Origin of the sequence: Vibrio sp. 10N.222.52.B7, assembly GCF_041474275.1 — a bacterium.
GTDB lineage: Bacteria > Pseudomonadota > Gammaproteobacteria > Enterobacterales > Vibrionaceae > Vibrio > Vibrio crassostreae_C.
Window position 1 is genome coordinate 1 of sequence record NZ_JBFRTU010000023.1, and the last position, 108372, is coordinate 108372.

The 108372-nt window shown below is 44.7% G+C and carries 84 protein-coding genes and 3 pseudogenes; 45 read left to right on the forward strand and 42 right to left on the reverse strand.

Annotated features, from left to right (window positions below):
* Window positions 1-136 precede the first annotated feature (136 nt).
* Window positions 137-994 (reverse strand): hypothetical protein, encoded by an 858-nt coding sequence (locus AB4512_RS08940; RefSeq protein WP_372126055.1) that lies wholly within the window; start codon window positions 992-994, stop codon window positions 137-139.
* A gap of 329 nt (window positions 995-1323) precedes the next feature.
* Window positions 1324-3906, reverse strand: coding sequence for a molybdopterin oxidoreductase family protein (locus AB4512_RS08945; RefSeq protein WP_372174777.1), 2583 nt, complete (start codon window positions 3904-3906; stop codon window positions 1324-1326).
* A gap of 472 nt (window positions 3907-4378) precedes the next feature.
* Here AB4512_RS08945 and nirB point away from each other — a divergent pair, with 472 nt between their 5' ends.
* The 4 genes from nirB (at window position 4379) to AB4512_RS08965 (ending at window position 10935) form a co-directional block, all read left to right on the forward strand.
* The gene (gene nirB, locus AB4512_RS08950) at window positions 4379-6961 is read left to right on the forward strand and encodes a nitrite reductase large subunit NirB (RefSeq protein ID WP_372083771.1); all 2583 of its coding nucleotides are present in this window, start codon (window positions 4379-4381) and stop codon (window positions 6959-6961) included.
* A 58-nt stretch (window positions 6962-7019) separates the two neighbouring features.
* A complete protein-coding gene (nirD, locus tag AB4512_RS08955) occupies window positions 7020-7364 on the forward strand; it encodes a nitrite reductase small subunit NirD (RefSeq protein ID WP_012600889.1) in 345 nt (114 codons plus the stop codon).
* Between the two features lie 143 nt (window positions 7365-7507).
* Window positions 7508-8977, forward strand: a complete 1470-nt coding sequence (locus AB4512_RS08960) for a NarK family nitrate/nitrite MFS transporter (protein WP_017060867.1) — start codon at window positions 7508-7510, stop codon at window positions 8975-8977.
* A gap of 167 nt (window positions 8978-9144) precedes the next feature.
* On the forward strand, window positions 9145-10935 hold the full coding sequence (locus AB4512_RS08965; protein WP_017067038.1) for a bifunctional protein-serine/threonine kinase/phosphatase: 1791 nt from the start codon (window positions 9145-9147) through the stop codon (window positions 10933-10935).
* A gap of 33 nt (window positions 10936-10968) precedes the next feature.
* On the opposite strand, the gene cra is transcribed toward AB4512_RS08965, so the two are convergent.
* Window positions 10969-11973, reverse strand: a complete 1005-nt coding sequence (gene cra, locus AB4512_RS08970; protein WP_372174778.1) for a catabolite repressor/activator — start codon at window positions 11971-11973, stop codon at window positions 10969-10971.
* A gap of 363 nt (window positions 11974-12336) precedes the next feature.
* Between cra and fruB the strand changes: the two genes are divergently transcribed.
* The 3 genes from fruB to fruA are packed head-to-tail and all read left to right on the forward strand — an operon-like array spanning window position 12337 to window position 16215.
* Window positions 12337-13470 carry a fused PTS fructose transporter subunit IIA/HPr protein gene (gene fruB, locus AB4512_RS08975; protein ID WP_050712439.1) on the forward strand — a complete coding sequence of 378 codons (1134 nt, stop codon included), beginning with the start codon at window positions 12337-12339 and terminating at the stop codon, window positions 13468-13470.
* 9 nt (window positions 13471-13479) lie between these two features.
* Window positions 13480-14457: a 1-phosphofructokinase gene (pfkB, locus tag AB4512_RS08980; RefSeq protein WP_017060871.1), complete on the forward strand. Its 978-nt coding sequence runs from the start codon at window positions 13480-13482 to the stop codon at window positions 14455-14457.
* A gap of 15 nt (window positions 14458-14472) precedes the next feature.
* On the forward strand, window positions 14473-16215 hold the full coding sequence (fruA, locus tag AB4512_RS08985) for a PTS fructose transporter subunit IIBC (protein WP_372174779.1): 1743 nt from the start codon (window positions 14473-14475) through the stop codon (window positions 16213-16215).
* A 165-nt stretch (window positions 16216-16380) separates the two neighbouring features.
* Here the strand turns inward: fruA and AB4512_RS08990 are convergent, their stop codons facing one another.
* The 3 genes from AB4512_RS08990 to yghU form a co-directional block, all read right to left on the reverse strand.
* Window positions 16381-16704: a DOPA 4,5-dioxygenase family protein gene (locus AB4512_RS08990; RefSeq protein ID WP_372174780.1), complete on the reverse strand. Its 324-nt coding sequence runs from the start codon at window positions 16702-16704 to the stop codon at window positions 16381-16383.
* 204 nt (window positions 16705-16908) lie between these two features.
* Entirely contained in the window at window positions 16909-21396 is a 4488-nt protein-coding gene (locus AB4512_RS08995; protein ID WP_372174781.1) for an SslE/AcfD family lipoprotein zinc metalloprotease, read from the reverse strand.
* Between the two features lie 273 nt (window positions 21397-21669).
* The gene (yghU, locus tag AB4512_RS09000) at window positions 21670-22527 is read right to left on the reverse strand and encodes a glutathione-dependent disulfide-bond oxidoreductase (protein WP_102332906.1); all 858 of its coding nucleotides are present in this window, start codon (window positions 22525-22527) and stop codon (window positions 21670-21672) included.
* 284 nt (window positions 22528-22811) lie between these two features.
* Here yghU and AB4512_RS09005 point away from each other — a divergent pair, with 284 nt between their 5' ends.
* Window positions 22812-23156 carry a YajD family HNH nuclease gene (locus AB4512_RS09005; RefSeq protein ID WP_017060876.1) on the forward strand — a complete coding sequence of 115 codons (345 nt, stop codon included), beginning with the start codon at window positions 22812-22814 and terminating at the stop codon, window positions 23154-23156.
* Between the two features lie 180 nt (window positions 23157-23336).
* Here the strand turns inward: AB4512_RS09005 and AB4512_RS09010 are convergent, their stop codons facing one another.
* Window positions 23337-23717, reverse strand: coding sequence for a hypothetical protein (locus AB4512_RS09010; RefSeq protein WP_017064770.1), 381 nt, complete (start codon window positions 23715-23717; stop codon window positions 23337-23339).
* A 594-nt stretch (window positions 23718-24311) separates the two neighbouring features.
* Here AB4512_RS09010 and AB4512_RS09015 point away from each other — a divergent pair.
* From AB4512_RS09015 to AB4512_RS09025, 3 genes are all read left to right on the forward strand, one after another.
* Entirely contained in the window at window positions 24312-25550 is a 1239-nt protein-coding gene (locus AB4512_RS09015) for an OFA family MFS transporter (protein WP_017067032.1), read from the forward strand.
* Between the two features lie 57 nt (window positions 25551-25607).
* Complete coding sequence (locus AB4512_RS09020; RefSeq protein ID WP_372174782.1) at window positions 25608-27272, forward strand: VRR-NUC domain-containing protein; 1665 nt, start codon at window positions 25608-25610, stop codon at window positions 27270-27272.
* A gap of 236 nt (window positions 27273-27508) precedes the next feature.
* Window positions 27509-29863, forward strand: a complete 2355-nt coding sequence (locus AB4512_RS09025) for a fatty acid cis/trans isomerase (protein WP_372174783.1) — start codon at window positions 27509-27511, stop codon at window positions 29861-29863.
* A gap of 122 nt (window positions 29864-29985) precedes the next feature.
* Here AB4512_RS09025 and AB4512_RS09030 read toward each other — a convergent pair whose 3' ends face one another.
* The gene (locus tag AB4512_RS09030) at window positions 29986-30924 is read right to left on the reverse strand and encodes a LysR family transcriptional regulator (protein ID WP_372174784.1); all 939 of its coding nucleotides are present in this window, start codon (window positions 30922-30924) and stop codon (window positions 29986-29988) included.
* 93 nt (window positions 30925-31017) lie between these two features.
* On the opposite strand from AB4512_RS09030, the gene AB4512_RS09035 reads away from it, so the two are divergent.
* From AB4512_RS09035 to AB4512_RS09045, 3 genes are read left to right on the forward strand one after another with little or no spacing between them, the layout of a single operon-like run.
* Window positions 31018-32343 (forward strand): cytosine permease, encoded by a 1326-nt coding sequence (locus AB4512_RS09035; protein ID WP_017064775.1) that lies wholly within the window; start codon window positions 31018-31020, stop codon window positions 32341-32343.
* A 5-nt stretch (window positions 32344-32348) separates the two neighbouring features.
* Entirely contained in the window at window positions 32349-33473 is a 1125-nt protein-coding gene (locus tag AB4512_RS09040; RefSeq protein ID WP_136977915.1) for a DUF917 domain-containing protein, read from the forward strand.
* A 4-nt stretch (window positions 33474-33477) separates the two neighbouring features.
* A complete protein-coding gene (locus AB4512_RS09045) occupies window positions 33478-35058 on the forward strand; it encodes a hydantoinase/oxoprolinase N-terminal domain-containing protein (protein ID WP_372174785.1) in 1581 nt (526 codons plus the stop codon).
* 150 nt (window positions 35059-35208) lie between these two features.
* Here the strand turns inward: AB4512_RS09045 and torS are convergent, their stop codons facing one another.
* Together torS and AB4512_RS09055 are read right to left on the reverse strand one after the other, a co-directional pair.
* On the reverse strand, window positions 35209-38220 hold the full coding sequence (gene torS / locus AB4512_RS09050; RefSeq protein WP_372111632.1) for a TMAO reductase system sensor histidine kinase/response regulator TorS: 3012 nt from the start codon (window positions 38218-38220) through the stop codon (window positions 35209-35211).
* A 64-nt stretch (window positions 38221-38284) separates the two neighbouring features.
* Window positions 38285-38449 carry a hypothetical protein gene (locus AB4512_RS09055; protein ID WP_017060886.1) on the reverse strand — a complete coding sequence of 55 codons (165 nt, stop codon included), beginning with the start codon at window positions 38447-38449 and terminating at the stop codon, window positions 38285-38287.
* Between AB4512_RS09055 and torT the strand changes: the two genes are divergently transcribed.
* Both torT and AB4512_RS09065 read left to right on the forward strand, forming a co-directional pair.
* Window positions 38394-39341 carry a TMAO reductase system periplasmic protein TorT gene (gene torT / locus AB4512_RS09060; RefSeq protein ID WP_240798932.1) on the forward strand — a complete coding sequence of 316 codons (948 nt, stop codon included), beginning with the start codon at window positions 38394-38396 and terminating at the stop codon, window positions 39339-39341. The genes AB4512_RS09055 and torT overlap by 56 nt on opposite strands.
* 60 nt (window positions 39342-39401) lie before the next feature.
* Window positions 39402-39857: a methylglyoxal synthase gene (locus AB4512_RS09065; RefSeq protein ID WP_372174786.1), complete on the forward strand. Its 456-nt coding sequence runs from the start codon at window positions 39402-39404 to the stop codon at window positions 39855-39857.
* 120 nt (window positions 39858-39977) lie between these two features.
* On the opposite strand, the gene AB4512_RS09070 is transcribed toward AB4512_RS09065, so the two are convergent.
* Both AB4512_RS09070 and helD read right to left on the reverse strand, forming a co-directional pair.
* Window positions 39978-40328 carry a VOC family protein gene (locus tag AB4512_RS09070; RefSeq protein WP_372174787.1) on the reverse strand — a complete coding sequence of 117 codons (351 nt, stop codon included), beginning with the start codon at window positions 40326-40328 and terminating at the stop codon, window positions 39978-39980.
* A 101-nt stretch (window positions 40329-40429) separates the two neighbouring features.
* Window positions 40430-42505, reverse strand: a complete 2076-nt coding sequence (gene helD / locus AB4512_RS09075; RefSeq protein WP_372174788.1) for a DNA helicase IV — start codon at window positions 42503-42505, stop codon at window positions 40430-40432.
* 177 nt (window positions 42506-42682) lie between these two features.
* On the opposite strand from helD, the gene yccS reads away from it, so the two are divergent.
* From yccS to AB4512_RS09100, 5 genes are all read left to right on the forward strand, one after another.
* A complete protein-coding gene (gene yccS / locus AB4512_RS09080; RefSeq protein ID WP_017060891.1) occupies window positions 42683-44866 on the forward strand; it encodes a YccS family putative transporter in 2184 nt (727 codons plus the stop codon).
* A 332-nt stretch (window positions 44867-45198) separates the two neighbouring features.
* Window positions 45199-45384 carry a hypothetical protein gene (locus tag AB4512_RS09085; RefSeq protein ID WP_017064780.1) on the forward strand — a complete coding sequence of 62 codons (186 nt, stop codon included), beginning with the start codon at window positions 45199-45201 and terminating at the stop codon, window positions 45382-45384.
* Window positions 45385-45505: 121 nt separating this feature from the next.
* Window positions 45506-45826, forward strand: coding sequence for a hypothetical protein (locus tag AB4512_RS09090; RefSeq protein ID WP_017069439.1), 321 nt, complete (start codon window positions 45506-45508; stop codon window positions 45824-45826).
* Between the two features lie 161 nt (window positions 45827-45987).
* Complete coding sequence (locus AB4512_RS09095; protein WP_372058274.1) at window positions 45988-47250, forward strand: hydroxymethylglutaryl-CoA reductase; 1263 nt, start codon at window positions 45988-45990, stop codon at window positions 47248-47250.
* A 75-nt stretch (window positions 47251-47325) separates the two neighbouring features.
* The gene (locus AB4512_RS09100) at window positions 47326-48237 is read left to right on the forward strand and encodes a LysR family transcriptional regulator (RefSeq protein WP_065584590.1); all 912 of its coding nucleotides are present in this window, start codon (window positions 47326-47328) and stop codon (window positions 48235-48237) included.
* A gap of 75 nt (window positions 48238-48312) precedes the next feature.
* Here the strand turns inward: AB4512_RS09100 and AB4512_RS09105 are convergent, their stop codons facing one another.
* From AB4512_RS09105 to AB4512_RS09115, 3 genes are all read right to left on the reverse strand, one after another.
* Entirely contained in the window at window positions 48313-49227 is a 915-nt protein-coding gene (locus AB4512_RS09105; protein ID WP_372174789.1) for a YjjW family glycine radical enzyme activase, read from the reverse strand.
* A gap of 56 nt (window positions 49228-49283) precedes the next feature.
* Window positions 49284-50849 carry a YjjI family glycine radical enzyme gene (locus tag AB4512_RS09110; protein WP_372174790.1) on the reverse strand — a complete coding sequence of 522 codons (1566 nt, stop codon included), beginning with the start codon at window positions 50847-50849 and terminating at the stop codon, window positions 49284-49286.
* A 322-nt stretch (window positions 50850-51171) separates the two neighbouring features.
* Window positions 51172-51771: a class I SAM-dependent methyltransferase gene (locus AB4512_RS09115; protein WP_017064785.1), complete on the reverse strand. Its 600-nt coding sequence runs from the start codon at window positions 51769-51771 to the stop codon at window positions 51172-51174.
* 161 nt (window positions 51772-51932) lie between these two features.
* On the opposite strand from AB4512_RS09115, the gene AB4512_RS09120 reads away from it, so the two are divergent.
* Complete coding sequence (locus tag AB4512_RS09120) at window positions 51933-52811, forward strand: LysR family transcriptional regulator (RefSeq protein ID WP_017071134.1); 879 nt, start codon at window positions 51933-51935, stop codon at window positions 52809-52811.
* A 57-nt stretch (window positions 52812-52868) separates the two neighbouring features.
* On the opposite strand, the gene AB4512_RS09125 is transcribed toward AB4512_RS09120, so the two are convergent.
* Window positions 52869-53219 carry a hypothetical protein gene (locus AB4512_RS09125; RefSeq protein WP_017060899.1) on the reverse strand — a complete coding sequence of 117 codons (351 nt, stop codon included), beginning with the start codon at window positions 53217-53219 and terminating at the stop codon, window positions 52869-52871.
* A 288-nt stretch (window positions 53220-53507) separates the two neighbouring features.
* Between AB4512_RS09125 and AB4512_RS09130 the strand changes: the two genes are divergently transcribed.
* Window positions 53508-54404 (forward strand): cation diffusion facilitator family transporter, encoded by an 897-nt coding sequence (locus AB4512_RS09130; protein WP_017064786.1) that lies wholly within the window; start codon window positions 53508-53510, stop codon window positions 54402-54404.
* Window positions 54405-54451: 47 nt separating this feature from the next.
* Here the strand turns inward: AB4512_RS09130 and yddG are convergent, their stop codons facing one another.
* Window positions 54452-55384: an aromatic amino acid DMT transporter YddG gene (gene yddG, locus AB4512_RS09135; protein ID WP_371721354.1), complete on the reverse strand. Its 933-nt coding sequence runs from the start codon at window positions 55382-55384 to the stop codon at window positions 54452-54454.
* Window positions 55385-55543: 159 nt separating this feature from the next.
* Window positions 55544-56218: a pyrimidine 5'-nucleotidase gene (gene yjjG / locus AB4512_RS09140; protein ID WP_065584585.1), complete on the reverse strand. Its 675-nt coding sequence runs from the start codon at window positions 56216-56218 to the stop codon at window positions 55544-55546.
* Between the two features lie 234 nt (window positions 56219-56452).
* Between yjjG and AB4512_RS09145 the strand changes: the two genes are divergently transcribed.
* The 3 genes and pseudogenes from AB4512_RS09145 to AB4512_RS09155 all read left to right on the forward strand — a co-directional run bounded on the left by AB4512_RS09145 (window position 56453) and on the right by AB4512_RS09155 (window position 59133).
* Window positions 56453-56605 carry a hypothetical protein gene (locus tag AB4512_RS09145; protein WP_372117351.1) on the forward strand — a complete coding sequence of 51 codons (153 nt, stop codon included), beginning with the start codon at window positions 56453-56455 and terminating at the stop codon, window positions 56603-56605.
* A 260-nt stretch (window positions 56606-56865) separates the two neighbouring features.
* Window positions 56866-58014 (forward strand): L-threonine dehydrogenase, encoded by a 1149-nt coding sequence (gene yiaY, locus AB4512_RS09150; protein ID WP_372174791.1) that lies wholly within the window; start codon window positions 56866-56868, stop codon window positions 58012-58014.
* A gap of 195 nt (window positions 58015-58209) precedes the next feature.
* A pseudogene (locus tag AB4512_RS09155) lies at window positions 58210-59133 on the forward strand (hypothetical protein).
* A 104-nt stretch (window positions 59134-59237) separates the two neighbouring features.
* On the opposite strand, the gene AB4512_RS09160 reads toward AB4512_RS09155, so the two are convergent.
* Window positions 59238-59672, reverse strand: coding sequence for a YccF domain-containing protein (locus tag AB4512_RS09160; protein ID WP_004730224.1), 435 nt, complete (start codon window positions 59670-59672; stop codon window positions 59238-59240).
* Window positions 59673-59919: 247 nt separating this feature from the next.
* Here AB4512_RS09160 and AB4512_RS09165 point away from each other — a divergent pair, with 247 nt between their 5' ends.
* Window positions 59920-60045 carry a hypothetical protein gene (locus tag AB4512_RS09165; protein ID WP_017060906.1) on the forward strand — a complete coding sequence of 42 codons (126 nt, stop codon included), beginning with the start codon at window positions 59920-59922 and terminating at the stop codon, window positions 60043-60045.
* Window positions 60046-60147: 102 nt separating this feature from the next.
* Here the strand turns inward: AB4512_RS09165 and AB4512_RS09170 are convergent, their stop codons facing one another.
* Window positions 60148-61224 (reverse strand): low specificity L-threonine aldolase, encoded by a 1077-nt coding sequence (locus tag AB4512_RS09170; RefSeq protein ID WP_017071139.1) that lies wholly within the window; start codon window positions 61222-61224, stop codon window positions 60148-60150.
* Window positions 61225-61527: 303 nt separating this feature from the next.
* Between AB4512_RS09170 and AB4512_RS09175 the strand changes: the two genes are divergently transcribed.
* The 3 genes from AB4512_RS09175 (at window position 61528) to AB4512_RS09185 (ending at window position 65835) form a co-directional block, all read left to right on the forward strand.
* A complete protein-coding gene (locus AB4512_RS09175; protein ID WP_371721355.1) occupies window positions 61528-62142 on the forward strand; it encodes an NAD(P)H-dependent oxidoreductase in 615 nt (204 codons plus the stop codon).
* 3 nt (window positions 62143-62145) lie between these two features.
* The gene (locus AB4512_RS09180; protein ID WP_372174792.1) at window positions 62146-64071 is read left to right on the forward strand and encodes a monovalent cation:proton antiporter-2 (CPA2) family protein; all 1926 of its coding nucleotides are present in this window, start codon (window positions 62146-62148) and stop codon (window positions 64069-64071) included.
* 540 nt (window positions 64072-64611) lie between these two features.
* A complete protein-coding gene (locus tag AB4512_RS09185) occupies window positions 64612-65835 on the forward strand; it encodes a DUF819 domain-containing protein (RefSeq protein WP_372174794.1) in 1224 nt (407 codons plus the stop codon).
* 86 nt (window positions 65836-65921) lie between these two features.
* On the opposite strand, the pseudogene AB4512_RS09190 reads toward AB4512_RS09185, so the two are convergent.
* The 3 genes and pseudogenes from AB4512_RS09190 to AB4512_RS09200 form a co-directional block, all read right to left on the reverse strand.
* Window positions 65922-66781 (reverse strand): annotated as a pseudogene (locus tag AB4512_RS09190) (hypothetical protein).
* 196 nt (window positions 66782-66977) lie between these two features.
* On the reverse strand, window positions 66978-68009 hold the full coding sequence (gene tdh / locus AB4512_RS09195; RefSeq protein WP_372111614.1) for an L-threonine 3-dehydrogenase: 1032 nt from the start codon (window positions 68007-68009) through the stop codon (window positions 66978-66980).
* Window positions 68010-68118: 109 nt separating this feature from the next.
* Window positions 68119-69312, reverse strand: coding sequence for a glycine C-acetyltransferase (locus AB4512_RS09200; RefSeq protein WP_017059545.1), 1194 nt, complete (start codon window positions 69310-69312; stop codon window positions 68119-68121).
* A 455-nt stretch (window positions 69313-69767) separates the two neighbouring features.
* On the opposite strand from AB4512_RS09200, the gene AB4512_RS09205 reads away from it, so the two are divergent.
* Window positions 69768-70700, forward strand: coding sequence for a LysR family transcriptional regulator (locus AB4512_RS09205; protein WP_372174796.1), 933 nt, complete (start codon window positions 69768-69770; stop codon window positions 70698-70700).
* Window positions 70700-71083, forward strand: coding sequence for a VOC family protein (locus AB4512_RS09210; protein WP_017069423.1), 384 nt, complete (start codon window positions 70700-70702; stop codon window positions 71081-71083). The genes AB4512_RS09205 and AB4512_RS09210 overlap by 1 nt, the downstream gene beginning before the upstream one ends.
* A gap of 111 nt (window positions 71084-71194) precedes the next feature.
* Here AB4512_RS09210 and AB4512_RS09215 read toward each other — a convergent pair whose 3' ends face one another.
* The 4 genes from AB4512_RS09215 to AB4512_RS09230 form a co-directional block, all read right to left on the reverse strand.
* Window positions 71195-72730, reverse strand: coding sequence for a PepSY-associated TM helix domain-containing protein (locus tag AB4512_RS09215; protein WP_372174798.1), 1536 nt, complete (start codon window positions 72728-72730; stop codon window positions 71195-71197).
* 111 nt (window positions 72731-72841) lie between these two features.
* Window positions 72842-73192, reverse strand: coding sequence for a hypothetical protein (locus AB4512_RS09220; protein WP_017064798.1), 351 nt, complete (start codon window positions 73190-73192; stop codon window positions 72842-72844).
* A gap of 301 nt (window positions 73193-73493) precedes the next feature.
* Complete coding sequence (locus AB4512_RS09225) at window positions 73494-73889, reverse strand: cytochrome b562 (RefSeq protein WP_017059534.1); 396 nt, start codon at window positions 73887-73889, stop codon at window positions 73494-73496.
* A gap of 144 nt (window positions 73890-74033) precedes the next feature.
* Window positions 74034-74780 carry a phosphatase gene (locus AB4512_RS09230; protein ID WP_017059533.1) on the reverse strand — a complete coding sequence of 249 codons (747 nt, stop codon included), beginning with the start codon at window positions 74778-74780 and terminating at the stop codon, window positions 74034-74036.
* Window positions 74781-75101: 321 nt separating this feature from the next.
* Between AB4512_RS09230 and AB4512_RS09235 the strand changes: the two genes are divergently transcribed.
* Window positions 75102-78125, forward strand: a complete 3024-nt coding sequence (locus tag AB4512_RS09235; RefSeq protein ID WP_372174800.1) for an HD domain-containing phosphohydrolase — start codon at window positions 75102-75104, stop codon at window positions 78123-78125.
* A gap of 42 nt (window positions 78126-78167) precedes the next feature.
* Here the strand turns inward: AB4512_RS09235 and AB4512_RS09240 are convergent, their stop codons facing one another.
* Window positions 78168-79193 (reverse strand): DMT family transporter, encoded by a 1026-nt coding sequence (locus tag AB4512_RS09240; RefSeq protein WP_136974876.1) that lies wholly within the window; start codon window positions 79191-79193, stop codon window positions 78168-78170.
* A gap of 91 nt (window positions 79194-79284) precedes the next feature.
* Here AB4512_RS09240 and AB4512_RS09245 point away from each other — a divergent pair, with 91 nt between their 5' ends.
* Window positions 79285-80232: a LysR substrate-binding domain-containing protein gene (locus tag AB4512_RS09245; RefSeq protein WP_102393577.1), complete on the forward strand. Its 948-nt coding sequence runs from the start codon at window positions 79285-79287 to the stop codon at window positions 80230-80232.
* A 36-nt stretch (window positions 80233-80268) separates the two neighbouring features.
* On the forward strand, window positions 80269-80589 hold the full coding sequence (locus AB4512_RS09250; protein WP_004730185.1) for a heavy metal-binding domain-containing protein: 321 nt from the start codon (window positions 80269-80271) through the stop codon (window positions 80587-80589).
* Between the two features lie 106 nt (window positions 80590-80695).
* On the opposite strand, the gene AB4512_RS09255 is transcribed toward AB4512_RS09250, so the two are convergent.
* Together AB4512_RS09255 and AB4512_RS09260 are read right to left on the reverse strand one after the other, a co-directional pair.
* A complete protein-coding gene (locus tag AB4512_RS09255; protein WP_017064801.1) occupies window positions 80696-81952 on the reverse strand; it encodes a peptidoglycan DD-metalloendopeptidase family protein in 1257 nt (418 codons plus the stop codon).
* Between the two features lie 161 nt (window positions 81953-82113).
* Entirely contained in the window at window positions 82114-82953 is an 840-nt protein-coding gene (locus tag AB4512_RS09260) for a tetratricopeptide repeat protein (protein ID WP_017069419.1), read from the reverse strand.
* Window positions 82954-83229: 276 nt separating this feature from the next.
* Here AB4512_RS09260 and AB4512_RS09265 point away from each other — a divergent pair, with 276 nt between their 5' ends.
* Window positions 83230-83745, forward strand: coding sequence for a cytochrome b (locus AB4512_RS09265; RefSeq protein ID WP_371724804.1), 516 nt, complete (start codon window positions 83230-83232; stop codon window positions 83743-83745).
* A gap of 77 nt (window positions 83746-83822) precedes the next feature.
* Here the strand turns inward: AB4512_RS09265 and AB4512_RS09270 are convergent, their stop codons facing one another.
* The 5 genes from AB4512_RS09270 to AB4512_RS09290 form a co-directional block, all read right to left on the reverse strand.
* Complete coding sequence (locus AB4512_RS09270; protein ID WP_372174802.1) at window positions 83823-84257, reverse strand: hypothetical protein; 435 nt, start codon at window positions 84255-84257, stop codon at window positions 83823-83825.
* Window positions 84258-84373: 116 nt separating this feature from the next.
* Window positions 84374-84640 (reverse strand): hypothetical protein, encoded by a 267-nt coding sequence (locus tag AB4512_RS09275; protein ID WP_017059525.1) that lies wholly within the window; start codon window positions 84638-84640, stop codon window positions 84374-84376.
* 235 nt (window positions 84641-84875) lie between these two features.
* The gene (locus tag AB4512_RS09280; RefSeq protein ID WP_372174804.1) at window positions 84876-86660 is read right to left on the reverse strand and encodes an ABC transporter ATP-binding protein; all 1785 of its coding nucleotides are present in this window, start codon (window positions 86658-86660) and stop codon (window positions 84876-84878) included.
* Window positions 86654-88417, reverse strand: a complete 1764-nt coding sequence (locus AB4512_RS09285) for an ABC transporter ATP-binding protein (RefSeq protein WP_017070637.1) — start codon at window positions 88415-88417, stop codon at window positions 86654-86656. Before AB4512_RS09285 ends, AB4512_RS09280 begins: the two co-directional genes overlap by 7 nt.
* 228 nt (window positions 88418-88645) lie before the next feature.
* Entirely contained in the window at window positions 88646-89164 is a 519-nt protein-coding gene (locus AB4512_RS09290; protein ID WP_017059522.1) for an NUDIX hydrolase, read from the reverse strand.
* Between the two features lie 302 nt (window positions 89165-89466).
* Here AB4512_RS09290 and AB4512_RS09295 point away from each other — a divergent pair, with 302 nt between their 5' ends.
* On the forward strand, window positions 89467-89727 hold the full coding sequence (locus tag AB4512_RS09295; RefSeq protein WP_017059521.1) for a DUF333 domain-containing protein: 261 nt from the start codon (window positions 89467-89469) through the stop codon (window positions 89725-89727).
* 22 nt (window positions 89728-89749) lie between these two features.
* A pseudogene (locus tag AB4512_RS09300) lies at window positions 89750-89962 on the forward strand (hypothetical protein); the annotation flags it as partial.
* Here the strand turns inward: AB4512_RS09300 and AB4512_RS09305 are convergent.
* Entirely contained in the window at window positions 89895-90773 is an 879-nt protein-coding gene (locus tag AB4512_RS09305) for a YdcF family protein (RefSeq protein ID WP_372174806.1), read from the reverse strand. The pseudogene AB4512_RS09300 and the gene AB4512_RS09305 sit on opposite strands and share 68 nt — an antisense overlap.
* A gap of 356 nt (window positions 90774-91129) precedes the next feature.
* Here AB4512_RS09305 and AB4512_RS09310 point away from each other — a divergent pair, with 356 nt between their 5' ends.
* The 3 genes from AB4512_RS09310 (at window position 91130) to AB4512_RS09320 (ending at window position 95377) form a co-directional block, all read left to right on the forward strand.
* Window positions 91130-92500: an L-serine ammonia-lyase gene (locus tag AB4512_RS09310; RefSeq protein ID WP_372111593.1), complete on the forward strand. Its 1371-nt coding sequence runs from the start codon at window positions 91130-91132 to the stop codon at window positions 92498-92500.
* A 415-nt stretch (window positions 92501-92915) separates the two neighbouring features.
* A complete protein-coding gene (locus tag AB4512_RS09315; RefSeq protein ID WP_080582209.1) occupies window positions 92916-94394 on the forward strand; it encodes a peptide MFS transporter in 1479 nt (492 codons plus the stop codon).
* Between the two features lie 200 nt (window positions 94395-94594).
* Complete coding sequence (locus AB4512_RS09320; RefSeq protein ID WP_017070633.1) at window positions 94595-95377, forward strand: siderophore-interacting protein; 783 nt, start codon at window positions 94595-94597, stop codon at window positions 95375-95377.
* A gap of 134 nt (window positions 95378-95511) precedes the next feature.
* Here the strand turns inward: AB4512_RS09320 and AB4512_RS09325 are convergent, their stop codons facing one another.
* The 6 genes from AB4512_RS09325 to AB4512_RS09350 all read right to left on the reverse strand — a co-directional run bounded on the left by AB4512_RS09325 (window position 95512) and on the right by AB4512_RS09350 (window position 103023).
* A complete protein-coding gene (locus tag AB4512_RS09325; RefSeq protein WP_372174808.1) occupies window positions 95512-96414 on the reverse strand; it encodes a multidrug transporter in 903 nt (300 codons plus the stop codon).
* Between the two features lie 136 nt (window positions 96415-96550).
* Window positions 96551-97255 carry a phosphonate utilization transcriptional regulator PhnR gene (gene phnR / locus AB4512_RS09330; protein WP_029235340.1) on the reverse strand — a complete coding sequence of 235 codons (705 nt, stop codon included), beginning with the start codon at window positions 97253-97255 and terminating at the stop codon, window positions 96551-96553.
* A gap of 67 nt (window positions 97256-97322) precedes the next feature.
* Entirely contained in the window at window positions 97323-99032 is a 1710-nt protein-coding gene (locus AB4512_RS09335) for a putative 2-aminoethylphosphonate ABC transporter permease subunit (RefSeq protein WP_372127501.1), read from the reverse strand.
* A 21-nt stretch (window positions 99033-99053) separates the two neighbouring features.
* Window positions 99054-100163 carry a putative 2-aminoethylphosphonate ABC transporter ATP-binding protein gene (locus tag AB4512_RS09340; protein WP_372174810.1) on the reverse strand — a complete coding sequence of 370 codons (1110 nt, stop codon included), beginning with the start codon at window positions 100161-100163 and terminating at the stop codon, window positions 99054-99056.
* 227 nt (window positions 100164-100390) lie between these two features.
* Window positions 100391-101812 (reverse strand): FAD-dependent oxidoreductase, encoded by a 1422-nt coding sequence (locus AB4512_RS09345; protein ID WP_372174812.1) that lies wholly within the window; start codon window positions 101810-101812, stop codon window positions 100391-100393.
* Between the two features lie 200 nt (window positions 101813-102012).
* Window positions 102013-103023 carry a putative 2-aminoethylphosphonate ABC transporter substrate-binding protein gene (locus AB4512_RS09350; protein WP_032545661.1) on the reverse strand — a complete coding sequence of 337 codons (1011 nt, stop codon included), beginning with the start codon at window positions 103021-103023 and terminating at the stop codon, window positions 102013-102015.
* A 350-nt stretch (window positions 103024-103373) separates the two neighbouring features.
* Here AB4512_RS09350 and phnW point away from each other — a divergent pair, with 350 nt between their 5' ends.
* The 4 genes from phnW (at window position 103374) to AB4512_RS09370 (ending at window position 108338) form a co-directional block, all read left to right on the forward strand.
* Window positions 103374-104477 (forward strand): 2-aminoethylphosphonate--pyruvate transaminase, encoded by a 1104-nt coding sequence (gene phnW, locus AB4512_RS09355; RefSeq protein ID WP_372174813.1) that lies wholly within the window; start codon window positions 103374-103376, stop codon window positions 104475-104477.
* Window positions 104477-105916, forward strand: a complete 1440-nt coding sequence (locus AB4512_RS09360) for an aspartate aminotransferase family protein (protein WP_372174815.1) — start codon at window positions 104477-104479, stop codon at window positions 105914-105916. Before phnW ends, AB4512_RS09360 begins: the two co-directional genes overlap by 1 nt.
* Before the next feature lie 92 nt (window positions 105917-106008).
* Window positions 106009-106827: a phosphonoacetaldehyde hydrolase gene (phnX, locus tag AB4512_RS09365; protein WP_372174817.1), complete on the forward strand. Its 819-nt coding sequence runs from the start codon at window positions 106009-106011 to the stop codon at window positions 106825-106827.
* A gap of 440 nt (window positions 106828-107267) precedes the next feature.
* On the forward strand, window positions 107268-108338 hold the full coding sequence (locus AB4512_RS09370; protein ID WP_372174819.1) for an OmpA family protein: 1071 nt from the start codon (window positions 107268-107270) through the stop codon (window positions 108336-108338).
* Window positions 108339-108372: the final 34 nt, after the last annotated feature.

The following is a 108372-nucleotide window of genomic DNA, read 5'->3' on the forward strand; positions in this document are numbered from 1 at the left end:
GGGGAATCCATGTAGCCCTGTTAAGGTGTGAGCAACGCAATACCGAAGCTACCGTATACCACCTTAAACACTAAACTCAACGCACGGTAAAAATGCCATGCGTTGCGAATCACTCTTAAACAGATTGTTAGGTATTTCATTTACTTACATTATAACCTAGCTCATCCAAAGACATAAAACGAACATTCATATTTGCCTCTTTAGCCCTAAGCAATGTTGAGCTCCATTTCTCTTCTTGAATATCGTCTTTATCATTTACAACTAGAACTAATGTATATTCGGGTGTACTTCCTGTTATTGTTTTGAACCTTTCTTGAATATCTTCAAGTCGTCGAATTTGGTTAACAACAAGCATACGAACATGTCGTGAAGTTTTTGCCCATTTAATTTCAAATACTTCTCTAGGTCCATTGCTATCAAAAATCAAACCGTCAACTTCAATACTGGTATTGTTGCCGCTTAATCGAACACCTCGCTCTAACCCCTGATATTGTCGGCTTAATATTTCTAAAACCTTGTCCTCAATGTCATAAGCCATGCGCATGATGGTACTTCTAGGAAGATCATTGATTTCGCTTACTTTAACCGACAAGTTGTGTCCATCTTTGATAGCTCGATTCTTTTTCAAGCTTGATTTAAATTCTTCTTCTACAACTTCTTCCGCTTTACGTTTAATATTTTGGTCTTTAGACAACACTTCTTTGCGATAATCGAAATAGTTCTTATCTTTGCTTATGATTGCCGCCAGATTTTGTAAAAAATCTAACTCTGTAACAGCTGTTGCAACGATAAATATTGCCGCAAAATATGTCGCCCAATGAGAAGAGAAAAAAGCCAAAGATACAACAACCATTATTGCAAATAACTTGGTTGCATGAGACCTCTTCTTTTCATTAAAAGTCAGGAACATACAAATCAAAGCAACAATGAGGGATATAGTTCCAATAAAGCTTGGAAATCTATCTGGAACCAGATTTACCCAAAAATTTTCCATAAATTCTCCGAAATACCTAACAGCTATATTAGACAGAATAATTCTGCATTTTGTCCCTGAAACAATTCTGTCTAGTTTCCAAGACTCGCTGCACTTAGTCTAATAACCCATTTAATAACATGATCTTACCTACTTACCTTCGTATCAAACATGACGAAAAGCAGAAATTTTCCATATAGTTTCGGCAAAATGCAGAAAACTCCCCAATATGTGAGTAAGCCGCAGTTCAGGCAATGAAGGTTTTATCTTGGAAGTTGTATTCTCAAACAAAAACGCCGACATGATTGTCGGCGTTTACGCTGTAGGCATGGATAAGTAAGAGGAAGTAACTACTTCGCCATAGTACTCAAAAACTCGGCTTCGAACTCTTCATCGGCTTCTCTTGTTAGGCACTCCACCAGCCAGTCGATGCTTTGATGGTCTAGCTTACTGTTCACCACGAAGGCTTGCTTTACACCAGATTGACCCAGCTTGGCAGAGCCGTAGTTCTTGAATGATTTATTGCCGTGGTAATGGAGTGATTTAATCGCTTCTGCGTCAGGTTCTGGCAAGGCATCGAGGGTATTAGCAAGCTGAATAACCAGCTCCATAGGGTTCTTAGATGATGAGATGCGATACAGAAAACCGCCCTCCACTCTTTGGCGAACCCAGTAATCAAAGCCACTGCAGTCCATCACTTTGTCGCTGACTAGTGCGGCTTCACTGCGATAACCACATGGCTCTACGACAACAGGTGTGTGTTTGAATTCTGGCTGACCTGATGCGGCATCGGTATGAGGCAAGATTAGTTCGCATGGTTTGCTGTCTTTGGCGGTGGGTGCGTTCCAGTGGATAGGCATGAAGACTTGTTCGCGGCGCATCTCTTTGGTCACCACTAAGCGCGCTTGGCACTCCCCTTGTGCGCTGCGCACTTTCACCACAGGGTTAATAGTCGCGTGGTTGAAAGCATCTAGCCCAAATTCATCCAAGTTCAGTTCTGAAACGGTATCTGGGTGGATGGCGACAAACGGTTCTGGGGTGTGTTCACCTAAGCCTGCCGCCAAACCTGTGCGGCTCATGGTGTGCCATTGGTCTCTGATTCGACCTGTGTTCATGATAAGCGGGAATTCAAGGCTGGTATCGGCAATCGGTTTGTCGTGCTCAACTGCAATAAACTGCGCTTTGCCTGATTCAGTAAAGAACTCGCCATTGGTGAACATGCGTTGCTCAATGATCTCTGGTTGATACTCTAACACTGGCCATTGCTGTGGAGTGAGTTCGCCATAGCCTTTTTCATCCAGTTTGGTTAATCCAATTAAGCACAAATCACGCGCTTTGCCCGTTTCATTGCCGAGCGCTGTCATCTCGCAATACTCTTTGAAGATCTCACCTTCGTGGCGGAACTCAAATTGCTCGTTGAATCCCATTTTTTGTGCGACTTCTTTTAATATCCACCAATCGGGTTTGGCTTCCCCTGGGCTTGGTAACACGCGGCGTTGACGTGAGATTCGGCGTTCAGAGTTGGTCACGGTGCCCGACTTTTCGCTCCACCCTTGCGCGGGTAGCACTACATCAGCCAAGCGAGTGGTTTCCGTATCGGCAATGCAGTCAGATACCACCACAAATGGGCACTTCTCTAATGCGGCTTTGATTTTTTCGCTGTCAGGCAGGCTCACAACTGGGTTGGTTGCCATGATCCACACGGCTTTGATTTTGCCTTCATTCATGGCATCAAACAGGTCAATCGCTTTTAAACCCGCATGTGTGGCTAAGCTGTCGGTTTGCCAGAACTCGCTGACGGTCTGGTGTGATTGCGGGTCACCAAATTCAAAGTGCGCCGCTAAGGTATTGGCTAAACCGCCCACTTCTCGCCCACCCATCGCGTTCGGCTGGCCCGTTACAGAAAATGGCCCCATGCCCGGTTTACCGATTTTCCCGGTGGCTAAATGGCAGTTAATAATGGCGTTTACCTTGTCGCACCCTTGTGTCGATTGGTTCACGCCTTGGGAGTAAATGGTCAGCACCTTCTCGTTCGATGCAAACAAACTGTAGAACTGTTTTAGCTGCTGCTCTGTTAACCCTGTGAGCTCAGGAACGCTTTTGTCGCCCCAGCCCGACTCTGTATAACGATATTGAGTCGCAGATCGAATCGATTCAGTAAAGCCTTGAGTGTGGTTTTCTATGTAGTCTGTATCTAGCTTGTCGTTATCATCGAGGTAACCCAATAAACCATTGAACAACGCGACGTCTGAGCCTGATTCCAATGCCAAGTGTATATCAGCAATTTCACAGGTGTCGGTATAACGCGGGTCGATGACGATGACTTTCAATGCGGGGTTGGCTTGTTTCGCGGCTCTTAATCTTTGGAAAAGTACCGGGTGACACCATGCTAGGTTAGAGCCTGTAATCACGACTAGATCGGCTTGCTCGAGATCTTCATAGCACACCGGCACTGTGTCTGCGCCAAATGCTCGCTTATGCCCGACCACGGTTGAAGCCATACATAGCCTAGAATTACTGTCAATGTTGCCACTGCCGATGAAGCCTTTCATCAGTTTATTGGCAACGTAATAGTCTTCGGTAAGCAGCTGACCAGACACATAGAACGCAACCGAATCGGCCCCAAATTCTTCGATGGTTTGATTAAATTTGTCTGCGACCAACTGAGTGGCACTGTTCCAATCTAGCTCTTGTTTTTGCTCATTCTGAATATGAGCAGGCTGTGTAAGACGACCTAAAGGCGTGACGGTGTCGCCGAGCGCTATCCCTTTAGTGCATAGCTTTCCATAGTTTGATGGATGATCTTTATCACCACGCACTTCTAGTTTTCCTAACGATGTCGGTCTCGCTTCTATTCCACACCCTACACCACAATAAGCACAGGTCGATTTTATCCAGCCGCTGTTTGAATCGGTCATCCGTTTCTCACTCAATTATCCATAATTGTAATAACTAAAAATAAGCAAATAACACGCCACTTAATAGCAGCTGATGAATAGCAAATAATTTCATCTAAAAACAACAACTTAATAAAAACACAAATATCAGTAATGAACCAATTAGAACTTAACCAAGATAGAAACTTAATTTTTGCACCATCTTGCTGAAAGTTGCACCACAAACGCTCATTTATATAAATCTAACAAAAATTTTACATACCACTTTAGGGGTAATTGCGTGCTACCTCTATCTTTTAAACCACTGAAAATTATAAGTTAATTCTTATTTAAATGAACGAACCGTAATCTGGCATCCTCCTTGCTCCACTAAAAACCAAGACTTAGAAAAAACATTTTTGTTTTTCTTGATGATTATGAATTGAGTGGAATCTCAACCCGGTATTCATCTGCTAACGACTAGAAATTAGATGCTAGTGATGATAATGCCGAGAATAAGGAATGGATTATGAGCAAGAAGAAAATCGTCGTTGTTGGTAACGGCATGGTTGGACACAAATTTATCGACAACATCCTGCAATCAGACAGTGATGAATTTGATGTGATTACTTTTAGTGAAGAGCCAAGGTTAGCGTACGACCGTGTTCAGCTGACGGCTTACTTTAATGGTAAAAGTGCTGATGACCTGTCATTGACCAGTGAAGAGTATTACCAAAGCAACGGCGTGAACTACTTGTTGAACCAGAAGGTTGCCAAGCTAGACACTGCCAATCAACAAGTCATCACTGAAAGTGGTCACGTCGAAAGTTACGACAAGCTAATCTTGGCGACGGGCTCTTTCCCTTTTGTTCCCCCTATTCCCGGTAACGATCAAGAACACTGTCACGTTTATCGGACTATTGAAGACTTAGACGCAATTGAACTATCAAGCAAAGGTAGCAAATCTGGCGTGGTGATTGGTGGTGGTCTGCTTGGCTTAGAGGCCGCAAACGCAGTCAAAAACCTTGGCTTAGAAACCCATGTGGTTGAATTTGCGCCTCGCCTAATGGCGGTTCAATTAGATGATGGTGGCGGTGCCCTACTGCGCAGAAAAATTGAAGACCTTGGTGTGCAAGTTCATACCGAGAAAGCGACCTCTGAAATAGTCGATGGCGAAAATGCTCGCTACCGCATGAACTTCGCCGATGGCACCCATTTAGAAACCGATATGATCGTATTCTCTGCGGGTATTCGCCCTCAAGATGAGTTAGCAAGAAGCTCTGATGTCGAAATTGGCGAGCGCGGCGGTATTGTCATCAACAACCACTGCCAAACCAATATCGAAAACGTCTACGCGATTGGTGAATGTGCCCTTTGGGATAACAAGATCTTCGGCTTAGTGGCGCCCGGTTATTCCATGGCGAAAGTCGCGGCTTCGCATATTGTCTCTGACGGTACTGACGACGCTGCGTTCACTGGCGCCGACATGAGCACCAAGCTCAAACTGCTTGGCGTCGATGTTGCCAGTATTGGTGAAGTGCACGGCAAGACAGAAGGTGCTCAATCGTATACCTACAACGATGAAATAGAACAAGTTTATAAGCGCCTGATCATTTCGGCTGACGGCACAAAGATTGTCGGCGCAGTATTGGTCGGTGATGCAGAAGCCTACGGTTCGCTACTGCAAATCAAGCAAAATGATATGCCCCTTCCTGAAAACCCATCAGTGCTAATTTTACCTAACGTGGCCGATGATTCAGGTTCGGCAATGGGTGTTGAAGCTCTGCCTGATAGCGCTGTGATCTGTTCATGTTTTGATGTGACCAAAGGCGATATTAAAGAGGCCGTTTCAGCAGGCTGCACCACGATGGCTGCATTGAAAGAAACCACGAATGCTTCAACAGGTTGTGGCGGTTGTTCTGCCCTTGCTAAACAGGTTCTCGATAGCGAGCTAAGTAACCTAGGTGTGGAAGTCTCTAACGATATCTGTGAGCACTTTGCTTATTCTCGCCAAGAGCTTACCGACATCATTCGCGTCAACAAAATCAAGACCTTCGACGAGCTGTTAGATTCTCACGGCAACGGATTGGGCTGTACTGTGTGTAAACCGGCTGTCGGTTCGATTCTGGCTTCGTACTGGAACGATTACATCCTGGAAGATCAACATATCGAGCTGCAAGACACCAATGACATCTACCTTGGCAACATGCAAAAAGACGGCACTTACTCGGTAGTTCCGCGTATTGCTGGCGGTGAAATCACTCCAGATAAATTGATTGTTTTAGGCGAAGTCGCTAAAGAGTTCGACCTGTACACCAAAATCACGGGCGGTCAGCGTGTCGACTTGTTTGGCGCACAGCTTAACGAACTGCCTATCATCTGGAAAAAGCTGATTGATGCAGGTTTTGAAACGGGCCACGCCTACGGTAAATCGGTTCGTACCGTGAAATCTTGTGTCGGTAGCACTTGGTGTCGATACGGCGTCGACGACAGTGTTGGCTTAGCGATTCGTCTTGAGAACCGCTACAAAGGCCTGCGTTCACCACACAAGATCAAGTTTGCGGTTTCTGGCTGTACTCGTGAATGTGCAGAAGCCCAATCGAAAGACATTGGTGTTATCGCCACCGACAAAGGTTGGAACCTCTACATCTGTGGTAACGGCGGTATGCGTCCTCGTCATGCAGACCTATTCGCCACTGATTTAGACGAAACCACACTCCTTAAATACATCGACCGCGTTTTGATGTTCTACACACGTACCGCAGACCGCTTACAGCGTACATCGGTATGGATGGAGAACCTCGAAGGCGGCATTGAATACCTCAAGCAAGTCGTGATTGAAGACAAGCTCAACGTAGCTGAAGAACTCGAAGCGGACATCGCACTCAACATCGAGAAGTACCAGTGTGAATGGAAAACCACCATTGAAAACCCTGAGAAGATGAAGCGCTTCCAGCACTACATCAACAGTGAAGAAATGGACACTAGCCTCTCTTTCATCAAAGAGCGAGGGCAGCGTTTTCCTAAGCCGAGCTTGAGTGATGCTTCAAATTCAAAACGCGATGAAAAGCTCGCTAAAGCAGACCAAATCGAAGTGACTGAGGTTTCATAAATTTCATCAGGTTCATCAATAAAAAAATAAAAACTCAATTTTAGACTAGGAGAAAGTCATGGAAAATTGGACAACCGTATGCAGCACCAGCGATCTAACCCCAAACGGGGGAATTTGCGCCAAAGTAGACGATAACCAAGTGGCTATTTTTTACTGCAAGCGCAGCGACACGCTTTATGGGCTCTCTAATTACGACCCTATCGGCAAGGCGAATGTGATGTCACGTGGTATAATTGGTTCATTAAGCGGAGAACCTTACGTGGCCTCACCCTTATACAAGCAGCATTACCACTTAGAAACTGGCGAATGTCTTGAACAGCCTGAGCTCAAGCTCGTGAAATTTGAAGTTCGCAAGCAAGGAGAACAAGTTCAAGTTCTCGCACCACTTGCTATCGCCAGTTAACTAAACCGCCGACACCATCATGCAAACGCTTATTGGCGTGCACAATGTCGGCACAGGGTTTATGCACATTAAAAGCGTTCGAAGTTCGGAAGTAACGCAGATGCACAAACCAGGTAATTTTCCAGATTTAAAGGATTTAAACCATGGATAACACTAAATTTTCGCTGCTTTCATTTACGGGTAAGATGAAGGTCTTACACCTAAGCTGGATGGCCTTTTTCATTACCTTTGTTGTGTGGTTCAACTTTGCCCCACTACTGCAAATGGTAAAAACCACACTTGGTCTTTCTACTGAAGAGATCAAAACCCTCCTGATCCTCAACGTTGCATTAACCATTCCGGCGCGTGTCGCAATAGGCATGCTAACCGATAGATACGGCCCAAGGTTGGTCTACTCTTCGCTACTCGCGGTCTGTTCTATCCCTTGTTTTATGTTTGCACTGGCAGACTCTTTCATTCAAGCGGCAATCGCTCGTTTCCTACTGGGCTTCATTGGTGCAGGTTTCGTTGTCGGTATTCGTCTTGTGTCTGAATGGTTCCCACACAACGAACTGGGTACAGCAGAAGGTATTTACGGCGGTTGGGGTAACTTCGGTTCAGCAGCAGCAGCGTTCACGCTTCCAACTCTCGCTCTAGCGTTTGGTGGTGAAGACGGCTGGCGTTATGCGGTCGGTATTACTGGCGTAATGAGCTTAGCGTTCTCGTTTATCTTCTACAAAAACGTGTCAGATACACCAAAAGGTTCAACTTACTTCAAGCCTGCTCAAGTAACAGCAATGGAAGTGACATCAAAGGGTGACTTTTTCTTCCTACTTATTATGAAGATCCCTATGTATGCCGCTTTAGCGCTACTGACTTGGAAGCTTTCACCAAGCAACATCAACATGTTGTCTGACATGGCGGTTTACTCTGTGTATGCAGGTTTAGCAGCACTTTACGTATACGAAGTGTCGCAAGTTTGGAAAGTAAATAAGAACGTATTCAAAGAAGAAGTACCAGAGATTCACCAGTACAAATTCAAGCAAGTTGCGGTACTTAACGTATTGTACTTCGCAACATTTGGTTCTGAACTGGCTGTGGTTTCTATGCTGCCACTGTTCTTCTCTGAAACCTTTGAATTAACACCGGTTCTTGCAGGTATGGTTGCATCGGCTTATGCCTTTATGAACCTAATGTCTCGCCCAGGTGGTGGTTGGATTTCAGATAAATTCGGTCGTAAACCAACACTGCTTATTCTAACGATTGGTCTTGCTGTGGGTTACTTTGCAATGGGTCAAGTCGACAGCACATGGCCGGTATGGCTAGCGGTTGTTGCGGCGATGGCGTGTTCTTTCTTCGTGCAAGCGGGTGAAGGTGCGGTATTCGCAACGGTTCCTCTAATCAAGCGTCGTATGACAGGTCAAATTGCAGGTATGACGGGCGCTTACGGTAACGTGGGTGCAGTAGTTTACCTAACTGTGTTGTCATTCGTGAGCTACCAAACCTTCTTCTTAGTGATTGCTGCAACAGCGGTACTTGGCTTTGTGACTCTACTGTTCATGGAAGAGCCTAACGGTCAAATCGCCGAAGTAAACGACGATGGCAGTGTCACGCTGATTAATGTTTCAAGCTAGGTCTGTACTATGAAGCATTGATATTATTGAATCGGGAGAAGCACCTTAGCGGATACATCAATGCTAGGTGCTTCGTTCAAAGGCTCTAAGTTCACTAGGGCTTTTGTTCTTCCTAGGATGTTCTGTCAAGGAAGCGGGAAGAAGAGCAGTTAAGAAGAAGACCAGTTATGACAATTTCATTCAGCCAAGGGCAAGTCATCACGCCAGAATCCAACAACCAGTTAACGCTTAAGTTTGGTGGTTATTCGAATCAAGGCGTACGAGATGAAAACCAAGATGCCATCATTGTAAAACACCCAAAAACTCGCGCAGAGCAAGAGTTGAAAGGCAGTGTTGCCTGCATAGCAGACGGCGCAAGTTGCAGTGAACACGGCCAGAAAGCCAGTCACACCAGCGTGATGCAGTTTATCGACGACTATTACGCAACTCCCCAAAGCTGGAGCATCCAACGTTCGGCGCAAAAGGTCTTAACGTCCCTCAATTCTTGGCTCTTCAACACGTCTGTTTCTAATATTCATCCCGCACAACAAGTGAACCACAATGCCCTCGTTTCGACGTTCAGCAGCGTGATACTCAAATCAAACACCGCGCATATCTTCCACGTGGGCGACAGCCGTATCTACTTACTAAGAGATGGAGAATTACGCCAACTGACCCGCGACCACACGCGTAAAAATATGGGACAGAAGCATTATCTAACACGCGCCTTAGGCATGGACAACCAACTCAACGTTGACTATCAAACCCTACCTATAAAGAAAAACGACTGCTTTATCCTGACATCTGATGGCGTGCACGAGTTTGTCTCTCCCAACACCTTCAAGGAACACATCGACAAACCCGGAGCGGATTTCGAATACGCGGCACAAACCATCTGTAACACGGCTTTAAGCCACAATAGCTCAGACAACGTGAGCTGCTTGATTGTGCAAGTCAGCCATCTGCCTAAACCTTCGCTGATTGAATTCCATGAGAAGCTGGCTAAACGGGCAATCCCACCCGCTTTAAAGCTCGGGCAAAGTATCGACAACTTCATGGTACTTGAGGTGTTGTATGCAGGGTCAAGAAGCCATGTGTATCGTGTGATGCAGAAAGAGACACAAACCGAGTTCGTGCTGAAAGTCCCTTCCGTTCAATATCACGATAGCCCTTCGCAACTCAGAGCTTTCTTTAATGAACAATGGGCGGGGATCTTGTTAAAAAACAAGAGAGTAATGAAGGTTTACCCGACGCCAGAGAACTCGCAATTTTTATATCAAATCTGCGAATGGGTAGAAGGTATCACGCTAAGACAATGGATGTACGACAATCCAAAACCGTCACTCAATGAAGTGCGCGACATATTAGAAAAGATCACTCAAGGCATTCGAGTATTACAACGTGCAGACATGGTGCACCGAGACTTAAAGCCCGAGAACATCATGATTCAACGTGATGGTGAGGTTAAAATCATCGACCTTGGTGCGGTATTAGTGAGAGGCCTTGAAGAGGGAGAGCTCACTGACAAGGACGACACACCATTAGGCGCGGTCAATTACATAGCGCCAGAGACCATCAAGCACAACAGCGCGACCACCAGCTCTGATCTGTTCTCTATCGCTGTAATCGGCTATGAGATGCTAACCGGTGAATTACCCTACTCTGAAATGACCGCACAATCGCTTAAGCAATCTCGCCACCATCAATGGGAATACCAACCCATCACACAGAAACGAGCTGACTTACCAAGCTGGGTGGATTTGGTATTACAAAAAGCCTGCGCGGAATCACCAAGCGAACGTCATCAAGTGTTGGGGGATTTTGTCGCTGACCTTTACACACCAAACCAAAGCTTGGTGAAAAGCAAAGCCAAGCAACCTTTGATAAACCGAAACCCGATCCAGTTTTGGAAAGTGTTGGCTTTGTTGCTCGGCATTGTTGCGGTCGTAGAACTGGGGTTATTGTTAAACCCAAGCTAGATACGTTTACGAATTAGCCTAATATAACCGCGTTTAGCCTCGTTTCACTAAGCTTCTTGGCACGAGTTCAATGCCAGCTTGGTAACGCTTAGCCGATGCATTCAGCGCCAAAGCAAAAGCGCTGTCGGCAATTACTTCAAACTGCTGAGGCAGTGAATGGACTTTAAAAGGCAAGAAGTCGAGCAGTCGATTATCACCAAAGGTTGCCAGCTTTACTTGGCTGATCAGTTCTGGCTTTTCAACCATCACATCCAACACACCTTCTAGTAAGGTATAAGACATAGTGACAATGGCATCGGGCACTGTGCCTTTGGCAATCCAACTCTCAAAAATCTCACGCCCTGATTCTCTATCAAAGTGCTCGCCATAACCGACAACCATCGGCTTGTTTTCGGTTAACCCTGTTTGTTGAGTATGTGCTTTATTCGCCGCTTCAAAACCCAACTGACGTTCACGTGAAATGTTCAGATCAGGCAGTGCACCAATCAAACCAACACTATGAATACTGTCATCAAGAATCGAATGCGTCAGTTCAAATGCAGCTTCGAAATCTTCACTGATCACACAGGCAAAGTGCTCATCATCTAAAGGACGGTCAATCGCAATAACGGGTGTGCCTGAGTTTTGCAACTTCAAGTAGAACTCATTGGCGTCTGGCATTGAGCTCGCCACCAGCAAGGCATCAATACGACGGCTTACCAAGGCTTCAGCGACCTTTCGCTCGGTTTCAGCGTCATCATCTGAGCAACCAATCAAAATCTGATAGCCCACTTTACGTGAGTTCTGCTCTATCAATTTTGCTAAACGCGCGTAACTGCTGTTTTCCAGATCAGGAATAATCAAACCAAATGAACGGCTATTACCAGCGCGCAGCGAGGAAGCAGCATGGTCTGGTCGGTAGTTATACTCTTCCACCACTGCCATCACTTTCTGCTGTGTCTTTTCACTGATTCTGTATTTCTGCGCCTTGCCATTGATCACATAACTGGCTGTCGTTTTCGATACACCGGCTAGTTTGGCAATCTCATCTAGTGTCATATGGGTGACCTGTATTTTGTGCGTAGGATCATATAACCAATCTTCTGATCCTTGGATTAGTTGAATTATATGCTGAATCGATTCAGTATAAAAGCTGAAAGGATTCAGCAAAATCTGAAAAGTGACTTCAATCATCCTTTTGAATGGATTGAGCGTCATTTGTCGTGATTCAGCTTCTTGTTGTTAACGAAACTGGAATTACGACACGCAGCAAAACTATTTTGAAAACCAAAATCGGCTTTGCTGAATTTTTTTACACTGAATGCTGAACCGATTCAGCAAGCATAAAGCAGCGGGCAAATATTGCTCTAGACTGAATCGTAGCGATACACAAATTCTCAAGCGATACGCTAAAGAGGCACCATGCTTAAATTATCAAAATCTGACATCACTCTAGGCCAAACTGCCGAAGACAAATTCAAAGCAATCCAAAACATTGCTGGCGACCTGACAGCTAAAGGTTTAGTTGACTCTGGTTACGTTGAAGGAATGCTGAACCGTGAAAACCAGAACTCTACGTTCCTAGGTAACGGCATCGCGATTCCTCACGGAACGACGGATACTCGTGGCCTAGTGAAAGAGACAGGCGTTGCGGTACACCACTTCCCTGAAGGTATTGATTGGGCAGACGGCAACCGTGTTTACGTAGCAATTGGTATTGCAGCTAAATCTGACGAGCACTTAGGCATCCTTAAGCAACTGACCAAAGTTCTGGCAGCTGACGGTGTTGAAGAGAAATTAAAGCAAGCGAAATCAGAAGACGAAATCATCGCTCTACTTAACGGCGAAGTTCAGCTTGAAGCCGACCTAGACGCTTCTTTAGTTCAGCTACTGTTCCCTGCAAGCGACATGATTCAAATGTCTGCAGTTGCGGGCGGTCTACTTAAGAACACAGGTTGCACAGACAACGCATTCGTTGCTGACCTAGTAACGAAAACACCAACTCACCTAGGCCAAGGCCTGTGGTTGTTGGGCAGCGACAAAGGTGTAACTCGCACTGGCGTATCTTTCGTTTCAACAGCGAACCATTGTGAATACGAAGGCACACCAGTTAAAGCATTGGTAGCATTCGCCGCTTGTAACAGCGCGCACCAATCTATTCTGGCAAACCTAAGCAAGATGGTTTTTGAAGGTAAACAGCAACAACTGTTAGCCGCTGACGCGGCGCAAGTGATTGGCCTTCTAAAAGGTGAAGCGGTTTCTACAGCGTCTCAAGACGATGACAACTGCGCAGTCTTCAAAATCAAAAACGCACACGGCCTACACGCTCGTCCAGGTGCAATGTTGGTTGCTGAAGCGAAGAAATTCGAATCAACAATCCGCGTTTCAAACCTAGATGGCGACGGAAAAGAAGTGAACGCGAAGAGCTTGATGAAAGTCATCGCACTTGGCGTTAAACACGGCCACCAGCTTCAGTTTGTTGCTGAAGGTGACGATGCAGCACAAGCACTTGAATCGATTGGTAAAGCTATCGCTTCAGGCCTTGGCGAAGGTTAAGGAGTCGATATGTCTGATAAACAAATCAAAGCCGTTACCGTAACGCTTAACCCTGCTCTAGACCTGACAGGCGCTATCGACGCACTAAATGTAGGTTCAGTTAGCCTAGTAAACAAAGGCTCTCTGCATGCAGCGGGCAAAGGCGTAAACGTCGCAAAAGTTCTTTCAGAGCTTGGCGCGAAAGTGACCGTAACAGGTTTCCTTGGTCGCAATAACGAAGAAGCGTTCTGCCAACTGTTTGAAGAGATGGGTGCAACTGACCGCTTCATCCGTGTTGATGGCGCAACTCGCATTAACGTGAAATTGGTAGAGAATTCAGGCCAAGTAAGCGACATCAACTTCCCAGGTGTTCCTGTTGATGCTGACGCGATTAAAGCGTTCGAAGAAACCCTATTAGAACTTGCTGAAACGCACGATTATTTCGTCATTGCAGGCAGCTTGCCACAAGGTATCTCTCCTGAGCTTTGCGCTTCTTGGGTTCAACGCTTACACGATTTAGGTAAGAAGGTGCTATTTGATAGCAGCCGTGACGCACTTAAAGCCGGTATCAATGCACAACCATGGTTAATCAAACCAAACGATGAAGAGCTGTCTCAGCTGTTCAATGCAGAGCTGACAACTCGTGACCAATGCCAACACGCGGGCCAAGCCCTAAGTGAAAAAGGCATCGAGAATATCGTGGTATCACTTGGCGCTGAAGGCGTGATGTGGCTTAACCAAGGTGAATGGTTACATGCTCAACCACCGCGCATGCAAGTAGTAAGCACGGTAGGCGCAGGTGACACATTGGTTGCTGGTCTATGTTGGGGTCAAATGCAACAGATGCCAAAACCAGAACTTATTAAATTCGCAACCGCCCTATCTGCTCTAGCAGTTTCACAGGTAGGCGTGGGCATCACCAGCCAACAAGAGCTGGATTCAGTACTACAAAATATCCAATTACAGGCGCTTAGTGCTCCAACTAGCCAGTTAGACACAAGTAAATAGGACAAAAGGTTTATTATGAATATTACCATTATCACAGCTTGCCCAAGTGGCGTAGCAAACAGCATCATCGCCGCGGGCTTGTTAGAGCAAGCGACAAAAGCACTAGGTTGGAACGCTGCTATTGAATGTCAATCAAGCGTGTTACCTGATTCAACTGTATCGCAAGACGCTATCGACAGCAGCGACGTTGTAGTTATCGCAACTAACAAAAATGTTGATAAAGCACGTTTTGTTGGTAAGAAAGTGTACCAAGCGGCTATCTCTGAATGCACTGCAGATGCAAAAGCGTTTCTAGAGAAAGCGGTAGCAGAAGCAACGGTATTAGACGCTTCTCAAGCTGAAAGCACTGTTGAAGTGACCGGTACGTCACCTGCTACAGGTAGCAAAAAAATCGTAGCGATTACCGCTTGCCCAACTGGTGTTGCACACACCTTTATGGCAGCTGAAGCGCTTGAAGCAGAAGGCAAACGCCTAGGTCACCAAATCAAAGTGGAAACTCGCGGCTCTGTAGGTGCGAAAAACCAACTGACAGACCAAGAAATCGCAGACGCTGATCTAGTTATCATCGCAGCAGACATCGACGTTCCTCTGGATCGTTTTAACGGCAAAGCGCTGTACAAAACTACAACAAGCCCTGCTTTGAAGAAAACAAAGCAAGAGATGGAAAAAGCATTCGCAGAAGCTAAACCATACCAACACACAGCGTTTTCAAATTCAGCGCCTGCTGACGAGAAGAAAGGCGTATACAAGCACCTGATGACAGGTGTATCTCACATGCTTCCTGTGGTTGTTGCGGGTGGTTTGATCATCGCACTCTCTTTCGTATTCGGTATCGAAGCGTTTAAAGAAGAAGGCACACTGGCAGCAGCACTGATGACTATCGGTGGTGGTTCTGCATTCGCACTGATGATTCCTGTTCTTGCTGGTTTCATTGCATTCTCGATTGCCGACCGTCCGGGTCTGGCTCCAGGTCTAATTGGCGGTATGCTGGCTAGCTCAACGGGCGCAGGTTTCCTAGGTGGTATCGCGGCAGGTTTCATTGCAGGTTACTCTGCAAAACTCATTGCCGACAAGGTTCAACTTCCACAGTCAATGGAAGCCCTCAAGCCTATCCTGATCATTCCGTTTATCGCGAGTTTGTTCACTGGTCTTGTGATGGTTTACATCGTAGGTGGTCCTGTTTCTGGCGTGATGAGCGCGATGACAACTTTCCTAAACAACATGGGTACGTCTAATGCGATTCTTCTAGGTGTGATTCTAGGCGCAATGATGTGTTTCGACCTTGGTGGTCCGGTAAACAAAGCCGCTTACACATTCGGTGTTGGTCTACTGGCTTCGCAAACTTACGCACCAATGGCGGCTATCATGGCAGCAGGTATGGTTCCAGCTCTAGGTATGGGCCTTGCGACTTTCCTAGTGAAAGACAAGTTTGAAGCAGGCGAGCGTGAAGCAGGTAAAGCATCATTCGTTCTTGGCCTATGTTTCATCTCTGAAGGTGCAATCCCATTCGCAGCGAAAGATCCAATGCGTGTTATCCCAGCTTGTATGGCAGGTGGTGCACTAACAGGTGCTCTATCAATGATGTTTGGTGCACAGCTAATGGCTCCACACGGCGGTCTATTCGTACTACTGATTCCTGGCGCTATCTCTCCAGTACTTATGTACCTAGTAGCGATTGCAGCAGGTACGCTAGTAACAGGCTTTGGCTACGCAGCACTTAAAAAGATGAGCGGCTCTAAAGTAACGGCAGAGGCTTAATCCCCCTACTCTGGTTAACGGTTCAGCCCGATAACCAGAGGCTCTTGATAACCGGTTTCTTGGTAAAACGGCTCCTTAAAACAAAGGCTCCTCATTTGAGGAGCCTTTTTATTGTTCATGTATTTTCCGGTCGGAATGAGTTAAGTGCAATATTGGTATATTTGATTAGCTAGTAAGCGTTTCTTCAAAGACACCCAATTCACGACCAAGCCAGCTCGCTCGTACTGTGTGATCCAAAGTTTCTTCACCGCCAGTTACAGGGTGAATAAGCACCGACATATCACCGCGTTCTTGCTCAAGCCATTCAACAATGCCCGACTCTTTGTTCGCAAAGTGAATCTCAAACATTGGCATCTTATGTGGACCAACCAAACGCTGTATTAATGGGAAAACCTCTAATACATCTTTACGTTCCGCTAAAATTTTCTGACGCAGTGTTTCTGCTTGCTCTGCAAATCGCAGAGGGAAATAGATATGACCGTGGTACATGGCACCATCCTTTAGAATTATGGTGCGAACAGTTTAACCTGCTTTCTCTAGCAAGGACAGTCAACCAATGGCAGCCGAAGTATTAAACATCATGTAGAAGACTGATCTAGCTGAAATTTCTAGAGCATTCCAACAAAAACGCCACACGTAGTTTCAGTGTGGCGTTTGTTTTTAAGCTATAAAATGCTTTAGCAATAATTAGCGTTAGTAAATTGAATCAACATTCAAAGGACTGTTGTTTGGTTTCTCTAGTTTTAATTGTTCAACCGCACTAAGACCTTTAGAGCTAATTCCGCCACTATAAGACTTCGTGCCATCAGCATTAGTCATGGACGTTTCGCCCACGTTCCAAACTTCAAAGAAGTCACTTAAGTCATAGTTTGAAACATAAGAAGCGCACACCATCATTAGGTCTCCACCAGAAAGCCCAGTCTCGCTAGCACTACAATAGTTCGTATTCGAGTCGCCTTCTCTATCACCTCGAGCTTTACGGTGCATAAGTTTGAACATGTTCCAGCCTTCATCTTCACCATACACATCAGATTGGCTTGCGCCGCGTGTATACCAATCATCAATTGCAAAGTTCGATTTTGCCCAGATTTTTAGCTGACCAAACATAACTAATCGTAAACCTGCATCACCATGTGACCACGCATGTTCATTATTAAGCTCTAGCCATTTAGGTGCTTTCTTAATATCCGATTTAATACGATCCATTTCAGGGTTTGCATTGCGCCCCTCTAACTCCTGCATATACAACGCAAGAAGGTTATTGGTCACTTCTGTACTACCAGCCGCAAGGAAAGGAGCTGATGCTAAGTTGTGACCAACTTCATGCCACAACAACCAATCGTTCACAGGGTTGGTTGGAATGTATGTCCGATTTGCGTTAAAGCTTGAATTCATCACTGGGTAGCCAGAGTGAGCAGCGCCAATCGAAATCTGCACGTCATTCACAAAACGATGGCGGAACGCATTCAGTTCTGGATAAGTGAACCTACGGTGTAAACCAGTGCTTTGTTTCTCATCACGCCCGTAGAAGTCACTTGCCGCTTCAGCGAATCGATTCATATCTGTTGCGAATTGGTTCAAATCAGCGGATTCTAGATTCCTGATTGGTGTAGTGTAAATAAATGAACCCGTATCGATTTCTGCAATTGGTGCGTCTGCCGATTGAATAGTGTTAATCCACTGTCCCTCTTTCCACCAAGCCGCTTTTAACGCGCCATCAATGCTAAACGAGACTTCACCAAGCTCTTTTACTTTCGGTTGAATGTAAATAAGGCCACCATATGGAACCTTGAAAGTTAAGCTCGAACCATTGTAGTCAAAGCTGGTTTGCATACGTGGAGGGCGTTTCAAACTCGTTTCGTGATTCGGCTTACCTGTAAGATCATCCGCGATCATCACAGTAATCGTAGCTGCCACGCCATCTTGAATAGTTACTTCTTGTAATTGAGGTGCCCACAGACCTGTCGATTGATTGTTTCCTGCCGAATACGTCACCGCTTTACCGTTGGTCTGAACCATTACCGTACTTGACGAAGATGCCCCCGAAGTTCGACCCGGATACATTGTGGTATCAACAACGATTTCATGATCCCAGAATGAGCGCCCCAACATAATACGAGTCAGAGGTTTCTCCATGTAATTTAATGGATAGCTAGGATTCAACTGCCCAGATAACTCACCTTCGCCATGAATCATTCCATTAGCGACTAACGACGCTTTTAGGTCAACAGGACACTGTGCATCCATTGTGTCTGTTTGATGTAAGTCTTCTGTATAACAGTTAAGGAACTGAACAGCCTGCTTGAACCCCAACTCATCTTGTATTTCTGTTTCAAAATGGTATGCGTTGTCATTCCACATCCAAACAGACAGGTTATCAAACGCTTGATTCAATTCGCTGTTAGACAGACGCTTACCTTTAGTGCCCTTCGTGCGATAGTAAATCTCGTGCTCGTAAAGCGCTGTAAAGTTAGAACCCAAGTTTGCTGCTTTCACCATACTGTCGACAACGGTTTTACTCACTTCATAGCGGTCGAAATCGGCTCTATGATAAGCACCACGAACAGTGATGCCGTCTCCAGAACGAGTCTCTATACAGTTAAATTCGTATTCATACTCGTTCTTACAAAGCTCAGTGCTAACGAATGCCGACTGCAGTTCTTTGATTGCCGCTTCACGCTCTTCTGCCGATTCAACAAAGATACGTGCGGATTTTTTCTCCATTACTGTTACACCAGACGCATCAAGCACTGGTTTCCCTTCAGCGTCTAACTTAGTAACCTCATAAGTCGGGATTTCAAACTTGATTTTGGATTCATCTTTGATCCACTCAACCGTACCATCTTGATTTACCGTGAATGGAGGTTCTCCTTGGTTATCTTGAAAACGCTCAAGAACCACCATTTCCTTTTGACTCTTCACGTGAAGATTAGGATAAGGTGCTTGGCAGTAATAAGAGCTACCGCAGAAAGCTTGGTTTGTCGGGGTAACGTTTTCACCACCAAGAGATACACCTACGGCATCTGCCAAGCGTCCAACAGGTTCAGGATTAGTCGTTTGAATCGCATCCATAAACAAGATATTGCCACCGTCATTAACATAGTTAATAAGAGCCGTAATATCGTCTTGGTTTAAGTTCGGGTTATCCAAGTCAGCAACAAACTGGTTAGTCATGCCATCTTGAACCAACTTAGGTGGGTATGCCTGAAGGATCAAAATCGGCGTATTACTCGCATCCAAATCATCAAAGTCACCTGAACCACGCTTTTCTACTGACGCAAAACCATACTGAGGACTAACAAAAAACGTGTACTGCTTACCCATTGTGGAGTGGTGATAAGCCGAATAGGCTTGGTCAATATTGGTCACTGCATTCATCCCAGCAATAGGCAAACCATTATTGAACCACTCAAACAAGTTCGAGAAAAACAACCTCATGCTGCCTTGGTCATCATGTAGTAGGTTTTCAAACTTCGAAACAGTGCACTGTTGTTTGTTGCTGTCGATATGTAATGTGCGATTAGCCCAATAATTCTCTGGGCATGACAGAATACTTGGATATAAGCCATTGCCCATGAACACGACCTTACCTTTGCCTATCTCGCCTGCAGTAACGAATGGGAAACCATAAGTCGCGTTGTCTTCAGAGACTAAAGGAATCGGAGGCATCGAGATACTTGGGTGTTGTGCGATGTAAGGTTTGCCTTCACGAGTCCAAGCCTGCTTCTCACCAAAATAAAGCTGACGGTTTTTATCAGTTCTTGGCATCATCACAGGGAATGCTTTGTTCGATATGTTCAGAGCTCGCATACCACGGGTATACCCCGTCGCACCGTAAAAACTACCATTGTCATTGAAAACATGGAATGTGGTGACGTTGTGGAAGATTTGCTGCAGAGACTCCGTAACATACTGACCAGAATCCATAGATAAAACGGCAGGTTGACGAACATAATCCATAAACTGAGGCGTTTGGCGCAGCTGCTCATCGATTACTGCCGTTAACCCTTGGCTAAACTGACCAACAAACTCATTAGGAAGTTCAAAGTCTGTACCCTCTATTAATCCCCCATTTGGCAGAGTTAGGTTGATCAGTTCATTTATAACGTTAGGGTACTTTGAAAAGGTACCTTGGACTTCTTCAGATATCTCATAATGACTTACATGATCAAGCGCGTAGCGCTCTAGTAATGACTGGATATTCGCTTTCTCAACCACATTATTGGTCACATCAGACAATTTATAAGCAATCTGATTACCCGTAATGGAGCCAAACTCAAACGTATCAATACCAAAAACGATTCTGTCGCCCCACAGGTACTCAAAGATTCCCTCTTCATCCGTCACGCCCGTCGCGTTAGCCGAAAAGAAACTGATCCCAGAAATCGCTTTACCATTAGCGTCTGTAAGCTTACTGCGAGTTAACACCTTGCCTTCAACACTTGGCTTATAAGCATAGGTAGACTCTGCGTCTGCAGAAACAAAACCAGCGTTAAGGTTATTGTCCGCATTAGGGTCAACCGCAGGAACAACTGTTGTGTCTACGTGTGAACTAGGAGCCTTACCTACTTCATCTGTAGACTCTTCTTCTTTCGATGAAAAGTACGCATCGACAGCATCTTGATCATCAAGCTGCGAGAACACATCCTCAATATCAAAAGCATCCAGCTCTTTTAGACAGATAGCACTTTCAGTCTCACAAACATCAATTGATTCGAGTACCTTGGTAACGTTGTCTCCATGTAATTCTGTCAACTCAAATGCCGCATGAAGCGCATCATTTGAAATCGTGCTTTCTGTGACTTCGGGGAAAGGAGCCGTGAAATCACCTAAAGTAAGGTGACCCAAGGTACAACTAAAACTCACGCCTTGTTTTACACTGAACGTTCCGTTTTCAAGATGAATGCCGTCACAGTACACATCTCCAGAAACAAACGCCCCGCTCGACAACAGTGAACCGATGTAAGTTGTTGGGGGAATAATATCTGTTGGTGGAATAATGTCAGTCGGCGGAAGAATATCCGTTGGTGGAACAATATCTGTCGGAGGAAGAATGTCCGTTGGTGGTACAATATCTGTTGGAGGAGCCGTATCAGGGCCACCACTATAGCTTAGTGAGTCGTGATTACACCCTAAAAGAGCCGTGGATATGATAGCCAACGCAATTAAGTTTTTTTTCATTGAGCGAAGTTAGTCGTAATTTAAAGTGGACCGTTATCTTATAGATTTACTCCACCTCGATGACTATTGTTTTTTGTCTTAACCACAAAGACCATTACTCATAAGCGATTGAATAAGAAAAAAATGATAATTGAGACTCTCATTCCAATTACAAAACCTCTCCCTACCTTAAAACGGAAAAACGCCATATCTCGATTGAGATATGGCGTTTCAATTAGCCATTAACATTAAGACCGATAGGGTATATCTGCCAAAAACACGTTCAAAAAAGAACTAAGGCTTAAGCTTTAAAACTCGGTCAATGTCTTCTGCAGAATGGCGCTCTGGTACTTGCTCCCACTCTTCGCCAAATGAACGATTAACCACTCGGCCGCGTTGGAAACCTTCACGCGCTTCTAGCTGCTTCGCCCAGCGCACAACGTTGGTGTAAGACTCAACTTGTAGAAATTCGGCTGCGTCGTAAATTTTGCCAAGTACTAAGTTACCGTACCAAGGCCAAATCGCGATATCTGCAATAGACAGCTCTTCACCCGCAACGAAAGTGCTGTTAGCAAGTTGCTTGTCTAACACATCTAGTTGACGCTTAGCTTCCATTGCGAAGCGGTTAATTGGGTACTCTTGCTTTTCATCCGCGTAAGCGTAGAAGTGACCAAAACCACCACCTAGGAATGGCGCAGAACCTTGTGCCCAGAACAACCAGTTAATGGTTTGTGTTCTTGCTGCCCCTTTTTTTGGTAAGAAGTGACCAAATTTTTCTGCTAGATGCATCAAGATAGATGCCGATTCGAATACATTCACGTCTTCGTCACCAGACTTGTCGACAAGTGCTGGTATTTTGGAGTTTGGATTCACTCCAACAAAGCCAGAAGAGAACTGATCAGCCTCACCGATGTTGATCAAGTACGCATCATATTCAGCTTCTTTAACACCCGCCGCTAACAACTCTTCCAGCAAGATAGTGACTTTTTGACCGTTAGGTGTGCCAAGAGAATACAATTGAAAAGCATGGTCACCAACAGGAAGCTCTTTATCAAAGCGAGCTCCAGATTCAGGACTATTGATGTTTGCCCACTTGTTACCACCAGCAGTATCGTTAACCCAAACTTTTGGCGGAGTGTATTGTTCTGACATGATATTTCCTTATTAATATAGGGTCTCACAAACTGATATTAGGTCACATGCCTGCGGTTAAAACCCCTGAATACGATTTATTTTCAAACTGTTAAGCATGGCTTATTCCAGAAAGACATAACCCGCTTAAGCGTTGGTGTGTAGAAGGTAAGTCTGTATTCAAACTTCAATCTAATATCGATAAGTCTACTGCATCATTTAGCTATGATTTTACGAACGACATACCGACAGCTTCCAGAAAGCTGTGATAAAATCGGGATATTACAATTGATAAGGATTTGGCAATGTCTTCTGATTTCACAGGTTCGAGTGCAGCGTATGCTCGCCAAGAAAAAGGCTACCGCGAAAAAGCACTAAAACTGTACCCTTGGGTTTGTGGTAAATGTGCGCGTGAATTTGTTTACTCAAACCTCCGAGAGCTTACCGTTCACCACGTGGATCACGACCATACAAACAACCCTGAAGATGGCAGCAACTGGGAGCTACTGTGCCTGTACTGTCACGATCATGAGCATTCAAAATACACTGACCATGAGCGTTATGGTGTGGATGCAAAAGCGAGTTTAGATGATCATCAGTCAGCGACACACAACCCGTTCGCCGATCTCGCTAAGATGATGAAGAAATAACACACCTTCAGAGTAGTCTTTGGTAGATGGTAACTGCTAGATAATAGATACATAACAAGTAACCCCAGTATGTCACCATACTGGGGTTTCTTTTGTCTGCCGTCATAACCAAATAATAGAGTTCAGGTAGGCAGGATCAAAAAAGCCTTCCGAAGAAGGCTTTTTAAGAATCAAATCGAATTATGCTGCCGCTTGCTTGCGAGACTCTTCTACCTTCTTAGCGCGTTGTTTTAGCGTCAATTTATCGCGGTATGCAAACCAAACGTAAGACACAACCACTAAGAAGAACAGGTATGACAATGAGAAAATGAACGGCGATTGAATGATATCGTTCGAGATACCCCAAGAAACACCGATAACAGTCACTGCAATTTTCGCAAAAAAGCCACACATCAATAGCACTAATGCCAACTGTGGGAAACGCGTACTGCGGAATGCAAGCCAGTAGCAACTACCAACTGCTAGAGCCGCAACATAGAAGCCGAATAGGAAAGAGTGAATATGGTCAGCTGCCGCTACACCACCAGAAATTGACATCAATAAAATTAAAAACAGTTTCATAATACTCGCCTCACCATAAGTTGGAAACGCATCCTTTCAAATTTGGAATCTCAGTTTGCATACTATTTTCCCACTTTTTACGGACAACACAACCCCTCCAATCGAACAAAATGTAAGCAAAAGTACTAACAAAAATCACCCTTAACAATTGCTTAACATTCTGTTTTTAATAAAACTCCGTTACTCCTTGTCTCATATGAACAAAGCGCTGTTACGATTTATTTTGTTACACAAATTTAACCTTGGAAATTAATTAAAATTATTTGTAACTCTGTGATATCCGCACGCAATACGCGTCTATTCAAAAACCATCACCTCAAAATCCCTGAAATAATAAGAAGACAGAGCGAAAAAGAACAAAATAGAGAGGTGTTAAAAACATTTCAAAAACCAATGAAAAACAACTTATTAACAAATTGAATTTAATTTACCAAAAATGGAAAAAGAGATTCCAATCACATTTTAATTGGTTATAATCCGCGCTCTTTTGCGCTATCTGTTGATAAACGCAAACTAATTTTGAAGAAACAATCACAATAACCCGTCTTTAGTTAAGTGGCTCTCCACTAACCGATGACAAAACTGAGAATAAAAATGAGCAAGATTGATAAAGCAACACGTATCCTGCTAGCAGGCTTCTGTATCAACCTTTGTCTTGGCATCCTGTATGCTTGGAGTGTATTTAACAAAGCGCTAGTAACTGAAGCTGGTTGGAGTGCTGCTGAAGCATCTTCACCTTACGCTATTGCAACTATCACATTCTCTGTTTGTCTTCTTGTTGCGGGCATCCTACAAGACCGTATGGGTCCACGTAAGATCCTTATCCTAGGTACAGCGCTTACAGGCCTAGGTATGATTGCTTCTGGTTTCGCTACAACGCCTATGATGCTGAACATCACGTTCGGTATTATAACAGGTGCAGGTATCGGCTTCGGTTACGCATGTCTGTCTCCATCAGCAATGAAGTGGTTCCACTCTTCTAAGAAAGGTATGGTTAACGGTCTTATCGCAGCAGGCTTCGGTCTTGCGGCTATTTACCTAGCACCAGTAACTTCTGCGCTAATCGACAGCATGGGTATCCAAACTAGCTTTATGATTCTTGGTGTTGGTGTACTTGCAATCGCAGTACCTCTAGCAGCAACAATCAACAACCCACCAGCGGATTACACGCCAGCTGAGCCTAAAGTAAAAGCAGGCCAAGCTCCTAAAGCGGTTAAGAAGACTGAAGACCTAACTTGGAAAGTAATGCTGAAGACTCCTCAGTTCTACTCTCTATGGATCATGTACGCATTCGCTGCATCTGTTGGTCTAATGATCATCGGTAACATCACTACAATTGCTAGCGTTCAAGCTAACCTGCCAAACGCAGTTTACCTAGCGTCTATCCTTGCAGTATTCAACTCAGGCGGCCGTGTTGCTGCGGGTATGCTTGCAGATAAAATCGGTGGTGTACGTACTCTACTTCTAGCGTTCATCCTTCAAGGCGCGAACATGGCTCTATTCGCTACGTTCAACTCTGAATTTACGCTAATCATTGGTACGGCTATCGCAGCTGTTGGTTACGGTACGCTTCTAGCAGTATTCCCAACACTAACTGCTGAGTTCTACGGCCTGAAAAACTACGGTACTAACTACGGCGTGCTTTACACGGCATGGGGTATCGGCGGCGCTATCGGTGCAGCAGTTGTTGGCTTCTCAATGTCAAACGGCGAAGGTTACGGCCTAGCTTACACAATCTCTGCAGTTATGATGGCAGTGTGTATTGTTCTAGCAATCATCACTAAGCCAATCTCTGAAGCTAAAGTTGCTGAACTAAAAGCATCACAAGCTTAATCAACAGAAAAGATTGAATTTGTTACTGAAGAGCTTAACCTTAGGGTTAGGCTCTTTTTGTATCAAGCGACTTCTCCATTGACGACCGAAACCACTCTTCAGCTCTCCCCCACTTATTATCTCGACAACTTCAATCGACTGGTTGAACACGCTCAAACGCTCTACCCCGATCTTCTGAGTGATGATGAATGTCGTTGGTTGTCCGCATACAAACGTCTTTCTGTTTCAAGCCAATGCCTAATGGTTCGTTTGCTTTCTCGTAAAGGCCGTTGGTTTCGCAGCGATAAACTCAACTATGTTGAGATCCCAGATCTAAAGACCGTACTGCAAGAGCTAAACAGCTCAGGCTACATCGGGTTGAGTCATCCCGAAGAACAGCATGACCTCGCCATTAGTGAGGTCGAGCTCGGGTTTCACTTGCTCACCAAACCAGAGCTGTTGAGTGTATTCCCCGCCCTTAAGAGCCATAGAAATGCCAAGAAAGACGAGCTGTTGTTACGGCTTGATCAGCAACCTTTTGATCAATTTCAAAACCTCTCTTTCGACTGTATTTACGTCATCGAATCTCAAGTGATTGATGTATTACTGTTGCTGTTCTTTGCCAACACCTATCAAAACTTAAGTCAGTTCGTGTTAAGCGACCTTGGGCTAAACACCTTTGAGAACTACCCATTAAGCAAGCAACACCGCTTCTTCACCTCTAGGGATCAGCTCAATCAATTAATCCAGATGCGCGATATTCAACGCTTGTATTCAGAAGGTGACCGCAAAGATGGCGAGTTTCTGGAACTGCTTTTAAATGCGATTCCTGAAGAATCAGAACACAGAAGCATTGCCAGAAAACGATCGCGTTTGATCAATGATATTGCTCGCGATCTAGAAAGGCTTAACCTAAACGACCAAGCTATCTTTTGGTTCAAGCAATCTACACTTCCTCCGAGCAGAGAGCGACTTGCGCGCATCTGTGATAAGCAAGGTACGCTAGACTTAATGTGTGACATTGTCACGCAAATGAAAGCTACTCCAACGGATGTGTCAGAGTTGGAAGTCGCGATTAAGCTTGAAGACAGGCTACTCCGGAAACAGGGGCACAAGGTTTCACGAACCATAAAGCCGAGCTGCAAAGAGATAAGACTGGAATTGGACCTCAGCCAAACGCGAGTAGAGCTTGCGGTAAAGCAGCATTTTGAGAACCAAGGTTGGGACGTCTATTTTTCAGAAAACAGTTTTCTGTGTGGCTTGTTTGGTTTGGCTTTCTGGGATGTCATTTTCGCAGACGTTGAAGGCGCCTTTATCAATCGTTACCAACATCGACCATTGGATCTGTACCATTCAGATTTCGTAGACAAGCGAGCCGAACAGATTGAAGCCGTGTTTCAGACGATATCCAAACATGGGCTGAACCATTTTCTTGATACTTACGATGAAAAGCAAGGTATCGCGAACCCCTTTGTTCATTGGAATTATTTTCCTAAGGCACTCATCGAACATGGCATGGCTTCAATTCCAAATGCCTTGGTTGTATACCTCTTCAAAGTGATATTGAGTGACTTAAAGCTATTTAGAACTGGGATGCCGGATTTGATTGCGTTCAAGGGCGATGAGTTTCATTGGATTGAAGTCAAAGGCCCTGGCGATAAACTGCAAGACAACCAGTGGCGCTGGATCAAAGAGTTTGAGCGATTGTCTGTCCCCTTCTCTGTTTGTTACGTCAATCAATGAGTCTTAGCTCTTAACTCTTAACTCTTAACTCTTAACTCTTAACTCTTAACTGCTAGCTTTTAGCTCTTGGGACTTAAATCTAGCTAAGTCTAAACACCAATTTCTGAGCACTAGCGAGTGACGCGCATCGACAAGTCACTCGTCCCATCAAGATCTTGTCTACAAAATTGTTAGAACATGAGCATTTTCAATCATTTTCGATATAATTATAGAAAATGCCTAATATTTAAATACGTATGAATTTGAAAAAACTCTTCATTTTAGCTTTTGTTAGCGTCTTCTCAGGTTGTGCCGTCTACGCGGGTTTAAACTTCGACGAACTGTTTGGTGAACAACAAGTACGCGATCGCCAAGCACCTATTCTTTCAGCTCAAGCGCAGCACTTCATTGACGAAGTAAAGCCCATCATTGATAACCGATGCGTGGTTTGTCACGCTTGTTATGACGCCCCTTGCCAACTCAAAATGTCTTCAGTGGAAGGTATAGACCGAGGCGCGAGCAAGGCACTCGTTTATCAAGGCACCCGCTTAACGGCATCAGCCCCTACTCGCTTGTTTGAAGATGCTTTAACCACGCAAGAGTGGCGCGATGCGGATTTTCATCCTGTCCTCAATGAGCGCATGCAAAACTCAACGGCTAACCTCGATGCTGGTCTTGTTTCTCGTATGTTGATCCAGAAAGAGAATCACCCTCTGCCCGATCAAACCCAGCTTGAAGGTTTCGACTTTTCAATCGATCGCGACCAACAGTGCCCAACCATTGAAGAATACGCTCAATACGAGAGAGATTACCCAACTTGGGGAATGCCTTATGGGATGCCAAACTTAGACAAAACCGAATACGCGACTTTAATGAGTTGGTTGGAAAATGGCGCGTTAATGAACGACCACATTCCATTGACTGATGCAGAACAAGAGCTCGTTAATGTCTACGAAAGCTTTTTAAACAAGAGTGACAATAAGAGTCAACTTTCAGCACGTTACATCTACGAGCACCTGTTTTTATCTCATGTCTATTTTTCTGATTTAGCTCAGCCAACACGCTTCTTCACTGTTGTTCGCTCTGCAACACCACCAGGTGAAGCGGTACAGCGCATCACGACTCGTCGCCCTTATGACGATCCAAAAGTAGACCGTGTTTACTACCGTCTGATTCCAGAACAAGGCACTATCGTCGACAAAACGCACATGCCTTTCGCACTTAATAAAGAGCGTCTACAAAAGTGGAATACCTGGTTTGTCGACGTAAATTACGAAGTAAAACAACTACCTAGTTACGACATCGATGTTTCAGCTAACCCAATGACTTCGTTTGAAGCACTGCCAGTAAACTCGCGCTTCAACTTCATGTTAGATAACGCGCAAAACACCATCATGGCCTATATCAAAGGACCTGTGTGTCGTGGTCAACTTGCCTTGAACGTAATTAACGACCGTTTTTGGGTTTTCTTCATCGACCCAGAGAAAGCCGATGTTCCGGAAATCAACGCCTTCTACGCAAGTCAAAAGAAAAATTTAAAGCTACCTAGCGAACTAAAAAGTAACACCGTACCTGTGACCAACTGGGTAAGATACGCAAAGCAACAAGCGCAATACCTAAACGCGAAATCAGACTTCACTAACCAATGGTTCGAGAGTGGCGTCCACCTAGACACTGGCATCATTTGGGATGGCGATGGCATCAACCCGAATGCTGCTCTCACCGTCTTTAGGCACTTCGATAGCGCCTCTGTTGTACAAGGGTTAGTTGGCACGCAACCTAAGACTGCGTGGATTCTTGATTATGCTCTTCTAGAGCGTATTCATTATCTTCTCGTTGCAGGCTTCGATGTTTACGGCAACTTTGGCCACCAGCTGATTACACGCATGTTCATGGACTTCTTGCGTCTTGAAGGTGAGAGTAACTTCTTAAGCCTTCTTCCTAAAGACGTTCGTCACATTGAACACTCTAGTTGGTACCAGAACCAAAGCGCACAACTGAGTGACTATTTGCAGCGAAACATTGCACCTTTTGATCAGCCGACCAGCGTGGTTTACAAAACGGCGGATCCGAAACACGAACTGCTTGATATGATCAAAGATAAGCTCGCAACTGTTCTCGATAATCGCTTTGAGATTGTTGAAACAGGTTTTGGTAGGAAGAATGAAGCACTGCTTAACCAAGTGAATTTGATAAAGGGCGAAGGCCTGCGTCATGTGCCTCAATTAGTGATGATCATGATTGAAGGCGAAAACGGCGAAGAGCAACTGTTCACCATGATTCACAATAACGCGCACAGCAACATTTCTAGCTTGTTTAATGAAGAAGGTAACCGTGATTACGCCAATGATGACCTTACCCTCGTACGAGGCGTTGTCGGTAGCTACCCTGCGGCTTACCTATCATTAACCGAGAGCGAGATTCCTACTCTGGTTAAAACGCTGCAAAACTTAAGCACAGAAGAAGACTACGTGGCGTTACTTGATAAGTTTGCTGTACGACGCAGCTCTCCGGAGTTTTGGCCGTTCAGTGACCGTGTCCATCGCTGGTATCAACAAGCGCAACCTATCGAGTTCGGCCTGTTGGATTACAACCGCTTTGAGAACCGCTAGTTTTCACGCATAACTTTTAAAAACAAAAATCCTCTGTCTTGGCAGAGGTTTTTTGTTTATGGGGAAAAGTATCGTAAATGCTATTGAGAAGCGAGAAGTGCTCTTAAGAAGCGAAAAGTGCTCTAGATTGAACCCGATGCTTCCGGTTGGTGTAGCTCATCAAAAAACGCACGCGCGGCGGGGGAAAGGGAATCTACAGGTTGCTTCAACACCACATAAAACTGACTCTTAAGGCTCCACTTCTCGGGCTGAAGCGGAATCAAGGCTTGGTCATAATGGCCACGGTCGATTAAATGAGACGGTAAAAAACTCAGGTGTGTGCCCGCCAAGGTTAAAATTACACCCGACTCGACATGCCAGCCATCAAAAGGCTTTACGGAATCGTACTGCTCAATATTCAGTAATCGGAACATCTCATCTTTGGCATAGCCGCCCATGTTGATACGACAGCCATTCAATGAGAAATCCCTGTCCATGATCTTCTCGGCCAGATCTTTGCGCGCATACAGATAACTGTGCTCTTCAAACAGTGGGTATTTATGTTGAAACGCTGACTTTTGATGTGACCCTAGAACCACTATCATCATATCAATCTGGTTCTTTGCTAGCTTCTCATTCAACTGGGTGAAATCGCCGACATCAACACTCACCTCTACACTGTTACTGCGTTGATAAAACGTCTCGATCGCTTTGGGAAGTGGGTTATAAGGCAAAGTGACGGTGTTATCCAAACATCCAATTCGCACATGCCCAGAGAGTTCCGTCTGTACACCTCGTAACTTATAAGCGAAGTCGGTTAAGGTCGATTTTAGTTGGTTCGCATATTTATACACTTGCTCACCTTCATGAGTCAGCTTAAAACCACGTCGACCACGTTGGCATAATGTTAATTCTAAGCTTTTTTCCAAGGCAATAAGCTGATTACTCAGCACTGGTTGACTAATCCCAGTGCTTGCGACCGCCTGATTGATGCCTCCTTGTTCAACAATTTCACAAAAAAGCTCTAATCTACGTAGGTCTCTTTTATCTAACTTATTGTTTGGATTCACTTTGCCACTCACATTTGTTTTTTGTTATGTTTACATCTGATTATATTCATTTATTAACAATAAATACATCAGTATGCTTTATTCACACTTATGGAATAACAATGCATGGATGGCACTATGGCGGCAGAAGCTTACGTGAATAAACCCGAAGCAACACACAGCCACAAAAAGATAGATGACTTCGAGTTGGAACCCGTTCCCGAGAAGGCCAAACGATCTTGGTGGGTCATCAGCCTTATTTGGTTGGCAATCGGCATCGACATTTCGGGACTGTTTCTCGGCTCGATTCTAAGCAGCGGTATTGGTTTTGAAGACGCACTGCTTGCCACGTTTATTGGTTCAGGCTTATTGGCGATCATCGCGATGCTGTGTGCCAACATTGGCTTTCAAGCTGGCGTGTCTACCCCGCTGGTGAGCAGCGCGGTATTTGGCCGTAACGGCGGTAAAATTCTTGGCTTCATCAACGGCATCTCATTAGTCGGCTGGTTCGCATTCCAGGCTGATTTCTTCGCTTTCATCATGGTCGATGCACTGGCGAAATACGACATCATAATTTCACACCTCACCGCTCTTATTGGCGGCAGTGTGTTAATGATGATGACGGCTATCTATGGCGTTCGTGCTTTAGGCAAACTCAGTACCTATTCTGTTCCATTGATGGTGACGTTGATTACCATCGGTTTGTTTATGGCTGCTGATTATCAAGGTGGCGCAGCGCCATCGATTGAAGATCCTTTGACGCTTGGCCAAGCCATCTCTTTTGTTATGTCTATCTGGATTCTAGCTGCGGTTGCTGCACCTGATATTGCTCGCTACGCCAAAACACGCCGTGATGCGATTTTAGGAGCGGGTATCGGTTTCCTCGTCGGCAACAGTGCCATCATTCTTATCGCATTGATCTTGACCAAAATGACCGGCACCGACGACCTAGTCGAAGTCTTCTTCACCCTAGGTTTAGGCATGGCGGCCATTATAGTACTGGTATTCGCACAATGGACCACCAACAGTAGCAACCTAACCTCTGGCGGCTTATGCATGTCGATGGTTCTACCTAAGATTCCGCGCCCTGTTCTGGTTGTGATCATGACCATCGTCGGCATTGGTATCGCTCAACTCGGCATGGTGAACAAGTTTACCGACTTCTTAATGCTACTCAGCGTAACCATTGCGCCTGCTGCGGGTGTCTACATCGTTCAATATTATGTTTTAGATTCGACAAAAATGAGCTTTGAGAACATCCAACAAGTTCCAGCTTGGATGTTTAAAGGCTTGGCTTCTTGGGCATTTGGTACTGCATTCAGCGCTTGTACTGCACCAGAGTTTTTCAACCTGTTTTCGTTCACCAGCATCTCGGCGTTAGACGGCATTCTTGCCGCTGGTGTGATTTACCTCGCCCTAATGAAGCTTTCTCCTTCAAGTGATAAGGAATAGTAGTTGTGATTATTACTGAACAAATGATTGATGATATCGCGCTGGGTGCGACGGTATTAGGTACTGGCGGCGGCGGTGACCCATACAGCGGTGCCTTGATGGCGAAAGTAGCCATTGCAACGGCAAAGCACCCTGTACGCATGATTCCTTTAGAAGACGTGCAAGACGATTGGATGACAGTGCCCTCTTCAATGATTGGCGCACCAACCGTCGCAGTAGAGAAACTCAATTCGAAAGATCAAATGTTGATTGCTTTCGAAGCGATGGAAAAAGCGCTCGGCACTGAAGTGGCGGCAACGTTTCCTATCGAAGTAGGCGGCTTCAATTCATTGATTCCAATTCTCGTTGCAGCACAAAAGAGCATTCCTGTGATCGATTGTGATGCGATGGGACGTGCGTTCCCAGAAGCTCAGATGGTGACCTTCTTTCTTGATGGTCTCCCTTCTGCACCAAACACATTGGCCGATGAGCGTGGCAATGTCGTCACGCTTTATCCGATTGACGGTATTTGGTCTGAAAAGTTTGCGAGACCAATTACCGAACAGATGGGTGGCTCTGCAGCAATGTGCGATTACCCAATGAACGGTAAGAACCTAAAACGCAGCGCACTGCCTGCAACACTGACCCAAGCAATGAAGATTGGTGAAGCGATTAGACTGGCGAACGACAACAATAAAAGTGGCACACAGGCCGTATTAGACATTGTCGGCGGCCATACCATCATCAGTGGCAAGATTGTTGATATTCAACGTGAAACCGATGGTGGTTTTGCAACAGGTGGTGTCGTGATTGAAAAGCTGGCTCAGTTTGAAGATACCGGCGTCGATAACGTGTTTGTGCAGTTCCAAAACGAATTACTTCTCGCGCACAAAGGTACAAGCCGCGCAGACATGAGTCAAGATAACCTGCTGGCATCAACACCGGATCTTATTTCGATCTTGGATCATGAAACGGGTAAGCCAATCACAACCGAACAACTTCGTTACGGGCAGCGCATCGACCTTATCGCTTACCCTTGCGACCCCAAATGGCGCACTGACAAAGGTATTGAAGTCGCGGGCCCGGGTTACTTTGGCTACACCGTCGAGTATCAAACCATTGAACAACTAAAGTCTGCATTGAAGAGGTAGTCGCATGACAAACATTACGCTTGATTACTGCCGTTTGGGCATTGACGTAGGTGGCACCAATACCGACGGTGTGCTGCTCGACGCAGACTTAAATGTGATTGCCAAAGTAAAAACCGCAACCACACATGATGTTTCAACAGGGATCGACAACGCGATTTCTGCGCTATTAAACCAAGCAAACATTGATGGTCAGCAAGTGAAACACGCGATGCTTGGCACGACTCAATGCACCAACGCAATCGTTGAACGAAAAGGCTTAGACAGAGTCGGCATGATTCGCTTAGCGCTTCCCAGTGGTGATAGCGTCCCACCCCTTTGTGGTTGGAGTGAAGCGTGGCAAAACCTGCTTGGTCAGCACTTCTACCAAGCACACGGCGGCTATGAATATGACGGCCAGTTGATTGCCGACATTCAAGAGTCTGAGATCCGCGAGCTTTGCCAGAAAATGAAAGGCCAAGTGGATTCCATTGCTATCTGCGGAGTGTTCTCTCCCGTCAACGGCGACCAGGAGCTTCAAGCAGCAGAATGGATTCAACAAGAACTTCCGGGCGTGAACCTATCGTTATCCCATAAAGTGGGCAGTTTAGGGCTTTTAGAGCGTGAGAACGCCACTATCCTCAATGCGGCTCTGCAAGGGACAGCAAAACGATTCGTTGACGGCTTTTGCAGTGCACTCATCAATCATGAAATCCACACCACGCCTTATTTCGGTCAGAACGACGGAACACTGATGTCACAGCAGTTCGCATTGATGTACCCGATTCTTACCGTGGCTTGTGGGCCAACAAACTCGATTCGTGGAGCGAGTCACTTAACTAAGTTAAAAGACGCGATTGTGGTCGATGTGGGCGGCACTACGTCTGATATCGGCGTACTGACTCACGGCTACCCAAGAGAATCGAGCTTAGCAGTAGAAATCGGTGAAGTGAGAACCAACTTCCGTATGCCTGATATTTTGGCGTTAGCCATTGGTGGTGGTACCAAGGTTCGCTTTGAACAGCAGCGTATAGAGCTAGGCCCAGAAAGTGTTGGCCATACCTTGACGCAAACGGCGCGTAGCTTTGGTGGTGATGAACTTACGCTCACCGATATTGCACTCAAAACAGGACAAATGCAGTGGCAGGCAGAACATCAACTGAGTGATGAGATTGGTGTTTCAGCCGAACAAGCAAGCAAGATTTATCAACAAATGGTCACGGATGTTGAAGAAGGCATCGATAAGATGAAGACCTCTGCGGCGAGTGTACCCGTAATCATGGTTGGTGGTGGTAGTGCCCTATTCCCAGATCATTTTGAAGGTGTGAGCCAAGTGGTTCGTCCTGAGCACTTTGAAGTGGCTAATGCGATTGGTGTTGCGTTGGGTGAAATATCAGGTCAATTCGATAAGATCGTACCGATTGACCCAGCATCACGTGAAGAGACCTTAAAGGGCTTGGAAGCGCAATCAAAGCAACTGGCGATTGAAGCTGGCGCATGCAGCGATAATGTCGCGATCATTGAACGCAGCGAGATTCCATTAAGCTACCTACAAGGCAATATGGTTCACGTTAAGATCAAAGCTGCTGGACATATCAAGATGATTTAAAGCGAATCAACGAAAATTGTATTTAACCAAGTCCTATAACGAAAAAGCAGCCAATTCTTTCATACAAAATGAAGAAATTGGCTGCTTTTTATGTTGTTACTTTTGGTTTCCAACTCACGATACGTTTCTGTCACAACCTAAGGTTTGTTTTTATAACTGCTCTTGCAACGCCTCAAGCGACTCTTGAACCAACTTCGACAACTCGCTATCTTTGCCTCGGTATTCACCTAATGGATCGCTGCTCGCCTCTATCACTTGGCAAGCATTGAAAAGTTGCAACAAACCTAAACTGCCCGCGGAACCTTTCAGTTTATGAGCGAGAGATTTTACCTCACGTCCATTGTTCGAATCACTCGCTTCGACCATTTCGCTTAAAGTGACGCGGCTACTCTCTTCAAATAGTCCCACAATCTGCTTCATCTTTTCTAAGCCAAGAATGGACAAGTCACCTTTGATGACATTGGAATCAATCAATTTCACAGGAATCTCTCCTTCGTCTTCAGTTTGCGAAGCCTTGATGGCTAGATGAGAGACGACACTCGCCATCTGAGATGAGTACAACTCGTTGCCTTTATTACGTTGAGGCTTGCTGTTTTGACTGCATATAGAATCGTTAGGATCTGGTTGTGGCAGTAACAAAGCCTTGCCATCAAGCTGTGTCACAATGAGCTGAGAAAGTGCTTCCTTCTCTAGCGGCTTAGGCAAGAAACCATCAAAGCCAGACGACAAGTAGCTTTCCACTTCCTCGTTAAACACGTGAGCCGATACTGCGATCATTGGTGGTACTTTGCGTGTTACGTTTTCTTCATGCTCATGCTGAAGCGCATCGTCTTTGAGCTGTTGAATTAACTCGACGCCATCGCAATCTGGTAAGTTAATATCCACCAGCGCAATATCAAACTCTTGCTCACTGAATATGGCTCTCGCTTCTTGTCCCGTTGTCGCTATCACAACATCGTGACCTAAGTTATTCAAAAAGCCTTCGGCAACAATACAGTTCACAGGGTTGTCTTCAATCAGAAGGACCTTCGCTCGGATACAAGCTTCAATGACCGTTGCTTTCGTTTCAATTTTCTCACCTACTTCGAGTGGCAATGAGAACCAAAACTGACTGCCCTCGCCTTCTTCCGAATGAACGCCAATATCCCCATTCATTGCCAACATGATACTTTTACTGATCGCTAATCCAAGCCCTGTGCCACCGGTTTTGTTGCGGCCGCTATCGGTTTGGGTAAACGCATCAAACAGACAAGCTTGTTCGCTTGCGTCAATTCCGACACCGGTATCTGACACTTCAAACATGACTCGATTTTCATCTTCGATATCTAAGCTGATAAAGATATCGACCGAACCACTTTCCGTAAACTTAATCGCGTTACCGACCAAATTATTCAAGATTTGGCTGATTCGCGTTACGTCACCACGCCAATAGCGTTGCACATCACTTTCAATATGGAAATCAAAGTTCAGCTTCTTCTCAGCGGCACGCCCTTCCATCAATTGGTAGGTATCTTGAACCATCTGATGAAGATCAAACGAAGCAGTGCGGATTTCTAAATGCCCTGCTTCAATCTTTGAGTAATCTAACACGTCATTCAAAATCGCGAGTAGGTTCTTACCGCTGCGGTTAATGATGTCTGCATAGCCGGATTGCAGCGGGTCTAACCCGGTATCTTTGAGCAATCTTGCAGTACCTAATACACCGTTCATCGGCGTTCGTATTTCATGACTCATCGTCGCAAGGAAAGCGGATTTTGCGCGGCTTGCTTGTTCTGCGGCGTTACGAGCCTTAGCGTGGTTCCCTACCTCGATGTTCAGCTTCTCATTGGTCTTTTGCAGCTGGTAGGTTCGGTCTGTGACCAACTCTTCTAAGTGTTCTTTGTGCTCTTCAAGTTCGCGTTTCGCCTTTGCTTCACCCACCGCAACCACTTGTAGCGCCTGCGCGGTGTTTCTGGCAGTGATGATCGCCTCGCCCATATGAGCCAGCTCATCATTACCCTTTACCGAGATATCAATATTCAGGCGACCTTGTGCGATAGACATCAAGGCCGATGAGTATTCAGTAAGACGTTTAACAACCGAGATATACACCACTCGCCACACGATAAATGCAACGATAACCAAACCAATAACCGAAATCACAGACAGTGACCATTGAGCCAAATTCAACGTGCTGGTCAGCTCATCAACCGCTTTTTTGGTACTGCGGTTTGAATCATCAACCAGTTGGTTAACCGTTGTATTCAGCTGAGAGAACAGCTCCAACGTATTTTGCATCAGAAACTCTGACTTTTTGGTGTTCTCATATTGTTCTAATGAAATATCGAACACGACTTGGCGTTTTCTGAGCTCTTCTAGAAGCTGAGACATCTGCGCTGAACGAGTAGGATCTTCGACCGCTTTAACGCGGCGCGCCATGATTCTTAGGTTGGATTCAAATTCTGATTGGATTTGATGAATACGCTCTACGTTGGTAACGGTTTGCGTTTCTTCAATTTGGTTAAGCATTTTGAACGCCAGCAAATGCAATTCGTGTAGGCGCTCAGACAAATCAAGGTCAACCTCTACAAGCGCATCTAAGGCTTGGTAGGCTTTATCCGTTTCTTTGGTTTCTAGCAGGTCATAGATATGCGTGACGTTAGCAACCGCAATGGTAGCCGTGTTCAAAACTTGGGTTCGCGTCAACTGCTCTAGCTCTTCGGCCAATAGGCGCATCTCTTCGACACGAGACGACAACTCTTTGCTTAACCAAAGCTTACGCTCAACCGACACACCCAACTCAGCCAGTGTGTTAATAACGCTTTGAACATTGTTTTCGAGTTTATTGAGGAGCTGAGAATCGAAACTGTCGACACCAAGCTCTTTGATATGTTGAAGAAGCGACTCAAGTTGGTCAAACAGTACGGTGCCAGCCTCTTTTCTTTCGGCCTCGTTTCTCGCATTAGAAAGTGTTTGTACTGACGAAATAATACGGTTACTCAACTCAGAAACCTGACGAGCTTCGATCATGGCAGGAAGCGCCGAATCAACGACGTTTCTTTCCGTTTTGGCTACAAAGCTAAAACCAGAAACACCGATCAATGCAGACAATAGAACCAACAGTGCCATCACTAAGAATGAGGCCAGCAGCTTGCGTCCAATACTCGCTGAAGCTAACAACATAAACTCTAAACCTTAAAACGTTCTTCTTTACCCATGCAGAATACGCTATATTTTGCAGTGTTTCTTATCTAAAACCAACAAAACGGCAATTCATGCTATCTAGACCTTTCGCTTCAATAATTCTTCTCTCACTACTGGCCTCAGTAACTACTGTCGCAGGTGCTAGTGAGCCTTTGAGCCCAATAAAGCCCGCCAATGCCACATCACAAAAAGAGAAAATCTGTGCCATTTATCCGCACCTCAAAGACTCTTATTGGTTGTCGGTAAACTATGGAATGATCTCTGAAGCAGAAAAGCAGCAAGTTGAGCTAAGAGTATTGGAAGCTGGCGGTTACCCCAACGTGGCCAAACAAGCCTCGCAACTGGTGCTTTGCACGCAATGGGGAGCCGATGCCATTATTTTAGGTACGGTTTCACCCGATGCGTATCATGACAATCTCAGCGATTGGGTTGGCTCGACGCCTGTGTTTGCTACGGTAAATGAGTTAACCGTCAATGAAGAACAACAGAAGGTATTAAAAGGTACGGTCGGTGTCGATTGGTACCAAATGGGATACCAAGTCGGAGATTTTTTGTCGAAACGACACCCGAAAGGATCAGGCGAAACACCTATCGCCCTGTTACTTGGTCCACAAGCAAGTGGCGGCACTAAGCCTGTGGCACTGGGGTTTTATGATGCGATCAAGTCGAGTGATATCAAAATCGCGATCAGCTATTGGGCAGATAACGATAAAGAACTGCAAAGAAACCTAGTACAACAGGTGATCGAGGAGCCGGATATCCAATATATAGTCGGAAGTGCCGTCGCGATTGAGGCAGCGATCAGTGAGCTACGAGCGGCCGATAAAACCGAAGAGATTGGGTTAATTTCGAGTTACTTAAGTCACGGAACCTACCGTGGTTTACTTCGTAACAAGGTACTTTTTGCGCCAACCGATAAAATGGTTGAGCAAGGTCGCTTGTCGGTAAAACAAGCCACGAGTTACTTACGCGGTCAACCTTACGAGCAACACAGCGCACCGATTATCGAAGCGCTGACACCTGCAACTCTCAAAGATCAAATTATCGCCGACTCATTGTCACCTTCTGAGTTTCGTCCGGTATTCAGTGTGAATCCTTAGTGCTATATTGGCTGAAGAACTCAAAACAATAAAAACGAAACAACAATTTAGGGAACATTCATGCAAAAAACGACGCGCACTATGCCAACACATAAGCATATCGCTTTGGTCGCTCATGACCACTTCAAACCTGAGCTACTAAGATGGGTCAAAGAGAACAAAGAAAAACTACAAAAGCACTTCCTTTACGCAACGGGCACGACTGGTTCTTTACTAAGTAAAGAGACAGACTTAGCAATCAAGAGCATGATCAGCGGCCCTATGGGCGGTGACCAACAACTTGGCGCGCTTATCTCTGAAGGCAAGATCGATATGCTGATTTTCTTCTGGGATCCACTTAATGCTGTACCACATGACCCAGACGTAAAAGCACTGCTTCGTATCGCAAGTGTTTGGAACATTCCTGTGGCCACTAACCGCGCTACCGCTAATTTCTTGTTTAACTCTTCACTGCTTGAAGAAGAAGTAATCATCGAGATCCCAGACTACGAAGCGTACCTAGCTGAGCGCATGTAATCGCACGTTAAATGTGCTCTCTACTGAACAGACTAAAAAGCCTGCATTTTATCGCAGGTTTTTTTATGTCTCGTTTTCAGACATTAAACAGTTCAATCATAAAACAGTGCGAGAGTCTCTCTATTTATCGCTCCACACTGCCATCTCGTTGCCACTTGGCTCTCTGAAATGGAAACGTCTGCCGTCGGGAAAGCTAAAGATCTCACGGTTTATCTGACCACCAGCATCAATTACATCGCGCTCGGTTTGCTCAAGATCTTGGCTATAAAAAACCATCAGCGCCGCGCCATTATCCGTATTCGACGCCAGATCCGCCAAATAGAAGCCGCCCATTAAGCCTTTGCCTTCAAACGCAGAATACTCAGGGCCATAGTCTTCAAAGCTCCAACCAAACACTTGACTGAAAAATGCCTTAGTTGCGGCGATGTCTTTCGCAGCAAATTCAATGTAGTTAATAGAGCCGTGTTCCATAGCAAATTCCTTATGCTTTATGCTTTATGCTTTATGCGTCTACCTTGTGATATTAAGGCAGGGATTGAAGATCTAATCTTAGACAATCAAGTCAAGTAACATCACTTTTTACGAACAACTGGGTAATCAGAACCATGCAGCTCCTGCACAAAGCCAGAGCCGTCGCCACTGTGCGTGATCCATACTTTCTCTTTTGCCCGCGTCATTGCTACATAGAATAAACGACGCTCTTCAGCATAAGGGAACGCGTCTGATGATTCAGTCAATGCGCCATCAATATGCAGCTGTTTCTTCTTGGTCGGGAACTGTCCTTCGTCAACACAAAGAATAATGACAAAGTCCGCCTCTTTACCTTTACTGCCGTGGCAAGTCATGAACTTGATATCAATGGAAGTGAAGATCTTCTTCCAGTCTTCCAACAACTCTGGCTTGTGGTAATGATTACGTCCAAGTAGCAGCACCAATTTATTGGTTTTGCCTTTGGATTGACGGTTCAGTTGATCAAGAATCTTCTCAACTTCTTTACTTGGCGCACTGTACACCGCCTTCTGCTTCTGTTGCTTGAAGCTGTTCAGTTCTTTCGGAATCTGAATTGGGTTTTCTTGTACAAAGCGATTAGCCACCGCACCTAACTGATTGTTAAAGCGGTAAGTCGTATCTAGGTGATGAATGGTCGAACTTTCAAAACGATCCTTAAAGCCCGTGGTCAAATCCACATCCGCACCTGCAAACTGGTAAATCGACTGCCAGTCATCGCCTACTGCAAAAATAGAGGCTTGATGCTCGGCTTTAGACTGATTACACAGTGCTTCAACCAAGGCAAGACGATCAGGTGAGATATCTTGGTATTCATCGATCATGATGAACTTCCAAGGTGAGATAAACTTGCCCTTCTCGACATACTGAGTCGCTCGGCTGATCATGATTGAGAAGTCGATATGATTCTGTTCTTTCAGCTCCTTTTGCCACGCGGTTACACATGGCCAACACAGTGACAGTTCGCTGTTGAGGCGCGTATAGTCTCGGTGATCAATCAGCTGTTGCTGTACTTCTTTTTTGGTTAAACCCGACGCATTCAACTGTTCTAGCTGCTTTTCAAGCCAACCGATCAATTTGAGGTTTGAAACGTGGCTACCAAGCTCATCGTCACCGGTTAAATAAGCGATTGGCCATTTAGACAAATGCTTTTGCCAACGTTTAAAGTTGGTCGGTGTCATCCAGTGCTTCTTCAACCAATCAATGCACCATGCTTGGCGTTGGTTGTCATCGAGCGCTAAAGGAGAAATAACCACACGTTCGGGTTCAACTTGATTCAGTATCTTTAAACCCAACTGGTGGAAAGTGCTGACTTGCACCTTCTCTGCTGATAAACCAATTTTGCTGTCGAGACGTTGCTTCATCTCTTCTGCCGCTTCACGACCAAAAGCGAGCAATAGCAACTCTTCAGCTTGAGCTTGATGGCTTTGCAGTAAATACGCGACGCGAGCCGTTAGAACACTGGTTTTACCCGAGCCTGCACCCGCTAAAATAAGGTTGTGATCATCATTCATCAACACCGCATATTGCTGCGATAAGTTCAGTGGTGACGACTCACATTGCGCAAACAACACTTCCCAGTTTTTTCGCTCGGTCTCTAGCCATTGCTGGTTTCTTTCAGCTTGCTTGATTTCCGTTTCAGATAACCATGGCTGCATTCTTGCGATGCGGTTTGGCATGCGTTGTGCGGCCTCTTCTAGCGTCATTGTCATACTCTCTAAGCCTGAGTTGACCATATCAACCCAAGTGTTGACCTTAGAATGCGGTAGAAAGGCTGGTAATTGCTCAAGACGTGTTAATTCAGCTTCCCACTGAGGTACGTGTTCAGCCAATTGTTCACATTGAGTGTCGTGCCACTTCTGATAAGCACTAACTGACGCGCGTGCAAATTGACGGCATTGATCCCAAGGTAAGCCTTGTACTAACCAACTGCGCTGTGTTCCATCTTGTTGATTAGCAAAAAATTGTAACGTTCCCCAGAACAATCCGCGCTTTATCGCGATCTTGCCACTCCAAATAGTAAATGGGATACGCTCTTCACTGCCTACTGAAGATAACAGCAAGCGTGGACCATCAAGTTCAACCTGATGATATTCATTTTGAATAAAAAACTGTGCAGTCTTGTTAGCGCTTAGCTGCATTGGAGTGTGCTCTTAATTGGGAATATTGAATTTATATCATGATGCAATGAGAATTAATAATATCTCATATCTTATCGACGCTTTCATGACCACCTACGGGCAATTATGGATAAGTATCAAATTCTTGTGCTTGATTTCTGTTAGGATTATGGTTTTTAGTGTGTCAAGTGAGCGACTGTGGACTTTTCAGCCAAATTACGCCTCTATTGGGCGAATAAAACCATAAATTACAGCGTATTAATTCTCATCACTCTGCTCGGCGTGGTGGTGCCTGCTTGGTATTATGGACAAAACACACTGATCACGCCTTTGATCTTAGGCGTTATTGCTGCGGCTCTTGCGGAAAGTGATGACAGCTTTACCGGGCGCTTGAAAGCACTCACGCTGACCTTTATCTGTTTCGCCGTTGCGGCTTTCTCTATTGAGCTTCTCTTCGATACGCCTTGGCTGTTCGCGATAGGGCTTTTTGTTTCAACCTTCTCTTTTATCATTCTCGGGGCAATTGGCCCTAAATACGCGAGTATCGCGTTTGGTTCTCTCTTGGTTGCCATCTATACCATGCTTGGTGCACACGAGAGCACCAACCTTTGGTTTCAACCGCTTCTACTGTTAACTGGCGCCGCTTGGTACTACTTCATGTCGATGATTTGGCAGATAGTGTGGCCAATGCAACCCGTGCAGCAAAACTTAGCCACGGTATTCGATCAAATCGGTAACTACATCGATTCAAAAGCGGAACTCTTCTACCCCGTTTCTGACTTGATTCCCCAGCCACACCGAATCATTGAAGCCAAACTCAACGCGAGTACCGTTAACGCACTCAACATGTGTAAAGCGACGCTGCTTAATCGCTCTAAGCGCGGACACATTGACGGCCCTAGTGACCGATTTCTTAACACCTACTTCATCGCACAAGATATTCATGAACGCGTCAGCTCTAGCCACTATCGCTATCAAGAGCTAGCAAAACACTTTGAGCGCTCTGACGTGTTGTTTAGATTTAAGTATCTACTGGAAGCGCAGGCCACTGCGTGTAAAGAAGTGGCGAGCTCGTTGAAAGTTGGCGCTGAATACCAGCATGGTGACAAGTCTGTATTGGCACTCGATGAGCTGATGTCTTCGCTCAATCATCTGCACCAACAGAATAATCCTAAATGGAAATCACTGCTGAACCAGTTGGATTACTTATTCAATAACCTAGCAACCGTTGAAAAACAGCTCTCGAATATCAGCAACCCAGATGCAGAGAAGATTGAAGAAGGTGTATTGGACGATACCAACCCTCATACTTTGACGGCAATGTGGCACAAGATCAAAGCTAACTTGCACACCGATTCTATGCTATTCCGCCACGCGATTCGCATGGCGATCACTTTGACGCTGGGCTACGGGATTATCCAGGGTTTTGATATCGAACGAGGTTATTGGATTCTACTGACAACGCTGTTTGTGTGTCAGCCAAACTACAGTGCAACCCGTCAAAAACTGACGGCGCGTGTCATTGGCACGGTCGCAGGCTTATTGATCGGAGTACCGTTACTGACTTTCTTCCCGTCGCAAGAGAGCCAATTAGTGTTCATTGTGATCAGTGGCGTGATGTTCTTTGCGTTTCGAATCAATAACTACGGGTTTGCGACCGGCTTTATCACACTGCTTGTGCTCTTCTGCTTTAACCAATTAGGTGAAGGCTACGCGGTAGTATTGCCAAGGTTAGCGGATACCTTTATTGGTTGTGCTCTCGCCGTGCTTGCTGTCATTTATGTGTTGCCTGATTGGCAATCGAAGCGACTGCACAAAGTGATGGCGGATGCGCTCGATTCCAACAAGAACTATCTCGCTCAGATCATCGGCCAATACCGTGTCGGTAAGAAAGATAGCCTAAACTATCGTATCGCTCGTCGTAGCGCTCATAATAATGACGCAAACCTGACTGCCGCCATCAGTAGCATGTTGGTTGAACCGGGTAAGTACCGTACCTCTGAAGATGAGAGCTTCCGATTCTTAACACTCAATCATGCTCTGCTTAGCTATATCTCGGCTCTGGGTGCTCACAGAACGCGTATTGATGATGAAGCGACACACAAACTGGTGCTAGATGCGCACAGAGTAATCCACCAGCATCTCGACGCTCTAAATGATCAGCTCTATTCTCATAAAGAGCATTGTGAAGTGAAAAACGCTTATGACCCGGAGCTGGATAAACGTTTGAGTGAATGGCGAGAAGAAGATGAGAATTCTGTCAAAATGGTTCTACAACAGCTCCATTTGATCTATCGCATGCTTCCAGAACTGCATACCTTAGCGACCAAGTTTGCAGTTAAGGTTAAGATCGACAAGTCGTTTGAAACAGAAGCTTCTTGAGCAACAAACAAAATACCGTAAAAACAAAAAGATAACGCCAGTTGCTTATCTTTTGATCATCACAAATATTTATACATTGCTTTACCCATACCCCTAATTGGGTAGAGAAATTACTTACCTACCCTTGTGCCACAAGGGTTGAAGGCGTTTTTACATTGTAGGAATTTTCTGACTTTGATTGACCAAGCCTTAACTTTTCCTAACATTTCTCGGACAAAAAACGACCACAGGAATTTATAGTTGTCTTAGTTTCAAGAAACTTCAAACATCATTTAAAATTCACTTAATCTTGTTTGATTTCCTGAATCAGTAGGCTATGCTCTAAAGAGCATATGAATTTGAACAAAGGTCACACTATGAATACACAGCAATTTGAAGCATTTAAGCAGCAAATACAGCTTCTTAGCCCACAACAATTAAAAGCACTTCAGGGTGAGATCGACGGCAACCTCGAAACAGAGAAGCCTTCTTTGCTTACTGATGAAGAGTTAAACGCGCTAAATGACCTGTTCAGTTAATAGACAGACATCACTATTTTAGCTTAAGTTCACATTTTTACCGTAAATTTCATCTGTTCATCATTGCGCTCAAAATATCGTCCGCCTAGACTCATTCCATACGTCAATAAGAGGTTCTGATATGTCGATATCTGGTATTCAATCTGGTTACGCCATTATTCAGCAATCCACCAACATGGGTGAAGAAGCCGCAATCGAGCTCAACCAAGCCTCCAAACACGCTCTAGAATCCGACGACACTTTCGAAGCTAGCGATCTCAGCTTTAATCAAATAGAGCCTGAACAAGCCATTTCCTTTAAAGACAAAGAACCTGAACCTGCTTCATCTTCAACCGATTCCTTGATTAAACTGACACAAAGCGCAAGTTATAACCGCGTTGGTGCAAGTGTGGTTGATCGTCAAAACGAAGTCATCGGTAGCCTTCTCGACATTCATATCTAAATTTCGCTCAAATACAGCCTATATTTCGCGAAACTTCGCTGCTTTTTGCTTCAACAACCACACAAACTGTAACTCATTATATCAGGCGCTTGTTTCTGGTTTATTACTCGGTAGAATCAGCGCAAACCAATTTGCTGCACAAACTTTACTTCATACTATTTATGCCAAAACTAAATCTGCATCGCCGTGACTATGTTTCTATTTTAGGAGGCGACATCTCCGCAGACGAATTAGAAAAAAAGCTTCAGCCTCATTTTGAAAAGCCAGTAAATAAGCTGACACCTAGCCCCTACCTGACAGAAAAGAATCTCACACGTCGCTGGACAGCGCTCGATAATGCAGATTCACAGCAAGAACTGCTCGACCCTCATACACAAAGTCAGTTCCAAGCTTATGAGAAAAACATTGAGCACTTTATTGGCACCGTTAAAGTCCCTGTGGGAATATCTGGCCCTTTAAGAGTCAATGGCCTATTTGCTACGGGCGATTACCTCGTACCACTCGCGACCACAGAAGCTGCGCTTGTCGCGTCTTATAACCGTGGTTCTAAGCTGATTACGGCTTGTGGTGGCGCAAGTGCTATGTTGCTCAATGAAGGCGTAACACGTACTCCTGGCTTTGCATTTCAAGGATTAGTTGAAGCCGGACAGTTTGTGGCTTGGGCTGTGACTCAGTATGACCAGTTCAAGATCTTGGCAGAATCAACAACATCACACGGCAAGCTGACCGACATTAATATCAACATCGAAGGTAACCATGTTTACTTGGTGTTCGAATTTCTAACCGGAGACGCTTCTGGTCAGAATATGGTGACCATCGCAACCAATGCCGTGTTTGAGTACATCATCGAAAATACGCCAGTTAAGCCTGACCATGCTTTCCTTGATGGCAACTTGTCAGGCGATAAGAAAGCCAATACCCAAACCTTGCGCAGCGTTCGTGGCAAAAAGGTAACTGCTGAGGTTAATATCCCTGCAGAGCTTGTCGCGAAGTACCTACACACGACACCAGAGAAGATGGTCCAGTTTGGCCAAATGACCACAGTCGGTGGCGCTTTGAGTGGTACTATCGGTATCAATGCCCATTATGCGAATGCGTTGGCGGCACTCTATATCGCTTGTGGCCAAGACGCGGCCTGTGTCGCTGAGTCAGCGATTGGTATGACGCGTATGGAACTCAACAAAGAAGGCGGTTTATACGCTAGCGTGACACTGCCTAACTTAATGGTTGGGACTGTCGGCGGTGGTACCGGCTTGCCAAGTCAAAAAGCCTGTTTAGATTTACTTGGGCTGCATGGTAACGGTAAATCACAAGCACTCGCTGAAGTTTGTGCTGTACTGTGTTTAGCGGGTGAACTATCGATTGTGGGCGCATTTTGCGCAGGCCACTTTTCAAGAGCGCACCATAAGCTAGCTCGTAAATAACCTTTATCCAATTTGGCTTGTTCGGTTTTGTCGTTCATGCAAAATCACAAGCCAACCTGAATGCGTGAGTCATAAATGGATTACTTACACTTATCTAGGGTGAGCCTTAAGCACCTCACTGCGCTGCATATTATGCTGAACACTCACAGCGTCACTCAGACCTCAGAGCAACTCTGTGTCAGCCCTTCGAGTGTAAGCAAAACCCTGTCTCAGTTGCGTGACATCCTGAATGATGAGCTTTTCTATCGAGATGGTACCAAGCTTATCCCGACTCCCTTTGCTCTGAAGATAGCGCCCACTGTTCACGCAATTCTTTCAAGCATGAATGGACTGCTTCATCAAAAGAGTTTTACCCCTCAAGAGTACCAAGGCAGTTTTTCACTTTCGATGCGTGAAAGTACTTTCGAAGTATTTGCCTCAAAGATCAGTAAAATTACCACTGAGCTCGCGCCAAGCGCGAAGCTCAACATCTATTCGAAACAACAGCTCGGCTTCGATGCTTTACTCAGTGGCAAGGTCAATTTGATCTTGTTGCCTCATGATATATCTCAGCCGCCGACCGATAACAAAGAGCTGGTTTGGGAAACAATTCTTCCAGATGAAATGGTTTGTTTGATGGGCGCACACCACCCTCTCGCTCAGCAAGAACTGACGGTAGAAGGCTACTTAGATTACAAGCACATTGGGATTTTAGATAACGAACTGTCTCAGCCTTACTTTGAACAAAACTTGGTTCAATGCCACCAACCAAGAGAGATGGCAATATCGGTCGCGGACTTCGGCGCTGCGGCTGTGTTGTGTCACCACACACCTTTCCTGTTCACTTGCTCTAAACAGTGGGCTGAGCATGCTAAACAAGCTCAGGGCTTAGTGAGCAAGCCCTTGCCTTTTGATTACGGTAAGGTGGCGTACAGCTTGGTGTGGAATAAACCCAACATGAATGATCAAGCGATCAAATGGTTGTGTGACCTGTTTTTAGAAGCTTAATATTTTTAGAGACTTAATATCTTTAGAAAGTTAACGTTCTTAGAAGCCTGATTGACCGCCTAAGAAATCTAAAGACTAGGTATAAACCTCAGGAGTTTGCATCGGTCTTTCAACTATGGTGTAGAGCTTATCGTGAAAGCTCTGCATCTGTTTTTCGGTGCATTTCGGCCAATCTAACGCGTCGTCAATGACACCATGATGCTGAAACGCATTGAGTCGAATTCGAACATCACTTGGTAGAGTCTTCAAGTAACGCCCCACTTGTTCAATTTCGTCCTCAAGATCGCTTTTATTTGGGATATGTAGCAACCTAACTTCGTGCAGTTTTCCTTTATCTGCTAAGTAGTTAATGGTTTCAAACACCCTATGGTTACCTCTACCCACTAACCATTGATGTGTTTCCGATTGCCATGATTTTAGGTCAATCATCGCGCCATCAAGATAAGGCAACACCTTGTCCCACCCTTGAAGTGACAGCGAACCATTACTATCAATAAAACACGTGAGATGCGCTAACTGTGGATCACGTTTAATCGCTTGAAACAGCTCTATGATAAACGGCAACTGCATGGTCGCTTCACCGCCAGAAACGGTAATGCCACTCAAGAAAAACTGATTATGCCTGACAAGCTCCAGAACCTCTGAGACCGTCATTGTGGTAATTTTCGGGCTCGACTTATGGTCGCAGATATCAATGCACTTATCGCAGTTGGTGCAAGCTGCTGGGTCCCACTTCACTTTGCCATCAACCATGCTTAAAGCACGGCTTGGACAGCCACTCACACAATCTCCGCAATGGTTACAGTGATTAATAGTGTGTGGGTTATGGCAGGTTATACAATCGAAATTGCACCCTTGCAGAAACAGCACTAGGCGATTTCCCGGTCCATCAACACAAGAAAAGGTCAGCACACGGCTGACCTTCGCTTGTTTTTCTGTCTTATTATTTTTAACCCTAGCCATTTGAGTTGTTAGATCAGAAATTTTCATAATTCACATTGTTCGTATTCGAAACGCACCATACACATAACGCACGCACGTTAAAGCTATTCGTATGTCGGCGACATCTCTAAACTCGCCACGCGTGGTTTACGCTCTAATATGCCCGTGTTCTTCGCAGCTTCGGCACCTAAAAAGGTGGTATTGGTGCGTGAGCCTTGCTCGTCATATTTGGCAATGTCAGATAGCTTAATCATGTAACCCGTGACACGAACCAAATCATTTGATGCAACGTTAGCCGTGAACTCTCGGTAACCCGCTTGAATCGCGCCTTTACACAGATTAAACATCGCTTCAGGGTTAGATTTCACTGTTTCGTCGATGGTCAGAATGTCACTGATGCCCGAGGTGTAGAACTTATGGTGACCCGCGGTTGCACGAACGTAAGAGACAGGATCCGGTTCGGTACCATAAGGAATACGGACACCCGGCGTCACATCTTCATCTAAGCTAATACCGCCTTGAGCATGCAGCAGAGCTTTACCTTCTAATCCATATTTCACTTCAGAGCGTTCAACGATCTCAGCCAGCTTTTCAGAGATACGATGACCAAGCTGATTCGCCAGTTCATCGTGACCATAACGCCCTGCTTGACCTTCTTTCTCCAACAAGATGTTGACTGCTTCCGCCATGCCGTAAATACCAAACATTGGCGCAAAGCGATCCTCTTCGATCAAACCTTCTTTGGTTAAGAAGCCTTCGAAGAAGTTAGACTCTTCATGCAAGAAGCGGCTTCGAGCGTTCATCAACTCAACCATGATGCCACTGTAGTTCGGCAATACTTGTTGTAAGAAATCAGCACTGTCCTCAGACTTCAACGCCACTTGCTTAAGGTTCATACGCACCAAGGTGTTTGAACCACCCGCTAACGGCAGAGAGTTGTAGCAGCTCACAATACCAAAACGCTTATCGCCGTAAGCCTCGGCATGCGCTGGATAGTTTGCAATATGTGGTTTACTGCATTCACAGATGTTGCTCGCCGCATGACGAAGTAGATCATCAGGTGTCAAGGCTGGGTCGTACATAAAGGTTAAGTTTGGCGCGATCTGCTTCAATTCAGCGTCTACACGTAAAATCGTACGGCAGATAATGTTGTCTGTCGGGCCGATATTCACATGCATAAAGGCGTCTGGCAGTGTGCGATCCAACATGATCCAGAACAGCTTAATCTTTTGGTATACCTGCTCTTCTGTTAAGTCGCCCACGAAAGGCATCAACACATCATCCAACTGACCTAGGTAAACCGGAATTGAAGTGACAGACGGAACATGGTGGTAAAGGATGGTAAGCATGTTCAATGCTTCATCGAAGTTGGTTGCCGCGCTAAGCTCTAAATACTCTGAGCCTTGATGTAAGTATTTAGAATAATCTGGAAGTACATAGCGCGGCTTAAATGGGGCGTGCCCTTCAAACATGTCACACAGCACACCTTGTTGTAAGGCTTGCTCTACTTCTTTGCTTACCGGCATATACGGTAAGCTGGCTTCAGCTTCTAAGGCAAGATAGCTCGACTTCTGTTTTGGTGACAGGTTGGCATCTGAAATGATATTGCTAAAGCGTTGTTGTTGCTCTGAAAGTGGTGAAGAAGTAGATGACGCAGATTGGTGGCTCATGATTAAACCCTTAGTGTTGTTATGGGCTTATTTTATATCTCACCGTTATATTTCCACTAATGAAATGTATGCAAGACTACATTTCCAAAATGGAAATAAATAATTTGTAAATTAGCGGTGTTGAGTTTTCTATGAGCGAGATGAGAAATAGAGAAATAGAGAAACCAGAGTTAGTAGTGAAGAAATGAGAAAGCGCTAATTCGTTCTGTTTAAAACGATAGCGCCAAAAAGAGAAAACCCACATAACTGACGTTAGAGTCGTTAATGTGGGTTTAGTAGTTTAAATGAGCATTCTGAATGCTAGCTCAAGGCATACACACGATTACAGATCTGGAAGCGCTTGTTTACGTCCAACACCCATTAATACCTTTAACTCTCCTTGTGGAGTGTCAATCGAGAACGGTGTAGAGACTTCAACTACTGCAAAGCCCGCTGCACTCAATACATTTTCTGAGCGCTGTTGGCTTACACCGTAGTCTTCACTGTCGCTTTCCAAGTACCAATCCCAGTGTACAAACGTACCGTCGTTTTCAAGCAGCGTGTAAATCAGACTGACTGTGTCTTGTAGGTTCGGGATAAAACCACACACCGAAGAGGCTACCACTAGGTCAAACTGGTTTCTGAATGCTGGATGCTGCGCTGCAAGTCCGCGCGATAAAATATCAACTACCGGTTCAACGTTAGGTAACTCTTTCTTATCTAACTCTTCAATCATCCCTTCAGAGATATCAAGTGCGATGATCTCTTTTGCTAAAGGAGATATTTTCTGGCTGAGTAGTCCTGTACCACAACCAAAATCAAGGACACGGGTTCCGTTTAAATCAACGAGCTGTGTTAACTGGTCAAATACGGATTGTGCGAATACTGCAGTTGCGGGATCTTTATCCCAATCAACGGCGTATTCGTCCCATTGTTTCGCCATCATGGCCTCCATCTTTACTTCTTGTAGGTTCGGAACTTCCCCAGAGTAAACCAAATTAGTCAATTCGTCATAGAGTTATCATGCAAAGATGGACTATTTCTAAGATAGTCAGCACAATATTCAGATAATATGCACCAACCCCCGCTCAATATGGAAATGAAATGAACCTTTCTCAAGTCCAAGCCTTTTGTTCCGTTGCTGATTTAGGATCAGTTTCTGAAGCTGCACGCCAGTTAGAATGCAACCGAACCAAACTCAGCATGTCGATTAAAGCCTTGGAAAAAGAGTTAGATGTCGAGCTGTTCGTCCGCAGCGGAAACCACGTTGAGCTTTCAGAAGCGGGTAAAGCGATTTACAAAGATTGCGAAGGCATGTTGGTGACAGCCGCGCGTATTAAACAAACCTGCTTGCATGTTTCGGGCGAATTCAACGCAGAAATTTGGATAGCACGAGATGACTCCCTACCCGATGAAATGTGGCAGGACTTATCTCACGCCTTAAATAACAAGTACCCTTCTACCTCATTCAACTTCGTTCTCGCATCGAGCGGTGACTTAGCTAACCTAGTTGAAACTCAGCAAGTCGACTTCGCATTTGGTGTCGATTACGAACGCGTCGATGACCCAAGAATTATCTACAACCCGCTTGGTAAGATTCGAATGATGTCTGTATGTAAGAAAGGACATGATTTGAGTGCGATGCGACGAGTGTCTGATGAAGTACTGAGAAATTCGATGCAAGCAACCATGGTTTATCTTAATGAAAAGGATAATCCTGAGCTTGAGCCCTTCTCGCGTCGTTACATTGGCTTCTCTAGCTTCGACTTTATGTTGGATACGATTCTACGTGAAGAAGCATGGGGCGTAATGCCTGAGCCATTGATTCGCCATTTACTGCGTAAACAAGAGCTTGCCGTGATCAAACACACCTACGGTTTAACACAAGAAGACTACTGTATGTTTACCGCGGCTGGCATGGCAGAGCACCCAGGAATGAATTGGTTGGCCGACCAGCTTAGTGATTATTTGTTTGATTTCTAGCTCGCGCTTATTGCTTATCGTCGATAACAAAGGGAAAAACCACAAACAGCACTACTCCTAAAAGACCATCACGTGATCCACTAAATAGCGTCCGTCTTCTTCAACCAATACCATTTCAGCGACAAACTCACCTTTGGCGATGGTGTAAGCTTGTTTCCACACAAAGGCGATGGAGTCTGAACGTCTAAATAAAGCAACTTGCTCACGCTCAGCAAAAAAGCCATTACTGTGCTGATAATGGTGACACACCTTTTCTAAATATTCTGGCGTAACAATGTCTTTCATCCTTTGAGTAAAATCTCGACAGTGCTGTTCATGATCAACCTTAGTTGAACCATCCATCAGATTATCCATGATCGGGTTAGCAATCGCCCACAACTCATTATCACTGATATCGTCAAACTTCATATTGATTCACTCCTTGTCCATCGCAGTCGCAGTCAAATCTAGAAGACCAATAAGACCTTAGCGACTAATGTGTTGTATTAATCATAAACGATCCTATTTCAGTTGCACACCATCACCAAAAAACACTCAACGTCAACTTTATTGACACCACACCCTAATCTTAAGTCACTGAATTTTATTGATTTATATGTTCGAATTAAATAAGACATATAAACATCATCAGATAAAGTTTGTAAAGTTAGCTCATTATTAGAACAATGAAGTTATCAAAAACATCTGGAAAATATTATGTGTGACAGGAAAAGCCAAAACGAAAATCGAGTACTATTGTTCTCAGCCCTTTTAGCATCGGGCTTCGCAATTGGCGGATTGGTGTTGGGTCTTCTCGTTGGCTCTCTGGTCATAGTATTTGACGGTGTCTATTCTCTTATCAGCTTACTGTTAACTTTATTGTCACTAGCTGCCTCGAAATACATCAATCGCCCTTCGGACACTGAGTTCCCGTTTGGTCGAGCTATCATCGAGCCGATTGTGATTGCCATCAAAGCCGTTGTGATTCTTCTTGTGGTTGGTTATTCACTTTACTCTGCGATTGGTGCCCTAATGACGGGTGGCCGTGAAGTTGATGCTTCTATTGCAACTCTGTTTGGTATTTTCAACGTGTTGGGTTGTGGTTACGCTTGGTGGTACATCGCGAATAAGAGCAAACGTATTTCTTCAGGTCTGATTCAGGCTGAATCTAAGCAGTGGCAGATGGATACACTACTGAGTGTAGCGGTAACAGCGGGTTTCGTAGCGGCTTGGTTAATTACTTTTTCTCCGCTTGCAGAATACGCAGTGTATGCCGACCCAATGATGATGTTGCTAATGTCTTTCTACTTCATCAAAGTGCCTTTCGACATGTTACGTGAAGCCATGCGCGAACTGCTTATGATGTCGGCAAACAAAGATATTTGTGATGCGGTAGATAAGAACGTTGTCGCGGTAGACAAAGAAGCGGAGCAAGATTTGGAGCTGATGGGTGTGACTAAGGTTGGTCCAGAATTACGAATCAATGTTGATATTCATACCAACGACCAACAAGCGATTGCGGTCGATGATATTGAACGTACGCGCCGCCAACTTAAGCGACGCTTATCGAAGATGCCTTATGAGCTTCAATTGAATCTCAATATCGCGAGTTAAGAGTCGAGAGTTAAGAACCAAGAGCTAACCAATCAACCTCTCGCTGACTAAGACTCTGATTGAACCTTTTTAGAAGCCGACGCCGTAACCGTCGGCTTTTTGTCTCTGGTTACCCACCAGCAAGCTAAAGAGCCAATCGTTACCATACAAACGCCCTGCCAAAACGTCATGCTCAATGACAAACCCAAAATAATAGAAGACAGTAAGGTCGCAAAAATAGGCGTGAAATACGACATGGTCGCCAAGAAGACCATATTGCCGCCAAGTATCGCTGTATTCCAAAGCGCGTAACCTGCGCCCATACACACGCCTGCCAACACTAAGTCAATCGCAGCACTGGTTGTCATCACCATGCCGGTTTCGTTACTCAATGCGTATTTGATCCACAAGGTGATTGCCGTTGCGATAAAGAACAACACAATCGCATTCTGCCCTTTCGCCACTTTCTGAGTGTAATTACAGTAGACCGCCCAAATAATCGCGCCGAAAAACGCCATTGAATAAGTTTTTGGGTTAGTAGCAACATTGGCAGCGATTTGTTCAACAGAAAGCCCCTGATCGCCGCTGATGCTCCAAGCGACGCCAAAGAAGGCCAAGAAGATACTTGGGTAAACCAACCAGTTAATTTTCTTGTCGCTCAGCAGCACCGCAAATAACACCGTCAGTGCTGGCCATAAGTAGTTGATGACAGCCATTTCCAAGGCTTGATGTCTATTGTTTGCCATTCCTAAAGCCAGAGCCAAGAAGATCTCATAACAAACGAACAAGGTGCCGCCAATCAGCAAATAAGACTTAGAAAAGCGTGACAGCTTTGGTAGACCCATAACACAGATCAACAACAGCGCACTCACCGTGTAAAGGCTGGCCGCACCACCGATTGGGCCCAGTTGTTCAGATACGCTTCGAGACAGCGCGATTAAGCAGCTCCAAAGTAGAATGGCAGCAATGCCGTAGCAGCTATGGCGATGAGATTTAAACACACCTCTTCCTTTTCTTTATTGTCATTGGGTAATCAAAGCGAGCTTAAAGCAAAGATAGACTTAAGCACCACTATCGATAACTTACAGTAGGTAAAAATAAGTAGCCGAGCACATAACTGCACTCGGCTATCAATCATTCACTCAAAAATCTAAAAGCAATTATGCCAATAACAGAGCTTGCAGGTCAGCTAAAGACTTAACTTGATAATGAGGGTTAATACCTGCTGGTGCTGCTTTCTCTTGGCTGTTCAACCAACACGTCTCAATACCAAAATCCAAGCCGCCTAAAATATCTGAATGCGGGTTATCTCCGACCATCAATACGCGTTGTTTTGCTGGTAAGCCAACAAGCTTGTGTGCATGTTCAAAGATTTCAGCGTCTGGTTTCGCGACACCGACTTCTTCAGAGATGATCACATGGTCAAAGTAATCTGTCATGCCTGTGCGTTCTAAACGTATAGATTGCAGCTCGGTAAACCCATTCGTGATGATACCCATGTTCACTTTGCCTTTTAAAGACTCCATCAACTCTTTTGCACCTGGGAGCAGAGAACAGATATCCGCCATTGCGGTCAAAAATGCACTGTTTAGTTCTGCTGTTGTTGTCTCTAACTTTGTTGCCCAGCTTTCAAAACGCGCGTGCTTCAGTTGAGCTGCCGTAATGCGGCCATCTTGATAATCTACCCAAAGTGGTAAATTAACCTCTTGGTAAACCGAATAATCCTGTTCACTAAAGTCCACACCAAAACGGGAGAACATCAGCTTCATTCCTTGAAAAGCATCAAAGTGGAACAAGGTTTCATCCGCATCAAAGAATATCCAATCGTACTTCATTTTCTGTCCTGTTATTCGCGTTGTTGAGCAGTGCTGTGTTTGTTTTTATCGTAGTTTTGCTTAATTTTTCTCTTCGCCTTGTAGGCTGGCAATCACTTTACTCGTAAATCTGTGAGCCTGTATATAAATCTAATAATTTATAGAAAACAAGCAGCAAGTCATGATGTATCGCAAATTTTGCCACATATTAAACCAATACCATACAAGAAATACATTTAAGTACCGGGAGGTATTATGAAGCACTTTTTACCATCGTCTGTCATGCTTACCCCTTTTCTTGTCAAATACTATGACGAGGAGTCAGAAGACACGCTTGATTCTGAAGAGTCACAAGAAGCTGAAATTGAATGCAGCGATGACTCAGATAAAACGTCGACACCAGCCTAACTAGAAGAGTTTTCAATGAAAAACCTTATTTTTCATTGTTATAGAGCTCCATACTGTCTCTAATTTAGTCGATTTATCGCGATCTATTACTGACAATCAACACAGCCAAAAACCATGAAAACGATTGCTATATGAGCCCTATCACAACGACTAGCCACAAAGTGGTAGTTCGAATTCAAAGTTGTTCCAGATCAATGGTCGACCACTTGAATGCCGACAACATGTAGGAAATTAAAAATCATAATTAACGGAGTTTTCCAATGTCTACTGCATTTTACATCCCTACAATCAACTTCATGGGTACTGGCTGTCTGAAGGATGCTGCTGATAGTATTCAGTCTCAAGGCTTTAAAAAAGGTCTGATCGTAACTGATAAGATCTTGAATCAAATTGGTGTAGTTAAGCAGGTACAAGACCTTCTTAGCCAGCGAGGCGTAGACGCAGTTGTATTCGATGGCACTCAACCAAACCCAACCATCACGAACGTTAACGATGGTCTTGAATTGCTGACTGACAACGATTGTGATTTCGTTGTTTCTCTAGGTGGCGGTTCTCCACACGACTGTGCAAAAGGCATTGCTCTGGTTGCTTCTAACGGCGGCAAGATTGCAGACTACGAAGGCGTAGACCAATCTGAAAAGCCAATGATGCCTCTTATCGCTATCAACACTACGGCTGGTACAGCATCAGAAATGACACGCTTCTGCATCATCACTGATGAGGAACGTCACATTAAAATGGCGATCGTTGACAAGCACACAACACCGCTTATTTCAGTAAACGATCCTGAACTAATGCTTGCTAAGCCTGCATCACTGACTGCTGCAACAGGTATGGATGCGCTAACACACGCAATCGAAGCTTACGTTTCTATCGCAGCGACACCAATTACAGACGCTGTAGCGATTAAAGCCATTGAACTTGTACAAGCTCACCTAAGAACGGCAGTAGCGCACGGCGAAGACATTGAAGCACGTGAACAAATGGCTTACGCACAGTTCATGGCGGGTATGGCGTTCAACAACGCGTCACTAGGTTATGTTCATGCGATGGCGCATCAGCTAGGCGGCTTCTACGATCTTCCACACGGTGTGTGTAATGCTATCTTGCTACCACACGTTCAACGCTACAACGCGCAAGTTTGTCCTGAGCGTCTACGTGATGTTGCAAAAGCAATGGGCGTTAACGTTGAAGGTATGTCACCAGAGCAAGGTGCAGAAGCTGCGATCGAAGCAATTGTTCAACTAGCAAATGACGTGAACATCCCAACAGGTATCGCGCAACTTGGTGCGAGGCTAGAAGATATCCCTACTCTGTCTGACAACGCACTGAAAGACGCATGTGGTTTTACTAATCCTAAACAAGCGACCCACGAAGAAATCTCTGCGATTTTCGAAGCGGCAATGTAATCTGCCATTAAGTCACTTATAAACTTATCGACAAACGGGCTCACCTACTGAGCCCGTTTTCTTTACCTGCCATATGTTATTCAAGTCTCTGTTTTGAATAGCCACTGATTAAGATAAATCTCTTTAAAAGTCGCATTGTCATAACTGCTTAGTTATAGTCAAACTATTGATACATAGAATGACAAACAGGTTCCATTGAGTCGTTGGATAGTTAACTCCTCATTATTAGCATCGCTCGTTTCCCACTCTGCCTTCGCGGAGGAACAGGATGAGTGTCACAGCCAACCGTTAGAAGACACGCGCGTCGAAAAAGCTTACCACTACCTAAACAGCAAGTTTTGTCAGCCCGCAATATGGTTCGATAACTTCTTTGTGGATGACCGTATTACCGAGGACGCCAGAGCCGGAACCTCTGTACGTTGGTATAATGATTTCATCTATTCTGAGGGCGGTGACGTGGATTATTCCACCAAGCTCAACGCACGCCTGCATTTACCCTTTGTCAGCAAAAGGCTTAAGCTAATCTACGAGTCTGTTGGCGATGAAGAATTCTTAGACTTCTTCCCACAAGATTCTGAAGAGTTAGAGAATGCACTTGGCCTTCGTTATGACGCCTATGCCAAGGGTTACAGTAGTTTCAATATCAAAGCGACATTACGCCCAAGAATAGAGGCTCGCTATCGTTTTACCTACCCGCTCACCACAGATGCAGTATTCCGGCTAACCCAACGTGTGTATCAAGAGAAGAAAGAGACGGGAGAGATCACTGATATCGATTTTGACCTCTCTTTGAGTGACGATTTCTTAGCGCGTTGGTCTAACTTTGCTGGCTATAACGATGACCTCAAAGGCTGGGAGTATGGTACGGGCATTACCTTGTACCATTACCTTTCTCAAGACCAAGCTCTGCAATACAGCGCCACGATAACCGCGACCAGCGAACCGTATAACCACAACGAATATTCGCAAGTGTCGGTAACGTATAGAGAAAATGTATGGAAGGAATGGCTGTTTTACGAGGTCACCCCGCGCTACTAGTGGGAACGAGAGCCTTACGAGAAACACACGGAAGAAGCCAACATCACCCTTAGGCTTGAAGTCTTGTTCAACAATGTCTAGTGAGTGTTTGTGAGATTGGGGCATCGTTAGATAGAAAACGAGGCACAAAAAAGCACATCATGTGATGTGCTTTTTCAGTTCTATATAAGGCTTAAACTGTAGTCTTAACCCTTGTAGTTTCTTACTCGTGCCGCTTCTGCTTCACGCTTGTCGACAACGGTTTTACCGATTGGCGCCAATGAGATAACCGCGAGCTTAAGGTGCTGAATCGCAAACGGAATACCTATAATAGTAATGAAACACGCTACTGCTGACATGATGTGACCAATCGCCAACCAGATCCCCGCAAATAAGAACCAAATAACGTTACCAATCACACCTAGCGGGCTCGTGCCGATGTCCATTTCATTGGTTAGCTCATCACGCGAAATCGCTTCCTGACCAAATGGGAAGAATGAGAAGTTACCCATAACAAAACATGCTCTACCCCATGGAATACCAACGATGGTTAGGAATGCGAGCAGTCCGAAGAACCACCAAGCTAGTCCCATAAATACGCCACCGAACAGAAACCAAATGATGTTTCCTATTGTTTTCATTCTGTATTCTCCAAATCTTTGAATGCTATTTATTTAATATGCCGAGTAAGGCAATGATTGTTGTAATAGGTTCATTATTGTTGAACCTTTATGAACCGTTTATGAATCACTTACATTTTATGTGATTGATATACACCACGGTTCTCTAAATCTACATAGGGCTAAACCCATTTATTTGATACCATACACTTAGATTTTTAGTACCAAAAAGCTAAACAGACTCAACAACAAATTTAAGGCCGAATTTATGAATAACACTGAGCAACCTAAAAAGAAAATGAAAAACTGGGTGCCAATCGTCTTCTTCGGACTTCTCAGCACTGTTCCAGTGTTCATGTTCTTAGTTGATGTGTACATCAACCAGTATATGTAACAGAGCCGGACATCCTAGCTATATAAATGGATATAAGAACCCTTTCCTGTATCCATTTCAGTTCCAATTAGATCAGTTCTTCTTAAGCCAGCTCTTCGTTAATCAAATCAGCTCTTCGCTAATAAAATCTAGAATGTCTATCAGCTCATGATCAGGCAAATTTAGTAGGTTATCCCCTACATACCATTCAATCTTACATTGGTTTGGCAACTCACTGATCGCTGGGTTTCCTATCCAAATCTTGTGTTTCTTCGCTATGTTATCTCTCACAATAATGCCGTCTTCATAGCTCACAGGTAAATATAGGTGAAGCATGTTGACCTGCGGTTGCTGCGGATTAACAGTGAACTGAGGATAGTCTAATAAGATTTGGTAGATCTGTTTTGTTCGCTCAAACAGTGATGGCATCAACTCTAATCGCTCATCAAACTGCATTGCTGCTGAAACCACATAAGGCGTTCGGTGATAAACATTGCCACCTTGGCGCTTCATCCACGCAGATGCTTTCGCTACAAAGGCTTTATCGCCCAACAATAACGAACCACCAAGGCCATTGAGACCTTTGTACAGCGAAACATAAGCACTATCGAAGCCCTGAGCAATCTCGCTGTATGACTTTTGGTAATAGGCGCCGCATTCCCACAAACGCGCACCATCCATATGAAGGTGAATTGATTGTTCTTTGCAGTACTGCTTGATCGCTTCAAGCTCATCCCATTCTGGTAATTGGCCGCCGATTTCACGCATGGGTAATTCATATAGAGCGGCTGCAATCTCATCAGGCCACGCCTTTAAGTCATCAACATTCCAAGTGCGAAATACGTTGCCAACGGGAAGTACGTTGAATCGGTTTTGGAGCTGATACCCTTGGCGTTCATGACGCATAATATGACTCGATTCATGCATCGCCACTACTGGGTTTCTTTTCTCTTGGCACGCAATTTCTAATGCTGTTGGTTGATTCATGGTGCCAGTAATCACAAATACAGCCGCTTCATAACCTAGCAGTTCCGCGACTTTGTTTTCGAAGCTCTCGATAAACTCACCATCGCCGTAGCTATCATGGCTCACATTGTGTGTCTCACACCATTCAGCCATCTGAGCGAATGTTTGTGCTGGAGTCGGTTCTAGGTGACCGGAAAGCAACAAATCACATTGTTGACGCAAGTCCATGCTCATAGTTTTTCCTTTATTCATTATCGTTCTATGTAGGGTTATTGGATTATTTACGTTACCCACCAACGGTGACATAAAATGCCCATATTCGCTTTTACTATTCGTGAATAATTAGTTTTACTCAGTCATCGGCGGCTTGTGCCAGAAATACTCAAATTGACGGATGTTTTATATAATTAAGTACCTAAAAACACACGCATCTAGATAGATAAGTATGGGCTAATTCGTTGTTGTTCAACCATTCTTCTATTATTGTATATCTATAATTCCAATAAATATTATTCGTTAATGGACAAAGAGGGCTATATGTCGAAAAATCGAGTCTTGGTGCTATTCGCTCACCCTTCTCAACATCGTTCTGAAGCAAACAAACCCTTATTTGAACAAGCCAAACGCGTTGACGGTGTTACCTGTGTCGATCTCTATGCCGAGTATCCGACATTTAAAATCAACATCGACCGTGAACAGAAACGCCTGTTAGACCATGACATCATCATTTTTCAGTTCCCTTTGTATTGGTACTCAACACCGGCAATTCTTAAAGAGTGGCAAGACCTTGTTCTTGAATACGGCTTCGCCTACGGCGCCGAAGGCAATGAACTACAGGGTAAGAAATTGTTATGTAGCATTACTGCAGGAGGTAAAAAAGATGCCTACCAAAGTGATGGTTACAACCATTTCACGATTCGAGAACTGCTTCACCCAATCGAACAAACCGCTTCTCTGTGCGGGATGAACTATCTCGCGCCCTTTGCGTTATTTGGCTCGCGTACCGCTTTGGAAGAAAACCGCATTCAAGAGCATGTCGATAGCTATAAAGTGCTGTTAGAGGCGTTAGTTGCTGGCAAGATCAATATCAAGAAAGCCAGCAAAGCAGAAAAACTCAACCACTACGTTGATGAACTGATGAGCAGAGGTTAAATCATGACAGGATATTTTCTACAAGCATTTATCTATTTGCTTGCCGCAGTCATCGCGGTCCCTATCGCCAAAAGGCTTGGTCTTGGTTCTGTATTGGGTTACCTCATTGCTGGTGTTGTGATTGGCCCAATCATTGGTCTGGTAGGTGAAGAGACCAAAACGATCCAACACTTTGCCGAGTTCGGTGTGGTTATGATGCTGTTCTTAGTCGGCCTTGAGCTTGAACCTAAGATGCTTTGGGCAATGAGGAACCGACTTATGGGGCTGGGTGGCCTGCAAGTTGGTGGTACTACCGCGATTGTAATGGGTATTGCTCTGTTCTTTGGGCAGCCTTGGACGATCGCACTGACTATCGGTTTGATCTTCGCACTGTCATCTACCGCGATTGTACTCCAAACCTTTAGCGAAAAAGGGCTATCCAAAACAGAAGGCGGAAAGAACGCTTTCTCAGTCCTACTGTTCCAAGATATTGCCGTCATTCCTATGTTGGCATTTATCCCTCTATTAGCCTTGCCAGAATTAATTGAAGCTGCACAAAGCGCAGTTGCTTCGGCTTCTGATCACCATGAAGAGTTAAGCCTCGTCGCTGGCCTACCCGGTTGGGCTTATGGCCTTGTGATCACAGCATCTATTGCGATTGTTGTGGTCGGCGGACACTTCTTGAGTCGTCCATTGTTCCGCTTCGTGGCAAGCTCAGGCCTGCGTGAAATCTTTACTGCAACCGCACTGATGTTGGTGATTGGCATTGCTGCACTGATGAGCCTAGTCGGCCTATCTCCGGCTTTGGGTACCTTCCTTGCGGGTGTGGTTTTAGCGAACAGTGAATTCCGCCACGAACTTGAGTCCAATATCGACCCGTTTAAAGGGCTGCTACTTGGCTTGTTCTTCATCACCGTAGGTGCAGGCATTAACTTTGATGTTCTATTCAACGACTTTGGTTTGATCATTGGCCTCACCCTTGGCGTTATGCTTCTTAAAGCCTTGGTGCTATTTACGTTGGCATTGATATTCAAAATCAAAAACAGTGACCGTTGGCTGTTTACACTGAGCTTGGCGCAAGCCGGTGAGTTTGGTTTTGTACTACTAAGCTTCTCAGCTCAAAACCACGTATTACCTGCTGACATCGTCCAAACATTGTCGCTGGTTGTGGCACTTTCAATGTTCCTAACACCAGGGCTGTTCATTCTATTTGATAAAGTGATTCTTCCTCGTTACGAACAAAAATCTAACGACCGCGAAGAAGATACCATCGAAGAGAAAGGCACCGTAATCATTGCGGGCATTGGCCGATTCGGTCAGATTGTTAACCGCTTATTGGTATCGAATGATGTCAATACTGTGGTTTTGGATCATCAAGCTAATCAAGTCGACTTGCTACGTTCAATCAACATCAAATCTTACTTTGGTGATGCGACTCGTCATGATTTATTACATACCGCTGGTATCGAAGAAGCCGCAATGTTGGTTGTGGCTATCGACAACCAAGACTCAAGTGTTGAATTGGTCAAATACGTTAAACACAACTACCCTAAAGTGAAAATCTTAGCGCGTGCATTCGACCGTGGTCATAGTTATCGCCTAAGAGAAGCAGGTGCAGACTTCGTGGAATCAGAGACCTACCATTCTGCTCTTGAAATGGGTGCAGAAGCCTTGCGTTCTTTGGGTCATCACCCATTCTTCGTTGAACAACAGAAATCGACGTATCAACGTGTTGAAAGCCGTAAGTCTGAAAAGCTCTACCAAGCTTGGTCTGAAGCGGAAGAGAACCCGCGCTACGACAACAACTACCGACAAATCTTCATTCACCTTGAAGAAGCAATGAAAGAAGATATGAAAAAAGACCGTTCAGACAAGCACTCTCGATCTGAACGTGGTTGGACACCGCCACCGAAAGGCTATGCAGATGGCTTTGAGGAAGAAGAGTCCTAAGCAGAACTCTAAATAACGGCGCTAGATAACCATACTAGGCAACCATCAAAAGCGGCTATTTAGGCCGCTTTTTCTTTCATTGAACCCCTACAAAACGTCAAATGAGCATGAGTAGCGGGTGCTAGAACTCGTAATCCGAAAGATTTATGTGATCTAGCTAAAATTTTAATTTCTGACCACATGGCAAAAGTGAATTCACTTTTTACATTATTGAAACATTCCAACCTCGCATAAACCACACCATAAACATGACTATATATGCACTCATTTAAGTCGTTCAATCATCGCCCCAATTCATAGCGACCACCCTCTAAGGCTTGAGTTACATTGCATATATCTAAATACGCTGCACAAGCCCTAACCCAACCATTCACCACGCAAATAAGTATTGCGCCGCATTCACAAATTCAACCCGTTAAAATTAACATAAACATTTCAAAACATGTCTATCGTTACAATTTGTAACAAATAGCGGTTATCGGTATAGTCCTGCAATTCAAAAAGTGAGACCTCTGCGCTCACCTTAAAGGAGATATAATAATGATTACTAATGATGCTGTAATAATGGGCATGTTAGCTGTTATTCTTGGCGGTGTTTTTATCACGGAAAGTAGCCAAAATAGCGCACTGAAAAAATTCTACTCGTTCGTTCCGGGTCTATTGCTCTGTTACTTTGTTCCTTCTCTATTGAACAGCCTAGGCATCATCGACGCATCAAACTCAAAGCTGTACTTTGTTGCAAGTCGTTACCTATTACCAAGCGCACTCGTTCTACTGATCATCTCAGCTGATCTACGCAAAATCTTCGGCCTTGGCTCAAAAGCCGTCATCATGTTCCTAACGGGTACGGTTGGCATCATCATTGGTGGCCCTTTAGCGATTCTGATTATTGACCAAATCAACCCTGACCTTGTATCTGGTGACGTATGGCGTGGCCTAACAACAGTAGCTGGCTCTTGGATTGGCGGCGGTGCAAACCAAGCAGCAATGAAAGAAGTGTTCGAGGTTGATGACCAACTCTTCTCTGCAATGATTACGGTTGATGTTATCTGTGCGAACATTTGGATGGCCGTGTTACTTATCATGGCAGGTCGTCAGAAGAAGATTGATGCATGGTTAAAAGCGGATACTTCATCTATTGAAGAGCTAAAAGAGACCGTTTCTAAATACCAAGAAGAGAACGCTCGCCCAACAACCACAACCGATCTCATGAAGATCACGGGGATTGCGTTCGGTCTTACCGGCCTAGCTCACTTTTTCAGTGACATGATTGCACCGTGGATCTCAACCAACGCTCCAGAACTTGCGAAATACAGCCTAACATCGGGTTTCTTCTGGTTGATCGTAATGGTGACAACGTTCGCGCTGATCGCTTCATGCTTCAAATCAACACGCAGCCTTGAGCACAGTGGCGCATCAAAAGTAGGTTCAGCGTTCATCTACATCCTAGTTGCAACGATTGGTATGCAAATGGATGTGACGGCTATCTTAGACAACCCAGGCTACTTCTTCATTGGTATCACATGGCTAACTATCCATGCCATTCTAATGATTGTGATGGCGAAGCTTATCCGTGCACCATTGTTCTTCATGGCTGTCGGTAGCCAAGCTAACGTTGGCGGCGCTGCATCGGCACCTATCGTCGCGGCTGCATTCCACCCAGCATTGGCACCAGTAGGTATCCTAATGGCGGTATTGGGTTACGCTCTCGGTACATACGGCGCTTACATCTGTGGTCTCATCATGCAAGTTGCTGCTGGTTAATAGAATCGCTTAATCCAATAACACCAAAGGCTGAACGATGATCGTTCAGCCTTTTTCGTTTCTAAAACTGTATTTCAAATAACGGCTTAATCGAACAAAGATGTCAGTTTATTTTCCACCACAGGGCTGATATTAAAGCTCAACATAAAATCTGGACGCGCTTTTTCGTCTTTCTCAAGGTAATAGTTCGCTTCAATGCCAAACTTCCAAGGGCGTCCATTCAGAACCGTTGTTTTACTAACACTGATGTTTAACGGAATTTCCGCCTGATCCTTATTCCAGTCGCACGAGAATGTTGGTGCAGAGCCCACCGTCCAACCTCCTCCTAATATCTCTACCCAAAACACTTGTGTCGATGTCTTGTTGATTCGAGTATCAGAATGGTCGGCTCCGTCTCCAGAAACACCGTACAAGTGATTTGGGAACATACCGACAACTCGTTCACTACTCACCTTCCCGACCATAAACTCTGGCCCAACAGCAAATTGATCCGCCGTTAAGTCACTACTGCCCGTTGGCAACGAAGCAAAGAGACCGAACGCGACAATAGTACCGCCCTCCTTTTTAGGCGCATAAGCTAAATCAAATGAGATGTTTGTAAACCTGACTGATCCATACGCTGCGAGCTTGCTGGTGTGTCCACATGGAAATCGTTCTGTACATAAGAGATAGCCGGGCGGAAGATCACTTTGTCACCATTATCCATGGGGAGCGGCAATGTCGGCTGTAATACGGTCGCGAAAGCATCTCCTCCACCATCGTAACCACCTGAATACTGAAGCTTTAGATTGAGACTAGCGTAAGCTGTATTTGGGTTTGCAAGTTCCTTTGCTGCCTGTTCTGCCGCTTGATCGCTTTCAGATTTCGAAATGTCGACCTTAGCGCTAGCAAAATTCGGCGTTAATAATAGTCCAGTTATTATCAGTGCAATTGGTTTACAAGCCATGAGCCCTCTCTTCAATAGTAAAACAATAAGATGTAACTGCTTATTGAGTATTTTAGAGATTACTGGGCAGTAAAATGGCCATTAAGTGACAGAGGGATAAGTTAACCCTAGGTAGAATTTAGATACAAAAATGCCCCAAATCGCTTTGAGGCATTTTCAATTAATCAGGAAGCTCGGGAGTGTTTACTCCTTTTGCTTATTCCCAATCAAGGATTACTTTACCAGACATACCAGAGCGCATCATGTCGAAGCCTTTTTGGAAGTCATCAACCTTGAAGTGGTGAGTAATGATTGGTGTTAGATCTAGGCCAGATTGAATCAATGAAGCCATCTTGTACCAAGTTTCGAACATCTCACGACCGTAGATACCTTTGATAACCAAGCCTTTAAAGATTACTTGGTTCCAGTCTACCGCCATGTCTGATGGTGGAATACCTAGTAGAGAGATCTTACCGCCGTGGTTCATGTTAGTTAGCATGCTGTTGAACGCAGATGGGTTACCAGACATTTCTAGGCCTACATCGAAGCCTTCTGTCATGCCAAGATCAGACATTACGTCTTCAAGCTTCTCTTCCATCACGTTTACTGCGCGAGTCACACCCATTTTCTTAGCAAGATCTAGGCGGTATTCGTTTACGTCAGTGATTACAACGTGACGAGCACCAACGTGCTTAGCAACAGCTGCAGCCATGATACCGATTGGACCAGCACCAGTAATTAGCACGTCTTCGCCAACTAGGTCGAAAGAAAGTGCTGTGTGTACTGCGTTACCAAACGGGTCAAAGATTGAAGCTAGATCGTCAGAGATTTCTGCAGGGATCTTAAATGCGTTGAACGCAGGGATCACAAGGAACTCAGAGAACGCACCAGTGCGGTTAACACCAACACCTGTTGTGTTACGACAAAGGTGAGTACGGCCGCCACGACAGTTACGACAGTGACCACATGTGATGTGACCTTCGCCAGATACACGGTCGCCGATTTCAAAACCACGAACTTCTTGGCCGATGCCAACAACTTCACCCACGTATTCGTGACCTACTACCATAGGTACTGGGATTGTGTTTTGTGACCACTCATCCCAGTTGTAGATGTGTACGTCTGTACCACAAATTGCGGTTTTCTTAATACGGATAAGAAGATCATTATGACCCATTTCAGGTTTTTCAACCTCGGTCATCCAGATGCCTTCTTCAGGCTTAAGCTTAGAAAGTGCTTTAATTTTCATAATTTTATCCAGTTCATCTCGCCTAACTGTAAGGCGAGAATCAAAAATCTATATGTTCTATTGGGTGTTGTTCTATCTAATCAAAGGATGCAAAGGCACCCCTTTAAAATTAGATGATTGCCATGTCTTTACCAACTTGGATGAACGCATCAATTGCACGGTCTAGTTGCTCACGAGAGTGTGCAGCAGACATTTGCGTACGGATACGAGCTTGACCTTTTGGCACTACAGGGAATGAGAAACCTACTACGTAGATGCCTTTCTCTAGTGCGCGCTCTGCGAATTCAGCCGCTACTTTTGCATCACCCAGCATGATTGGGATGATTGCGTGGTCAGCACCGCCCATAGTGAAACCAGCTGCTTCCATGCGAGTACGGAAGTGAGCAGAGTTTTCCCATAGTTGAGTGCGTAGGTCGCCTGATTCCGCAAGAAGATCTAGAACACGGATAGACGCAGATACGATTGCTGGTGCAACAGAGTTAGAGAATAGGTATGGACGAGAACGCTGACGTAGCCAGTCGATCACTTCTTTCTTACCAGAAGTGTAACCGCCTGAAGCGCCACCCATTGCTTTACCAAGCGTACCTGTGATGATGTCGATACGGTCAACAACGTTGTGGAACTCGTGAGTACCCGCGCCGTTTTCACCCATGAAGCCTACTGCGTGAGAGTCATCAACCATAACTAGTGCGCCGTACTTGTCAGCAAGGTCACAGATAGCAGGAAGGTTAGCCACTACGCCGTCCATAGAGAACACGCCGTCAGTTACGATTAGTGTGTGACGAGCGCCCGCTTCTTTAGCTGCGATAAGTTGTTGCTCTAGCTCTTCCATGTTGTTATTCGAGTAACGGAAGCGCATTGCTTTACACAGACGAACACCATCAATGATAGATGCGTGGTTTAGAGCATCAGAAATGATTGCGTCTTCTTTGCCTAGAATCGTTTCGAATAGGCCAGCGTTTGCATCAAAGCAAGATGTGTAAAGGATAGTGTCTTCTTTACCAAGGAACGTAGATAGCTTTTGCTCTAGTTCTTTGTGAGAGTCTTGAGTACCACAGATGAAACGTACTGAAGCCATACCAAAGCCGTGCTGATCCATACCATCTTTAGCTGCTTCGATAAGAGCTGGGTGGTTAGCAAGACCTAAGTAGTTGTTTGCACAGAAGTTTAGTACTTCTTCACCAGTCGAGATAGAAACCGCTGCTTTTTGTGCAGAAGTAATAATGCGCTCAGACTTGTAAAGACCTTCTTCTTTAACTTCTTCGATTTGAGTTTGAATCTGTTGGTAAAATGCAGAAGACATTGTCTCATTCCTTCCTAGTTATAATTTAGCAGCATCGCGCGCCGCTTTATGTAGGGATGTAAACGATCTCAACACGATCATTTACACTGTAAAACTTATGCCTATATTCTAGTTGAACATCCCCGTTCCGATTATCCCTTTAGTTGGAAAAACATTAATGAATCACAGGCACTAATAATAGTTCATCCCAGTGACATAGGGCACATTAACGCCCTTCACCTGCTTTTTTAAACGCCAAATTAGCTATAATTTCCGTCTAATTTCGCTTTCATATCAAATCTCAATTTTTCATCTCAGAATGCGCAGCAGCAACGCCGCTATACAGATGAGCTTCAAACACAACAACCTATCAGAGCAATCACGTCAATCAATTAATGAAATTGATTCACAAATCAAAGTAAATCGCTCACAATGACCATTAAGTTCATCGTTGAAACTAGCTTAACTGGATACTTATGATTAACCCAAAACTCATCGCCCTGCTTCCGGACCTCGCCTCGTTCATTTTGGTGGTTAACGAAGGTAGTTTTACGGCTGCAGCAAAACAGTTAGGCGTGACACCATCAGCCTTGAGTAAGCTCATCACCCGCTTGGAAAAAGCGCTATCGGTGAAACTGTTTGAGCGTACCACTCGTACCCTTATCATTACGCAAGCGGGTCAATTGGTTTATGATCAGAGTGTGGTGATGATCAACGCAGCGCAACAAGCCGTTGAACTGTCTACCTCCGACCATAACGAACCTGCAGGCTCGATAACGGTAGCGGCGCCTGAAGCCTTCTTGAATTCGGTATTGCAGCCTTTCGTTGTTCCATTCTTAAATCAGTATCCAGAAATCCAACTTAAATTGAGAGCGGCTGACGGCGACATCGATATTTTACGTCAAGGCATCGACATTGCTTTCCGCCTGACTGATAAGCCCGACGAAAGCTTAGTATTGAAAGAGTTAGGAAAAACAAACCTCGTGTTGTGTGCAAGCCCTGACTATTTAGATGCCAAGGGGATTCCTCACCACCCTACCGAGCTGTCTGAACACGACTGTTTGTATCTTGCAGAGACAGACAAAGATCACATTTGGGATTTTCTTAAAGATGATGAATTTCACACGGTACCCGTCAGTGGGCGTTACGCAGTTAACCATTCGCAGATGCGACTAAAAGGTGTGAAAGAAGGTCTAGGTGTAGGTATTTTCCATGACTTCGTGATTCAAGATGCGTTGGCTGAAGGCTCCGTGGTACAAGTGTTGGAAGATTGGACCATCAAGAGTAACTACCATGGTGCGATTGCGATGCAATTTGCTCAAACCAAGTATATGCCCGCACGACTGCGTGTATTCATTGATTACGCCATGAAGCACTTAGGTGACAAGTTGGCAGGAGAAATAAACTGATGCTGAAAGGAATACACCACGCGGCCATAATCTGTTCAAACTACGACGCGTCGAAACACTTTTACACCGAGATTTTGAAACTTGAGATAATTGCCGAAAACTATCGTGAGGCTCGCCAGTCGTACAAACTTGATTTAGCGCTACCTAATGGTGCTCAAATAGAACTATTCAGCTTCCCTAACGCGCCAGAAAGGCCTAGCTTTCCTGAAGCTCAAGGGCTAAGACACTTAGCTTTTTGTGTTGATGACGTTCAACAAATCAAAAGCTATTTGGAAGAACAAAGAATCGAAGTCGAACAGATCCGAATTGATGAATTTACAGGTAAAGCATTTACTTTTTTTGCCGATCCTGACGGGCTTCCGTTAGAGCTTTATGAAATCTAGAGCTTTATCAAATATAGAGCTGTACAAGTCTAACGTCTTCTTAATAAACAGAGCATGTCATCTGAATAATGAAACTGACCTCCTCAAAAAGGAGGTCAGTTTGTATATCAATTAACTCAATGCCGTCTTGAATTTCTCAACGCGTGAAAATAGTAACCAATCCAGCAGCATTGCTGTCACGATCGTCGCTCCCGCCAGTGGAAACAGTACTGAAATAACTATCACGATCACTAAACCTGTCTTCCAAAGCCCTGCATCGCCAAACTTCGGTGGCGTGCCAAGCTTTCTTTGACCTGAAGGTCTACGTATCCACCACATCACACCGCCAGTCACGGACACAACAATGAACGCCAAACAAAACAAAGCATTTAGAAGCTTGTTAATGATGCTGATGTCACCTTGATGCAATGAAATACCTACCGCTAACGTTTTGGCAATGAAGTTATAATCTTGCCATGTCACCTCACCCAGAATACGACCTGAGTATTGGTCGAGGTGCGTAGTACGGTCCTGCGTTGGATCAATGATGTCACCGCCCATAGTGTTGGCTGTGACCGTGTAAACACCTGTTTCTGAACGCGGGAAATTCACCTTGTATTGAGTGAAACCAAGTGAGTGCGCTTTTTGGATAACATCATCAATCCCGAAACTGCTTGCTGACAACACATGTTGAGAGTGATCTTCACCCATCTTAGAGTGATCATGAGGTTCCGTCGCCTCTTCCACATGATGAACGTGTTCTGCTGGCTTATCTTGAGACAAAGGCAATAGTGTTTGCTCCAAGTTCCAAGGTAGCTCTTCTTCTGAGCCATGGTTGAGGGAAGCGTGCGTCTTATCAGACAACGGAATATCGTCCCACATTTGAGCAGGGAAAGTGCTCCATGCTTGAACAAGCTTACCGCCCCAAAAACCTGTCCATGCCAATCCAGACAGAATAAACAACAACAGAACGAGCGATAACACACCTCCAATGTTCGCATGCAGATCACGCATTAAAATACGCGTTCCTGAACCAAATCGAAGCTTAAGAAAACCAGCGCGGCTTGCGTTGTCTCTCGGTAACCATAAATAGATACCACTGATGAGCAACAGAATAGACAAGCTTATTGCGACTTCAATTAGGTAATCACCCCAATCACCAATCAACAAAGTGCCGTGAATGTCATTGGCGAGTTGGTATAGGCTGTCGCTGCGCGGAATCTCTCCAACCACTTCACCTGTATATTGATTCACAGTCGCGAAAACAGACGTTCCGTCTTCAAGTGATACCGAAAAGCGGTTAGCCAGATCAGGTGCTTTGCTCGGAACAAACTGCGTCACCGAACCTTGTGGGTATTGAAGTTGTACTGCAGCTAACTGTTGTGACACTTTAATCGGCTCGCCCGATGCAACAATCTCTAGGGCTTCGTGGTGGAAAGTCAATTCGATTTCATCATCAAACAGCATCACCAAACCTGTAATGCTCAGCATTAACATAAACGGGATAACAAATAGCCCAGCATAGAAGTGCCAGCGCCATGTGAGGAAATAGAGGGTTTTATTGCGGTCTTTGCTTTTTATATTGGTTTCCGAACCGGTTGTTGCACTGCTTTTAGACTGCGAAGTTGCTTGTGCTTTCGCAGGGGTTTGAGATTCATTTCTCAACATTATAATTTCCTTTGACACACGCAAACATACCTTCTGAAAAATCAGAAAGTATTCTGAGCATGTTTAACTTTACTTAATACTTTATTTTTTAATTATTTTAATGGGTTAGGTTTAAGCAATAACAAAGGGAGGGCCGCGCGGGGCTTGCCTCGTGTAGCGTTCGCTTAGAGCCAAAAAAGCGTAGCTGTCGGAGACAATAGAACTCAGTCGAGTTGTCAGCAGTGTAGTGGGAAGTTCATCTTGGTGAAACGTGGAAAAATGGCTAAACGGACACGGCTTTCCTTTATGAGTATTAGGTTCGCCTTCTTCGATTTGAACCAATTCAAAGCCATTGACCGTACATAACGACGCCCATACTCCCGCACTATTACCATGAGCATTGATAACAGGCATTAATGTCACTAGCGCCCAGCTTAATGCTGTTGCAAGTAACATGAAGAAGTTGAACGAGGTTCGGCGCATTATTCCAAGTCTTTATAAATTTCCCTTATTATGAGGGACTTGGAATATAGGTAAACGTAAAGATTAACAGCAAGTTAAAAAATTGAAGCTAACGCACACTCTTTTTCGTTAAATACTGGTTACAACACTAAAACTAAGAAAGTAATACTCATCTCTTTGCAGCAGGCTTTCGATAAAAGAGACAATAAAAACGCCGCCTTACACCTTCCTCGAAAGAGGGTAATGTAAGGCGGCGTTTTAGAAATCGAATCTTGAGGTTTGCTCTTTGTTACCTATCTAGCAAACGTTCATGATTAACGAATTAACCGAAGATCTTGCTCCAGATGCTTGGGTTACGCTTCTCATGGTACTCTTCACGAAGGCCATCAATAGTACGAAGTTCTTGCTGTGCCGACGCTAAGTCACCTTGGTCTAGCTTCTGCTCAATGCTATCCAGTGATGCACTGATCTTTTTGAAGCCTTCCATGAAGTTGTCTTCTTTCTCGACTGGGTAAACACCCGTTTTCAGCTCTGCCACTAGCGTATCTAAACGAACGATAGGCTTTTGCATCTCTTCAATGCTTTGAGCTTCTGCCGCTTGTTTGAACGCAAGCTTCATTTCTTGCATGTTTTTCTTAAGGTCTACATTAGCAAATGCGTTGCCAGACAATACTGAAGCAGCGATTAAGCCAGATAAAAGGATTGAGCGAGTTTTCATTGTTTCTCCAAGTGAAGCGGTGTCTTTGAAGTTAGAGCCGTCATTACTGTGGCACTTCGACTTTATTATTTTCGGCTAGTGTATACAAAAATCTTTCAGGCACAAAAATTGATTGTGTCGAAATGCAAACCCGCCGACATTCTCTTAAACAAGATCTGAATATTCTGGGATTTCATTACGACCGCGCAAGGCCAAAAAGGCTAGGAACTGCTTTGGCGAATGGGTAATCACTTTACTCGAATCTACGCCCACTTCATCTAACAATGCTGCGACTAAGTCTAAGCCACCGACATCTAAACAGAAATGCGCATCGCTGCCTGTTGTAATAAATGCACCCTTCGCTTTCGCTATTCTTGCAATCTCATAGCAGCGGTCAACACTGCCAACTCGGCTATTGCCTTTGAGTGTGGTGTTGTTGATCTCAATCGCCACGTTGTTCTCAACCGCACATTGAATAACGGCTTCGAAATCGAAATCAAAATTAGGATTGCCTAAGTGACCAAGCGCATCAATTCGACCGCCCTTAATCACATTCAACAATGCTTCTGTATGGGTAGCGACATCCGATGGGCGAAATACTGGCTCATGAAAACTCGCGATCACCCAATCCAAGTTCTTATCCACACTCGGATGAATGTCGATTTCACCCTGTGTGTTCATGATGTTTGACTCAACACCTCGAATAATTGCGACATCTTCAATAAAACGAGGGAGCACACGTTGGTTACTGAAGAACCAATAGTGTGGCGCGCCCGGCATTGATTCTGAATGATCAGTAGTACAAAACATGGCTAAACCATTTTGCTTTGCCGACTTGGCGTTTTCGATCAATGTGCTGTAAGCATGACCACTTGCGTATGTGTGGGTGTGAGTATCTACTTTGAGTTCCATGAATCAATGCCCTCTTCGCTCGGTCAAAATACGTTTTTCAGAAAGTAACTCTGAATCTCTTTCAGGAAAAGAATACTTCAGAAAATGAATGCCTAATGGCAACAATTCGGCCAGTTTATCAGCTGAAAGTGACAATTAGCACCCAAACATAAAGGTTTATTACTGGTTCATTTACACGACACGGGAATACGTGGCTAACCAGAGCCAGCCAGCGCTTGGCCTTATCTAAGTAGAACCGCACACACTCGGTAATTGCGCCAATTTTTTGCAACCTACCCAAGTTCGTCAATACTTAAACCAGTCTACAAACCGGAGTGTTAGATGAGAAGAAGACGATATCCGCTGAGTATCCACATCACTAGCCTTTTCCTAATTTTGACAACACTTGTCGGTGCGGTATTGATTTCGATAAGTTATCGGCACTCCCAAGAGCTGCTGCTAGGCACAGTGCGCGAGATCAGTAATGAGCACCGCGACAAACTGGAATCAGTATTTAAACAAGCCATTGCCCCTGTTATCACAACCTTAAATGTGATGGCGGTGAGCCCGTTTGTTGCTCATCAAGCTTCCGCTGTCGAAAAAGACTCTTGGCTTGCTTCGGTCGATATCATCTTCAAGCAAAACACCAATTTGGTCGCTCTATTTTATGGTTCTGAAGATGGTGACTTCAGAATCTTTCGTCCATTAAGCACCAATAAACAGAGAGCCGAAAACAGCGCGCCCGCTAAAGCGACCATGATGGTCAGCAGCACCAATCTAGACGGTGAAAACTTTATTACCTATCTTGATGGCGCACATCAAGTGATCAGTACTCGACAAGCAGAGAGTAAGTTCAACCCCACAACTCGTCCTTGGTTTCGTAACGCAAAGCCTGATGGCTCAATACAACTCTCTGAGCCCTATCTATTCTATTTCCTGCAAACCAATGGCATTACACTCTCTAGGCGTTCTGCCGATGGCAAGCATGTGGTTGGTGCCGACTTTACGTTGAGTTCCCTCTCTTCTCAGATCAGTGAATTAGCTTATTCTCCGCAAACCCGACTCGCCTTGTTCGATCAACATTTTAATCTTCTCGGTCAGCATCAACTTGAGCTATCAGTACCCAAGCCTGACTCCCAATCTGATGACACAAGTAAAACTGAGCAAACGAACAACCAAACGACGGGGAATCTCTCTGGCAGTGAGCAAGACCAAAGCTTCTTTAATGTGCCCAAACGTGAACAGATGGAAGCATTGAAAGCGTCCGTTATTGCGCCGCTTATCTCTGATGAAGAGAAGTTTAACCTCAATCTAAAAAACGTTGAGTACAACTTAAACAGTTGGGCACTAACGCTAACGCCGGTTCAACTGACTCAAAATGTCACCTTATACTTGGCAGAAGCGACGCCACACAATGAGCTGCTCGCTGATCTTATCTCGATGCGAGACAAGCAAGTTGCGGTCGCGATTGGGATGTTGTTCATCTGCTTCGCTATCGTATGGTTTGTTGCTAATCGACTGTCTCAGCCGCTCAATACGCTGATGCAACTCACCGACAACATCGCTCGGTTCGACTTCAGGCGTACTCATTATCCCAAAAGCATGATTCAAGAAGTGGCTAACCTCGCCCACTCGATTGAGCTAATGGAACACACGCTTCATGATCTGATTACCCTACTTCGAGACACCGCCGGGAATCAGGAGTTTTCGATCTTAGCCAAGAACATTGCTCATCAAAGCTATTTAATTACCAAAGCAGAAACCATTGTCCTTTTCACTCAATCCAAAGAGAAAGACGTGTTTGATACGGCAGCCAACCTTGCCATTCTTCCTTTTAAGGCCGACATCAATGACTTCATCAAACACACGCCTTGGTTGCTGTGTCAGCTTAAATCTGGTGAGACGATCCATTTGAACAGAGAAGACAATGTTCTCAACTATTACCAAGATTCGATCTTCAATTCAGACCTGTACCTATTTCCACTATTAAACCGAGAGAAACTGTTGGTAGGGATTGTGGCAATTGGCTATGAGAGACCAATTACCAAGATGCAGGCAGACAAGCACGCCTTTTTAAGAGAGTTGCTCAGCTTTGCGGAAATAGCGAAAGACAACATCGACCAAATGCAGCAACAAAAAGACATGCTTAATGCCTTTATTGAGCTGATTGCATCGGCGATTGATACCAAGTCACCTTATACGGGCGGGCATTGCCAACGAGTGCCTGAGCTCACCAAATGGCTAACTCAAGCAACCATAGATGATGACCGCTATTACCCGCAATTCTCATTGGACAGTAAACAGTGGGAAGAGTTGATGCTCGCCGCTTGGCTTCATGACTGCGGCAAGGTGACCACGCCTGAATATGTGGTAGATAAGGCAACAAAACTGGAAACCATTTACGACCGAATCCACGAAGTGCGAATGCGTTTTGAGTTGTTGAAACAGCAAGCGGAAACCGATTACTGGAAAGCGATGGCGAACGGTGCACTACAAGAAGAACAACTCAAAATACTCGAACAAAGCCTGTCTGAACTGGATGAGGAGTTTGCCTTCGTTGCTGAGTGTAATCTTGGCGGCGAATTTATGACGGAAGAGCAGCTAGAACGCTTAGATCAAATAGCCAAACGCCAATGGAAACGTACACTGGATGATCAATTGGGTTTGTCTTGGTCTGAAAAAGAGAGATTTAACACCCAAAAAGAGTCGGTTGAGAAAGAGAGAACTGAGCCAACAAGTCAGGAAAAGGGTTTGCCTGTCATGGAGCCTCTGCTTGCAGACAAACCGGAGCATAAAATACCTTGGGACAATGGCTTTAACCCTGCCGATGTATGGCAAGAAGCGTTTGTACTTAAGCCCGGAGAAGTTAAATACAACCAAGGTGAACTGCACAATTTGAAAGTACGCCGTGGTACGCTAAACGATGAAGAACGTTTCATGATCAACGATCATATTATCCAAACCTTCACCATGCTCAACAAGTTGCCTTACCCGCCTTACCTTCAAAACATTCCGGATATCGCCAGCGGACACCACGAACGTATCGACGGTAAGGGATACCCAAGAGGCTTAAACGAAGACCAGTTACCTCTGCCGTCCAGAGCAATGGCAATTGCTGATGTCTTTGAAGCACTCACCTCTAGTGATCGCCCTTATAAGAAAGGTAAACTCTTAAGCGAATCACTCAACATCATGACCGACATGGCCACCAGCGGTCATATCGATCCCAAGTTGTATTTATTGTTTTTGGAAAACAAAATCTACGATAAATACGCTGAGCGATTCCTAGAAATGAACCAACGCTGCGAGATTGACCCGCACGAACACATCGACCGAGTAAAAGAATACATACGCTCATTGTTCTAAGTTTTAAATTAACCATTCAGAGGATAAGCCATAACTCAATGGTTAGCTTTTAGCTGCCGAGTCCAATACCGCAACGTCCACTACAGTCGCTACAGCCACTGTGGTGTGCGGTTTTTGTTTGGCTTTCGCCTTGCTGTGTCTTTTTGCCAGCAATGTATTGGTGATGCTCGCCACGACAATCAGGTTAATGCCAATCATCTGCTGTGTAGAAAACACATCATCAAAGAACAAGCCCTGCCAAAGCGCGCTAAACAGCATGTTAGTAAAAATCAGAGGTGCCAACTGGGAGCCACTGTCTGCAAGCTTATACGCCTTGGAACGGAAGATTTGGGTATTGATGGTAAACAGTGCAAGACCAAGTGATCCGAGAACAATCCAGCGTAAATCGTCAAAAGACAGTAACGCCGACACGAAGCCTTTTTCAGCACTTTCAAGCACATCGGGCACCGCAGAAAGTGAAGTAAACACCACCATTGGTATCACAATGATTGCCGCGACTAAAAAGGTCCACGCGTTAAGCTCTGCTGGTGTCAGGCTAGTTTTAGACGCTCGGTACAAACTCACTTGCGAGCCAGAATTAAATACCCCCGCGAGAAGTCCAAGCAGAAGCGCAGGTCTAAAGAACTCCGAACCCAACTCAAACTGCGACCAATCCCCCGCCATCATCACTACGCCAACAAAAGTGACAGCTAAACACACGATCGTCGTTGTATGAATCTTGGTTCTAAATATTAACTTTTCTAACAATGGAATAAACAGAGGACCCGTACTGAATAACACAACCCCTTCAACCAGCGTTAAGGTTTGCAGTGAAGTAAGGAAACACCACTGACACGCCACCATAAAGATCGCTCGCATCACCAAAGGTTTCCACATTTCTCGTGTCGGCTTGCTGATTTTGTAAAAAGTCAGAAAAAGAAATAAAAACAGACTGGGTAACAAAAAACGCACAAAACTGAGCAACGAAGTGGGCATCACTTCAGATAGATACTTGGCCATTAAGCCGCTTAAAGACAAACTGAACGTCGACAACAACATGAAAGTCGTCGCCTTGGTAATATCAGACATAATTATCACCTCCTATGACATCTATTTTAGAGGCGTGACGTAATGAAAAATAGCGAGTAATATTAACTATAACTGTAAGGAAAACTTACCAATGAAAAAACTCGTTCCGCTTAAATCCGTTTATGCTTTCATTGCTGTTGCTGAGACTGGCAGCATGACCGACGCCGCTCGGGTGCTGTACGTCAGTCACTCTGCGGTAAGCCAAGCGATAAAGTCGTTAGAACAACTGGTCAACAAGCCTTTGTTTCAACGAGTCGGTCGTCGTGTTGTTCTTAATGCCGCAGGTAAGCGATATTACCGCAAAGTCGCGCCCGCACTTGAGCAAGTGATAGAGGCGACCGAAGAGCTTGCCAGAACGCCTAACGACCACCGCATTACCCTCAACATGGTCAATTCGCTCGCGATGCACTGGTGGATCCCACGAGTTCCCGACTTCCAAGCTTTCGCTCCCTCACTTGATATCCGTATTTCGACGCTAACTGGCCCTTTCGATATTGAACAGGAAGGGGTCGATGTTGCGCTCGTACATGGCAAGCCCAATGAGTGGGAGCAATATTACAGCGAGAAACTGGGCGACGATGATCTGGTCTTGGTGTGCAGCCCTACTCTATTAAAAAACCAGACCGGATTGAGCGTCGAGCAACTCGTCAAACAAAACCCGACCATTGGCGTTTTTAACCTCAGGCGGCAACACGACTGGCAAGTGTGGTGCGACAATTACCAAATTCCACTGCCCACATTCCATAGCAATCTGACATTCGATGTCTCCATTCAAGCAGTACAAGCTGCGATTCGTTCACTAGGCGTATTAGTAACGCATCGCTTGTTTGTGAAGGATGACATCAGCCATGGGATGCTCGTTGAACTAGGTAAACCGGTTGCTAACCCGCACCAAGATTTTTACTTTGTTTGCCCAAAAAACAAATTAAAACAAGAAAGTGTGCTAAAACTGAGAACATGGTTAAGACATGAATTCACACGCTCAGAGACAGCACTGAACGACGACATTCAAGAGCAAGACCAAACTATCAATCAATAAGCGAGTGACAGCTCAGCAAGCTTACAAGAGGCCATTATGATTATTACCACCACACAATCAGTCGAAGGCAAGCGCATTGTCGATTACAAAGGGGTTATTGCCGGAGAAGCCATTCTAGGGGTGAACGTTTTCAAAGATATGTTTTCAGGAATTCGTGACTTTGTGGGTGGACGTTCTGGCACCTACGAGAAAGAACTGGAAAAAGCACGTAACTACGCGTTCAAAGAGTTAGAACAGAAAGCGATTGAAGCGGGTGCCAACGCGGTGGTAGGCGTAGATATTGATTACGAAGTCTTGGGAACAGGTAATGGCATGTTGATGGTCTCTGCTAGTGGCACGGCAGTGGTGGTTGCTTAACTGAATCACTCGCTAAATCATGCGATTACCTAGAAAAACGCCCCTTAGCTGAATCGCTAGCTAAGGGGCGTTATTGTATTCGCTGCCAAACTAGGCTTGAATATCTCTAACTCGCACGATCTTCTGGCTCAGAAATCATGGCATCAAAAGAGGCAATTCGAGCCAAAAACTCTTTTCTATCTTTAGGCATAATTGAGCTTGCCATTGGTAAGTTCGCCTTCATCGCATCGACGGCGCGACCACGAACCAATACCTCAAAGTGCAAGTGCGGGCCAGTAATACGACCAGTAGCACCCGATAGCGCAATTTTCTGACCTCGCTTAATTTGCTGACCTTTCTTAACTAAGAAGCGGCTCAAGTGAAGATAACGCGTCGTATATACGCTGTTGTGTTCAATCACCAAATATTTACCAGCATACGGGTGGTCACGAAGTGCCACCACTCGACCATCACCAGTTGAGTAGATAGGTGAACCAACAGGTGTCGCAAAGTCGGTACCATTGTGCGGTGAGATTCGCCCAGTTACTGGGTGTCTTCGTGTCGGATTGAACGAAGAAGTGATTCTTCGGAATTTTCTGTCGACTGGGTATCTATCAAAGGCTTGCTCTAGACTATTTCCCTCTCTGTCATAAAAAAGACCATCTGGTGCTAGAAAAGCTGCGACTTCTCGGTTTCTTAATTGAATTGAGATACCTTGAATTTCTGTTTTACCCGTTAGGTGATCATCCGTGTACTGCTCTTTGACCAATACATTGAAGCTATCACCAGCTCTCAGCTCTCGAGCGAAGTTGACTTTGTCTTTTAGTGTGCGGGTGATATTGGCTATCTGGTTAGTAGTTAACCCCGCTTTGTAGGCTGACGTTGAAAAGCTACCGTGAACACTACCCGCATAGAGTTTTTCTTTCCATTCGCCTGGGATCTCGTGGAATTTATAGGTGAAGCTACCATCATCGTTTCGAGTAAAGGCTGCTTGCTCAACCAAACTCTCGTGATAAATCAGCTCCACAAGCTGTTTTGAGTCACTATCCAAAAGCAACTCTAGATGGTCACCAGGTTTTATTGTGTCGAGTTTCAAAGACTCCAGATCCGCTTCCATCACCTTTTGAACGGTTCCATATGGCAGTTGCCATGACGAAAAGATGTTGCTTAGCGTATCGCCAACTTTCACAAAATAATGGACCTTAACCAAAGAGTTGGGAGTCGCTTGCGAGTCGATGACTTCCTTATCATTAGGTTGAGAACCTTGGTAAGGTGTTATTTTGATAGAGATTTCTGGTGCTGGTTTGGAGTGAAAAGAGAGCAAAGCAGCAAGGGAAAATGCGCTGATCGCAGTAACGATCAGACCAATACGGAGGAACTTCATAAAATACTTAGCGGTTATAACAAGGAACTTAGAAAGTGTTATAACATAACAATTAAATCAAAAAAATAAATGAAATGTAAGAAACCATAGCGCGATAGGTGTGAAAGTATGGTGAGCATGCAAAGCCCACCACCTTAGTTAACACGGATCTTTACCTCATATTACTCTTCACGAAGTACTTCGAAGCGTTCTAAGCCTCGCAGCATCTCAAAGTCCGGCTCTTCAGTTAGCAGCTCTCTCATGGACCCACTGGCTTCAATAGCGCGCTCTAAGTCATCGATCGCTTGACCTTCTGCCCCTAATCGAGCATAGGCGCAAGCACGTTGATACAAGGCATGAGCATTTTGGTCATCGACTTCTAATACACGGTTACAAAGACTCATTGCCCAGTGGTATTCCTGTATATCCATAGCAGCGTCAGCTTTGGCAGTAAGTGCTTCTAAATCTCCAGGACGAACCTTCAGTATTTCATCGTAGATTTCAATTTTTTGCTCTGCCGTTTGTGCGTTCTGTGCTCTCAACCATAGGTTATGAATCTCATTGATAATTTCAATTTCGCGGTTGTTGTCGGAAATGATTCTGGTCTTGCGCTTAAGATCCCGTTCAAGAACATTAAACTTCTTCTCATAGTCTTGAGCGATAGAATTAAGTCGCTTATCAGCCATGTCTTGAGTTGTGTGTTTAAGCTCTTTGATGGATTGCCAACCCACCAGCGCGATAAGAGAGGCCACACCAGCAATAATGTAGAAGAAATACGTTACGGTAACATTGGCGTAGTTCAGCGATTTATCCGCTACAGTCAATTCGCGATCCGTCATCTGAATAGTGAGACGTCTCTCAAGGTCTTGCTGTTCCATTCGAAGCTGCTTCAACTCATCCAAGATATAGCGTTCCATCAGCGGTCTATCCAAATACTCTTGTTCCGAGTACTTAACCTCTTCGCTTGCAAAACTCATCGTGCTGAACACCGAGATAACTGCAATCAATAAGATTCGAAGCATTATACATTCCTTATATATTTATCTTTAGACTAACTGTATCTCGTAATAGGCATACAAGCTAGGAAGTCGACAAGTTTGCTATGTCCATATTGGAATTAACACTCTAAAACATCATTGATAATTATAAAACACCTGAAGCAACATCATTAATTTCTAAATTATAAAAATACCGCGTAATACTGTTCTATATGATTAATTCGCGATGCGAATATACCGAAAAATGGTTTATTGCATCGAGATGAATCTTATATTAATAACGATCAGAACGAGGTTAATTTGAATAATCCACGATACGATTTAGTAAGCCGTGTACTGCACTGGGTAATGGCTTCTGTAATCATCTATGCAACAATCGCAGGGTATGTGATGCACTATGTCACCAGTCATCCAGAGCTGTTTTCTTTTCTGTCAGTGCTCAACATGTCATTGGCGACCGTTGCGACGCCACTGCTTGTGGTTCGTTATATCTGGAGCCACTTTCGCTCGTCGCCAAGCATGCCAACCTCTGTGCCTGAAGGGCAAAAATGCGTTGCCAAGCTTGCACACTCTTTGATGTATCTTGTGATGTTTATGGTTTTCAGCACCGGCTACTTAATGCTAAAAGAACCGTACTCTTTATTTTGGTTAGTGAGCGTAAATAATCTAATTACCGACTCTGCAATCAACGGCTTCTTTTTCTATTTCCATCGTGCCAGTTGTATTGCCCTAGCCTGTTTAATTGTGCTGCATATCAGTGCCGCACTTAAACACCACTTTGTCTCTAGGAACTATGTATTGAAGATGATGCTCTAGATTCAGAGAATTCAACACGGTTTGCACAAACAAAAAAGCCATAGCATGTTCGCTATGGCTTTCTTATTTCAATTTGATTACTTGCTGTGAGTATCTATCATCACTTGCCAATATTCGCATTTGGCTAAGAACTCTTTTAAATAAAGCTCTGGGTTAGCAAGCTTCTCACCGCCTTTCACATCAGCGCCAGTCACTCGCCAAAAGCCACGAGTAACAAGATTTCTGTGGTAGATAAAATCGTTAAGTTCGTTTGTTTTTAACGGAAGCTGCTCACCAAAGGTTTGTTCGTACAAGATCAACGTAGCAGCTTGCTCACTTGGCTTCTCCCTTAAAAAGGTATCCAAATCCAAACCTAATGACTGTTGCTGCTCTTTTGATAGGGCTTTAGCTAATTTAGAGATCACACTGAACAGAGCCAACTCAACTTTTTGAGACGCTAATAACGATGCGCCTAAAAGCGCATGTTCGTTGGAAATATGTTGTTCTGTTGATGAAACGGTTGCTGTTGTCACTGTGTTAACCTCAAATAATCATAACGGGTGTTACTGAACTGGATAGAGTCTTTTCACTAAGCTGAATCTTATTCTTGTCATTAAGAAGAATCTTGCAGCTAAGCAGAGCCTTTCAACTAAGCAGAATCTTTTAGCAGAACGCGGTCAGCATCAATAATGGTGAAGCCCGATGCATCTTCATTCTTTTCGACTTGCACTAAACCTTTAAAACCAATCTGCGACAGCTTCTTCGCAAGTTGATCTGGTGCTGTTTCAAAAACAACATTCATAAAAGGTAAAGACTCAGCATCAACAAAACCATGCTCGTTAAACAGTTCCATTGCTTGAGATAAATGGTCTGAGTCGGTTAATTCGATAATTTCTACAACTTCTTCCAACAACATTTTCGATCCCATATTCGCCAGAAAGTGACTGACACAAGCCGGTTCTTTTTGCTTGCATACATCCCGATGCCCTAAGACACCCCTTTAGTAGTAGGGAGATCATAACATATTAATAATCGTAAAATATGTTTTATTTTCCCTAAGCTACTGGGAATACTAGAAAAGAATAGAAATTGGTGAAACATAAGCAACACCAATTCATAGTATCGATAACGGTAAACCTGATTTGAGGTGATCAGGCAACCGTTACTTGAGAATCGCCCGTTTCTACAATCGATTCTTGTAACAAGCCAGCATAAATACCATTGTGTGCCACCAGCTGTTGATGATTACCTTGCTCAACAATTTCACCCTTTTCCAACACCAAAATCGTATCTGAGTGACGAACGGTACTCAAACGGTGTGCAATCGCAATCACGGTTTTTTCCTTGAAAAGGCGCTGCATTGCTTTTTGAATCAGGTCTTCAGTGATTGAATCTACCGAACTGGTCGCCTCATCAAGCATCATCAATTGACCGCCCTGTGCAACCGCTCTAGCGAACGAGATAAGCTGCGTTTGCCCTACAGACAAGTTGGAGCCGTTCTTTTCCAAGTGGAAGTCATAACCTTGTGGCAATTGTTCAATAAACTTATCGGCATAAACATAGCGCGCCGCCTGTTCAACCTCAGTTCTAGATAGATGCGTTTTGCCCAGCGCGATATTGAATTGGATGGTCTCTTCAAATAAGTGCACGTCTTGCATCATCATTGAGAACAAATGAGCAGAGTCTTCACTTGAGATCTGTGACAGCTCTATTCCATTCAACAAAATGCTGCCTTCATAATCTTGGTAGGTTTTAGAGATCAGACGCAGAATCGTCGACTTGCCCGAACCCGTCGAACCCACAAGGGCGATTTGATGCCCTTTCTCCAATACAAACGAGACATTCTTTAGAACGTAGGGAGAGTCGTCTTTGTAGCGGAAGCTTACGTTCTTAAACTCTAGGCTCACAAACTGTTCAAGCTGTTTCTCAACCTTGTTAGATGGCAGCAGGTTACGCCCTTCCTCTTCAGTCGGCTCAACAAACAGTTCTTCAATATGGTCAAACGCTGCAAATGAACTCTGAATCGAAGCGATCTGCGAAGTAAAGTCTCGGATCGGAACAAACACTTTCTCTAAAGTATTGATGAACGCAATCAGCACACCCAAGGTGAGCGCTCCTTCTATCACTTGCTCAGAGCCATACCAGATCATAATCGCGATAGTGATTGAAGTGATGCCGGAGATAAACGAGAACAAAATCGCATCGTATTTATTGATCTTCTTCTGCGCTCTTAAAAACTCATCGGTATAGCCTTGGTAGCGTTGCTCGACTTGCTCTTCCGCTCGGTACATCTGAACGGTTTTCATGCCAAATAAGACTTCTTGTAAAAAGCCAATACCGCGAGCGAGAGAAGAACGAGTCACCTTATAGAGAGCACGAAGTCGGTTTCTCACATACACCGTCAAATACATCACTGGCGGCATAATGATCAATACAATCATCGTTAACTGCCAATCAATGAAGAACATCATCACCAACAGAGCAATGGTATTGATGCTGTCTTTAACTAGCCCGACAACCGACTGAACAAACGTCTCGCCGATGGTTTCCAAGTCACTGGTTAATCGTGAAAGCGTTACCCCAATCGGTGTGTTATCAAAATAGCTGCGTGGCAGTTTGAGCACGCGAGAAAACAATACTGAGCGCATGTCAGTTATCGTGTATTGACCAGTTTTACGCAGATTGTACGAATAGGTGGTATCCACCACATAACTCGCCACCAGCACGGCAACAAGATAGAAGACGTATTCGAGCAGACCATCCATATCCCCGTGACTCAGGTGAACATCGATCACTTGAATGATCAGCCAAGGGAACAACAAGCTCGTGATGACAGAAAGAGGAAGCATAGCGATGCCCAGAATCGCAGAGCCTTTGTATTTCTTAGCAAACTTAAAAAAGTGCTTGAGGTATTTGAGATCAACACCTTTTAACATGCTGCTGCCTCCGTTTCATTCTGCTGTAGTTGCCATGTATCGTAATAGTAATCACAGGTTTTCAATAACGTGGCGTGGTCGCCCTTCGCGATCACTTTACCTTCGTTCAACACGATGACTTCATCCATATATTCAAGGGCATTAACGCGGTGTGAAACCACAAGAACCGATTGATTTTCCAAACGTTTAAACAAACCTTCCAAGATCTTACGTTCTGTTTCATAGTCGACAGCCGATAGAACGTTATCCATGATGATCAGGTCGGTGGGTTGCAATAAAGCACGCGCAATACTTAAGCGCTGCTTCTGACCACCTGACAACATGATCCCTTTCTCACCGACTAAGGTTTGATCGCCGTGTTCAAAACGTGTCACATCACTAGCCAACTGGCTGAGCTCTAGCACTTCATCAACCTGACTCTTTGCCAAATCGGTATCTAGGCTACCAAAGCGGATATTGTCTTCGACGGTTGCTGAAAACAGGTAAGGGTCTTGAGTCACGGTTTTCACGTAACGGCGTAAGTCACTGCGTGAGAAGCTAGTGACATCTCTTTCACCAAGGAAAACAGAACCTTGTGGTACATCCAAGTGGTGGTTTAAGCAGTTCACTAATGTCGTTTTACCCGCTCCGATCCCGCCTAACACACCCACTTTCTTACCTGCTGGAATATCAAAGCTGATGTCATCGAGAATCACGCGTTCTTCACCTGAATAGCTGAAGCTGAGGTTGCGAACAGAAAACGTTTTTCCCTTCAGTGATTCAACATCTAGTTCAGTCAGCTTATCTTCATCAAGCTCCGGGACTTTGGCATTAAGAATGGTTTGTGCACTTTGAATACCTACCATGCCACGCTGATAAATGGTCGCGATTCTGCCAAGTTGCATCAATGGCATAGCGAGCAAAACCGAGTAAGTCAGAAAGGCGGTAATCTCACCAAGTGTGAGTTCCTGTCTCATTAACATGTAGCCACCAAGCCCAAGAATGATGATTTTCATCAGGTCATTGGCGTAGTCGAGTACCGGCATAAAGAAGACTTGAATGCGTGTAATTTTAAGGCGGCATTCAAGCAATAACTGGTTCAGTTTTTCAGTTTCAGCTTTCACCCAAGGTGACATCTGCTGGCTCTTAATCAAGTCAATCCCAGACAGGTAACTCATTAGTTGAGCAGACAGGTTTTGTAGACGCTTCATGTGCTCTAAATGCAGCGTTTTCATACGCTTGAAGCCCACACGGAAAATCACAAAAGCGATTGAAATAGGAATGATCGAATACAGTGTGAGTTCTGGCGATATGCGCCACATGTAAAGAGGCGTCAACGACAACGCAAGCAAGGCATTGAAGAACTGCAAGAAGCCGACACCAAACAGCAGTCGAATGCCACTAAGGTCATTGTTGATAATCGAGATCAGTCGACCCGAAGCAAAGCGTTCGTGAAAGCTGCTCGGTAAGCGATTCAACTTTTGTAGAAGTGTACTTTTAAGTGCGGCCTCTGTAATTCGCCCCGGATTAAGCGCATAGATACGAGACAGAATTCTCACCACCACCATGGCAACCGACATCCCGACCACAATCCAAACATAGGTTTGAAGCTGTTGGTGGCCAGTTGAAGAGGCATCATCAATCAAATCTATCGCCAATTGGATATAGCGAGGGATCTCTACTTGTAACCAGTTGACGAGAAAGATGAACACAATCGCCAATAAGTACGAGGTGCGATTCATGCGCAGATAATGGGCAATAAACTGTCTTTTATTCATAGTATTCTTTGTTTAGGGCAGGCTCACAGCGAGATTTAACGATATAACCGGGCAGTTAAGCTAGATAGGTTCATCGCTGAGGTAAAGATACATCAAAAACACTTAGTTGACAATATCAACCATATTCAATAATTAGTTTCGGGTATTAAGTTTTAGCATTGCTAGAAACAACTTTGCCGCCAAAAGTGGCGGCAAATAAATAGCTTAGCAGGCTAGTATTGATAACGGCTAAAGCATCTCTTTGGCAATCAAATGCAGCAAAAAGGTTTCACGTTCAATACTCATGCCCTTCTTAGGGCTCTCTGCCATGGTCTTTTCGTTATGAGCGATCGCTTCATGGATATTCATCCACACCGGTTTCATCCCGTTTTTCACTTCATAATCTTCGTAAGCCGTTTCACCAAGCTCACGATCGATCTTGCATGAGTAGCAGTAAGAAATCATATGCATCATGTCTGCATCATCTTTGTACCAAGGACGAAACTCTTCAAAAATGCCGAACGGCTTGATGCTATGGATATTCTTCGCGCCAGTCTCTTCTTCGAGTTCACGAACCATACCTGCGATCACATCTTCCCCTTCATCCAAACCACCACCAGGAATGGTGTAGTCGTGATAACGCTCTGTATACAGCATCAGAATGTCTTCACCATCTAACACAATGGCACGGGCAGCGTTGCGCTTATAGACCGTTTTATTGTCTAGATGGTCGATATCAGGATGGATGGTTGTTTTTAGGTGTCTCATGATTCTGACTGCTCTACTGAATTTGGCGGCATCATATCATAATCATCAATAGATTCGAGGTTCACAACCGCTAACCAGAACGGATCGGACGGGGATATTCCTACGGTAACTTGAATCCACTTAGCTTGATCTAACACTCAAAAAGTCGTTAAACATGAAGAAATATCAACCTATTTCAATATCTTGACCAAATTAGGACAACCTTTTCTGAAATCTAAAATATACTAATTTCATAGAGCTTCTCATTTGGTTCTGTAGAACTTAACGCATTCGATTATAGAGTTATCACGTAGGAGATAGACATGAAGAAAATTGGTTTGATGGCTGTATGTGCCGTTGTATTAGGCGGTTGTGCAAACGACTATGCAGAATATAGCGAGGGCCAACGTGTTTCAGTCGCTAACCCAGCAGCGGTTTATTGTGTTCAACAAGACGGTGAATTAGACACGGTTACTGAAAACAATCAGCGTACAACTTACTGTGTATTCGATGACGGCGAGCGCATTGAACAGTGGGAGTACTACCGCAATAACCATGAGCAAGATTCAGAAAACCAAAGTTAATCACTGTAAAAAAAACACATGAGCCTTCTGGCACAATGTTATGGGCGATGATTACGTTCGAGCGGTTAAAAACATCGCTGAAGAAGGCACTGAGCTTCTAGCTTACTGTCTGATTGCCTTTGCGAGTTTAAAGACCGTTATTGGCATCACGAGAAAGAAAAAATCACCTATCGCCACCAGCGATGTGTGTGATCCGATTCCGGATCTAAATAACGATTCAATAAAGTCAGGTTAGTATCTAGTAGAGCTAGGTATTCCCTGACTTTTTTTACATCGGTACCCACTGAAGTCTGCTGGATACAGCGCTCCAATGCTGGGAGTAAACTCTCCACAATGTCAAAGTCAGATGAACGTCCAACGAGCTCTTTGGCAGTGATCAATGCTTCCAAAGACAGTCTTTCTGGCTCTCGTCTAACCAACTCTAAATCTCGCTTAAATGCGCCCGCACAAACACCTTCAAGATAAACTCGGTAGGTCGTCAGTACGTCCATCAACAGAAACAATTGCCCCTGAGCACTTTGATGTGGGTATGGCACCGCAACATGAGCCTCCAACCTGCGATCTATTTGCTGCTCTACCCCAAGTGCGGAACACTTCTCGATGAGAACTTTAAGCAAACCTTGCTCGCCCATGAGCGATTGAATCTCGAATATACGTTGTAAATGGTAGTCATTCGAAACGAATGTCACTTGCACACTTTGCCCGCGAGTAAACAGCCCGCTTGCAATCATCTCTGAGGCCAAGTTCTGTATGTTCTCGACAGTGTTGGTCGAGTGCTGCTCGAGCAAAATCGCCCCTAAAGAAAACGGATGTTCACGCTGCTTTTCAAGCTTTCTAAAGTACTGGTGCATCGCGTCGGCTTCAGACAGTGTTTGCCCTTTTGTTAGCCCACCACAAAATACTACCGCAGTTTGCTGATTCGACTCTTCTACCAAAGGCTCCGCCAGATACTCAACCAAAGCATCAACTCGACTGATTCCTTCATCAGTCAATTTATTCTCATTAAGTCGCTTACCCAGCACAATAAGGAGGTGATTAATGCTCATTTTATGTTCAAGTCTCGTTTTGGGGATTAGATGGAGTGAATTATGTATACAATACTTGTTAACAAAAGTATTTTGAAATTCTTATATGTTGCTCGCAATAATGCTCACTATTGATAGCGACATCTTAGGTAATACAAGAATAAACGTGTCGCTTTACAGCAAACATAGCACGCTCTTGTATTTCATCGCTCTATGCTTGTTAGCACTGGTCGATAAAAGAGCCCTTTCAATCAATGAATACGCTCTATCGCATAACTATTTCACCCAAAGAACAGGTTCACTCAAAGAAGTGCAACTAACTAAATACAAATTTTACACAGAGTTCGTTCATCGAACCGTCTTCACAGGAAGTTACTATGCTGTCTATTTTTGATATCTACAAAATTGGGGTTGGCCCGTCCAGCTCCCACACAAATGGACCAATGATCGCTGGGTTTAACTTTACCCAAAAAATTGATGCTCAGCTTAAGCAAGTGAAGCGTATTCAAATCGACTTATATGGCTCATTATCATTGACGGGTATTGGTCACCACACAGACAGAGCGACCTTGTTAGGTTTGCTCGGTAACCGCCCCGACACCATCAAAATTACCAGTGCTAACCAAGCAATTCGTAAAGCGATTGAAGATAAATCTCTATTGGTTAGCGGTAACCATGAAATTTATTTCGATGTAGAAAGCGATCTGCTCTTCCACAAGACCAACCTTCCGCTGCATGAAAATGGCATGACTATCTCTGCCTTTAACGAAAGCGGCAGCCTTCTGGATATGGAAACCTACTACTCGATTGGTGGTGGCTTTATCGCAACCGCTGATGAGCTACAAAACGGCAAACAGGAAGCAGAAACTCAAGTTGAGTTCCCTTTCTCTTCTGCTGATCAGTTGCTTGAACTATCCGAACAACAAGGACTGAGCCTTGGTGGCTTAATTCTACGTAACGAAGTTTCATTCCAAGGTATGGATGTGATTGACCAGAAAGCCGACCAAATTTGGAAGGTGATGTCTCTGTGTATGCAGCGTGGCTTTGACACCGAAGGCATCCTTGATGGCGGCCTAGAAGTCACTCGTCGAGCACCTGCTCTGCTTAAAAAGCTTGAAGCGAATGCCTCGATTGAAAACGATCCAATGGAGATCATGGATTGGATTAACCTATTTGCCTTTGCTGTAAGTGAAGAAAACGCAGCGGGCGGTCAGGTCGTGACATCACCGACCAACGGTGCGGCTGGGGTTATTCCTGCGGTATTGATGTACTACCATCGTTTCATCAAGGAGCTAGACACCAAGCAGCTTAAAGACTTCTTGGCAGTCTCTGGCGCAATCGGCATCTTATACAAAACCAACGCTTCGATTTCTGGCGCAGAGGTAGGTTGTCAGGGTGAAGTCGGCGTTTCTTCATCAATGGCCGCAGCAGGCCTAACTGCCCTACGTGGTGGTAGCAACGAACAGATTTGTATTGCCGCTGAGATCGCGATGGAACACTCACTGGGCATGACATGCGACCCAATCGGCGGACTAGTACAGGTACCATGTATCGAACGTAACGCAATGGGTGCAATGAAAGCGATCAATGCATCGCGCATGGCATTGAAACGTACCAGCAAGTGTCTTATCTCGTTAGACAAGGTTATCGAGACCATGTACCAAACAGGTAAAGACATGAACAAGAAGTACCGTGAAACTTCTCTAGGCGGCCTAGCCGTGATCCACATGGCACCACCTTGTGAATAAAAGACAGGAACACGAGTGGAGAAAGCCTCTATAGAGACAGCATTCTTGTAAACTTAGTTTTCAATATCTCAACAAAGCCAGCCACCAAGCTGGCTTTTTTATTGGCTAAAGCCCAACAGCTAATTGAAAGTGATACTCACTCAAAATAACTTACAGAATGACTACCTCTAACTTTCCCTTTATTAGTTCATTACTTAGCCACAAATGATGATGGCTAAATTTCATACCGCCATGCATCCACTTGCAAAATCTAACGTTGCAAATCTCATTCATGAGAAATATGAATGCACTCATAAGAAAAGATATATCGAGTAAAGTTCTGCTTGGGACAAATGTTTAAGTTTATGTATTACTACTAATGATATTATAATCGGGCAATTACACTACATATTAATACAAACGTGAGAATAAAATAATGTGGAATAGATTAAACAAATCAATGATGTTCTGCCAAATGATGTTCGGACTTTCGTTCTATGGCGTCATGGTGATCTTGACTCGTTTCTTCCTTGAAGATCTGAACTACAATGAAGCCGACACCATGATGGTTGTTGGTGCTTTCTCTGCAATCGGACCGCTATTTGCTATCGCAGGTGGCTTTATCGCCGACAAGTTTTTAGGCGCCTACCGATCTTTAACCATTGCCTTCCTAGGGTTCGCAAGTGGTTACGTTCTACTGGTACTTGGTGCAGCAGCAACCAATGTTCCGATGGCATTATGTGGTATTGCGTTAGCAAGTTATGCACGTGGTTTGATGTCCCCTTCTTACCCAAGTCTTTACAAACGCACGTTCAAAACTCAAGAAGATTTTGAGAACTGCTACCCAATCAACTACTCAGTAAACAATATTGGTGCTCTGTTAGGCCAATACCTGTTCCCAATGCTAGTACTTGTTGTTGGTTTCCACGGTGGTTTCCTTCTTTCAGCGGTGCTAGCCGGTGCTGCGCTTCTGATGATGATCTTTGTTCGCAAAGGCCTTGTTGAAGCAAGTGCTGAAATCGACCAAAAACCAGTAAGCACTAAAAACTGGGCAGCGTTCCTTGGTCTTTCTGCAGCAATGATCGGCTTGGTATTCTTCATGTTCTCTAACATGGATATTGGCCAAAACATCGTGTACGCAATCGGTGGTGCAGCGATCATCTACTTTGTCTCTTTGATGATGAAATCGAAGAAATCAGACATGCTAAAAATGGGGACTATCTTAATCATCACATTCCTGACGACATGTTTCTTCGTGTACTACGGTCAGATGATGACTTCGATGACAATGGTAGCGATCAACACAATGCGTGGCGATCTATTTGGTTTCATCCCTGTCGCACCTGAAGCTTCAATGGCAATGAACCCACTATGGTGTATGGTTGCTGGCCCTATCATCGCGGGTATCTTCTCTAACCTAGAAAAGAAAAACATTAACTTCTCAACTGCAACCAAAGTCGGTTTCTCTTTCATCCTTACGGCTATCGCTTTCGGTATCCTTACGATGGCAGTAACGACAGTTGGTGACGATATTCTGATCCGCCCAGAAGTCTTCCTAGCGATTCACTTCTTCCTAGCATTCGGTGAAGTGATTGTAGGTTCAATGGTTGTAGCCTTCATCCTGTCTGTTGCACCTAAGCACATTGAAAACTTCTCAGTAAGCTTGTTCTCTGTTGCTATCGCACTATCAGGCATTGTTGGCGCGGTATTCTCAACGTCTATTGCACTAGAGAAAGGTCAAGAGATCACACAAGAGATCGTGCAAACGGTTTACGGTGATTACTTCCAAATGCTGACTGTTCTTGCCGTCGTGATGGTAGGTATCGCAATGGCAGCATCGTTCATTATTCGTAAGATGCTAGAAGCTGCGAAAGCCGCTGAAGAAACGATTGAACTAGAGCAAGCAAACAGCTAATTCTGTTCGCTGAGTCAAACCAATCCTAAGAGCCCTTTAGTTTTCTAAAGGGCTCTTTTTTGTAGGATCCGTTTCTCAATAGGATCTGTCGTATAAGTTAGGTAGTACATGTGTAAATCAAAGTAAATGATAACTATTAGTATTGAGTGTTTTTTAGTTCAGGATTATGATGTGGAAATCCAAATCTAAGAGAGCCTTATATGAGCAAGCCTAGCCCTATCACATTAACCGTTACTCAAACCTCAACAATTACTCCAAACATGCAGCGCATAACGCTTAGCGGTGAGGGATTAAGTAAATACCCAACAGAATGTGCCGGCGGCTACATCAAGCTTTTATTCTCGCCACTTGGCACGACTGATTTAAGCCAGCTAAACGAAGGTGAGCGCCCAACCATGCGCACTTACACCATTCGTCAGTACAATCCTGTAGAGCAGTGGATTGAAGTTGATTTTGTTCGCCATATCACTACAGATTTGCAATGTGGTTTTGCGGCTCGATGGGCAATGAACGCAAAAGTGGGTGACACGGTTTCAGTGGCTGGCCCTGGTTTAATTCAGGGGCTTAACCTAGAGTCAGACTGGTTCTTCTTAGTTGCAGACATGACGTCCCTACCTGCGCTTTCTGCAAAAGTAAAAACGCTCCCAGAAACAGCAACGGGGCACGCTATCATTCAGATCAACTCAGCAGCAGATAAGCAGGTACTTGAGACTCCTCAAGGTATCAAAGTAACCTGGTTGATTGAAGATGAAACCTCAGAGTCACTTTCACAAACCGTGCGCAACACAGAATGGTTAGAAGGTCAGGTTTCAATATGGACAGCGTGTGAATTTGAAAGCATGCGTGAGCTAAGACAATACTTCCGCAACGAAAAAGAAGTCGCGAAAGAGAACATCTACATCAGCAGCTACTGGAAACGTGGTGTCACTGAAGATGGCCACAAAGTGTTGAAACAGCAAGATGCTCAAGATTTAGCGGGGTAAGTCTTTTACTACCTACAGCTTCTTACTAGATAAAGAGAAAACGCCCTTAACGAAGTTTGTTTCGCTAAGGGCGTTTTTTCATTTAACTTAATAGAGATACCTATTCACAAATCCCCAATCACTCAGGCGATCTTTTAAGTCAATGAGATAACTAAGCCAGCAATAATTAGAGATACGCCTACACCGCGAGTCGCGTGCCACTTTTCCTTTAAAAAGTAGATCCCCATCACTACGCCGAAAATGATACTCACTTGCCTAAGAGCAACAACCAAGCTGACATTTTCAGTCATGGTCATCGCAAACAGCACTAAGCCATAGGTCGAAGCCATCATAATGCCTGCAAGCGTGGCTTTCTTTCGCAGTATCCAAGCATTAGTAAACTCGATTCTTTGGTTGGTTACGAATAACCAAACACTCAACGGAATCACAATTGCCCAGAACTGGATACCTAGGTAGAAAATCGCGGTGTGCTTGTTAGTTATAACTGGTGTGCTCAAAGGATCGAGTAACAGAAGCGCTTCTTTATCAATGATGGAATAGCCCGTGGTACCAATGGCCGCGATTAACGCCCACAGTACGCCAAGGTTGAGATACGCTTTTAACCTAAGATCTGAAAACTTCTTAAGTGGTACAAACAAACAACCCAAGGTAATCAAGGTGAAGCCAAACCATTGATTAGGTGACAGCTCATAGCCTATCAACACCGTGCCTAAACCCACCATCAACACGGGCAGCGCTCGTGCCATCGGGTAAATCACCCCAATATCGGCCTGTTTATATGCAGCACCTAGCCCAATTAGATAAACAATTTGGCAAATCCCACTCAAGAAAACCAATTGCCAAAATGGAAATGAGATGTTTGAAAATCCAACGTTATCAACATACCAAATTAGGTAAGGAGTCAAGATCGCGGCAGCGGCAAAGCCAGAAGCAAAGAAGAATGACGAACCCGAACCTTGATTAGATTTACCTAGAACATTCCAACCCGCATGAAGCAGAGCCGAAATTATCACGATGACGATGGCAGAGAATTCCATTTCATTCCTAAATTATAGATGAATTAGCACAACGGCTGACAACAGGTGATAAAAAGGCCTCCGAATAAGAGACCTTTGAACTTTTCAATTGGGCAATCCTGCATAATTGCAGATATGCTAACGTTCTAACGTATGACTAGCGCTCTAGCTGCGCGATTGACTCAATACTGATCGCGTCATGACGCCAATACTCAATATCACAGTCAATCAGATCGCCGTTTTGATTGTAGTTAACACGCTCAACAACCATTGCAGGTGAGCCAGAAGTCGCACGCAGGGCTTGCGCTGTCTCGCCAAGTAAAGACGTTGTGCTCACTCGGTAACGGATCTTCTGATACACCACACCAAAGTGTTCGCGGTAGATGTCCGTCAACGATTTAGACAAGTCATAATCAAGCAAGTTAGGGAACAACTCTGGTCGAATGTAGTTGGTCACATACACAACCGGCCTATCTTCAAGATAACGAACTCTGTCTACTCGATAAACGTCCGAGAAAGGTTGTAACTCAAGAAGCCGAGTCGCCTCCTTGGTTGCTAACATTCCTTTCGCCGCCACCAACTCAGTTTTCGGCTGTCGATTCTGCGATAGAGCCATATTGGTGAAGTTCAGCGTTTGTGTTGGATCGTAACGAAGCGGCTCGGGAGAGATAAACCAACCACGTCGGTCTTCTCGATAAATGCGCCCTTCCGCTTCAAGTGAAGACAAGGCTTCGCGTAAGGTAACTCGAGTCGTATCAAACGATTCAGCCAGCTTACGTTCCGCAGGCAGCTTCTGTCGTGGTGTTAACATCCCCGACTCTATCTGCTCTACGATGACATCTTTGATTTTTACGTACTGCACTTCATTTCCTTTCATTCTTGTTCTTGTCGTCAGCCACTCCTTGGCCAACTGCAATATAAGTGGTTCGCTAGCGTTTACGCCAAGCTTGGGTGCGCTTATCGAATAACTTGTTGATTAGCATATGAATCAACTTCGCACTCGCTGCAGATATCATGATCATCACCGCCATCGCTGCTGCTGCACCGGTTTGACCTGCATCGTCCATATTCAGTACTGATACTGACGCTGGAATCGTATTGGTAGAATACAAGAATACTACCGCAGATGTCGTGGTAAGTGCATTAATAAACAGGTATGTCGCAATATCTAAAATCGCCGGCAGACAAACAGGTACCGTCACCTTAAAGAACAGCTTGTATTGCGGTAAGTTTACCGAAGCCGCTGTTGCTTCAATTTCGGAAGGCAGTTGTTTCAATGCCGTTAACGCCGTCATGTGCCCTACCGTGTAGTAGTGAACCACGGTATTAATCACCAAGAACGCCATCGTGCCATACAAGAAGTTAAGTGGGTTACTCAAATCATTGAAGTAGAAGATATAACCCAAACCCAGCACCATACCCGGAACGGCCATCGGAACAACGCTGAGCATTTGCATCGCTTGACGAACAGGACCGAAGGCGCGACCTTTCTCAATGCAGTATGCACCTAAGAAAATCAGAACAGTACCAATAACCGCAGTCCAAGCACCAAGCGTTAAGGAGTTGAAGAATGGCGCCCAACCATAAGTACTCATTTCTGCGAAGTTGTAGTTGTTTAGCGTCAGCGCTTTGTTCCAAGGCCAGAAGGTGACCATCGAACCGTATATCGCCATGCCCAACACAATAACCACAGCAGCAGAGATGATGGTGCAATAAAGGAAACATAAGCCATCACGTAGTGAACTAGGTTCAGGTTGGTACGCGACAGAACGAGTATCAAACAAGCTCTTTTGTTTCTTTTGAACCCAGCGGTCAACGGTAAACGCAAGCAACGCAGGTAATAGCAGCAAGATACTGGTTACTGCACCCATAGAGAAGTTCTGTTGACCAACCACCTGCTTAAAGATGTCAGTCGATAACACGTTGTAGCTACCACCTATCACCTTTGGCACACCAAAGTCACAAACCACCAGCGTAAACACAACGATCAGGGTACTGATCAAGCCGTATTTTGCCGCAGGTAACGTCACCATAAAGAAAGTTTTTAACGATGAAGTATTGAGTGCACGTGCTGCCTCATAAAGGCGAGCGTCAGAGGTTCTTAATGAGGTGGTCAGAATCATCAAGGCGTGTGGAAACGTCCAAAATATCAAGCCCAGTGAGATACCAATCAAACCATAAACCGAGTTGCCCCCCAAGACTTCTTTAGCGATACCTTGGTTACCAAATAAGAAGATAAGACTGATTGCAGGAAGCAGTGACGGAGCAAGAATAGGCGCAGAACCCAGTACTTGAAAAAGCCCCTTAAAAGGCATGCATGAACGAGTTAGCGCATAGGCATAACCAAACGCCAAGACGCCCACGACAACGGTCACTAACAACCCGAGCGTGAAGGTATTGCCTACCGACTGCCATAGGCTTTGAGACGCAAAATACGTAGCGAAATTCTGTAAACCTACAAATTCACCGTCTGCGTTCTGAACACTCTTTTTCAACATTGCCCACAGTGGCATCAGGATAAACAACGTCATGACCACAGACAAAAAGGCCAGCAGCCCAAATAGAATCACGTTGTCTTTGCTTAACCGAGCCAGAAAAGGTTGTACTCGTCGTTGAATTAGCAGCTTAGATTGCATCATTTGAGTCGATTCCATGATTGATTACGCCGCCTCGTCTTTCATCACTTGCAGGCTTTTCGATGAGTAAGCTCTAAGGCCTTCTTGATCAAACGCCACGTAACGAATATCACTGCGACGCAGCTTCAATCGGTTGAACTCTTTGACGGGTACATCAACGATGATCTCTTTCGCCGTTGAGTCATGTTGCAATTGACACTCAACACGATAAAACGCCCCTAAGAATTCGCTTGATACGATTCTCACTGGCAAGGATTCACTAAAACGATCAACAAACTGGATTTGCTCTGGACGAACGGCAATATCAAAAACATCACCCAGATTTGGCGTGAGATTATCTAAGCCAGGTAACGGCAGCATTGACTCAGCAATACGCATCTTGCCTTGAGCCGCAACAGAAGCTTGAATAAAGTTCATGCTACCAACAAACTCAGCCACAAAACGACTGACAGGTTTTTGGTAGATCTCTTGAGGAGCACCGACCTGCTCGATAACACCATGATTCATCACGACAATACGGTCTGCCATCGTTAACGCTTCATCTTGGTCGTGCGTCACCATAATAGTGGTGATACCCAATTTGCGTTGCAGTTGGCAGATCTCATCACGTAGGTATGTTCTTACCTTCGCATCCAACGCAGAAAGCGGTTCATCGAGTAGCAACAAGCCTGGAGACAATGCTAATGCGCGAGCCAGAGCAACACGCTGCTGCTGTCCACCAGATAGCTGATTTGGAAATTTCTGACCAGACGTTGGTAAGCCAATGGTCTCTAACCAAGACTCAACCGTCTCAAGGGCTTCTTTGGTCGACATGCCTTGGTTTTTCAGACCAATCGCAATGTTTTCTTCCACAGTGAGATTTGGAAACAAAGCGTAAGATTGGAACACGATGCCAAAGTCGCGCTTTTCTGGTGGCAAGAAGGTCGTATCATTACCGTTCTGCTCAATAGAACCTGACGTTGGTAAGTCTAGGCCTGCAATCGCACGTAATAAGGTGGTTTTTCCACAGCCAGATGGGCCAAGGAAGCAGACGAACTCGCCTTTATCTATCGATAGGGAGATGTCTTTTAACGCTGTAAATTGGCCAAATTGCTTTACAACGTTTTCAATATTCAAATAAGTTTGGTTGCTCATACTACAGCACTCTCTATATGGTATATACCAAATTTAAACTGAGAATATTGCAGTTGAGTGACAAATTTATAGAAGCTAAATGACAGTTATATTGCAGATATAATAAGCATTAAAGATTGCTATTTGTTCAGCTTTAAAAGTTAGTTCAACGTTGAAAGCCCTCAATGACGAACCAAAAAGTCACTGAGAGCCTAAATGTAAACTTCTAATTTAAACGCAAGATTAATCTATGATTCAACCTTGTCGGCTTTGCCCGCCGCACCTGCGAGTTTGGATAACTGTTTATCCAGCCACAATGGCGTGTTACCAGAATCTTCCGCGTTCTCTTTTCTTCGAACTGCATCTCTAACCATCATTGCTCCAACCCAACGAAATGGCTCTGGTGGGAAATAGCCTCGTGGACCGCTAGTTAAGCCACTACGTGTCCATTCGTTATCATCTCCTAACACCATTGAAGACAAAATTTTTCCGCCCATACGGGTTTGAGCAACGCCATTGCCTGAGTAACCAAGCCCATAATAGATGTTGCTTTGGCCTTTTAGGTTACCGAAAAATGGCAATCCGGTGACCGAACGGTCTGAGCCGCCAGACCAATTGTAATCGAATTCACTTTGTTCCAATTTAGGGAACAGTTTTTGAAACGATTGATTGAGAATCGGCAAGTAGTTGGTCGTTTGGTTAAACATGCTTTCAACTTGATTGGCAAACGAGAACTTATTACCGCCTTTGCCCAACATGAGTCGTCCGTCCTGGGTATCTCGGTAATAGTGGACAAAGATACGCGAATCTACCACCGCTGCCCCTTTCTCTGGACCAAACTGCTTGAGCTTTTCAGGAATAGGCTTGGTCACCACCATATCGGAAGAGACAACCACTATGCTGCGTTTGAACTCTTTAAAGTGATCGAGCATCCACGCATTGAGTGCCAAAATCACTTTATCCGCAAATACGGAACCGCCTTTGGTTTGAATTAGAGCTGGGGAGCCATACTCGAGTAATGTCATCTCTGTGTTTTCGTGAATTTCAACACCCAGTTCAAGAGCGACTCGGCGCAAACCTCTAGCCAATAACGCAGGCTGCACACTACCCGCAGCTTCTGAGTAGTAACCCTCAATGTGGCGATCAGATCCCGCTTTATCAGCCAAAGAATTGTCGCACTTCTTCCAGCTATTGATGCCCTGCTTAACCAGCTCATTAACGACTGGCTCCATTCCACCCTTTTGGGCTTCATTGGTCGCCGTGTAGTAAGTACCGCTTCGATATAGATGCGCGTCAATCTTGTGTTCGTTACAGAAGGCTTCAATCTCGTATATAACCTTTTCCGATTCCTTAACCAACCATTTCGCTTGTTCTTTTCCGTAGAGCTTTTTCAGCGTCGGATACTTAGTTGACCACGTCAGCATGCAACCGCCGTTCGCACCAGAAGCACCGCTACCACATAGACCTTTTTCAATCACGACAACATGCTTTTCGGGTTGCTGTTGTTTGATTAAAATCGCCGTCCATAAACCCGTATAGCCACCGCCAACAATGGCGATATCACAGTTGACGTCTTTTTGGAGCGACTTCGCCGAATCTAGCCCCTCATTGATGTTGCCAAACTCTTGTTCTAACGCTTGCTTGAACCAATATGAGTAGTGCTTTGTCATTTGTTGTACCTTACTTAAAACCTAAAGGCGTAAAACTAAAAAAGGAAGACCGAAGCCTTCCTTTACTGATCTCTAACTTCTAATGAGCTGCATATCTAATGGACTACGTGTCTAATAAGCCATATATCTAATAAACCATGTGTCTAATAAGCTCGGTAGATAATTAACCAAGGAGCTCATGAACTAAAAAGCTCAGCAGATTAAGATTTTGGCTCTGATTTAGCGTCAAACTTCTCAGACCATGTTTTAAGAACGTCTGCACGTTCACTGCCCATGCGAGCGAAGTCCATTTTTGCCATGTTCTTTTCTACATTAGGGAAGTTCTCTGCTTTGCCTGTCACATCTTGGTGACCAACAACTGGGTACATTTCGATGTAAAGCTCATTTGCCGCTTTAGAAATAGACCAATCGATAACACGTTGTGCTGCATCAGAAGGCTTAACAAGGCCTACCGCTTCAGATTCCCAGCCGATGCCTTCAGGTGTAATCACTGAAAGTGGAGCGCCTTGAGTTTTCAGCTTAGCGCCACGGCTCGCCATAGAAATACCGATAGCGACTTCACCCATGCCCGCTTGAACACATGGCTTAGAACCTGAGTGCGTGTAGTGAGCAATATTTTGGTCTAGCTTCTGCATGTAGTTCCAACCTTGGTCTTCACCCATGTTTTGTAACCAAGCCGAAACCTGCATGTAGCCCGTACCAGAAGATGCTGGGTTTGGCATAGCAATGTGGCCTTTATAGATAGGCTTCGTTAGGTCATCCCAAGATTTAGGTGCAGGTAAGTTAAGTTGCTTAGCCACCACTTCGTTGAAACAAACTGCATTGAAGAATGCATCATTACCGTACCAAGCTTGAGTAGACTGTGGGTCGTTAAGGTTAGCGCGTAATGCTTCTACACCTTGAGGCATATAAGGTTTCAGGATGCCCTCTTCTTTAAGCAGTGCCATTGAAGAACCAGCAAGTCCCCAAACTACCTCTGCACGCGGGTTGTTTTTTTCGGCCAATAATTTTGCCGTCATGATCCCAGTTGAATCACGTACCCACTTGATGTTGATGTCTGGGTTTTCACTTTCAAATGCGTTTTTGTACTTCGCTAAAATGTCAGTTTCAAAAGCGGTGTAAACCGTCACTTCCTGTGCTGCATAAGCATTACCAGCCAATAGAGTAACTAAAGCTGCAAGTGATCCTTTCATAAAACGGTTTTTCATCATTTTCTCCAGTCAGGCCCGATGCCAAGGTTAGGAATTGCCAAGGTTAAAGTTGTTAAGGCTAGAAGCTCCATCTAGAGGCTTCTATATCCATAAATTCATTTAGGTTGTTAACACACACCTTTGCATTGGTATGCACCAGATTTCGAGTATTAAGCTAACTGGCTTTTATGACGATTAAATGAACAAAAAATGGCAATTTAAAGATCGGAAAATTTCTCAACAAAAGTGACAAATTTGAATATGAAGCTTTTGTGAAAATAACGTTTGGGCTATTTACGACCGTTTAAATTGGTTGTTAAAGTAACCGCAAATATTGGTATAGTCCAAAATACAAATCGCGAGAATTGAACATGAGAAACGAATACTTACTGCTGACACCGGGCCCTTTATCTACTTCTGAAACCGTTCGCCAAGCGATGCTAAAAGACTGGTGTACTTGGGATGATGAATACAACAAAGACGTTGTTGAAGTGATTCGTAGCAAGCTTGTTACTTTGGCGACTAAGCAGGCGGGATATACAAGTGTATTAATGCAAGGCAGCGGCACTGCTTCAGTTGAAGCAACAATCGGTAGCGTTATCTCTAACAGCGATAAGCTTCTTGTGGTCGATAACGGTGCGTATGGTGCTCGTATTGCTCAAATCGCAGAATATTTAAACATTCCATGCCATGTCGTTTCCCCAGGTGAAACATCACAGCCTGACTTGAACAAAATGGAAACGGCATTGGCTATGGATTCAGATATTACTCACGTTGCGATTGTGCACTGTGAGACCACTACAGGTATGTTGAATCCAATCGAAGAGATTGCCAAATTGGCAAAACAGCACAACAAAACCGTCATTCTTGATGCGATGTCGAGCTTTGGTGGCATCCCTATGGATATTGCTGACTTAGGTATTGATTACATGATCAGCTCGGCAAACAAGTGTATTCAAGGTGTACCTGGATTCGGCTTTGTTATTGCGAAGCAATCGGAACTGGAAAAATGCAAAGGCCAAGCTCGCTCATTAAGCCTTGACCTGTTTGACCAGTGGCACTGCATGGAAAGCAACCATGGTAAATGGCGCTTCACGTCTCCGACTCATACAGTGCGCGCTTTCTACCAAGCTCTACTTGAATTGGAACAAGAAGGCGGCATCGAAGCTCGTCATAGTCGCTACCAAACCAACCAAACCACATTGGTTGCAGGTATGCGTTCTCTTGGTTTTGAACCACTGCTTAATGATGACCTTCATTCACCTATCATTACCTCTTTTTATTCTCCAACTCATAGCGATTACCAATTCAAGGAGTTCTATGACCGTTTGAAAGAGCAAGGGTTTGTGATTTATCCGGGCAAGGTTTCAAACGCAGACTGTTTCCGCATCGGTAACATCGGTGAGGTTTACCCTTCTGACATTGAAGCCCTAATTGGCGCAGTGAAAAACGCTATGTACTGGGACATCAAATAATGACGACGACCAATCAAGAGCCCGTTCTAAAGGCGACACACTTTCGAAGCGAAGGCGATGTGAACACCACAGCCGCACGTGAGAAATGGAACGAGTCACTAAACGATGATGCAACTCAAACGATGTTAAAGCGTGACTCTGACGTGTTTCTTCATCAAGCGATGTCAACGCCTTGCCTAGACACACTTGAAGCCGCAGAAGGCATCTACATTCAAGATACCACGGGCAAGAAGTACATGGACTTTCACGGTAACAATGTTCACCAGCTAGGTTATGGTCACCCACACATCATCAATAAAGTGACTCAGCAAATGGCGTCATTGCCGTTTTCACCGCGTCGCTTTACCAATGAGACGGCCGTTCAGTGTGCTGAGAAACTCACACAGATCTGCGGTGGTGATTTGAATCGCGTGTTGTTTGCTCCCGGTGGCACATCAGTGATCGGCATGGCGCTAAAACTTGCTCGACATGTCACCAACAATTTCAAAGTAGTGTCTTTGTGGGACTCATTCCATGGCGCGTCACTCGATGCAATTTCAGTAGGTGGCGAAGCGTGTTTCCGCGAAGGCATGGGGCCATTAATGGCTGGCGTAGAGCGCATTCCACCAGCGGTCTCTTATCGTGGTGCTTTCCCGCTTAATGACTCTTTATCGCTTCGCGGGCAAAACTCCGGCGATGCGAACGAGACCACATGTGATGTGCGTTATGCGGATTACCTAGAGTACGTGATTGAAAAAGAAGGCGGTATTGGAGCCTTCATTGCAGAAGCGGTTCGTAACACAGACGTTCAAGTGCCAAGTAAGGCTTATTGGAAGCGCATTCGTGAGATCTGTGACAAACACAACGTCATATTGATCATTGACGACATCCCAAATGGCATGGGTCGTAGCGGCGAATGGTTTACACACCAAGCGTTTGATATCGAACCTGACATTCTTTGTATCGGTAAAGGTTTTGGCGGAGGCTTAGTACCAATCGCAGCCATGGTCACTAAAGACAAATACAACACGGCAGCGCAAGTATCACTTGGTCACTACACCCACGAGAAAAGTCCTATTGGCTGCGCAACGGCACTGGCTACGATGGAAGTAATTGAGCAAGAAAATCTACTTGAAAAAGTACAAGCGGACAGCGCATTCGTGCGTGAACAACTGCTTCAAATGAAAGAGAAATACCCAGTCATTGGTGACGTTCGCGGCATCGGTCTGCTTTGGGGAGTGGAATTGGTCACTGACCATATCACCAAAAACCGAGCGTTCGATGAAGCAGAAGCAGTACTTTACCAATGTCTGAACGATGGCCTGAGCTTTAAGGTTTCACAAGGTAACGTGATTCAATTGAGCCCACCATTGATCATCAGCCGTAGCGAGCTAGAAGTCGCTCTGTCTGTATTCGAAAAAGCGATAGCCAAAGTCTGCAAAGATTTTGAATACCTTTAATTCTCGAAATCAACATTTAAACCAATAACCTTAAACAACCATTTGTTTCCCAGAACTTTGAACTGGGAGTGACACAAAAATAGGACACTATTATGAACACGACATCACCTATCCAAGCGGTTATCTTTGACTGGGCCGGCACTATCGTTGATTTTGGGTCGTTTGCTCCAACTAGCATCTTCGTTGAAGCATTCAAACAAGGTTTCGACTTTGACATCGACTTAGCTGAAGCTCGTGAACCTATGGGTATCGGTAAATGGGATCACATCCAAGCGGTGGGTCGAATCCCTGCTGTTGACGCTCGTTGGAAAGCTCAGTTCGGACGCTCAATGACAAGTGAAGACGTTGACGCGATCTACGCGGCATTCATGCCTCTTCAAAAAGCGAAAGTAGCCGATCACGCAGCACCTATTTTGAATGCGATAGAAGTGGTCAATAACCTAAAAGAGAAGAACGTGAAGATCGGATCTTGTTCAGGTTACCCACGTGAAGTGATGGATGTGCTAATCCCTGCTGCTGCAGATTACGGTTACCACCCAGACAACATCGTAGCAACCGATGACCTACCTCAAGGCGGTCGCCCTGCTCCATTTATGGCACTTAAAAACGTAATCGACCTTGGCGTAACCAGCGTTTCAGCATGTGTGAAAGTGGATGATGCAGCACCTGGGATCGATGAAGGTCACAACGCAGGTATGTGGACAGTAGGCCTTGTACTATCAGGTAACGAAGCAGGCTTAACGTATCAAGAATATTTAGATGCAGACGAGACAACACTTACAGCTGCACGTGAAAAAGCAAGCGTTAGGCTAAACGAATCAAACCCGCACTACTTGATCGATACCATTGCAGACCTACCAGGCGTCATTGCAGATATTGAACAGCGTTTACTGGCAGGAGAGCGCCCATAAGCAAAAGCGAGATGTTCACGTGACGTAAAGTACGTGAAAAACATCTCTAATCGCTTTAATTCAAATCCCTATCCAATCATGTACTCATTCGAGTTATACATATTGGGTGGGGATTTTTGTTTTATAAGCATGATAAAGCGCAAGTTTTTTACTTATTACCCGTAGCGCCACTGGTAAATAGACGAGGCTAGGCTATAGCTTAAACATAAACATTCCAACAAATGATAAAATCAACAATAAAGGCATCTTAAATATATAATATTTAACAATTTCATTGACTCCAATACGCAATCAGATTAACAATATAAGTACTGAGAAAGAAACAGGTTCACCTGAACCAACACCTTGATTTACTTATTATAAGCAGTGTCGTAACCCAATAAGTGATCGTTTTACTGGTAAGTTCAGATAAAAATAAGAGTTAATCCAAGGAAAAAATTATGAAAAAACTGTCAAAAATCATGTGTGCTGTTGTAGCCGCTTCAGGCCTAGCAGCAGCGCCTTCTATTGCTGCAACGACTTACGTGGGTGCAAAAGTGGGCGTGGGCTGGCTAGACAGCGCATGCGTAAGCGGTGAAAAGTGTGATGATGATGCAATTGGTGCAGGCATCTACTCTGGCTACAATTTTAATGACAAGTTTGGTATTGAGCTAAGCTCAGACTTCCTTGGCGACTACAAGACAAGCTTTTCAAAGAACGGCACAACAGCTGCGTTCAGCGATCCACTGATCGCAATCTCGCTAACTCCAATGTACCGCCTAGCAGTACAACAAGAGTTTGACGTATTCTTTAAAGCAGGTCCTGCTTACATTTCACACGGTGGCGAGGATGACGTCGTTCTTTCTGCTGGTATCGGTGTAGAGAAGCAACTATCTTCTGATTGGGCATTACGTGTTGAATACCAATACTTTGATGATTTCGACGACAACTACGTTCAAGACCTGAACTCGAACCTACTATCAGTTGGTGTTAGCTACAACTTCGGTACTGGCAACACAACAGCATCAGCGGCGGCTGCAACAGCTTCTGCAGTAGCAGTGACTCAAGCGCCATCTGAGCCAATCACAGAACCAGCAGTTGTTGTTGAAGAGAAGACAACCGTGGTTGTTACTAAAGCGCAAACTGAGAGCTTCTCTCAAGGTATGTTTGAGACAAACAGTACTGAACTGTCTACAGATGGTAAAATTGCATTAATGCCATTAGTTGAAGTACTTAAAGCTCACCCTCAATCATCAGTTGATGTTGTTGGTCACACCGACTCAACAGGTGCAGCTGAGTATAATCTAATGATCTCTAAGAAACGTGCTGCTGCTGTAGCCGCATACATCGAAGAGCAAGGCATTGAAGCAGACCGTATTACAGCGTCAGGTGAAGGCGAAGAGAATCCAATTGCATCAAACGCTACAGCTGAAGGTCGTGCTCAAAACCGTCGTGTTGACGCAACGATCCCTGGTTTCGAATACCAAGAAGAAGTACAAGTTGAAGAAGTTATCGTAGAAGCTGCTGAATAATAGCACTCTACCTTAGTTAAAATAATAAGGGCGG

Excerpts from the sequence above, each read along its gene's own strand:
- fruA (WP_372174779.1), top strand. The coding sequence starts at position 14,473 with ATGAATATTACCATTATCACAGCTTGCCCAAGTGGCGTAGCAAACAGC.
- yiaY (WP_372174791.1), top strand. The coding sequence starts at position 56,866 with ATGTCTACTGCATTTTACATCCCTACAATCAACTTCATGGGTACTGGC.
- AB4512_RS09285 (WP_017070637.1), bottom strand. The coding sequence starts at position 88,417 with ATGAATAAAAGACAGTTTATTGCCCATTATCTGCGCATGAATCGCACC.
- torS (WP_372111632.1), bottom strand. The coding sequence starts at position 38,220 with ATGTTGTTAGCTTCAGCGAGTATTGGACGCAAGCTGCTGGCCTCATTC.
- phnX (WP_372174817.1), top strand. The coding sequence starts at position 106,009 with ATGAACACGACATCACCTATCCAAGCGGTTATCTTTGACTGGGCCGGC.
- AB4512_RS09200 (WP_017059545.1), bottom strand. The coding sequence starts at position 69,312 with ATGTCTTCTGCATTTTACCAACAGATTCAAACTCAAATCGAAGAAGTT.
- yghU (WP_102332906.1), bottom strand. The coding sequence starts at position 22,527 with ATGTCAGAACAATACACTCCGCCAAAAGTTTGGGTTAACGATACTGCT.
- AB4512_RS09015 (WP_017067032.1), top strand. The coding sequence starts at position 24,312 with ATGAGCAAGATTGATAAAGCAACACGTATCCTGCTAGCAGGCTTCTGT.
- AB4512_RS09045 (WP_372174785.1), top strand. The coding sequence starts at position 33,478 with ATGACAAACATTACGCTTGATTACTGCCGTTTGGGCATTGACGTAGGT.
- AB4512_RS09055 (WP_017060886.1), bottom strand. The coding sequence starts at position 38,449 with ATGGCACAGATTTTCTCTTTTTGTGATGTGGCATTGGCGGGCTTTATT.
- AB4512_RS09035 (WP_017064775.1), top strand. The coding sequence starts at position 31,018 with ATGGATGGCACTATGGCGGCAGAAGCTTACGTGAATAAACCCGAAGCA.
- AB4512_RS09250 (WP_004730185.1), top strand. The coding sequence starts at position 80,269 with ATGATTATTACCACCACACAATCAGTCGAAGGCAAGCGCATTGTCGAT.
- AB4512_RS09320 (WP_017070633.1), top strand. The coding sequence starts at position 94,595 with ATGAGCAAGCCTAGCCCTATCACATTAACCGTTACTCAAACCTCAACA.
- AB4512_RS09095 (WP_372058274.1), top strand. The coding sequence starts at position 45,988 with ATGCCAAAACTAAATCTGCATCGCCGTGACTATGTTTCTATTTTAGGA.
- fruB (WP_050712439.1), top strand. The coding sequence starts at position 12,337 with ATGCTTAAATTATCAAAATCTGACATCACTCTAGGCCAAACTGCCGAA.
- AB4512_RS09310 (WP_372111593.1), top strand. The coding sequence starts at position 91,130 with ATGCTGTCTATTTTTGATATCTACAAAATTGGGGTTGGCCCGTCCAGC.
- AB4512_RS09235 (WP_372174800.1), top strand. The coding sequence starts at position 75,102 with ATGAGAAGAAGACGATATCCGCTGAGTATCCACATCACTAGCCTTTTC.
- AB4512_RS09275 (WP_017059525.1), bottom strand. The coding sequence starts at position 84,640 with ATGTTGTTGGAAGAAGTTGTAGAAATTATCGAATTAACCGACTCAGAC.
- pfkB (WP_017060871.1), top strand. The coding sequence starts at position 13,480 with ATGTCTGATAAACAAATCAAAGCCGTTACCGTAACGCTTAACCCTGCT.
- AB4512_RS09090 (WP_017069439.1), top strand. The coding sequence starts at position 45,506 with ATGTCGATATCTGGTATTCAATCTGGTTACGCCATTATTCAGCAATCC.
- AB4512_RS09205 (WP_372174796.1), top strand. The coding sequence starts at position 69,768 with ATGATTAACCCAAAACTCATCGCCCTGCTTCCGGACCTCGCCTCGTTC.
- AB4512_RS09005 (WP_017060876.1), top strand. The coding sequence starts at position 22,812 with ATGTCTTCTGATTTCACAGGTTCGAGTGCAGCGTATGCTCGCCAAGAA.
- AB4512_RS08995 (WP_372174781.1), bottom strand. The coding sequence starts at position 21,396 with ATGAAAAAAAACTTAATTGCGTTGGCTATCATATCCACGGCTCTTTTA.
- AB4512_RS09065 (WP_372174786.1), top strand. The coding sequence starts at position 39,402 with ATGCAAAAAACGACGCGCACTATGCCAACACATAAGCATATCGCTTTG.
- AB4512_RS09260 (WP_017069419.1), bottom strand. The coding sequence starts at position 82,953 with ATGCTTCGAATCTTATTGATTGCAGTTATCTCGGTGTTCAGCACGATG.
- AB4512_RS09255 (WP_017064801.1), bottom strand. The coding sequence starts at position 81,952 with ATGAAGTTCCTCCGTATTGGTCTGATCGTTACTGCGATCAGCGCATTT.
- AB4512_RS08940 (WP_372126055.1), bottom strand. The coding sequence starts at position 994 with ATGGAAAATTTTTGGGTAAATCTGGTTCCAGATAGATTTCCAAGCTTT.
- AB4512_RS09210 (WP_017069423.1), top strand. The coding sequence starts at position 70,700 with ATGCTGAAAGGAATACACCACGCGGCCATAATCTGTTCAAACTACGAC.
- AB4512_RS09170 (WP_017071139.1), bottom strand. The coding sequence starts at position 61,224 with ATGAGCATGGACTTGCGTCAACAATGTGATTTGTTGCTTTCCGGTCAC.
- nirD (WP_012600889.1), top strand. The coding sequence starts at position 7,020 with ATGGAAAATTGGACAACCGTATGCAGCACCAGCGATCTAACCCCAAAC.
- phnW (WP_372174813.1), top strand. The coding sequence starts at position 103,374 with ATGAGAAACGAATACTTACTGCTGACACCGGGCCCTTTATCTACTTCT.
- AB4512_RS08960 (WP_017060867.1), top strand. The coding sequence starts at position 7,508 with ATGGATAACACTAAATTTTCGCTGCTTTCATTTACGGGTAAGATGAAG.
- tdh (WP_372111614.1), bottom strand. The coding sequence starts at position 68,009 with ATGAAAATTAAAGCACTTTCTAAGCTTAAGCCTGAAGAAGGCATCTGG.
- AB4512_RS09225 (WP_017059534.1), bottom strand. The coding sequence starts at position 73,889 with ATGAAAACTCGCTCAATCCTTTTATCTGGCTTAATCGCTGCTTCAGTA.
- AB4512_RS09070 (WP_372174787.1), bottom strand. The coding sequence starts at position 40,328 with ATGGAACACGGCTCTATTAACTACATTGAATTTGCTGCGAAAGACATC.
- AB4512_RS09085 (WP_017064780.1), top strand. The coding sequence starts at position 45,199 with ATGAATTTGAACAAAGGTCACACTATGAATACACAGCAATTTGAAGCA.
- AB4512_RS09130 (WP_017064786.1), top strand. The coding sequence starts at position 53,508 with ATGTGTGACAGGAAAAGCCAAAACGAAAATCGAGTACTATTGTTCTCA.
- AB4512_RS09345 (WP_372174812.1), bottom strand. The coding sequence starts at position 101,812 with ATGACAAAGCACTACTCATATTGGTTCAAGCAAGCGTTAGAACAAGAG.
- AB4512_RS09010 (WP_017064770.1), bottom strand. The coding sequence starts at position 23,717 with ATGAAACTGTTTTTAATTTTATTGATGTCAATTTCTGGTGGTGTAGCG.
- AB4512_RS09160 (WP_004730224.1), bottom strand. The coding sequence starts at position 59,672 with ATGAAAACAATAGGAAACATCATTTGGTTTCTGTTCGGTGGCGTATTT.
- AB4512_RS08990 (WP_372174780.1), bottom strand. The coding sequence starts at position 16,704 with ATGTACCACGGTCATATCTATTTCCCTCTGCGATTTGCAGAGCAAGCA.
- AB4512_RS09350 (WP_032545661.1), bottom strand. The coding sequence starts at position 103,023 with ATGATGAAAAACCGTTTTATGAAAGGATCACTTGCAGCTTTAGTTACT.
- AB4512_RS09120 (WP_017071134.1), top strand. The coding sequence starts at position 51,933 with ATGAACCTTTCTCAAGTCCAAGCCTTTTGTTCCGTTGCTGATTTAGGA.
- AB4512_RS09215 (WP_372174798.1), bottom strand. The coding sequence starts at position 72,730 with ATGTTGAGAAATGAATCTCAAACCCCTGCGAAAGCACAAGCAACTTCG.
- AB4512_RS09335 (WP_372127501.1), bottom strand. The coding sequence starts at position 99,032 with ATGATGCAATCTAAGCTGCTAATTCAACGACGAGTACAACCTTTTCTG.
- AB4512_RS09145 (WP_372117351.1), top strand. The coding sequence starts at position 56,453 with ATGAAGCACTTTTTACCATCGTCTGTCATGCTTACCCCTTTTCTTGTC.
- AB4512_RS09100 (WP_065584590.1), top strand. The coding sequence starts at position 47,326 with ATGGATTACTTACACTTATCTAGGGTGAGCCTTAAGCACCTCACTGCG.
- AB4512_RS09115 (WP_017064785.1), bottom strand. The coding sequence starts at position 51,771 with ATGGCGAAACAATGGGACGAATACGCCGTTGATTGGGATAAAGATCCC.
- AB4512_RS09230 (WP_017059533.1), bottom strand. The coding sequence starts at position 74,780 with ATGGAACTCAAAGTAGATACTCACACCCACACATACGCAAGTGGTCAT.
- AB4512_RS09295 (WP_017059521.1), top strand. The coding sequence starts at position 89,467 with ATGAAGAAAATTGGTTTGATGGCTGTATGTGCCGTTGTATTAGGCGGT.
- AB4512_RS09340 (WP_372174810.1), bottom strand. The coding sequence starts at position 100,163 with ATGAGCAACCAAACTTATTTGAATATTGAAAACGTTGTAAAGCAATTT.
- nirB (WP_372083771.1), top strand. The coding sequence starts at position 4,379 with ATGAGCAAGAAGAAAATCGTCGTTGTTGGTAACGGCATGGTTGGACAC.
- AB4512_RS09105 (WP_372174789.1), bottom strand. The coding sequence starts at position 49,227 with ATGAAAATTTCTGATCTAACAACTCAAATGGCTAGGGTTAAAAATAAT.
- AB4512_RS09280 (WP_372174804.1), bottom strand. The coding sequence starts at position 86,660 with ATGTTAAAAGGTGTTGATCTCAAATACCTCAAGCACTTTTTTAAGTTT.
- cra (WP_372174778.1), bottom strand. The coding sequence starts at position 11,973 with ATGACACTAGATGAGATTGCCAAACTAGCCGGTGTATCGAAAACGACA.
- AB4512_RS09110 (WP_372174790.1), bottom strand. The coding sequence starts at position 50,849 with ATGAGCCACCAATCTGCGTCATCTACTTCTTCACCACTTTCAGAGCAA.
- AB4512_RS09315 (WP_080582209.1), top strand. The coding sequence starts at position 92,916 with ATGTGGAATAGATTAAACAAATCAATGATGTTCTGCCAAATGATGTTC.
- AB4512_RS09185 (WP_372174794.1), top strand. The coding sequence starts at position 64,612 with ATGATTACTAATGATGCTGTAATAATGGGCATGTTAGCTGTTATTCTT.
- AB4512_RS09240 (WP_136974876.1), bottom strand. The coding sequence starts at position 79,193 with ATGTCTGATATTACCAAGGCGACGACTTTCATGTTGTTGTCGACGTTC.
- AB4512_RS09220 (WP_017064798.1), bottom strand. The coding sequence starts at position 73,192 with ATGCGCCGAACCTCGTTCAACTTCTTCATGTTACTTGCAACAGCATTA.
- AB4512_RS09305 (WP_372174806.1), bottom strand. The coding sequence starts at position 90,773 with ATGAGCATTAATCACCTCCTTATTGTGCTGGGTAAGCGACTTAATGAG.
- AB4512_RS09290 (WP_017059522.1), bottom strand. The coding sequence starts at position 89,164 with ATGAGACACCTAAAAACAACCATCCATCCTGATATCGACCATCTAGAC.
- AB4512_RS09360 (WP_372174815.1), top strand. The coding sequence starts at position 104,477 with ATGACGACGACCAATCAAGAGCCCGTTCTAAAGGCGACACACTTTCGA.
- AB4512_RS09245 (WP_102393577.1), top strand. The coding sequence starts at position 79,285 with ATGAAAAAACTCGTTCCGCTTAAATCCGTTTATGCTTTCATTGCTGTT.
- AB4512_RS09180 (WP_372174792.1), top strand. The coding sequence starts at position 62,146 with ATGACAGGATATTTTCTACAAGCATTTATCTATTTGCTTGCCGCAGTC.
- AB4512_RS09175 (WP_371721355.1), top strand. The coding sequence starts at position 61,528 with ATGTCGAAAAATCGAGTCTTGGTGCTATTCGCTCACCCTTCTCAACAT.
- yjjG (WP_065584585.1), bottom strand. The coding sequence starts at position 56,218 with ATGAAGTACGATTGGATATTCTTTGATGCGGATGAAACCTTGTTCCAC.
- AB4512_RS09125 (WP_017060899.1), bottom strand. The coding sequence starts at position 53,219 with ATGAAGTTTGACGATATCAGTGATAATGAGTTGTGGGCGATTGCTAAC.
- helD (WP_372174788.1), bottom strand. The coding sequence starts at position 42,505 with ATGCAGCTAAGCGCTAACAAGACTGCACAGTTTTTTATTCAAAATGAA.
- AB4512_RS09165 (WP_017060906.1), top strand. The coding sequence starts at position 59,920 with ATGAATAACACTGAGCAACCTAAAAAGAAAATGAAAAACTGGGTGCCA.
- AB4512_RS09325 (WP_372174808.1), bottom strand. The coding sequence starts at position 96,414 with ATGGAATTCTCTGCCATCGTCATCGTGATAATTTCGGCTCTGCTTCAT.
- AB4512_RS08965 (WP_017067038.1), top strand. The coding sequence starts at position 9,145 with ATGACAATTTCATTCAGCCAAGGGCAAGTCATCACGCCAGAATCCAAC.
- AB4512_RS09370 (WP_372174819.1), top strand. The coding sequence starts at position 107,268 with ATGAAAAAACTGTCAAAAATCATGTGTGCTGTTGTAGCCGCTTCAGGC.
- AB4512_RS09025 (WP_372174783.1), top strand. The coding sequence starts at position 27,509 with ATGAATTTGAAAAAACTCTTCATTTTAGCTTTTGTTAGCGTCTTCTCA.